The organism is Marinobacter sp. PE14, assembly GCF_053566155.1.
The window spans coordinates 1-115,343 of record NZ_JBQXNY010000005.1 but is presented as its reverse complement, the minus strand read 5'-3'; the positions used below and the strand labels follow the sequence as shown (position 1 = coordinate 115,343).

The window sequence follows — 115,343 nt, the reverse complement described above, 5'->3', positions numbered from 1 at the left end:
CGCCAAACAACCAGGGTGCGGTCTTTCGGCGGCTTTCTTCGTAGGCGGTGATCAACTCCGCATCCTCCAGAGTGACCCCGATATCGTCGAGGCCGTTCAGCAGGCAATGACGACGGAAATCATCCACCTCAAACCAAAAGGTTTCGCCGGACGGGGTAGTCACAGTCCTGGCTTCCAGGTCAACTGCCAACTGATAGCCTTCACTCTGCTCCACTTCCCGGAATAAACGATCGACGACTTCCTCCGGAAGAACAATGGGTAACAGCCCATTCTTAAAGCAGTTATTGTAGAAAATATCGGCAAAGCTCGGAGCAATAATCACCCGGAAGCCGAAATCCTCCAGAGCCCAGGGCGCGTGCTCCCGGCTTGAACCACAGCCAAAGTTACGTCGCGCCAACAGTACACTGGCGTTCTTGAAGCGGTCCTGATTCAGGACAAAATCCGGATTAATCGGACGGGCGGAACAGTCCTGATCCGGCTTGCCTTCATCCATATACCGCAACTCATCAAACAGGTTCGGGCCGAAGCCGGTGCGCTTGATGGACTTCAAAAACTGCTTGGGAATAATCATGTCCGTATCCACGTTGGAACGGTCCATGGGGGCGACAACGCCCTGGTGTTGCTTGAATGCGCGCATGGTTCTCTCCTGTGGATCAGTTCATCAGTTCGCGGACATCAACGAAATGACCGGTTACTGCGGCAGCAGCAGCCATGGCCGGGCTCACCAGATGGGTACGCCCGCCAAAGCCCTGACGGCCCTCGAAGTTCCGGTTCGACGTGGAAGCACAATGCTCCCCTTGCCCCAGCTTGTCGGCGTTCATGGCCAGACACATCGAACACCCCGGGTCGCGCCACTCAAGACCGGCCTCGATAAAGATCTTGTCCAGACCTTCCTGCTCCGCCTGGGCTTTCACCAGCCCGGAACCGGGAACCACCATGGCCTGCTTCAGAATCGGCGACACCTTCCGCCCTTTCACCACGGCCGCGGCCTCGCGCAGGTCCTCAATCCGGCTGTTGGTACAGGAGCCGATGAACACACGATCCAGCTTGATATCGGTAATCGCCATATTGGGCTGCAAACCCATGTACTTGAGAGCGCGAACAATGCCTTCACGCTTGATCGGATCGGCTTCCTGTTCCGGATCGGGCACCTTGCCATCAATTCCGGCCACCATTTCAGGCGACGTACCCCAGCTCACCTGCGGCTGGATTTCCGAGCCTTCGAGCTCAACAACCTTGTCGAAGACTGCATCGCTATCGCTATGCAGGGTCCGCCAGTAATCAACCGCAGCATCCCATTGCTCACCCTTGGGCCCGAACGGACGATTACGGACATACTCGATGGTGGTGTCATCAACCGCCACCATTCCAACCCGGGCACCAGCTTCGATGGACATGTTGCAAATAGTCATCCGCGCTTCCATGCTCAGCCCCCGGATGGCCTCACCGCCAAACTCGATGGCGTGACCGGTGCCACCGGCAGTCCCAATCTTGCCAATGATGGCCAGCACGACATCCTTACCGGTAACGCCCGGCCCCAACTTGCCGTTCACTTTCACCAGCATGTTCTTCATTTTCTGCTGAACCAGGCACTGGGTGGCCAGCACATGCTCAACCTCACTGGTGCCAATACCATGGGCAAGGCAGCCAAAAGCACCGTGAGTAGATGTGTGGGAATCGCCACAAACAATGCTCATACCCGGCAAAGTCGCGCCCTGCTCGGGCCCGATAACGTGCACAATACCCTGGCGCTGGTCCTTGATCTTGAACTCAAGAATCCCGAACTCATCGCAGTTCTTGTCCAGAGTTTCCACCTGGATCCGGGAAACCGGGTCAACAATGCCCTCAACACCCCGGTCACGGTCTGTGGTGGGCACGTTATGGTCCGGCGTCGCAATATTGGCATCAATCCGCCACGGCTTACGTCCGGCCAGGCGCAGGCCTTCAAATGCCTGAGGTGATGTCACTTCGTGCAGCAACTGGCGATCGATGTAAATCAAAGCCGAGCCGTCGTCGCGCTGCTTGACGAGATGATCGTCCCACAATTTATCGTATAAGGTCTTGCCCGCCATGGTTCTCTCTCACTCTCTGGGGGTTTTTGGTTCTGACGTTTGATGCCAACATCTTACCGCTTTGGGCTGGATAACCTCAATTCATGTTTTTTATCTTTGGCATCCGTTTTGGTTATACTTCGGTGAAGGTCGCATGTAGGAGACTGCCCAGACTCTGCGATTCTCAACAGACTTCGGGACCTTCGCTCAGATTGAAAATCAGGAACGAAAGCATGGATTCAAACGCATTAAAAGCTTTTCTGACCATTGTCGATCAGGGCTCATTTTCAGAAGCCGCGGAAACCCTGCACCTGACACAGCCGGCCATCTCGAAGCGCCTGGCCGCTTTGGAAAACCAGCTTGGCACCAGCCTGATCGATCGGAGCCACCGCCAGATTCGTCTGACCGATGCCGGCAGCCGGCTGCTTCCCCATGCACGTCGGATCCTTGATGAAATCCACAATGCCCGAGTGGCATTGTCGCCGGACTCTGGACAGGTCGAAGGAGAGCTGCAAATCATCGCCAGCCATCACATCGGTCTGCACCATTTGCCGAATTGGCTGCGACGGTTCAAACGGGAATACCCTCAGGTGTCCATCAACCTGCAATTCATGGAATCCGATGCCGCCTATGAACAGATGCGGAAACGTAATGCGGAGCTGGCATTCGTGACACTGAGCGACAGCATGGAACCGAGCTTTCATGTGTTTGCCCAGTGGCCAGACAGGATGGTGTTTGTGGCGGGCGCCGAGCATCCTCTGGCGTCTTTGAGGAACCCGGGCCTGCACGATCTTGCAAACCACCCTGCGCTTTTGCCGGACACCAGCACCGCGACCTATCGGGTTGTAAGCCGGTTGTTTCTGGAGGCGAATCTGCACCTGAATCCCCAAATGCCAACCAACTACCTGGAAACCATAAAAATGATGACCAGTGTGGGCCTGGGCTGGAGTGTCCTTCCCCTGCGCATGATTGACGACAGCCTTAGGGTGCTGAATGTGGGCAAGCCGGTTTCCCGCGTGCTCGGAGGAATCGGGTTATCCGGGCGACAGCTCAGCAACGCGGCCAAAGCCTTGCTCACCATCGTGCAGGAAGAAGAAGGCGCCTGAGGTTTACCCCTCGCCATGGGCTGGTGGCGGCCGAAGGCCTCGCCAGGTGACCACGATTGCGACGGCCATGGCCGCAGCACCGCCCCAGAAAGCCGCCGAGGTGCTGAACCCATCCACCAGGAAGCCCGACAACCAGGCCCCAAGGGCACCGCCAGCACCGAAAGTCAGGCCGCTGTAGAGGGCCTGACCCTGACCATGATGATGTTTGCCGAAAAAGCCCTGGATGTATTGGACGGAGATCGCATGCAGCGCACCGTAAGATGCCGCGTGAAGCAGCTGGGCGAATAGCAGAACGACGACAACATCCGTCAGTTCTGCGATCAGTACCCAACGAATCATGGTGAGCGTAAGCGCGCCAATCGCAATCTGGCGAACCGTGAAATTGCGAGTTAACCGGTGCATCACCAGAAACAGTGCGATCTCCGCAAACACGCCCAGCGACCACAGCAAACCAATCGACAGCTTGCTGTACCCGTGCTGCTCCAGATGGATACTGAAGAACGTGTAGTAGGCTCCGTGCGAAACCTGAAGCAGGAAATTCATCAGGAAGAACGTCACCACCGCCGGGTGCGTGACAATGGCCTTTAAACTGCCTTTTGGCGCTGGCGGCTTTCGCTCACCCCGCTCTGCAGGCACCAGAAACGCGGATACAGCAATGCCCGCAAACACCGGCAGCAGCAGCCACGGGAGATTCTGAATCGGCACCCGCTCCAGCAAACCGCCGACCAGCGCAACCGCCCCGATGAACCCTACCGAACCCCATAGCCGAACCCGCCCGTACTTCTCCTTGTTCTCGCCCAGTGTACGAAGCGTGATCACTTCATAGAGCGGCAGGATCGCATTCCAGAAAAAGGTAAACGCCAGCATCACCAACAGCAAGCCATAGAACCCTGGCTCCATAAACACACCGGCAAAGAACAGCGAACCGGTAATGGCACCGAACCGCACCAAACGCACTCGCTGGCCGGTTTTGTCCCCTAACCAGCCCCAAACACTGGGAGCAACGATTTTGGTGAGCTGAATAGTCGCCATGAGCGTGGCGATCTGGAGGTAGGAAAAGCCCTGCCCTTCAAGGTAAAGAGACCAATACGGCAGGAGCCCGCCTAGAAGAGCGAAGAACCAGAAATAGAGGTTGGAGAGTCGAAAGTAAATAGCTAAACCTCTCTCAGACTATCGGAAAGGCGTGGCGGTTTTGGCGGGGCTGGCCTCCCAAAAATGTGGAGCGCCAGGGATGGCGCGACCAAGCCCTACAGGGAAGTATTCACGGGCGTTTTTTGGGAGGCCAGCCCCGCCGAAACCGCTTCACCCAAGCCGGCTCAGAGCTGCCCAATCACCGGCGTAGACACAGACACATCCGCATTCTGCCCCCGATGCCGCAGATAATGATCCATGAGTACAATGGCCATCATCGCCTCAGCGATCGGCGTCGCCCGGATTCCGACGCAGGGATCGTGACGTCCGGTGGTAATTACCTCACAGGGATCGCCATTCACATCAATGCTCCGGCCCGACAAACGCAAACTCGACGTCGGCTTAAGCGCAATACTGGCGACAATCGGCTGGCCGGATGAAATGCCACCCAGCACACCCCCGGCATTGTTCGACAGAAACCCCTCCGGCGTCATCTCGTCACGATGTTCGGTGCCCTTCTGGTCAATGCTGTCGAAACCGGCGCCAATCTCGACGCCCTTCACCGCATTGATGCTCATCAGTGCATGGGCAAGATCCGCATCCAGGCGGTCAAAGATCGGCTCGCCAAGACCCGGTGGCACACCGTCGGCAACCACATTAATCCGGGCACCGATGGAATCCCCCTCCTTGCGCAGGGCATCCATATAAGCTTCCATCTCGGGAACCTTGTCCGCATCTGGGCAGAAGAACGGGTTCTGGTGAACCTGATCCCAATCCAGTTTCTCGGCCTTGATGGGCCCCAGTTGCGACAGATAGCCGCGAATGCGGATACCCAGGCGCTGTTCCAGGAATTTTCTCGCAACAGCACCCGCAGCAACCCGCATGGCAGTCTCACGGGCAGACGAACGACCACCGCCGCGATAGTCGCGAACACCATATTTGTGCATGTAGGTGTAATCAGCGTGAGCCGGACGAAACTGTTCGGAGATCTTTGAGTAATCCTTGGACCGCTGATCGGTGTTTTCAATCAGCAGGCCAATCGGTGTTCCAGTGGTCTTGCCCTCGAAAACGCCTGACAGGATTCTCACCTCGTCGGCTTCACGACGCTGGGTCGTATGCCGGGAGGTACCCGGCTTACGGCGATCCAGATCGCGCTGCATGTCCGCTTCCGAAAGTTCAAGTCCCGGAGGGCAGCCATCGATGATACACCCCAGCGCAGGCCCGTGGCTCTCGCCGAATGAGGTAACCGTAAACAGTTTTCCGAAAGAGTTTCCCGACATAATTCAGTATCTTGTTCAGCTTTTATGAGAATTCAGTTTAACTGGAAGCCTGCCACTGACGAAGGTCCGGCTCGGTGATCAGAAAGACGCCATCTCCCCCGTTCTCGAACTCCAGCCAGGTCAGTGGCAGATCCGGATAGGTCTCATCCATTGCAACCCAGCTGTTACCGACTTCCACGACCAGTAGCCCGCCAGGCGTAAGATGCTCACCCGCTTTGGCAATGATTCTGTGAGCGATATCGAGACCGTCTTTACCGGCGGCCAGCCCCAGCTCAGGTTCGTGGCGGTATTCGTCCGGCATGCTGGAGAGATCGCCTGCATCCACATAGGGCGGGTTGCTCACGATCACATCGTAGCGGCCTTCGATATTGTCAAAGACATCGGATTGTACGGTACGGACCCGCTCGCGGACTCCGTGAAGGTCGATATTGGATTCAGCCACTTCAAGTGCATCCGGAGAAATATCCGACAGGTCCACTTCCGCCTCGCCGAAAACAGACGCCGCACCAATGCCAATGCACCCGCTCCCGGTGCAAAGATCAAGGATGCGTTCCACCGGCTTGTCTCCCAGCCACGGCTGAAAGCCATTCTCGATCAGTTCACCAATGGGCGAACGCGGTACCAACACCCGTTCGTCAACATGAAAGGGCATGCCCATAAACCAGGCTTCACCAAGCAAATACGCGAGAGGTACGCGCTCATCCACGCGCCGGCCGATTCTATCCAGAACCAGTTCCCGCTCTTCCCGCGTTAGACGGGCGTCCAGGAACAGCGTGTTGTTTTCAAGGGGAAGGTGCAGGCTACGCATGACCAGCTGAACGGCTTCATCCCAGACGTTGTCCGTGCCATGACCGAAAAACAGAGGCGAAGCAGCAAACCGAGAGGAGGCGTAGCGGAGGTAATCGCGAACGCTGTGAAGGTCGTCAATAGGGCTGGTCACTAACGTACATCCTGTGCAAGAGCGTGTCAGCGCGGAATTATACGCTGTTTATCCGCTCGACTGCAGCCCGCACCCGCCAACAAATCACTCAGATAGCCAGTGGCCCGGAGCTGTTCCGGCTTTCTTCAAACCGGTCCAGCGCAGCGGCCATCCGTTCACGGCCCAGCTGAATCAGCTCCGGCGCCTTGTGATAATCGTAACTCCGACAGGCATTCTTGGGGACGTTGACCAGCAAATCCGGTGGGTAGCCGGCAATCTTGTACTGCACCAGCGCGCTCTGCATGGTCTCGATGGTCAGGTTCATCACATCGAATTTGCCGATTCCGAGCTTGTCCCAGTCGATGGTTTCGTGTTCTTCCTGGCTCTTCTTGTCAGCCGGTTTTTTCTCCGTCTGCTTTTGATGCTCTTTCTTGTGCACTGCCCGACTGATCTTTTCTTCCGGGCTGTCACCGTTATCGGGCTTTCGGGCTGTCAGGGATTTCAGGGCGTCCCAGTCGAACCAGCGCGATGCTTTTTCACGAATCGTGTCCACCCATTCGTCCATGTCCTTGTTTTCATGCTCCACCGGAGAAAACGCCGCATCCGGAATCCGGCGTCTGCGGTCATCCTCACCACTCAGGTTGACCGCCACAATCATATCAGCGTGGGAGGAGATGGTCGGAATGATCGGTAGCGGATTAAGCAAGGCTCCGTCGACCAGAACCCGGCCATTGAGGACCAGGGGCGTGACAACGCTGGGAATCGCTACAGAGGCACGTATGGCCTGATCCAACGGACCTTCCTGGAACCAGATTTCCTTGTGGGCAAGCAGATCCGTAGCCACGGCGGTAAAGGAAATGGGCAGATCCTCAATCCGGGTGTCCCCAAGCATTTCCCGAACGACAGAAAAGATCTTCTCTCCGCGAATGGCCCCAACCGAGTTGAAGGTGACATCCAGCAGCTTCAGGACATCAAACTGGCCAAGACCCGTAACCCAGTCCTTGTAGTCTTGCATCTTGCCGGCGCCGAACATCCCGCCAATCAAGGCTCCCATGGAACAGCCTGAGATTGCGACAATGTCGTAGCCGCGCTCTACAAGAATTTCGATGGCGCCAATGTGGGCATAGCCCCGGGCGCCGCCGCTGCCAAGAGCCAGAGCGACCGTCTTGCGTGGTTTGTTTCGGTTATCCAGTTTTCCCGGGTTTGCCGGAGCACGGGTAGCAGAAACATCCGAGCTGCTCATGACCTTAGAGACGTTGTCCTGCGGATCTTTCTCTGAGGGCTTGTCCTTTGGATCCTTCTCGTCATCCTTTGATGTGCCCATAATCATTACCTCGAGATCACTACCACTTCTACCCGGTCGCCCTGCCGGTCTGGATCACTGAACACGCCTGCCGGCCCCACAACGATTATCTCCTGCTGGGCCCGTGAAACGCCCGTTTTGGACAGGACCTCCGACAACGACTCGGTAGCCAGGCGGGCACGCTCCATCGCATCACTGAACGACTCATCAGTCTCCAAAACAGAATAGCCCACCAGTGCAACCACCGTTCCCTCTTCACGGGCCAGATCATTCACCCGCCTACGATCCGTTGCCTGCCAGTCGAACCGGTAGGTTACACCGCCTTGCCAGGGAACAATAATCGGCCCTTCAACGCGGTTGGCCATGGTGCCAAAGCCGGGAATCGTCGCTCCGGATTCGACCCGCAGGTGCTCCACCCAAACGTACTCCCGAAGGTTGCCGCGAGTCACCGTGTAAATGAGGGTAAGCCAACGAGCGCCGTCCTCGGCAACGGTGCCCGCCACCAGGTAATCCTGGGTTGCATCGCGACCGTAGAGAACAGCCTGATTAAAGATCTGGTTCGCCCACACGTTGCTTCTTCCACAACGGATACTTGAGCACTCAAACAGAATCTGGGCGTTTCTCTGGCGCAACAGACCCAGGTAGTGATCCCGCGCCTCCTCGCGACTCGAGTCGCGGGCAATCCGATACAGGCGCCCTTCTCCAGTCACGGGCAAGCGGGCCAGGCTTTCAGAGCGGATCTCGTTATTGACTTCCCTCACGGGGCTGAACAATACCAGGTGTCCCGACGACTGAATCGAGACCGTATCTTCAAGCGTCGACTGTTGATAGGCCTCGGGCATAGCCTCCGGAGCAGACTGTACACCGGAAGACAGTGCCAATAATCCGAGGATCGGAACCAAGAAACGTGTGAACAGTAATTTCAGCAAGCGATTACTCATTTTCCAGAAATTGTCTGATGGCGGTTGCAGCCGGCCCGGTCTCGCCATCCAGATGGCAATGGTGACCTCCCGGCACGTTTACGATCTGGAGGTTGGCGATAGCGTCAGCGCGTTGATCCAGATCCTTTCTGTACGAAAGAAGTCCTGCATCGGCTCTGACAAAAAGTACACGGGTTTCAATAGCGGACAGCGAAGCCAGCACCTGCTCTTCGGTCATCATCAATGGAGACGGGTGCCGTAACCTGGGATCGGTCTGCCAGACGTAGCCCTCTCCCTCGGGTTTCATGTTGCGCGGAATGAGCGTCAGCGCGGCCTCGGGGCTGAGCGGGCTCAGCCCGCCCTCCCGGGCTTTGGCGGCCGTGGCGATATCCGGATAGACAACCTGGCGGCCAGAGCCAGCGATGCGCTTTTTCACAGCTTTTCGGAGCTGGGGAATGGTTTCCTGAACCGGACGACTCAATGCGCCCAGGCTGTCGATCATCACCAGGTTTCGAATTCGCTCCGGAAAGGCAGCCGCATAGAGCGCTCCGACAATCCCCCCGAGCGAGTGCCCGACCAGGTTGATCCTGCCATCCGGCGTTTCCTGGAAATAACGCTCAACCAGTTCGGCCAGATCCGCCACATAGTCCATCAAGAGGTAGCTTTGCCCCTCCGGGCGGTGGCCGGAATGGCCATGCCCGGCAAAGTCCAGCGCGTAGACGGGCCCGAGTGTCGCCAGTTCCGGTGCCAGCTTCACAAAAGTCAGGCTGTTATCGAGCCAGCCATGCAGCATGATAATTGGAGTTCTGCCCTGGGCACCGGGAATCGAGGGCCAACTAAGGCCTGCCAGGGTTATATGCCGGAGTTTCCAATCGGACTCGCGAAACGCCCGGGCGGGCTCTGCAATGCTTTCGCCTATGACCTGGTTTCCGGGGGTGTCCGTGGGAAACGACATGTCGCTCATCCAGGCTCCGCCTTTACATTGTATGGGTGGGGCGATCGGAGCTCAGAGAGCCTGCCAGATAGGATTCAATCTTGGTTCGGGCGGTTTCGTCATCACCGTTGAACTGGACACCGATTCCCGCCGCGCGGTTGCCCTGGGCACCTTTGGGCGTTATCCAGATTACCTTGCCGGCGACCGGAATTTTTTCGGGCTCGTCCATCAGATTAAGAAGCAGAAAGACTTCATCGCCCAGTTGATATTGTTTCTGGGTCGGGATGAACAGACCACCCTGGCGGATATAAGGCATGTACGCCGCGTAGAGCACTGCTTTATCTTTAATTGTCAGGGTGAGTATGCCACTGCGCGCACCAAAACCTGGCCCCATAACTGACACCTTTCTCTTAGATCGTTTTGAACGGTTATCGGGATCTAAAAATCCCTTTCATTCCGGAATCATAGCAGTTGTTGCCCTCAAAGGCGCAATTCTGCCGGGATATCTGCTAGGCCACCGGGCGTTTCACCGGCATCAGCTTTTGCCAGGCGATCAGAAGGCGACTGGCTTCCAGCTCGGGGCTGGCATTGTAGACACCCGCTGCCCGTGACTCCTTCACCATATCGAGCAACTCGTGGGCCCGCCAACCGGGCGTCGTTTTGGCCAGAAAGCCGAGCATATCGGCGGCATCGGCGTCCCGAGCACTGCCCCCCACTATCAAACGTGCCAGATCAGCCGCCCAGGTTTCGAACAACCAAAGCGTATCCTCCAGGCCCATGGACTTGAACGCCCGCGCGGCCTCACCGACCGGAATCCTGGACTTCATGAAATCCTTGAATCGGTCGAGGGCCGTGTCCCGCAAACCGATGAAATCACCTGTTGCATAGTCCAGTGCCAACCTCGGTGCATTGCCCGCCAGCATCAAAGCTTTGGCCAGAACATCTACAGACGGTTGTGCATCTTCGGGAAGATCGTTTACCCGACTGGCGAGCCACTGGTTCGCTTCGCTGTTACCGGGCACCGGAACCGTCAATGTCTGGCATCGGGACCGGATAGTCGGCAGGACCGGACGACCGCTCTCCTGCAACAGAATCAAGGTCACGTCGGGCAGCGGCTCTTCAAGGGTCTTGAGCAATGCGTTCGCCGCATTGATGTTCAACTGATCCGCCCGGTCAATAATCGCCACTTTATGGTGGGCCACCTGCGGAGACGCCACCGCAAACGACGAAAGAGCCCTGACCTGATCCACCTTGACCATACGGGACTTTTCCGGCGCATAAATCCGGATATCCGGGTGGCTGGCGGCTGCCAGAAGTTCACATTGTTTACAGCGGCCACAGGCAATGGGCTGGCCCGCTTCACGACCCAATGGCTGATCGCACAGCAGCAGCCCGCCGACAGCCTCTGCCCAGGCCCGCTTACCCACACCACACTCACCAACGAGTATAAGAGCGTGGGGGAGTCGGTCTTCTGCGACCCGGCTCTGAACCGTCTGCCAGGCACGGCGCAGCCAGGGCATGTCTTGGGCAATATCAGTCACTGGGTCTTCCTGTGCGGGTTCCGGATCTGCGCAGTTGGCGCTTCATGGTTGCAAGCAAGCGGCGCATACGCTTCAACTGCTCAACGCCCTCGTCGTCTTTACCAGCGCTATAGTAATGGCTGTTCACCATCCGGGCAAAAAGCCTGGCAGAATCCCCTGCAGCCGGTTCTGCTTTTGCCAGTCTTGATGCAAGAACCGACGGCGTTTCACCGTGACGGACAGGCACGCCTGCACTCGCGCACAGACGGTGCCACGTATCCACCACCCTCCGGAACGCGTCTCGCCGTTCTCCGCGGCGCATCTGAAACGCGGAAATGAGTCCAGCGATTAGCAAGCCGGCACCAACGATACCTGCCGTCATGTATCCCAATTCGCGCATTCCAAAACCACCGGGCAACCTGGACATCAGATCCATCTGGCTCTGGCCCTGATAGCCAACGACCCAGCGCTGCCACTGGTAGTTGATTCGATCCAACTGAAGACTTGCCCATTGCACCAGGGCAACATCCGCATAACGCTGGGGAGAGGCCCAGTTGTTTTCCAGGAAGGATCCCTCCTCTGCCATCGCATCTCTCAGGCCTGACTCAATCCTATCCGGTGCAATGGCGGCCGTCGGATCGATTCTCACCCATCCGCGGCCGTCAATGTAGGCCTCAACCCAGGCATGGGCATCGTACTGCCGCACAATCAGATAATCGCCCCCTGCCCCGTTTTCGCCCCCCTGATAGCCGACAACAACGCGCGAGGGAATACCGGCAGCGCGCAACACGAAGGTGGTTGCGCCAGCATAGTGGGCGCAAAACCCTCGCTTCTCGTCGAAAAGCAGGGAATCAATGCCGTCTTCAGGCATGCCAGGAGGTCTGAGAGTGTAAAAGTATTCCTGTTCTCGAAAACGCTGCAACAGGGTACGAACGACCTGCTCGTCGCCCATCGTGCGGCGAAGTTCCCGCGCAAAGTCTCGCGCTCTGGGGTTGCCTTCCTGCGGCAACTGCAGATAACGGCGCAGTTCGGCAGCGCTTTGTGTTTCGGCAACAGACGCCTCGCTCTCGAGTGCCAGCCTGTAACGCACCGGACTGTCAGCCGGCCGCCGGAAACGGAAAAGATCGGCGCTGTCTTCGAACACGTTATCCGATACCGCACGGGAACTTTCCAGGGCGAATGCCCAGCGCTGATCAGTCGGTTCGAGTAACACGTCATACTGGTTTGGCTCAAGCTCACCGATGCCACCGTCAACCGCCACGCGGCCCAGCGGACGAAATGCCTCCTGTTGACCCTGGCGCCAGGTTTCTCCATCCAGATAGTCGAGAATAAGCCCCCGCCAGTAACGATCCCGATAGGCGGGCATCTCGCCGCCAAAGGTTACCCGGAACGCCCTCTCACTGCTCTGGGCAAGGTTGGAAATATCCCCGGGTCGCATGGTGTCGCTGATGCCGGTGCGAGCCTCACCCGAAACGAGCGGCACGCTCCACAAAGGCGACATCCGCGGGAAGAAAACAAACAACAGGACCACAATCGGCAGTGTCTTCAGGAACATCCCACCCAGTCTGCGCCAGCCAGAGGTCATTCCCCCGGGTAATTCCGGCGCATTCAGCACCTGTAACCCCACCAGCAATAGCGCTATGCCGGCGAAATTCACCAGGGCCCACAGAATCTCCTGATGGAACAGAAAATTGACCGTTGCCAGATAGACAAGGATAAAAAACAGAACATAGAAGTCCCTGACTGACCGGGTCTCCAGCCATTTGAGACCCACCGCCAGAACAAAAAACGAGGCGGCAGTGTCCACCGTAAACCGCCCCTGAACCGTTGCGACATAAACACCAATCAACACCAGCATGATTCCGGTGCGCAACAAGCGGCCGGGAAGCCTTACCCGCCCGTACTGCGCCAGCCATCGCCATGCGGCCAACACTGCACAGGCGGCGATCAGCCACAGGGGCAGACGGTCCCACTGGGGCGACAGCAACAGGGCAAAACTGGCAATCAGCCAGAGCAAAGCCCTGGAAGGCAGATTGGTCGTCGTCCCTTCGTCCGACTCATTGCCTCTCAGGCGGTCCATTAAACTCAAGCCTGACCCTCCGCAACCCACTGGGAAGTTGTCTCTCTTGGTTTCTTTCGCGTTCCATGGGGCTCAGCCATCGCATCCCGCGGCCGCTCCTCACCCCAAGTTGCCAATACACGGAGGCACCGGGCCGCATGGGCCGGACCGGAATCAGGCTCGATGATCTGCCCCGGAAGATTCAATCCAAACCGCACACCACTGCGGCCACGTTCGTTTACCAGATACGCCAGGTAACTCAGCCGCAGTTCATAATCCGCGCCCGGATAGGCATTAAAATCCAGCCAGTAGGGACTGCCCTGCTCACCCTCCCAGTCGGCAACCACCATCTGCCCGGTTCGTGCAAACCGCTTCCAAAGCACCCGCTGGCTCAGATCACCTTCCCGCCAGGGCCGGATATCGGCATGATCGTTACCTTCAACGGACCGTGCCTCCGCAGACTCCTCGCCATCCTCGACGGTGCTGAAAGCCTCTGGCGCAGGAACCGGCCGTGGGAACACAACCCCGGCTGACACCGGCCGAAGCCAGGACCAGGCCTTCAGAAGACCAAACGGAAAACGGGTTTCGATACGAACCCGGTCGGGCCGCAAATAGCCCCGATGAGCGGAATGAACCGGCAAAGTGACATCCTCAGACTGCCCTGAGTGGACGTGCACCGGCGCAAGACCGGATTCCTCGCAAGAGAGCAGCATGGCGATGGCATCATCCCGACCAGCCTTCAAACGAAGGCGGAAAGGGATATCATCGCCGGCAAAACCTTCTCCCGGCTGAACCAGGGTGAGTTCAAGGCCCGACAGGTTCCGATGGGTCTGGTGCATGGCCCCGACAAACACAGCGCCCAGCAGGAAGGTAGTCAGGTAAATGAGGCTGTTCTGATAATTGATGCCGGTTAACAGCATGATGACCAGCAAAAGCCCAAACACGACCCCTGCCCCGGTGGGCAGAATGAAGATGTTTTTCTGACTGAAGATCTGGAGATCGGACCGCGGAATCCGTCGGTTAATCCAGCGACGAAATCGGTTTCTGAACGGATTTTTCATAGTGTCACTGAGGCCCTGCAACGCCAAAAAAGTTCATGGTATTCGACCATGATTTTGCTGTGATTAATAACAGTACCGAAAAATGAAAGATTCTGATCACAATCCCGGATCTTCCAGCTTGAATTCCTGTCCTACAAACCGAATACTCGGCTCAGGGAGCGTATTTTTTAAACAACAAGGGTCCAGATTATGAAACGCCGACACCTGCTCACCAGCGCCATCAGCAGTCTGGTTGTTGCTTTACCTGCCTATGCTGGCGTTCAGACCATGACCTCAGACGAAATGGTGGAAACCTACGTGAAGGATTCCGCCGTTATTGTTGTGCCCAAAGAGCGGAAGAAATCCGACGCCGACCGGCAACGCATTCTGCGCTCCCTCACTATTTCTCCCGGCGAACCGGTGCTGACCGAAGCGGAAGAAGAAGCCTACCGGGACGCCCTGCAAAGGTACGTTGATGAAGGCAAGACCGATGCGCTGGAAAACGCCGAAGAGGAATTTCTACGGCGCGCCCTGCTCCTGCCCCAGGAAGAAATCGCCCGGGCTCAGCCGCCGGCTGAGTTTACGCCAACGATTCCACCGATAATCTTCGGACAGCAGGCCCAGATTCCAGAGGAGCCTTTTACACAGACGTTTCTTAACGATCAACTGGGAATTGGCTTTGATGGGCAAAACCTGAATTTCAGCATTGGTAACCCGCCGGGGATTGACCAGATCCAGGTTCCACAAGCTATCAATGAAGGGCCGGTTACTTTGACCCCAAGGCCTGGTGGTGGGTTTGATCTTTCTATTGCGGTGCCGGATCAGTAACGCAGAATTCGTTGATTCGATTTGAAAACGGCAGCCAGGATTGGCTGCCGTTTTTTATTGGCTCGAGTTTTCTTCTAGCCAATAAAAACGCCCCGCGGAGCGGGGCGTTTCACCAACACTAGTTTCAGGTCAGATTACTGGTGACCATAAACCTTCATGGTGGTATTGGTAACGGCCAGGTTGTCCATACGGAAGGAACCGATAGACTCCCCGCCGATCTCAACAGCGCCAACACCGATATCAGCTACGAACTGTGGAACGCTGATTTCAAGCGCGTCGTTGCCAGTAGCAGCAGATGTGCCTTTTCCAACGGTAATCTGTGCTGAAGCGAACAGACCTGCGGCATCGGTAGGCTGGCCGCTGGTTTCAACCTGCTCGAAGTACTGTGCACCGTAAACTGTCAGATCACGCACATTCACGCCAAGGAAATCTACGTCCATGTCCATGTCAGTCACGTTGAAGCCAACGTTCATGATCAGGTTGTCAGTCGCAGTATCAACACGGATGTTCAACAGCCCAAGGTTACCTTCAATGCCGATGTTGCTGGCCAGCAGAGTGCTGTCGCCGCTGCCATCGGTTGCGTTCAGGGAAGCAGAACCAACACCAACAGCATAGTCGATCGGAGCGCCGGAAATGCTGTGAACGTCGATAACTGCATCGCCATCGGCTTCTACATCGATGTCAATCAGCAAGTCATCAAGTGAGCCGTCCACACCGGTCACGTTACCGTCTACATCACGCTCAACAGAGCCGCCACCAATGTAGATGTCGTTCACTGCGAGGTAACCTTCGTCGGTGTAGCGGAACTCACCGATGCTTACTTCAGTTTCCAGTTCGATGGTTACACCAGCCTGACCGGTCACGTTGCCCATGGCACTGTCATCCAGTGCTTTCAGGTCAGCGTGGGCTGCAAACGGAGCTGCAGCAACGGCAGTTGCCAGTGCGAGTTTCTTCAGGCCTTTCATAACGTTCTCCTTTCGGAACAAATTGTTTTTATTTCCATGCATGCAGACTGTTTGGTTTACTTTTGTATCTGCACGGCTACAGAGTACGTCAGAGGTAACAAAATGTTCCGTGACCACCTTCACAGTAAACAATAATTAGATTGTCCGACATGACTGGATCATTCGGCGGCTTCCTCATCAACCTTGATATTGAATATCTGCTTCTCCATGTCCACGACAACCTGGTCACCGAAACGAGCCTTGCCCTCTTTGATGGTAAAGGGCACCAGCTGGGCCAGCGTCGGTCCGAAAATATGTTCCATCTCCACAACCAGAACCTTTTCGGCGTTGGCCTCCTTGTTAGGGTTATCCGCTGTATAGAAGATGGCGGTTGCCCCGATCTTGCCCTTCTTGACCAGCGCAATCAGGGAACGACGGAGGACCTCTAGAGCCATTTCCGCGGGCATCTCTTCAGCCTGCTTGATACGGATCGCCTTGGTCTTGTCGCCGGTATCCGTCACCACAGCGAACGGCTTTACGCCACCGGACACTACAATTCGGTCTGAGAGGTTATCGACGCCTTTTTGATACATTCGCTCAAACTGTTTCTGCACCATTTGTTTGACCTCATCCTCGGTGGCACCTCCACTCTGCGCATACAACTCTCCCAAAGGCAGAATCAGAAAGATCAGAAACATTGTGGCCCGCACTGCCCTCGAAGTATTTTTCATTAGCTTTCTCCCGTCTCATTCAAGGTTCGCCATCGGCTCATGACAGCAAACTTCTGATTTTTTTGTATTAAGAATGGCCGCCAAACTCAGTTAGAATATCGGCTAGCGCCCCAAATTGGCGCCCAACTGGAACAGCCCCTCATTAGAGCAGCGGCTCAGCAAACGCGACAACGCCCGTTTTGTGTGCTGTTTATCATTTCTCGAAGAATCCGGAGGGACCTTGAACCCGGCAACCACGCGTGAACTCAATCGGGATGGCTACCATCGCCTGCTAAGCCATGCCTGCCGGGAAGCGGATTTCGCCTATATCGGGAGTGTCGGTCACGGCCCCGCCCGAGGAGTCTTCAGCGGTTTTTCTGCCAGAGCTCGCGCCACCGAAGTACTCCAATACCCTGTGCCTCCGGATTTCTGCTCCGATCAGCTTGCGCAGAGCATGGAAAGCCTCGTCCGCCAGTTCCAGATCGAACAGGAACCCAACCCGGAATGCCTGTCCGGCGGGTGGATTGGATTTCTCGGTTATGAGCTCGGGTATGTCAGGGAAAGCCGTCTCAGGGAGCTCTGTCCATCTGTGGATGCTCCCCTTATGTCTGCAGGATTTTACCTTTGGACGGCAAGTCACAATCGCAAGACAGATCAATATTGGCTCTGGATTCATCCGAAGTGCCCTGGTGAGACACGGGATCTGCTGGAGCAGTGGCTGGGCTCGGACGAACCCGCAGCCACCACCGGATGGTCTATGGTTTCCCGATTTCAGCCCAGGCAAACACCGAGCGCCTTCAGGGCCAGCGTAGAAAGGGTTCGCCAATACATTGAGGCCGGAGATTGTTATCAGGCGAATCTCTCGCAGGAATTTTCTGGCGGTTTCACAGGGGATCCCTGGGAAGCATTCCAGGCGCTTTCGGATTCTAATCCAACGCCCTACAGTGGTTTCATCCGAGCCGGAGAGGCATCCATCCTATCGGTCTCCCCCGAACGTTTTCTCGAGATACACGATCGCACCGTAACCACCAGCCCCATCAAGGGCACCAGGCCAAGAGGCAGTACGCCGGAAACAGATCTGGCCTACGCCTCTGAACTGGAAGGCTCCGAAAAGGACCTCGCCGAAAACCTGATGATCGTCGACCTGCTCCGGAATGATCTGGGCCTGAACGCAAAGCCTGGCAGCGTGAAAGTCGACAAGCTCTTTGCTCTTGAGTCCTACAGGAACGTTCATCACCTCGTCAGCCACATTCGCGCGGAACTTGCCGACGGTGTTACGCCGTTGAAGGCTCTGTTTGATGCCTTCCCGGGTGGTTCCATTACGGGTGCGCCGAAGATCAGGGCTATGGAAATCATCCGGGAGCTTGAGCCCCACTGGCGTGGCCCCTACTGCGGCTCGATTTTCTATCGCGGACTGGATGGCACGCTGGACAGCAATATTGCGATTCGAACCATGCTGTGTGACGGTCAGGGCACCATTCGGTGCTGGGGTGGTGGCGGTATTGTTGCGGATTCAGATCCCGAGGATGAGTATCAGGAGACGCTCGCAAAAGTCGGGTCTTTAATGCGGTTTCTGGAAGAATTGGTTATTGAGAAAGCGTAGGCAAGGGGTCAGAAGAAAGCTTTCATCTGACCCCATTTTCAGCTTTTGGCTCAGGCGTTGTGAATAGCACTCGCCTTGAGAAACTCCTGCCTGAGATCCTCGAAGTTGTGCACCGCAGGGAACTGCGGGAACTCATCAATCACGTTCTGTGGAGCGTGGAACAGTATGCCGGCTTCGGCCTGTCCCAGCATGGTGGTGTCGTTGTAGGAATCACCGGCCGCAATCACCCGGTAATTCAGCAACTGGAATGCCCTCACGGACTGGCGCTTGGGGTCGCGTTGGCGCAGCAGGTAATTGGTGATCTGGCCGTCGTCTGCGACTTCAAGCTTATGACACAGCAACGCCGGATAACCCAGCTTCTTCATAAGGGGCATGGCGAATTCGTAGAAGGTGTCGGACAGAATCACGACCTGGAAACGCTCACGCAGCCAGTCGAGGAACTCACGGGCACCGGGCAACGGGTCCAGCTCGCCGATCACCTCCTGGATTTGCGGAAGGCCATAGCCGTGCTGGTCCAGCAGATTGAGGCGCTGCTTCATCAGCACGTCATAATCCGGAATATCGCGGGTGGTCGCCTTGAGCTCTTCAATGCCGGTCTTTTCGGCGAACGCGATCCAGATTTCCGGGATCAATACTCCTTCAAGGTCAAGGCATGCCAGTTCCACAACGATCTCCTGCTTCAATTGGTTAAGGGCAACGTCGGTTTGTCCGTCTGTGCCGCTATTCGGAGCGTATGATAAGAAAAACCGGGCGGGATTGCATCGTAGAAGTGTAACCCCTGGCTTTTAAGCGCGGAATAACTATATAGATCGTCATTCCTTCAGGATATGAGGCATTTAATGGTAGCCTTTTCGTACGTTTAGATCTTTTTGCACATCAAGACAAGGCAATCCCGGGCCATGACCGATATTCAAACCTTGCGGGAAGAGCTCGAAGGACAGAGTCCCCGTTCGATTCTCAAAGCCGCCCTGAAACAGTACGACAACATCGCCATCTCTTTCAGTGGCGCAGAGGATGTCGTGCTGATTGAAATGGCACACAAACTGACCGATAACCTGAGGGTTTTTACCCTGGATACAGCCCGCCTGCATCCGGAAACCTACGAGTTTGTTGAGCGGGTGCGCAAGCACTACGGCATCGAGATCGAGGTTCTGTTTCCAGACGCCCAGGAAGTTCAGGATCTGGTTAACAAGAAAGGCCTGTTCAGCTTCTACCAGGATGGACACAGTGAATGCTGCGGCATTCGCAAGGTCAACCCCCTGCGCCGCAAGCTGGCGACGGTTGACGCCTGGATTACCGGGCAGCGCAAGGACCAGAGCCCGGGCACCCGCAACGACGTGCCGGTGGTTCAGGAAGACACCGCCTTCTCGACGGATGAAAAAACACTGGTGAAGTTCAACCCACTGGCTAACTGGACGTCAAAAGAAGTCTGGGACTACATCCGGATGTCCGAGGCACCCTACAACGAACTGCACGAGAAAGGCTTTGTCAGCATCGGCTGCCAGCCCTGTACCCGTCCTGTCCTGCCCGGTCAGCATGAGCGTGAAGGCCGCTGGTGGTGGGAAGAAGCCACGCAGAAAGAATGCGGCCTCCATGCCGGCAACCTGATCGCCCGGGAATAACCCGGGCGTCTCCTGCCCGCTCACCTTTTAGTGAGTGGGCAGCTCGACATCCTTGAACAGTTCTTCGATTTCAGACCGGCTGCCCTGATGGGAAACAGCCTCGTCCACCTTTTCTTTGGTGAGATGGGGCGCGAACCGGTGAATAAAGTCATACATATAGCCCCGCAGGAAAGTCCCCTTTCGGAACCCGAGTCGTGTGACACTGGGACGGAAAAGCTTGCGGGCGTCGAGCGCAACGAGGTCGGTGTCCGTTTTTGGATCGAATGCCATGCTCGCGACAATTCCCACACCGAGCCCCAACCTTACGTAGGTCTTGATCACGTCTGCATCCGCTGCAGTAAATACCACTTTCGGTGTCAGTCCCTGGGACTGGAACGCCTCATCAAGTTTCGAGCGCCCCGTAAAGCCGAACACGTAAGTCACGAGCGGGTATTCCGCCAGCTCCGGTAGTGTCAGTTCCGGCAGTTTCGCCAGTGGATGATCCTTCGGCACGATGACGCTCCGATTCCATTTGTAGCATGGCATCATGATCAGGTCGTTAAACAGCTCCATGCCCTCGGTAGCAATGGCAAAATCGACCGCCCCGCTGGCTGCCATTTCGGAGATCTGCATTGGCGTGCCCTGATGCATATGCAGGGAGACGTCCGGGTACTCCTCTATAAAACCACTGATAATCGGGGGCAGTGCATAACGGGCCTGGGTATGCGTGGTGGCGATGCTGAGATCACCTTTTCGCTGGTTACTGAATTCCTGGGCAATCTTCTTGATGCCCTCAACCCGCCGCAGGATTTCGCCGGCCTCGCGAATAATGATCTCGCCGCCTGGTGTGATTCTGGTGAGATGCTTGCCGCTGCGGGCAAACACTTCAAGCCCCAGCTCGTCCTCCAGCAGGCGGATCTGTTTGGAGATACCGGGCTGGGACGTGAACAGACTCTGGGCGGTTGCTGAGACATTCAGGTCGTGATGCGCAACTTCCCAGATATAGCGCAACTGTTGTAGTTTCATTGAATCTGCTGCTCCCTGGAGATCGAAGGACCTTGTTGAAGAATACGCATAAAAATACAGATTTTCATTCTTTTTTAATATAGGCAACTGCTTTTACACAGTTTAGACCAAAATCGCATTTGCGCAGCCCCTGATAAAACCCTGAAGCCAGGAAAAGCCCCCTCCAACCCTTGACTTGGCCAATACAAAGGACACAATCCGTAATGCCCTGTCTGGGCACATCAACACTCCAGTTCTCAGGGAATCCATGCTGCTCACCACAAAGTTTCTTCGGCCAACGTCAGATTCGCGAGCGGTTAAACGTGAGCGGCTGAGTGCCTTGCTTGAGTCCCGGGCTCCGAAAAAACTGAATCTGGTGATTGCGCCGGCCGGGTTTGGCAAGACCACTCTGGTAGCGCAATGGTGTTCAAGGGTCTCCTCCCCCACCGCCTGGCTCTCTCTGGATGAACACGATGATGAGCCTCGGCGATTCTGGCAGTACCTGATAGGTGCTTTTGAACAAGCCGGCCTGACCGGCGCGTCCGATTTGCGCAAACAACTGGCTCACCAGTCAGATGACACGTTTACCGAAGCCATTACCGGCCTGATCAACACGCTGGCTCATGATGGCAGCACGTGGTCGCTGGCGCTGGACGATTTCCACTTTATTGGCAACCCGGCCATCCACAGGCAGTTCGCCTATTTCATTGACTATCTCCCGCCGGGTGTTCTGGTAACCCTGGCGTCCAGGACCGAACCGCCACTGCCCCTGGCCCGCTGGCGCGTCCGTCGGTGGATTCAGGACATCCACCCTGGCCTGTTGGCCTTTTCTGAAGACGAATGCCGTAAGTTCTTTCACGACACCATGGGCCTTGATATCGCCGACGAGGATGTCAACGCGATCTACCGGAAAACCGAAGGCTGGGTCGCTGCCATGCAGCTGTCCGCATTATCCGGAAAGGACGCCAGCACTAGTGGAAACCAGATAAATCTGGATGAGCGCCACATCAGCGATTATGTGTTGAGCGAAGTACTTGAGCAGCAACCCCGGGAGCTTTCCGACTTTCTGCTTGAAACAGCCTGTTGTCCCCGGCTATGTGCGTCCCTCTGTGATTCGATACGTGGGTCCGATAACAGCCAGGAACTGCTTGAAAAACTTCTCAGCCAGAATCTGTTTCTGATCCCGCTGGATACCCGGAACGAGTGGTTCCGCTATCACGACCTGTTTCGGGATGCTCTGCTACTCAGGATAAGCCACACAGATCCCGACTCGGCAACGCGACTCTGGCACCGCACGGTGGACTGGTTATTGGCCCATGGCCACGTGCAAGAAGCCATTGCCCAGATCGTCCGACAGGAGGACTGGTCCCGGCTTGCCCGGGTGCTCGCTGAGCATGGCAACAACCTGATTCATGGCGGTTATCATCTCCCCGTGCTGGACTGGATTGATGCCCTGCCACAGGATCTTGTCATCGACAATCCGCAACTCCAGATGCTCCGGATCTGGGGGCTGTTCTTTGCCAACCGCATGGATAGTCTGGAGCCCCTGCTGTCCGGCCTGGAGGATCTTCTGGACCGGCAGGTAGCAGACTCCCATCCGGATGCCGAAGGGGCCCTCGGGCTGCAAAGTGAGATCTCGCTGATGCGCTCCTATCTGGCTCGCACCCGGAGTGACGACAAGAGCGCCGCAGATCTCACAAGACAGGTGCTCAGGGAGATTGACCACACTCGCATACCGTTAAAGTCGGTTACCTATTACGGCCTGGGGCTGGATTACTACGGCAAGGGTGAACTCACCGAAGCCGAAGACTCGCTCCAGTCGTCGGTCCGTTACGGACAGGTCGAACATAAGCCCAGTACGGTTCTTTCCAGTGGCGGCCTGCTGGCGTGGATTCAGTACAATCGCGGCGATATCGATCTGGCCTTGGAGACCTGCACCGAGATCCGGCACTGGGTAGACAAACACTATGCGGACCCAACTCAGCCAAGACTCATTTCATGCTGGCAGAACAGTACACTCTGTGAGATTCATCGCGAACGAAATCACCCCCAGCTAGCAGCCACGCACCTGAAACCGTTGCTGGAACATGTGGAGCGGGGCACCGAACCGGGACAGCACGTGATCATTCAGTACGTGCGTGGCCACCTGGCTTTCAGCGAAGGCCGGCTGCAGGACGCGATTGACGCGCTCGAAGACGCATCCCAGATTGCCCGAAAGCGACGAGAGCAAATCGTTTTCGAGCCGCCCGCAAGCACTGCCCTTCTGGCACGCTGCTACCTGGCCTCAGGCCATCCGGAAAAAGCCCGGGCCTGCCTGGATTCCCGAGCCGATACCGAGTTCACCAATCCGCTTCATCTTGAACAAAGCCGGATCAGCGAGGCGCGGGTGCTGGTGGCACTGGATCAGCCCGAGCGTGCCCAGGAGATACTCAGCGCTCTTCTACAACCGGCTGAACGCAACGCCCATAACCGGCATCTGGTGGAAATTCTGTTGGTCTATGGCGAAGCACTGGCAAAACAGGAACGGACCAATGAATCGGAGCAAATGCTGACCCGTGCGATAAAACTGGCCAGCGAGGCCGGGTTCATGCGGCTTTTTGCCGAGGAAAGCCCGGATCTGCGTGCCCTCCTCCTTGGTTTGCCAGCGCTGGATGAACCCGGAAGCTGGAACGCGAGCGTCAGGAAAATGCTTCTCGATCAACGGCAGTCTGGCGAGGGCCATTCTGAAACAAAAGCCAGTGCCATTTCTGGTGAGCGTGGTCGTACGACACTAAACGCCGAAACACTGCCTGAACCTCTCAGCCAGCGAGAACTTGAAGTGCTTGCGCTGATCCATGCGGGCCATGCCAACAAGGAAATTGCCGCAAAGATGGACGTTGCCCCGGCTACGGTGAAGGCCCACATTCGCAACCTCTATGGAAAGCTTGGCGTGGGCCGCAGAACCGAGGCTCTGGCTAGGGCCCGGGAACTGGGGTTGCTGCAAGGCTGATTTCGAGCCCCTCGAAACGTGACGCGCATCACACTTTGCACCAACAATTTAAGCCCGCTACGCCCTTTGGACGATCCGGCTACGCCCTCTAATCCCCTATTATATTTTCAACGGTGAGGGAAACCTCATCAGGAATTCTGAAACTTCAGGCCTTCAGATTTCTTGTTCCGCGTTGTTTCGACGCCCGGGTTCGAAAGAACCCCTTGATGAGAGCCAACCCGAAAGGGCTGGCTCTTTTTTTATGGCTGAACGATCCATAGCGGGAACTCAGCGTTCGATAATTCGACGGAACGGCGGCAACGCATCCAGCAACAACTGACCATACCGGCGGGCAATGATACGGCGATCCAGGATGGTCACTCTTCCGGTGTCCTGCTCGGTCCGCAGCAGCCGACCGACCGCCTGGACAAGTTTGATGGATGCGTCCGGAACGGTGATTTCCATAAACGGATTGCCGCCTCGCTGGGTCACCCACTCGGCAAGGCTCGCCTCAATGGGATCGTCCGGCACTGAAAACGGCAAACGGGTAATCACAACGTGATGCAGGTACTTTCCGGGAAGGTCGATGCCCTCAGCAAAGCTGGCAACGCCAAACAGAACACTCGGACGGCCCTCGTCCACCCGACTGCAATGCTGTCTTAGCACTTCCCCCTTGGCCATATCGTCCTGGGTGATGATCAGGTCCGGGTAATCCGGGGTCAGCGCATCCCGCACTTGCTGCATTTGACGACGGGACGTAAACAATACAAGAGTCGCCTTCTCACCTGCCCAGAGGTCCGGTAGTCGTTTAACAAGCTCATCGGCGAAGCCATCGTCCGTGGGCATGGCGGACATTGCCGGAACCTCCACCGTTGCCATTTCGCCGTAACGAAAAGAGCTGGGGACCACCAGGAAGCGGCTGCCCTGGGGCAATCCAGCCCGCGCGTTCAGGCGATCGAATCGGCCAAGTGCGGTCAGGGTGGCACTGGTAAGTACGGCGCCGTAGGCGCGAGACCAAAGCCTCGAGTACAACAGGTTGTCCGCCAATACCGGTGAACTGTAAAGGGTGATGTCTTCGGCATGGTCCCAGCGCTGACGCACAGCCCAACGGGCTGGCGGCGGGCTTTTCTGCGTCTTCGGCCTGGCTTCAAGCTCCTCACCTGTCTCGGCGTCGGTTTCAGCTTCACTGGGGGGCCTGGCATTGCCCTGGTCGCACCAGGCTGTCCAGAGCCGCAACTGGTCCTCTGCCCGGGCGTGAAAGGAGCCTATCACCGGATACCAGGCTTCGGCGGTTTCCCGGTCGATCTCATGCTCCTTACGCTCGTCAAAGGCACCCTGCAGCTCGTCCGCCAGAACACCCAGTTGCCGGACCATGTTGGCGGTAGCAATCCGGCTTTCGGCTGCAAGTTCAGCCATGGCCTCCGGCAACTCACCTTCCGGATAGCGCCACTGCGCCGTCCGGCGCTCTTCATTAAACTCCCAGCCGGTATTCTGCTCGGCTTCTTCGTAAACCCGGTTGAGGACCAGGTCAACCTCTCTCGACGCAGAACTAATGCGATCCAGGGACTTGGCCGCCTGGGTGCCGGCTGCCAGATAAGGCTGCATTTTAACAAGCGCCTGGGAAAGCTGTTTCAGCCATTGCCGGGTAGCATTGAGTGGCAGCGACGCGGCAAAGTGATTCAGGGCCTTGTCCGGAAGGTGGTGAGCCTCGTCGAAAATATAAAGGGCGTTCTCCGGCTCCGGCAGAATGGCACCGCCGCCCAGGGCAAGGTCGGCCAGAACCAGATCATGGTTAGCCACCACGATATCGGCATCATCAAGGTCTTTACGGGCATCAAAAAACGCGCAACTGTCGAAATAGCTGCAGTGACGGTTGGTGCACTGCCGGTGGTCCGTGGTTACCTGTCGCCAGACGTCGTCCGGTATCTGTTCCGGCCAGTGGTCCCGGTCACCGTCCCACTCGCGGGAACCATAACTGGCGAGCATTTCCTCGAAAAAGGCCCGGGTGCCCGGTTCTTCATTTTTCGGCCCATCCAAAAGAAACAGGGGCATGGTGTCGCTGTCGGTATTGCCTTCATCGTGCAGTCGGGCTTCCAACCGGGACATGCACAGGTAACGCCCCCGCCCTTTGGCCAGAGTCCAGTTGAAATCCATCTTGCTGTGCTTTTTCAGGTCCGGGAGATCTTTAAGCACAATCTGGTCCTGAAGGGCCACGGTTGCGGTGGAGATAACCAGGGTTTTGCCGAGGGCTTTGGCCACCGGGATGGCAGCGATCAGATAGGCCAGGGTTTTGCCTGTCCCGGTCCCGGCTTCGACCACACAGGCGGAGGCCGGGGACGTTCGCTGGCCATCGTTCTCGGTGATATCGCCCATGTATCTGGCTATTTCCGCAATCATCAGGCGCTGCCCATAGCGCGCCCGAATATCCTTGCCGGCCAGCACATCCCGATATCCTTGCTGGATCGATTGTTTGATCTCGTCGGTCAGTGCCATCAGCGAGGGCTCACCCAGTCCCGAACAACGCCAACCCGGAACCGCCGCCCGTCGCGACTCAGCACCACGCCTTCTTCCGTTATGTCGTCTACCCGCAGGCCTTCAAAGACGTCGCCCACTCGCAGGTAGGTGTCGTTAATCATCACCCGGCGCGACGCAGGGGATGACGAGTAGATATGGCTGTTAAAGGTCAAATCGGGAACGCTCTTCTGGAATGAGAGCGGCAACTCTACCAGATGAGGCACTCTGCCCGCCTGCTCGGGCTCCATTATTGGTGCCGCGGTTTCGGGTATTGCGGATGAGGGAACAATAACGGTCGCCCGCTCCCGGCTTTCCGGTGACGGAGGTTCCGAAGCGATCGGCGCCGGAGCTGCCTCGGCGGCATCGGGCTCCGGAATGGCCCCCGTCTGCGCGACGGGATCTTCCAATGCCCCCGCCGGCTCTGTCGCAGGCAACACCGGCTCAGGTTCAGGAGCTGTCGTTCTAGCCGAGGCCGCTGATGTCTCGGATTGCGACCCGGAAACCCAGGGCAACGGCGAGTCCGGCCAGAAGACAAAGGTCAAGACGCCGGCGTTGACCATGAGTGCCAAAGACACCCAGACAGCGGGCGACCACCGCTTTTTCTTCGGGCGGTGAATCAGCTGTACCTGCTGGCCAAGGTCCGGAACGCGACCCTGCCGACGTTCGGTTTCGGATTTCCGCAATGCGTCAAGAATGTACGACATGATTACTCTCGACCTTCAACTTGCAGGCGACCTTCAGACCGCAGAGGCTTGAGACGGGGAATGTTGGCTTCCAGGTCGTTGTTGATCTGGATGATGGTCATGGCTCCAGCGATCCCATCCACGGTAAGCCCTCGCAATGACTGATACCAGCGAACCTGCTCTTCCGAATCCATCCGTTTCACCCGGTCACTTTCAGCACGCGAGTTACTGAAACGGTCCGCCAGATCCATCATTCGCGCACCAATCCAGAGTTGCTCGCCGCCGCCATTGCTGTAAAAGCCGTCGCCTGTCAGGTATTCCGGAAGGCGCCACAGAACCCGGTACTCCCCGAACCAATAGCGTTCGATACTGGCAAACGATACATTCTGATTGCCGGAGGGCAAGGCGATATCTGCTGTATCGCCGTCCAGATGGCGGAGCACAACAACCCCCCGGTTACCCGCCTCATCCTGCAACTGAAGCATCGCCGGGCGATCCAGAAACTCGAGGCTTCGGCGGCTACCCTGACGACTCAGGCATCCAAGACCCGCCTCGTTGGCCCAGTCGCAGGCAACGGGCGCTTCCGAAGGTTCATATTCGCGCCCCCAGATCCCGAAAAGTACCCGGAAGGCTTCCACGGAATCCAGAAGCTGGTCCGGCACGGCCAGTTCAACGGGTGCTGACGGCTCTCCGGGCCCGGTTTCTTCAATCTCTTGCAATGGTTCCGGTTCCTGCTCCTGGACTCGTTCAACAGCTCCCTGCAAGGGTTCTGCCGACGACGGTTCCGTGAGAAACGACCCGCCTGTGGACCAACGCTCGAACAGCCAGGCGGTGCCGATGATGGCGACCAGAATCGAAGCCGCAACGATAAGGTACTGCGATCTGTCTGGTGACTGGCGTGCCCGAGAGGGCGAGGGGCCGAGGGATTGTCCGCGTACTTCCTTTGCCGCCTGACGGATATGCTCGGGCGTGATCTCATGCTCCCCCTCGGCGTAGGCGCCCAACAGGGCGCGGTCACTGATCAGGTTAATCAGGCGGGGTATGCCCTGGCTCTCGCGGTAAAGGCGATTGACTGCCCGCTGGGAAAAGATGTCTCCCCGCATACCGGCAACACTAAGGCGGTAACGCAGGTAGGCCGCCAGTTCTTCCCGACCGATGGCGTCCAGGTGATAGCGTGCTGTAACCCGCTGGTTTAGCTGACGCAGTTCCGGAAGTGCCAGCATGTCCTGCAGTTCGGGCTGGCCAAGCAGCACAATCTGAAGCAGCTTCTTCTCTGCCGTCTCCAGATTGGTCAATAGCCTTAGCTGTTCCAGCACCTCGGCCGACAGGTTCTGGGCCTCATCGATCATCAGAACTTTGTGTCGCCCGGCCGCATGGGCCTTGAGCAAGTCCTGGTTAATCAGATCAACCAGCTCCTTGATGGTGGCACTGATATCGTGGGGGATTTCCAGCTCATCGCAGATGGAGGACAGCAACTCTCGCGCAGAGAGCCTAGGGTTCAGGATCAGTGCGATATCCACATGATCGGGAACATTCTCGATAAAACAGCGGGAAACAGTCGTTTTTCCGGTTCCCACTTCACCAGTGATTACGATGAAACCGCCCTGCCCCTGGACTCCGTACATCAGGTGCGCCAGCGCCTCCTTGTGGCGGTCGCTGAGATACAGGTACCGAGGGTCCGGGGCAATGGAAAACGGCGGTTCGCGAAAGCCGAAAAAGTCGTAATACATATCAGGACGTACCGGAATCCGCGTTGCTGACCAGCCTGAGCTCGGCCGTGCGCCGGTTCTGTTGCTTCAGCCTCCGCACGCAACGCTCCAGGGTTTTGGAAATGCGGGCGTGGGAGCGAATCATGGAAATCTTCGGCCAGGTCGCCCGCTCGCCAGCCAGAATCATCTGCCGCACGTAGGCAGGATCCGGATTCGCCAGCATCCTGCTGTAATCCTTGAAGGAATACGACGGAGCTATGGTCACGTCTCCCGAGTAGCGCTGCGCCATAATGGTGTACAACTGACCGGACATCTGCCGCAGAAGTTCCGGCCTTACCCGTTTTCGCAGGTAATCGAACACTCCCTGGCCATGAAACTGGATCTCGGATTTCAACAGATGCATGGGCAGATTTCCGAGGGACAGTTTTTCATCCCGCCCCCGCTGGCTCAGGAAAGGGACTACATGGGGATTGGTCTGGCTCACGATGGTGTAATTCACATCGTACAGGTGCACCAAACGCTCGATCGGCAGATCACTTACGACCGAGCCATCCACAAACTTCAGGCGCGGCATGTACGGTAGTGTATTACCCTGAATGTCTTTTTTCATCAGGGTAACCGGCGGGAAAATACCGGGAACCGCGGCACTGGCCAGCACCGCGCTCCACACCATCAAATAGGGCGAGGTGTATCCGCAAAGCAATCGGGCCTTCTGGTGCGCCTGCACTGGTGACACGCTAACGTTGATCGAACGTCCGGTGCGTTGATACGCCTCTTCGAAGGTGTATTCACCGACATTACCCCGCAGACAGTTCCGAAGCTCCTCCTGATCCATTAGCCCGTCGCCTCGGACCGCGCTGAGCAAACCACGCCACTTCCAGGCTTTCAGGTTGTGGTTTTCAGGGATCAGCATTTCCGGAATTTCGGCATCCGTGTGCACGCCAAGAATGCCAGCGATGATGGCGCCGATACTTGAGCCGGCAATAACCTGCGGCAGAAGCCCCTTTTCCCAGAGCGCCTTGATCACGCCAAAGTGAAACACACCAAGGGTGGCGCCGCCACTGAGCAATAGTGCCGGGCGACCGTAACTTGTGAGGGTGTCCCGGAAGAACTGGAGCTTATCTGCAACGGGAAACCCCGGAACCGGTTGATCACAAAGATAGTCCAGTGCTTCACAGACCTGCGTGATGTACTCCTCGATCAGATGCTTGGTGCCGACGCGCGATCGGGTATAAAGCGCGGGATTGCCCATGTTGCCCAGGTCATGGTGCAAGCCTTCACGGAGAGCGCGCTTGAGGCGTTCTACATCATTCTGCTGGCGATACTGTTTGAGGTTGCTCAGCCGGTCGTAGATGACTTCATAATGGTAGAGGTCGGAGGCAAAATCCTCTTTCCACTCGGCGTTGCCCTCCAGAAAGTCGAGTTCCAGTGCTGCCGCTTTCCACACCTCGTAGTTCGGCGCCTCGGCCAGCATTTTCCGGAACTTGGCTATTCTTGGATCCTTGAGCACCGTTGATCTCCTTTCAATCCGGCTGACGCTTAGAAATCATCAAGCATCAAATCCTCATCATCACCGCTGGCAAACGGATCATTAACCACCTTCCCGTCATTAATCAGGAATTCGCGACGTTGCAGAAAAGCATTCCGCACAAACACGTAGCTGTCGCCAGAGATGAAACTTTCAGCGGGAATCAGATCCGCCCGGCGGTCGACGATTTGCAGGGCCCTGGCGTAGTAAACTTCAGGACTTTCCACTTCGTCCCACGCGGAAGGCAACGCGAAGCCGTCGGTCACAAACCCGGTAAAGTGCCGCGGTGTGGAAGGGCCAAGGAAAGGCAGCATCAGATAAGGCCCTGAGCCCGCCCCCCAGTATCCCAGAGTCTGGGCAAAATCCTCAGGCCGTTCCGGCAGGTCAAAGGCGGTTGCCACATCGAACAAACCACCCAGTCCAAAGGTGGTGTTGTAGGTGAAGCGTCCCACGGCTACCACCGCAGACTCCCCTTTCAGCTGAAGGACACTGTTGGTGAAGTTCCGCAGTTCTGTCAGGTTGTTGAAAAAATTGGTAACGCCGCGGTCGACAATCTGCGGAGTAAAGGTCCGATAGGCCTGCGCTACCGGTTTCAGGAACCAGCGGTCGATGGTCTCGTTGAAGGTGTACACCTTGCGGTTCCAGTTTTCCCATGGATCTTTGGGATCAACCGGAACAGACCCCTCTGGAGCGGGTTCCTGCATGTTCTGGGCGGTAGCCTGGCCCGCTGGCAGAAATACAGCGAGGGACAACAACATGGCCAGGGTAAAAAGCCGGCGCCGGATAAAAAAGTATTTCATCATCTGCTCTTGGGTTGTTTAATTCGTTTCAATTCGTCGAAAATACCGGCGCTACTTTTTTATTATTAAACCGTTGTTCCGGAGAAACCGATGTCAGTACCGGGAAATCTTGTAAACACGATCACCATGCCCCTCCGGTGGGGAGACATGGATGCATACGGCCACGCCAATAATACAGTCTACTTCCGATTCTTTGAGGAAGCGCGCATTGTGTGGCTGGCTTCACTGGAGCTGGGCGGGCCTGACGAGCCGACCGGCCCCGTCATTATAAAGACCAGTGCCACCTTTCTAAAGGAATTGAACCACCCGGCAACGGTTGAGGTGAAAACATACGCTGACAAGGCAGGTAACACCAGTCTCGACACCTACCATTTGCTGACAGATGTCGATACCGGCGCCGTATATGCGGAAGGCTATGCAAAAATCGTCTGGTTCGACCGAAAGACGCGCTCATCGGCTCCACTGCCAGACACCCTCAGGGCACTGGCAACGTCTTGACCCAGCTCACTCCTATCGGCGGCGAACCACCACGCTGCCGATGGAATAACCTGCCCCGAACGAACAGATTACCCCCAGATCACCACTGACAAGGTCATCCTTGTTCTTGTGGAAGGCGATGATCGAACCGGCAGAGCTGGTGTTGGCGTATTCATCCAGAATGACCGGTGCCTCTTCCTCTGTGGCATCCCGGCCCAGCACCTTGCGCGCTATCAACTGGTTCATGTTCAGGTTGGCCTGGTGCAGCCACATGCGACGGAGATCATCCGGGGCCAGAGAAAGGCTTTGCAGCTGTTTCTGGATTGTCTCGGCAACCAGTGGCGAAACCTCTTTGAATACCTTACGGCCTTGCTGAACGAAGAGCTTGTCCGGTTTGCCGACACCGGAATCGTCGGCGCGGTTCAGAAACCCGAAATTGTTCCGGATGTTATTCGAGAATTTGGTTTTCAGACTGGTACCGAGGATCTCGAAGCCCTGGCCTTCGCGAGTATCCTCTTCGCGCTCAACCAGGATAGCCGTACAGGCGTCACCAAAGATGAAGTGACTGTCCCGGTCGCGGAAGTTCAGGTGGCCGGAACAGATTTCCGGGCTGACGACCAGAACGGAACGGGCACTGCCATTCTCTACAGAGTTGACGGCGGCCTGGAGGCCGAACGTAGCGGAGCTGCAGGCTACGTTCATATCATAGGCAAACCCGTCGATACCCAACGCCTCCTGGACCTCGATAGAAACGGCGGGGTAGGCTCGCTGCAGATTAGAGCAGGCAACAATCACCGCATCAACATCCTCAGCCGACTTGCCCGCTTGTTCCAACGCCTCACAGCAGGCTGTCACAGCCATATCACATTGCACTGAGGGCTCTTCGTTGCTGCGATCCGGGATGTAGGGTTTCATGCGCTTGGGATCGAGAATGCCATCCTTGTCGATTACGTGGCGGCGCTTGATGCCGGACGCTTTCTCGATGAACGAAGAGGAAGAAGGCTGCAGTGGCGTCACATCGCCGCTGGCGATGGCGTCTGCGTTCTCGGCGTTGAACAGTTCAACATACTGGTTAAAGGCTTCGACCAGTTCTTCATTACTAATGGTTGCTGGCGGTGTGTAGAGACCGGTCCCGCTAATAACGGCTTTAATCACGCTAACCCCACGTCATAATTGTGAAAACGGGACACCAGACATCCCGTTTTGTTAATTCGTTGACCTACTGCCGGAAATACTAACACAGTATCGGGGTTTTGCCCGTCGGGTATCAGTCATAGGCACCGGATTGGTGCGCCCCGTTCTCCCTCAGACCCGCGTTTTCTCCCACTGCCGGTCCAATCGTTTTACGGACACGGTCATCACCGTGCCCAGTTGCTGTGCAAAAAACGACACCCGGAATTCTTCCAGCATCCAGCGGTAAAGCACCAGCTCGGGGTCTCGAACGCCCTGCCGCTGCTGCTCGTCCCGCTTGACAGCATACCGAGACCAGAGCGGCTCAATGGCATGGAGAAATTCCCGTTCTCGGCCCATTTCCCGCGCCATCTTCTCCAGCCGAACCAGGGCTGCCTCAAAATAGCGCCCGAATTCCGCCAGCCATTCAGGCGGCGTCTCAACCAGGAAACCCGGATACACCAGGTTCTGTAGCTGAAACTTGAGATCCGCCATGCTGTTGGCCAGGGCCAGATTGATCTTACCTTTTAGCTGTTTCGCCACTTTCTGGTAACCGGACATGGCCTGATACAGCCGTTCGTCTGCCTGCTCCAGTGCCGGGATGAAATCACCCCGGTAAGCGTCAAATACCTTCTCGAAGCCCTCTGCCGTCCTTGGAATTTCGTCCGCAAGGAAGTGCTGCATGGCGGTCGCCAACAGCAGATCGTCCAGCAACACTTTCGACTGGCCCACCGGAGCAAACATCAGCGCAGACTGTTTGAAACGGGGCAGCTTGCGCTCAAGATCATCAAGGGTTCTACCAAACCGGTTGATGATCAATCGGGCGATAGCCTTTCGAGTCGTATCTTCAGCGGTCAGCCGATCCAGACAGCGTATCTGGCGCACCTGCTTGCCCAGATCCTCCAGGGCGGGATACACAGTAACCTGCATACCGCCTTTTTCTGTCTGAACCTGCTCGGGCAGTGCACCGAACTGCCATTCCGTGTACTCACCACTCGGTTCCGTTGCCGAATCATCCTGAGTTGCCGAGGCCAGCGCCTGCTCGGCCTGACCCTCAAGTTGGTGCTGAAGATCGGCCGTTTCTCTACTCTCGGCAATGGTGCGACCCCCGTCACCCATAACGCGAAGGTTCATCCGCAAGTGCTTTGGCAATTCGGTGTCTGACCAGGCATCAGGATCAATCTGCACGCCGGTCATGCGCCGCAACTGCTCGCCCAGCTGAAGCGTAAGCGGCTCGTTGGAAGGCTGAAGATTCTCGAGGGCCGCATCCACGAAATCCGGCACCGGTACGAAATTCCGGCGCAATGCTTTGGGCAAGGATTTCACCAGGGCAATACACTTCTCCCGCAACAGACCCGGCACCAGCCATTCCAGGCGACGGGACGGTATCTGCTTGAGCGCCATCAAAGGTACCTGCAGTGTGACACCATCTTCTTGACTGGTGGGTTCGAACTCATAGCTCAGCGGGTAACGAACGCCCTCCCACTCCAGATAGTCCGGGTACAGGTCAGCGGCCTGGGCATCGACCGGGCGCTGAAGAATGTCAGACTCAGTCAGCTCCAGTTCTTTCAGCTGCTCCGCCGGGAGCCCCTTCCACCAGGTCTCGAAATGCCGGCCACTGATGATGTCGGCTGGCAAGCGCTCCTCATAGAAGGCCACCAGCACTTCATCGTCAACAAGCAGGTCCCGCCGCCGGGTCTTCTTTTCCAAATTCTCAACCGTGTCGAGCATTTCCCGGTTACGGGTGATAAAGGGCGCCTTCGATCGGTAATCCCCCTCTACCAGGGCTCGCCGGATAAACAGATTTCGGCATTCCGCCGGATCCACTTTGGCGTAAGGAATACGGCGCTTGGCGACGATATCGAGGCCGTACAGGGTCACCTTCTCATAGCCCATTACCTGGGCGCGTTTCTGCTCCCAATGGGGCTCAAAATAGTGTTGCTTGACGATATGACCGGCCAGGGGTTCAATCCATTCCGGTTGAATGGAGGCCACCACCCGGGCAAACACCCGACTGGTTTCCACAATCTCGGTGGCCACAATCCACTTCGGGCCACTTTTGGCTACCTTTGAGCCGGGAAAGATCAGCACTTTCCGGTTTCGTGTTGCAAGGTATTCCTTTTTCTCCACTTTCACCGCCACCTGGCCCAGAAGACCGGCCAGTATCGCCTTGTGCAGGGCTTCGTAACTGGCGGCATCCTTGTTGACCGCCAATTTTTGTTCGCGGCAGATCAGAGTGAGCTGGCGATGGATGTCCCGCCATTCCCGCATCCTCATCCAACTCAGGAAACTCTTCTGACAGACCTTCTTGAGCTGATTCTGGGACAGTTCCTGGCGCTGTTCTTCGTAGAAATTCCAAACGTTCAACAGGGTGACGAAATCGGACTCCTTGTCATTGAACGGCGCATGGGCCTGATCTGCAGCCTGTTGTTTGTCCTGAGGCCGCTCCCGGGGGTCCTGAATACTCAACCCGGCAATGATGACCAATGTTTCCGAAAGACTGCCTAGCTCGGCGGCCGTGACCAGCATCCTGGCCAGGCGCGGGTCCAGTGGCAGCCGCGCCATGGTTCGACCCAGGCGGGTAACGCGGCGTTTGTCATCCACCGCCCCCAATTCTTCTAGGAGCTTGTAACCATCATTGACCTGCCGCTTGTCCGGTGCCTCCAGAAACGGGAACTGGCGAATTTCGCCAAGCCCCGAGGTCGCCATTTGCAGAATCACCGAGGCCAGGTTGGTGCGCAGAATTTCCGGATCGGTGTATTCCGGGCGGTTGATGAAGTCCGTCTCATCGTACAGGCGGAAACAGATACCCGGGGCAACACGGCCGCAACGACCTGCCCTCTGGTTGGCGCTCGCCTGGGAAATGGGCTCCACCGGCAAGCGCTGAATCTTCGAGCGCACGCTGTAACGGCTGATCCGGGCAACCCCGGTATCAATCACGTATCGAATACCCGGTACCGTCAGCGAGGTCTCTGCCACGTTGGTGGATAACACAATCCGTCGCCCCTTGTGGGACTGGAAAACCCGATTCTGCTCGGCGTTGCTCAATCGGGAATACAGCGGAAGCACTTCGGTATGCCGCAGGTCGACATGGCGAAGAACCTTGCTGAGATTGCGGATCTCGCGCTCGCCGGGCAGGAAAACCAGAACATCTCCCGGCGGCTGTTTCTGGCTGCGCTCGTGCTGCTCAATCTCATCAAGGGCACCCAGCACGCCATCCGTCCAGCCCTGATCCCGATCGTCTTCATCTCCGGCCAGCGGCCGGTAACGCACATCCACCGGATAGGTCCGGCCGCTCACCTCAATCACCGGCGCCTTGTCGAAGAACTCGCTAAAACGCTCAACCTCAATGGTGGCCGACGTAATGATGACCTTCAGATCCGGGCGCTTGGGCAAAAGCTGGCGCAGGTAGCCCAGCAGAAAATCGATGTTGAGACTACGCTCGTGAGCTTCGTCGATGATGATCGTGTCGTAGCGGTCCAGAAACCGGTCGTGCTGAACCTCTGCCAGCAGGATACCGTCGGTCATCACCTTTACACGGGACTGTTCGGAGGTATTATCGGTAAAACGAACCTGATACCCGATCTGCTGACCGGTCTGCTCCCCGATCTCCTCGGCAATGCGGGCAGCCACACTGCGGGCGGCAATCCGGCGGGGCTGGGTATGACCGATCAGGCCACGAATACCACGGCCACTGTTCATGCAGATTTTGGGTATCTGGGTGGTTTTGCCAGAACCGGTTTCACCCGCAATGATCACCACCTGATGGTTTTCGATGGCCTCACGGATATCATCCACACGCTCGGAAACCGGAAGGCCCTCGGGGAAACTGGCCGGCTTGTGCAGGGCATGGCGCTGCTGAACCTTTTCAAGCCCGCGCTCCAGCCAGTTGGCCATTTTCTCCAGTTCTTTCTGGCCCGGCTTTCCCTTCGTACGGGCAACCGTTTTCACAATGCGGGCGGCTTCCTGCTGATTGCAGGCGTCCAGCTGCTCCATCATCGCTTTAACGGCGGCTTCGCCATCGGGCTTGGGTTTCGGTGTGCTCGGAGTATCGGAACGGGTGTCTGTCATTGAATTGCCGGAATAGCGCTCACTCGGATTCGATTGGGCGACAGTCTATCGGGAAAGTCGGTTTCTTAAAAACGGAAAAACCCCGCCGAAGCAGGGTTTTCCTTGATCAACTGCCAGAAAGGCTTACTTGTTGTTCGCCTCGTCCCGCAGTTCACGGCGCAGGATCTTGCCGACATTGGTCTTGGGCAGCTCGTCCCGGAACTCAAACTTCTTGGGAACCTTGTAGGCGGTGAGCCGCTCGCGACAAAACTCCTTGAGCTCGTTTTCCGTCACGCCTTCAGCCGTCGGCACCAGGTAAACCTTGACCGCCTCACCGCTCTTGGCATCGGGCACGCCAACTGCGGCGCACTCGACCACTTTCGGATGGCTGCTGACCACATCTTCGATCTCATTCGGGAACACGTTAAAGCCAGAGACAATGATCATGTCTTTCTTGCGATCAACAATGCGGATATAGCCGTCTTCCTGGATCAGGGCGATATCGCCGGTGCGCAGGTAGCCATCGTCGGTGAAAGACTTCTGGGTGTCCTCAGGGCGCTGCCAGTAACCGCGCATAACCTGCGGCCCTTTTACGCACAGTTCGCCCGGCTCGCCCAGGGGCGTCTCATTGCCTTCTTCATCGAGGGTTATGACCTGGGTGGACGGAATCGGCAGGCCGATAGTACCAATCTGAATGGCGCTATGCGGATTGAAGGTGACCACCGGAGAGGTTTCAGTCATGCCGAAGCCTTCGCAGATCTCACAGCCGGTGACCCGCTCCCACATCTTGGCGGTGTCGCTGGTCAGCGCCATGCCGCCCGAGGACGTCAGCTTCAGGCTGCTAAAGTCCAGATCCTGGAAGTCTTCGTTGTTGCAAAGCGCAACAAAGAGCGTATTCAGGCCCAGGAACGCGGTGAATTTGTGGTTCTTCAGCTCTTTCACAAAGCCCGGGATATCCCGCGGGTTCGGAATCAACACGTTGTGCGCGCCGGCCTCGAGCATGATGCCGCAGTTCAGGGTAAAGGAATATATGTGGTACAGCGGCAGAGGCGCAATAACGACCTCCTGACCCTCAACCACCATGTCCTCCATCATCGGGCGGGTCTGCAGCAGATTGGCTACCAGGTTCCCGTGGGTCAGCATCGCACCTTTCGCCACACCGGTCGTTCCACCGGTGTACTGAAGCACGGCAATGTCGTCCTGCTTGCACTCTACCGGGGTGAATTTTTCACGGGCGCCGGCACTCAGAACGGCAGGCAGTTTGTGGGCCTGAGGCAGATTGAACGGCGGCACCATCTTTTTAACGTGCTTGACCACGGCATTCATCAGCGTGCGCTTGATTGGCGAGTGCATATCCGCGATTTCGGTAACAATCACGTGCTCAATGCCAGTGTGCGGCAACACCTTCTCGGCGTTCTCAGCCATATTGGCCAGAACCACCAGTGCCTTGGCTCCGGAGTCGTTGAACTGATGTTCCATTTCCCGCGTGGTATAGAGCGGGTTGGTATTCACCACAATCAGGCCAGCCCGCATCGCGCCAAACACAACAACCGGGTACTGGCTGACGTTAGGCAACTGCACCGCAATACGGTCGCCAGGTTTCAGGTCTGTCTTGTTTTGCAGCCAGGCTGCAAAGTTGCGGCTCTGGGTGTCGAGGTCACGGTAAGTGAGAGTTGCGCCAACAGCACTGAAAGCTGGACGGTCGGCAAATTTTTTGACCGACTGTTCGAACACATCCACCATGCTTTTGTACTTGGTCAGGTCCACCTCGCGAGGTACGCCGGCGGGGTATTTATCCTGATAGAACTGCTCAAAATCCATCACCATCTCCTGTTTGGCGCTTTTGATTGTAATGATTTACCGATGTCAGGTTGCTCAAAAAATCAACCCTACAAAAGTATCAGCCTCAAAAAAGTGGGGAGAGAATAGCAGTTTTGTAACCGATGAGGTAGTTTTCGAAACTCTTACCCGAACACCAACCAGAACACCTGTACTCAAATGACAACAGTGCGGAGCACGCGATGAGCGATACCCTTGATACCCTGGAAAATATCACCTACGACGAGCTGAACGAAGGCGACACCGCGACCTTCACACGTACCCTAACCGAGGACGAACTGGTGCTGTTTGCAGCGGTCTCCGGAGATGTAAACCCGGTACATCTGGACTCTGAATTTGCCGCAGGTTCCATGTTCAAGGAACGCATCGCCCACGGTATGTGGAGCGGCTCGCTGATTTCGGCAGCACTGGCAACAGTAATGCCAGGCCCCGGGACCATTTACCTGGAGCAGAGCCTGTCGTTCAAGCGGCCGGTCAAACTGGACGACACCCTGACCGTTCATCTCAAAGTCCTTCGCAAGGAGCCGAAAGGCCGGGTTGTTGTCGAGTGCGACGTACGCAATCAAAACGAACAGAAGGTGGTCACCGGGGAAGCGAAGGTGATCGCCCCGACGGAAAAAGTGTCTCTGCACAAACCCCAACTCCCGAAAATCGCCATTGAACACTGAGAGCTCCGAATCGGGCATCCATGGCTCCGGCCGCCCGATTGCACGCTTTAGCCGGGCAGGAAATCAATCGGGAACCTGACCTTGCGGGCCTCAACATTGTCAGCTCCGAAATTGAATAGCCTTACCCGCATGGCAATCCGTTGCTCAAGGGTGGCATGCCCAAGCTCCGAGCTGACCACCTCGCAGGCGGAAACCGAGCCATCCGGCTCTATGACCAGCTCCAGCAGAACCTTGCCCTCCAGGGTCGGGTCCTGCCGGAGTTCCCGCCGATACATGGAATAGAGCGCCGTTTTCTGGGCATCGAATACCTTCCGGATATTGCTCATTGCCCGTTCACCAGGGGACGGCGCTGTCTCTGCAGGCTTGGCAGCCACCTCCCGGGATTCTTCCACAGGGGCCTCAACTGTTTCGACCTCGTGCTGAGTCACAGCGACGGTTGTTTCAGGGGCAACAGTATCTTCAACACCGCCACTGCCAGCGAGGACTTCCGTCGATTCCTGAGTCGCACGAGGTCGATCCAGGGCGCTGGCTTCCGTGTTGACCGCAAATTTCCGGGCCGGTTCCGGTTCAGGGGATCTGAGTGACGCCAGCTTGTCCCTCATCGACAGCAGCCCCGATCGGGACGCTTTCTCCCTCGCCTGCTCAATGGTCTGCGTTGGCGTTGACTTCGGCTTTGGCTCCGAAGCCATCTGAGGTTTGACCTCTGGTTCCGGAGCCGCTTCAACCTCGGCAACTTCCGGCTCTGGCTTTTCAGGCTTTTCGGGCTGCACTTCTGGTTCCGGCTCGGGCTCGGGTTCCGCCTCGAGCTTCACCGGCTCCGGTGTCACCGCCGGTTGCGGCTTCTCCACCAGGCGAGCCAGCCTTGGGGGAATCTTCTCGGCTTCGCTGCGCTCGATCTCCGGCACATCCTGAATCGGAATTAGCAACGCAGGCGGCAAAAACAGCGCTGTCACCAACAATACGATACCTGTAAATCTTCGACTCTCGCCAAGATCACGACTCCATGGCAGCCCTGAATCGCCCATTCGTGACCATCCGCTGTCAGCCATTCCGGACCCCCCGTTCCACAGCAAGCCGCACCTGCCGGTATTGCTCATCAACACAGGTCTGCATGACCTTGCGAAGCAATCGGTAATCGGTGTCGCGACCCGCCATGATGGTTACATCAAGCCCCTCCTCGGGAATTTCAGACCAGCGACTGCGACGCCAGGAAAGCTCTTCCGACAGACCAGCGATATTGGTATCACCAGTCTCGATGCCCCCCAGCCTTGCCACTTCGCTGCCCTGGACCAGAATCGCATTGCCCGTTATCTGGACTGTCAGGCTCTCAACGGCCCCCTGTTGCGCCGTGGACTTTGGCAGTGGCACGTCCGAAGTGTTCTGCATCACTTTCACATCCGAGGAATTCACCATCAGGAAAAAAACGAGGATCGTGAAGATGTCCATCAGGGACACCAGGTTCAGCCCCCCAGGCCTCTTCATACGGCCGTAATGTCGACGGATTCTTTTGGCCTTACGCGAGGTCTTCATGCGCCCTCCCCGGATTCAAGCCTGGCATTCCCCGCAAGCTTCCTGTCTGCCGGCGCATCCATCAGCGAGACATCAGGAAACAGCTCACCCTCAACCACGCTGGCCGCAACCACCGCCGGATAAGAACGGACGGTATCCATGGCCGTGATCAGTGTCTGATAATCGATGTCTGGCCCGACTTCCAGAACCACGTCGGTCTTCTCCGGAACCCGGTTTTTTATCTGCCGAAGTACCTGACGAAGGCCTTCAAAGTCTTGAACTGCCTCGTCTGTCGGCAACACACGGATCAAGCCGCGATCACTGTCGGCGATTTCAATACCCTCAGGAATCAAGGTAATCACAAGACGGAACTGTTCGGGCGCTGGCGATTCCCCAGCGTCCATACCGGGAAAGTTCAGCTCGATCATTCGAACCTGACTGAACACCATGCCAAGCAACAGGACGGGAACCAGCACGATCATCAGATTGAGAAAGGCGGTGATATCCAGCTCCGGCGATGCGCTTAACCTGCGGTAACGGCGTCTCATGCCTCAGACACAATGTTCAGCAATTTCACCCCGGCCATTTCAAAACTGTCCACAATCTCGTTGGTCCGGGTCTGCAGTACCGCATGAAACATGAGCAACGGAATGGCCGACATCAGGCCGAAAGCCGTGGTATTCATGGCCACGGAAATACTTTCGGACAACAGACTGGCCTTCTGGGAAGGATCTGCCGCCGCCACTGCAGTAAACGCAGCAATCAGACCAATAATGGTTCCCAACAGGCCGAGCAACGTGGCAATGTTGGCCAGGGTTGCCAGATATTGGGTGCGCTTTTCCAGACGCGGCAGCACTTCCATCAAGCCTTCTTCCATGGCGTACTCAATATCCTCCCGGCGGCTGTTGCTCAGCAAACGGCCAATGCCGGCCCCCATGATTGAGGCAATCGCACTGTCTGAGTTGGTGGCAGCTTTCATGGCCCGCTGATAGTCCCGTTTCCTCAGCAGCGGCAGGATGCCCCGCTCAAAAGCAATCCGGTTTCGCCGCCGTACCGCAGAGAGATAGAAGAACCGCTCCAGAGTAATCGCCAACCCCAATGCCAAGACAATGGCGATGGGGTACATGAAGGGCCCACCTTCCTGGAAAAAACGTACGATCGTGTCCAGCATGATTGTTCTCCGGTTATTGCTCGGCCAGGCCTGAGTCTCCAACAGGGCTCAGGATCAGAGGATTGAGGTTTTCACGAAACAGACGGTGACGCTCCAGGGCTATTGGATCCACCGGCCGGACCAATTCCGGCGCCTCGTTATTCAGATCTGCCCTTGGTCGTTTTGGCAGGCTTGGCGCTTGCCAGGGCAGTATGTAGAGTACCCGCGGCTCGTCTTCGCCCAGGCTTGCAGATATACCCTCAACAGCCAGCCGGGTCGCTTCTTCCTCATCCGCCTGCGCCGGGATGAGGAGCAATGACTGAAGGCCAGCCAGCGCCAGCACGCGTAAAGTGACTTTGGCAGTTGTGCGGATATCAGCCATTTATTGCAGCCTCCGTTCCAGATCCGCTATCCAGCCAGCCACCTGCTGTTCTTCTTTATCCGTCAGCTCCCGGTAGCGGTTGTAATGCTCAAGGGCAGTCTGCAGATCCAGCAAATAGAGCTCGGCAATCACCGCCAGGTTAAAATGCAGCTCGGCCACATCTGGCGAATGGCTGATGCCCAGTTCCAATAGCCTGGCCGCTTCGGCGAATCGGTACTGGTCCTTTAACACGAGCGCCAGATTGTTCACTGTCACCGCCCTGGTCGGATTCAGCTCTACGGCTTTTTGCCATGCATCCACTGCCGCGCCTTTTCGACCTTCTTCGAAGGCTACCCGCCCCTGCTGTTCATAATTTGCTGCCAGCTCAGGATCCTTTCTGATCGGCTTCTCCGGCTGCCGGACTTCCTGCCCGGCGCAGCCGACGAGCAACACCAGAAGCGCCGCCAGTTGCAGGCCTGTTTTCCCCGTTGAATTACGCGCCATCCTTGATCTCCATATTCCAGCCAAGCCACTTAACACTCCGCTCGTAACGTCCCGGGTGCAGCTCCGCAAGAACGCCAAGGCTGCGTCCTATCCAGGGGTCATATCCCTCGGCCGTAATCCGGCGATGGTTCTCTGTGTGCAGTTGAATGGCTTTGTCTTCGAATGGGAAAGCTTCTTCTTCCAGCAACATCTGATACTGCATCGCCTCCAGCTCATTCAGATCCGCCGGAACGGTGGATGCCATCAGGTCTTTGGCCAGACCACGATAGAGTTCGGCTCGTCGGAACAGCGATTCAGACAGAACTCGTTCGCCGCCAAGCGCCTCGGCATCCAGGAATCTCTTTCGAGCCGATTCCAGCGCCTTTTGCTTGCGCGCCAGAGATTGTTCCAGCGGCTGACTCAGTCTGATGCTGGTAAACGCTGCAGCCGCACGGGCACCGAGCACCAGTGCAGGCCGGGAGGCCCACTCAAGGGTGTCAGCGGTGTGCCAGGTGCTGTCGAGCTCTGACTGGACCAGTGCTTCCCTCCAGGCATCGGGATTGTCGCCGGTTTCTACCAGGCGATGCCGGAAGGTCTGGAGCTGTTCATGTTCGGCCCCGCTCTCTGCCTTCGGAGCCGTTGCAAGGTAATCCAAGTAAAGGGCATTTCGTTCCGCTACATTCCCGGCTTGATTCAACAATTCCGCAGCCCGCAACTTCAGGTGCCATGGGTTAGCGTGATTATCGGCGGCCTGCAGTAATTCTGACGCCGCACGGGTGGGTTCATCAGACTGAATCCAGGCATGTACCAGCTTTTCACTGATGCCGGCAGTCAGCTCGTGCTGGGGAAAATCGGCGCGAAAACTCTGCAGGTCGCCGACGGCAGCGCTCCAGTCTGATGCTTTGAGTAAGGTGTTGGCCGCGTCGTAGCGCGCACGAATGGCAACGTCCGAACCTGGTAGCACCGAATCAACCCGTCGGAAGTGCCCAACGGCCTCTCCGAGCCTGCCACTGGATACTGCGAGCTCTGCCTGGCGATAGACGGACGTCGCCAGTTGCTTCCGAATGGCTGAGACCTGCTCTTCGGTCACGTTTGCGAGCCGTTCACTTTCGGCAAGATTCAGCGCCTGGCCCCAGGCACGTTCCGCCAGACCATAGTCGCCCTCTTCCTGGCGTATTCGGGCCATAACCTGCCATGCTGCGTATCGCTCTGCCGGAGACGCAGTGGGCACAGTCAATACTCGCGAACCATAATCCAGCGCCAGCTGATGATCGCCGGCGTTCAGCCACCGGGCGGCGAGATCTGCCATCAGGCCGGGAATCCGGCTATCCCCTTCAAAGCGTCCACTAAAGCGGTTGGCCTCCCTGGAAAGGTCCTTCAGGTCGGATTTGAACGCGGACGCAGTGGTCTGCTGGTCGAGACTGGTTCTCAACAGAGTAACAGCGGCCCAGGCAGCATCGGCGGCCTCGCTGTAACCGGGCGACTCATACGCTGCTCGGCGAAAATTCGTCAGCGCTTTCGGAAAATCCCTCGCCTGCAGCCAGGCATCGCCAGCAAGGCGAAGCATTTCGCCGCTCTGATCAATCCTCGGAGCCAGATCTGCGTAGTAAACGGCCGCCTCAGCAAAAGCGGATTCAGCCTTCGCCACCCGGCCCTGTTCCACCAATCGTGTGGCGAAGTCATAGTGGTAATCGGCCAGCCGTTTGCTGTAACTCAGCCATTTATTCTTCTGTTCACCAGTCAGAGCCGCGTAAGCGGAATCCTGGCTGTAGCTACCGACGAACTGGGCACGGGCATTGCGAACCTGCTCCGGATCACCAGCCGCTTGCCATACGTCCACTATCTGTAATCGGAAGGCAGGCACAGCACGGTGACTGGGCGAATAGTCAATAAAAGCCTGATTGGCAGCGACACTTGCGATGGTCTCGCCCCTCACCGCGTAGTAATCGGCCAGCCGATCGAACAGGAGGTGTTCCCAGTGGTGGGACCGATCCCTATCCAACCAGGCAATAAGAGTTTCCGTACCGCTGTTTCGGGCAGCCATCAGGGCAAGCACCCGAAACGTGTCATCGATGGTATCAACGCTCGAATCGCTGACTGACCCAAGGCTCTGTGCGCTCGGCAGGAACTCATCCAGAACTCTGATAAAGGTTGCTGCGGCCCTGCTCCACGCAGACGGCCCCTGTTTGAACTGGCTCCACCCGAGCATATATCTGGCCTTGATGCCCAGCTCTCCACTAGCGTCCGAATTAACCAAATGCAGATAGCCGTTTTCCGCTTCTGCGTAGCGGCCGGCTGCAAAGGCCGATTCGGCCAATCGGAACCGGGCCTCTGGCACAAGGGGAGATTTCGGATATAACCCGACCAGCTGTTTCAGCCTCTGGATTGAAGCATCCTGCTGGCCGGTCAGAGCATGGGCCTTGGCCATCTGATACAGCAGCTCGTCCAGCCTCCCGCCATAAGAACCTCGCTCGAGAATAGACTCATAGCTGCTTATAGCTTCGCTGTAGACCTGCTCTTCTTCCGCCGCAGATAAGCCAACATCTGATCCTGACCGGTCCCTGATGTTGCTCAGCCGGTTGAGGGCATCGATCCGAACCTCTGGCTCGTCCGATGTCCTGAATAGGCGATGGTAGCGGCGGGCCACTTCCGAAGGCGAGATCGCCGGCATAGGCCTGCTTTCAAAGGTAAGGAACACCGGTCGCATGTCCCCGATAGTCTCTCCATCCCGCCCGAGCTCTATGCGAAAGGATTCCTGGGCCGCAGCCGGCGCTACCAGCAGTAAGAAAAGGCAGAAGCTCTGAAACGGCCGGATCATGGCTGGGTCTCCTCCAGGTTCTGAAGGGCGAGATATTCATACAGGTGAGCAATCTGCTGTTCGGTTTTGTCCAGTGCGAAGGCCATCTGCTGGTCCCTGGCTTCGACATATTCGAGAGCCAGTTCGTCCAACGCCGTTTCAGATGCTTCAAGCAACTGACGGACAGACAGTAACAGCGCTTCGTTGCGCTCTGTCAGCGCAGCGGCAGAGCGACGCAACCGTTCCAGGATTTCCGGTTGCCCCGATGCATTGCTCCGGACCTGACTCAACCGGCTCTGGGCGTCTGATAGGGTTTTCCCAAGAGCCTGGATGCGAGGTTGCTGGCCGGGATCGGCGTTATCGGCGAGGCGCTGCAATCGTGTACCAAGCTCTTCACCCTGAACCGAAAGATCGGCGGTGCTTTGCCTGGTGTCCTGCTGATGGATGCCGACCAGCTGCTCTGTCAGAGCGCCCTGAAACACCTCAAGATCGTGACCGTGGCGTTCAAGTTTTACCGCCATCGAGCGCAGCGCTGCCACCCTCCCCGCAGCTTTCTGGACATTCGGGTCCTCCATGAACCCAAGAAGATAGGCCATGCGCGGCTGGGTCAGTGTACGGCTGTCGGCCAGAAACCAGTCAACCCCGGTTTCCCTGGCATCTTCCACCAGGGTTTTGTAAGCGCCCTGTTCGCGAATCTTTCCGGCAAGTTTACGAAGCGTGACCCGTTCACTCTCGAACGCAGCGTTGGCCGCAAGGTAGGCTTCTCCGGCCTGCCCGAGATAGCCGGAGAGATCGTAGCCGCGCCCCATCCCTATCGAGGCGTCGGCAACTCCCGGGTATGCCAAAGGGTATTTCCTGGCCCGATGCCAGCTCTGCATGGCGGCCCGATGATTGCCTTTTTCTGCCAGGGCCAGACCATGAATATAAAGGGCCCGTGGCGTGTTGAAGCTATCGAGATCGACCTTCTCCAGAAAGCTGATAGCTTTATCGAATTCACCGTGCTGGTATGCGAGGTAGCCCGCGCGGACCAGCAGATTATTCTTCAGATGCTGGCTACGCTTGGAATCGGCGTCACCGTCGGACATGGCTAAAGCCACCCGCAGCGCAACCAGCGCCCTGGCCGGGTTAATATCAGTTTTCGCGTAATCGCTGGCAAGATTGAGGTAACCCAGAGCCGCCCAGTAGCCTTCTTTCATACCGGCCAGGATTCGCCCGGCCTCATCAGTGCGGCCCGCGGTTCGTACTTTCTCAGCATCTTCATAGAGCGCCTGCTGTCTTCCATCCCCGAGATCGACGCCAACTTCTCCGGCGTGGCGGAACTGCTTGAGACCAGAAAGTACATCGTCCGGCATTGCCGGCGTAGCCGCCACGGAGAAACCGGAAACAGTCAGAGGCAACACAAGCAGAAGGAACCGGAGCATCATGGCGCCCTACTCCCACTCCATGAAAGAAACCCGAGGATCGTAATCGGGCGCCCGGGCTTCCAGGCTCATCTGTAAACGGAGCACGCCGGGGCGCTTTCTGAAGCGGTGAGTGGATTTCCGCCGTACAAAATCATCATCGGCAGAGCGGGCAGTAATAACCGTTTTCAACTCATGCTCGCCATTTTCCAGGTTCCCGGTGAACAACTGCTGGATACCGCCGCGCTCAAGCGACGCGCGCTCTCTGTCGGAATACAGGTGAGAAGCGACAGGCTGACCATTGACGAAGAGCTCGATGGAATCAAGATCGAGGGCATCCCGACTCTGAAGTGTCAGAAAAACTGCCAGTCGGGTATTGGCTGGGTGCAGGACCTTCTGTTCAAGGGCGAATACGCGCTCGGAATGGCTGGCGATTTCAGCATTCAGGCGTTCGAGTTCCTCGTCAAGCCCGTCGGCGACTGCAGCCGAGGCAGCCGGCAACGCCAGAACCAGTGCTCCGATGGCGACTACCCTTTGGTGTGCTATCCGGCGCCTTTGTGATTGTTGTGTGCCGAACATAAGCCTCCTGCCCTTTTAGCCTCTGTAACTCATGCAAACTTCTGTAACAGATCGGCAGGAAGCGTAACACTTGGTAACCGTCAAGAACGGTATACAGATCACCAAATGGAAAACGCACAGCGAAAGCTTAAACGGTCGGAGGAGTGGGAAGAGTGTCGAGTTATTTGACAGAGTCAGGAGGGATATCGGGGCCCTAGGAGGATTCAGCGGATAAGTTGAATTTTAAACGACTGTTTTGTGGTCCTTTCCTTCACTTGGCCCTGTATTTGCTGAACGGAAAGCGGCGGGAGTGCCTTCAGGCAACCCCGCTTGATATGCCGAGCTTTGCCGATGCCCTCAACCGCATCGGCTTTTTTTATTTACTCAGCTGCTTCATGGCCGATTCGAGGCCTTCGACGGTCAGCGGGTACATGTGATCGTTAACGAGCTGTTTGGTCATGCCCAACGAACCTCCGTTGCCCCAGTAACTCTCCGGGAGCGGATTAATCCAGACAACCTTTCGGAAGTGTTCGTTTATACGTTGAAACCAGGTAGCGCCGGCTTCCTCGTTCCAGTGCTCGATCGAGCCACCGGGATGAGAGATTTCGTAGGGCGCCATGGTAGCGTCGCCTACAAAGATGACTTTGTAGTCCGGCGTGTACTTGTGAAGAATGTCCCAGGTGCTGGTGGTTTCATTCATCCGGCGGATATTGTTCTTCCAGACACTCTCGTAGACGAAATTGTGGAAATAGAAATATTCCATGTGTTTGAATTCGAGCCGTGCGGCCGAGAACAGTTCCTCACAGACGCGTACGTGAGGGTCCATGGAGCCGCCCACGTCGAAGAAAATCAGCACCTTCACCGCATTGTGCCGTTCGGGCACCATTTTCAGGTCCAGGTATCCTGCATTACGAGCCGTGGAGCGGATCGTGTCGTCCATATCCAGCTGGTCCGCCGCACCCTGGCGGGCGAACTTACGCAGCCGGCGCAGCGCCACCTTGATGTTGCGGATGCCCAAGGTCACGCTGTCGTCCAGATCTTTGAACTCGCGCTTTTCCCAAACTTTTACGGCCCTGCCGTGACGACCGTTCTTCTGGCCGATCCGGAAACCCTCCGGGTTGTAGCCGTTGGCGCCGAATGGTGAGGTGCCGCCGGTTCCAATCCATTTATTGCCGCCGGCATGACGCTCTTCCTGCTCTTCCATTCGCTTCTTGAAGGTCTCGATCAGCTCCTCGAGGCCTCCAAGAGAATCGATTTTGGCCTTCTCTTCCTCAGACAAGTGCTTCTCAAACTCAGCTCTGAGCCAATCGTCCGGAATCAGGGCCTCCAGCAGCTCGTCAAGGTTCTCGATGCCTTCAAAGTACGCTTGGAAGGCACGGTCAAACTTGTCGAAGTGACGCTCGTCCTTGACCAGGCAAAGACGGGACAGGTAATAGAACTCTTCCATATCCGCAAAGGCGAGCCGCTTCTGCAGGGCTTCCAGAAGATCCAGAAACTCCCTCAGACTGGCAGGCACCTTCGCGCGCCGGACTTCAAGAAAAAAATCAATCAACATAAAACGTGACTCTTGCCAATGATCTTGCCGAGAATCAGCTACGACGACGGGCCATGAAGGCGAGTTTCTGCAACAGGTGCACATCCTGCTCATTCTTCACCAAGGCACCGTACAGAGGCGGCAACGCCGAACTGGAATCCTTCTCCTGCAACATTTTCGCCGACAGCTCATCAGCCATCAGCAGTTTCAGCCAGTCAATCAGCTCCGAGGTGGACGGTTTCTTCTTCAGGCCCGGGACCTTGCGCACATCAAAGAAGACTTCCAGAGCATCGCGAACGATTTCCTGCTGCAAGCCCGGGAAATGCACGTCCACGATATTCTGCATGGTGTCGTGGTCCGGGAAGCTGATGTAGTGGAAGAAGCAACGACGCAGAAACGCATCCGGCAGTTCTTTCTCGTTGTTACTGGTGATCACCACGATCGGGCGTTTCTTTGCCTTAACCAACTTCTGAGTCTCATAGACAAAGAACTCCATACGGTCGAGTTCCAGCAGGAGGTCGTTGGGAAACTCGATGTCCGCCTTGTCGATCTCATCGATCAGCAGAACCACTTGCTCGTCGGCCTCAAAAGCCTCCCAGAGCTTGCCCTTTACGATGTAGTTGCCGATATCCTTGACCTTTTCATCACCCAACTGCGAGTCCCGCAGACGGGAAACCGCATCGTACTCGTACAGCCCCTGCTGAGCCTTGGTAGTGGACTTGATGTGCCAGGGAATCAGCCTCATACCCAATCCGGCGGCCATTTCCTCCGCCAGCAGGGTTTTCCCGGTGCCCGGCTCGCCCTTGATCAACAGCGGGCGCTGAAGCGCAATCGCTGCGTTGACGGCCATTTGCAGGTCATCGGTGGCTACATACTTCTCGGTACCGGTAAACTTCATGCTCTGGTTCCTGTTGGTTACTTTTTCTGGTCTTTCTGATCAGGTTTCTTCTTCGGATCGTCTTCGGGCAACCCGGACTCATCCTGATCATAATCGGGTAAATCGTCGAACTCGGACAAATCGAAATCCTCAAGCCCGAACTCTTCCTCGTCATCGTCTTCCGGAGCATCAGCGTCGGAGGGATCTGCGACATCCTCTAGCTCCGGGATATCCTCGTCCAACCCTGCAGGCTCTTCGTCTACTGGAGTGTTCGCTACCGGAATATCCTCTTCCGGCTCTTCGACCGGCTCGGCATGGGGCTCCTCGAACGCTTCATCTTCCGCCTTCAGAGTGGCCTCATGTTCATCGATCACGGCCTCTAGTTCGGACATATCGTCCTCTGGCGCTTCCTCGGTGACCTCAGGAATCTCCTCGGCTTCGGGCTCATCCTGCAGATCCTCAAGCGTTTCGCGCTCTGCAGCTGCTTTCTCTTGCTCCTGCTGATGCTGCTTACGCTTGCGGATGGCAAACCAGACCAGGCCGCCAATCACTATCAGGCCCCCGCCTGCAGCGGCGACCATCCACAAAGGTACGGCAAAGCCGGTTTCAGTTTCTTCCGGCTCCTCAGGTAACGGTTCAGGCTCCTGGGCCGCCGGCTTCATCGGCTCCTCTGCCTGACTCACGTCGATGGGCGAAGCAATCGCCGGATCGGACTCAGGTTGCACTGGCTCGGATACTGGCGGCTCCGGCTCAGATTGCTCGGTCGCGGGCGCTGGCTCAGTCACCTCTGGCTCGACTTGTTCAGCTGGCTGATTGGCTGGCTCTGTCCCTTCGGGCACCGTAAACCCGACGGTAGCGCTGAACTTTCGGCTAAAGGTCTGGCCATCGGCGACCACATCAAAGGTGTAGAGGCCTGCAGCTGGCAAACCACTTACGGTATCCCGATAGGTGCCATCTTCCGGCGGCTGCTCACCGCGTAATACCTTGGTCCCGCTCCTGCCATCTTCCGAAGTGATACTAAGGCTGACTTCAATCACACCCAGAAAATCAGGATTGGTGATTTTCTCCCCTTCTTCGAAAAAGCCAACCCGGATGTTGAGTGGGTCGTCCGCGGTAAACGATGGTGGTAGTGGATTAACCACCATCCTGAGGTCGCTGACCACTGTTACCCGGCTACCCTCGCCCAGTTCGCCATTGATACGCCACTGCCCGGCCAACGGCTCATTGACCGTGATCAGGTCATAACCGGCTTCCCTTGCCCACCGGACGTTATCGGGGAATTCGGCGAGATTCACGGTCTGTTCGTCCGGGCGAATCAGTGCAAGATCCCGGGTGGCAGAGGTTTCAGACTCGCCCCAGAAAATCAGGGCGGTAAATTCACGAACGCCCTCGTCCACCGTAAAGCCATTGCCCTCAATAGGAATCTGCTCCTGCGGAACCGCGGTGTTCAATGCCTGAAGAAACGCCAGGTTCAGCGCATCTGCTGTATCCGCCACCTGGAAACGACCGCCGGAGTCTGTCGCCAACGCTTTCAGAAAGTCGGTATCCGCAGCCTCAGAGAGAGCCACGGGGTGAAAGGTAGCGCCCCTTTCGATGAGATCCGCGACAATTGTATCCAGAATACGAGTTTCCTCTGCGGTATTCTTTGCGGGATCGTCGGAGATATCGACCTTGCCGTCGGTCAGCAGTATGAAGTGAGTCCGGCTCAGATCGCCGTCCGTGAAATAATCATCGCTGGCTGTCTCAATAGCCGCGCCAAGGTTTGTTCTGAGTGCGACCGAGTTAATCTGAGCTGAGCGCTGAATGGCCATTTCCCGCCATGCGTTGGTTACCTCACGGTGCGGCACCAGCATGTTGACATACTGCCCGAAGGTCCAGACACCCGCCGAGGCCCCCTCTGGCAAAAGCCGGGCCAGCAGACGCACGGCGGGCTGTCGCAGGTTTTCCGGGTCGGTGTCTTTCATGGAGCCCGAGATATCGACAATGATCCGAACGTCCGACCGCTCGGGCAGTTGAACGTCGTCACTCTCCTGGGCATTCAACCCGGCTGGCAGGCTGAGCACGAAACAAAGTGCAACCAGCCCAAACCATCTCGATGTCATCTCTCTCAAGGCATCCATCCTTATCTTTTTTTCTTTTTCGCGCTATTTACGAACAAGACGGTAGCGAACCAGATCCAGCACCCAGACCAGCAGCATGACCAATCCGGCGAGGCCCAGATTAAACAGTGCCCGACCTGAAGCGTCCGCGTCGCCAAGAATCATTTCGTAGCCGCCGAACAGCCAGGCCGGAATCCACCAACCGGCCAGATCGGGCGATTCAACCGGGGTAAGCAGCAAAGCCACCAGAGCAGCGAGAATCAGGGTCCGCACTCCATAAAAAGGCAGAAAACGGATCAGGCTCTTCATCATATAAAAGAACACGACAAAAGCTATGGCGTAAGCGGCCCAGAAAATCCCGTAGGCCAGTTGTGCATCGGTATCAATCATTACAGGATCCAGTGAATGATATGTTCTTCCCAGTCTTCTTCCGGCACGCGGTCTTCCGAAATCACCTTGTGACGGATCGAAACGCCTGCTTCGTTCACCGAATCGGGATCCCCGCTTCGCAAGGGATGCCAATCGGCCAACGGCCGGTCTTCAGCCAGGGTCCGGTAAGCGCAGGTGTATGGCAGCCAATGGTAGTCGCTGACGGTGCCCGGTGTCAGTACCGTGCAACCCGGCACCTTCTGAAGCCGCTCTTTGTAAACGGTGCACTGGCAGGTTTCTTCGTCCATATAACGACACACCAGATCAGTGTGGTAGACCTCGCCGGTGTCTTCGTCTTCCAGTTTGTTCAGGCAACATTTTCCGCAACCGTCGCAAAGAGACTCCCATTCCTCAGGCGTCATCTCATGCAGGCGCTTGCGTTGCCAGAACGGCACCTGGGCAATCATGGATCGCGGCGATCCAGCGTGCGCTTGAAGTCCACCACGTAACCCTCCTGCTCTTCCGGCATTTGCAGAAAAAAGTCTTTCTCGCCGATGGCTTCCAGAACCTGCTTTCCGGTCGTTCTTGCCAGCTTGCGGTCGGGCGTCAGAACCAGATCCATGGAATGAACCGGCTGACCGAAAATACCCATGAGACTCTCCGGAAGCTCCTCCAACTTCTGTCCGCGCCGAACAAAAAGATAGGTGTCATTCTTTTTGCTGCTCCGGAAAACAGAGACAAATTCCCGCTCTTTCATGACTTCAGTAATTCCTCAATATCAGAGCGAACCGGAGCAAGAATCTGCGCCCGCCAGCCCTGGAAAAATTCGTGTTGCGCCAGGTCCGGTTGCTGTACAACCTTTTCCAAACGCTTTCTCGGCGCCAGCAACTCCATTGGAATATCAGCATCTTCCGCCGCCTTTTTGAAAAGGCGCTTTAATTGCTTGAAGAATCCCTGCTGATCCCGGGACAAAGGTGGCGCAACCCTCTCAAGGGACGAATTATCCGCGGTCGACCCCCGGCTAACAAGTTCAATGAGGGTATCGCCGTACCGACGGACTGCGCCGGATGGTACTCCCTGAATGTTGGAAAGCTCCTTTGGGGAAGCTGGCAGCCTTTCCGCAATGGCAATCAACAGTGTATCAGCCAGCACACGGTTCCTTGGCCGGTCCCGCCGCTGGCACTCAAGCTCACGCCAGCGCACAAGTTCCTTCAGGACACCCTGTTGCTGAGCCGAGAGGGTCCATCCGGCCCGCAGTTTCAGGTAATGGTTATCGGGATCTTCCTGCCCTGCCAGTTCATTGGCAAAGCGCGCCGATTCCTCTACCAGAGCCGCTTCCAGACCGCGATCGCGAAGTAATGCTCTGACCCACTGGTACATTGGCTCCAAAAAACGGATATCGTCAATCGCGTAACGTTGCTGAGCATCGCTCAGCGGTCTCGCCAGCCAGTCAGAGCGGGTGGCGGACTTGTCCAGAGTCTCACCGAACAGAGTTTCCACCAGTCTCGCGTAACCCAGGGAAAACCCGGCTCCAGCCATCGCGGCGCCGATTTGAAGATCGATCACACCGGCAGGCTGGAGATTGAGCCACTGGCGAAACAGTTCCAGGTCTTCGCTCATTGCGTAAAGGAGCTTTGGCGTATCCGGGTCCGCCAGGACTTCCCGGAAACGTCGGGATTGTTCGGCAACGGCAGGGTCCACCAGGCAAAAGTCACCATTAAGGCCCAGTTGAACCAGTCCGGGTATCGGGTAAAAGGTGTTTACCCGCTCAAATTCAGTGTCCAGAGCCAGAGGCTTGCCCGGTGCGCGATCCAGCCATTGGTCCAGCGCTTCCGGTTCCCGGATCCAGTCAATACTGGCCGGAGCCGGGGGAACGTCGATAGCCACAGCGGCCTGGGCAGAAATATCCATAAACGTGCCTGGTAGGTTTATTCGGTCAGATTCAATCGGACAGTGGTTTGCGACCACGGAATGCGTGGGTCAGGGTAAAGCCATCAACGTAGCCGAGTTCTCCACCCACCGGTATACCATGGGCCAGACGGGTTATCAGGATTCCCTGGCCATCAAGGCGATCGGCGATGTAGTGAGCCGTAGCTTCACCCTCCACGGTCGGGTTGGTCGCCAAAATCAGTTCAGTCACGCCCTCGTCGCGGATCCGCTTCAGCAGACGCTCGATGCCGATTTCCTCCGGCCCAACGCCGTCAATCGGTGAGAGGTGCCCCATCAGGACGAAATAGCCGCCGCGATAGTCTCCCGCCTGCTCGATGGCCAGAAGATCCGAAGGGCTTTCCACCACACACAGGGTACCAGTGCGCCGTTGGGGATTTTCACAGATCCCGCAGACCTCGGTGTCGGCAAAGTTCTGGCAGCTTTCACATCGCCGGACACCGTTCATGGCCTGGCTCAGTGCCTCGGAAAGACGAGTGCCGCCGGAACGACTACGTTCCAGCAAATGGAAAGCCATGCGCTGGGCCGTTTTCTGGCCAACTCCGGGAAGGCAACGAAGGGATTCTACAAGCTCATCAACCAGGGGGCTGAACGCCATGAAAGGTCCTCAAACGACTGCAGGATGAAATTCAGAACGGCATCTTGAAACCGGGCGGCAGGCCCATGCCGGACATCATACCGGACATTTTCTCTTTCTGGTTTTCCTCGACGCGCCGTACGGCATCGTTCACCGCAGCGGCCAGAAGATCTTCCAGAATATCCTTTTCCTCAGACATCAGGGAGGAGTCGATGTCCACTTTACGAACGTCGTGACGGCCATTCATGGTGACTTTGACCAGCCCGGCTCCAGCTTCGCCAGTCACTTCTGCCTTGGCGATTTCTTCCTGGGCCTTCTGCATCTCTTCCTGCATTTTCTGGGCTTTTTTCATCATGTCGCCCATATTATTCATCATAGCTTATCTCCTGCTTATCTCGGCCGGCCGGATACTGTCTTCAACTACCCGCGCCTCGAATCGTTCAACAATAGACTTTACGACCGGATCCCTGCGAATGGACGCCTCTGCGGCTTCCTGGCGCGCCTTTCTCTGGCGTTCCTCATAAGCCGCCGGGGTGTCTGGCCCGGGATTGCCCTGCTCTGTACGTAACTGAATGGAGTCGCCAAAGCGGTTTCTCAAGGCAGCGAGAATCTTTTCCTCGTGCCGGCTGTTCAACAGCCTGACGTGACCCTCATCAATGGTCAGGGTAATGACATCGCCGTCCCGCGACATGGCGCCGTGACTGGCGAGATTACCGGGCATGCCCACAATGCCAAGGCTCCGGAAATCGCGGTGCCAGACAAACTCTCCCTCAGGTTCAACTACAGGTTCGGCCGCTGGACCACGCTCTAGCTCAGGCTCTACAAACGCAGGTTCCTGAGCCGGCGCAGGCTGAACAACTGGCTCGGCAGAAACTTCAGGCGCGAGCTCTTCTGTAACAGGAGCCTCATCACTCAGGGGATAGTTCTCTTCATACTCTCCTGTCGCCTCGGCCTGAGCATCCAGACTGGCCAGCCAGGATGCATCCTCCTCCGCAACGGGCGGAGCGGCCGGCATCTCGGGCTCAGGCTCAGGCGTGGATTCGGGTTCCGGTTCCGGCTGTTTTTGCTCTACCTGTGGGGTCGGCGCCGGGTCGGGCTCATCCCGTGGCTCAGAGGCGGCGGGCTGGCCACCGGAGCTTATTGCGGGGGGCTCTCGCCGGTCAGCACCGGGCCGGAAGGCAAGCATCCGGAGCAGCGTCATTTCGAAACCCATTCGCGCGTCAGGCGTAATGGCGAGGTCTTTCCTCCCAATCAGCGCAGATTGATAGAAAAGCTGCGCGTCCTCGGCGCTAAGCTTGCGGGCCAGGGCCTGGACCTGCTCGGCATCACCAAGGGCGTTATCCGCGCTGCCCGGAACCACCTGTTCCATGGTGACCCGGTGAAAGAGCGATAGCAGATCGGCGAGGATCACACTGTAATCCGGTGCAAAGTCGGAAATCCGGCTGATTTCCGCCAAAAGTGCCGGGCCATCGCTCTCAACCAGCGCATTCACGATGCGCTCGATATCCCGCTGATCAATGGTGCCCAGCATATTGCTAACATCACTGGCCGACAGCTTCTGGTTGCCGAAGGCGATAGCCTGATCGGTCAGGCTCAAGGCATCGCGCATACTGCCATCGGCGGCGCGGGCCAGGAGCCACAGGGCCGGTTCCTCAAATGGAATTTCCTCGGCACCCAGTACATGCCTCAGATGGCCTGCGATGTGCTCCGGGGTCATGCGCTTGAGGTTGAATTGCAGGCACCGGGAGAGCACCGTGACCGGCAGTTTCTGGGGATCGGTCGTCGCCAGCAGGAACTTGACGTGTTCCGGCGGCTCTTCGAGGGTCTTCAGGAAGGCGTTGAACGACTGGTTGGTCAGCATGTGCACCTCGTCAATGAGGTACACCTTGTAGCGGCCACGGGTAGGCGAGTACTGGACGTTATCAGTCAGCTCACGCATATCATCAACGCCGGTCCGGGACGCGGCGTCGATTTCAATCAGATCCACAAACCGGCCTTCCTGAATCTCCTGGCAGCTGGAGCATTCGCCGCAGGGATTGGGGGTGACGCCCGTTTCGCAGTTAAGGCAGCGGGCGAGCAGCCGGCCAATGGTGGTCTTGCCTACCCCACGGGTCCCCGTGAACAGATAAGCGTGATGAAGACGCTGGCTTTCCAGGGCGTGAATCAACGCCTGGAGCACGTGTTCCTGGCCCACCATATCCTCGAAGGTGCGTGGGCGCCATTTACGGGCAAGTACCTGGTAGCTCATGTTCCGCCAACTGCAGTGAAAAACGGGTTTAACCTTAGCATGGACACAGATCTATAAGAAGCAGAGTTGATTCCGGAAACCGAAGGAAAAGGCCGTTAAAGCAGAGAGACTGCAAGAGAGATATCAGAGAAAAATCAGGGCAATAGCTTTGCGGAGAGAAAAACTGGGGGTGACTCCATCAGCGACACCCCGGCACACAATTCCACCGCTTCGGCTGCTCCCTTCCGGGCCTGACCGGGTTCACGGTTTCATGTTGCGGAGGCACCAATGGAGCCACCATAACGGCGTTTCAGGACAAATCCCTGAAAGCGGCGCGCATATTAGCAAAAGGGTTTACACACTACAATGACAAATCAGCATGCTCTCCGGCATCATGCTTAAAGAGGCAGCAGCACCTCATCCTGGCGGAACCAGCAGGCCAGACTGTAGCGAGTGCGGTTTGCCGGCAACACCTCGTGGGGAATCTCTTCGCTCATGAACAACGCCATGCGGCCCGCCTCGGGCAACACGGTTCCGCACACTTCCTGATCATTGTCGCGGTTGAACACCTGAAGGGCACCGCCGTCGGCTGCCTGCCACTCTTCGTTGAGATAAAGCACCAAGCTCACCACCCGGGACGCCCTGCCCTTAAAACTGTCCAGGTGCTGCTTGTAGAAATCACCGGAGTGGTAGGTAGAGTAATGGGTCTCGAACCGCTTCAGCCCCAGAAACAGCCTCTGGTTAAGGCCCTGACGAATCATTTCAAAGAATTCGAACAACGCAGCCTGGGGCGCAGTAACACCCTGCAACCAGGCGATCTTATCGCGGCGCACCGAACGGTCACGTACCAGATCATTACCGCGGCCGATGCCGGCTTTTTTCATGGCATCGGTACGATCCAGAATCTGCACTTCCTGTTTCAGCGCCCCCAACAAGTTGGAGCCCAGCCGCGACCTCACATCCAGCGACATCCAGCCGTGCTCGCTAAGCCCCAAAGCCAGTTCATCCAGCCATTCCTCAGACAACGGCTCACGTTGATCCGGCGTGAGGTCCATCGACTGGACATCACTGCCTGCCACCGCATCCTGGGCGCTGTGCAAAGGTGTGATAAGGGGATCATGGATCGGGATGATTACCGGCGTTTCCATCGGCAGGCCTCGTACTAGATTTGAGCGTATTTTAGGCGCAATTCTCGCCGGAGCGGCAGTTTTAATTTACTCTCTGTGTAGGCAAATACACTTAACCGGTTTCACTCAGTAGATAACCATGTCAGAAAGCAGTAACAGGCCACCGCTCTCACTCTCTCCGGGCCAATGGTCCTTCACGCGCTGGAAAACGATCGGGCAACTGGAAGCCCTTGAGGTACACCACCCCTTGTTCCAGGCCACCCTGTTTCTCCAGGGCGCGCACCTCGCAAGCTTCAAGCCCCAGGACGAATCTGACTGGTTGTGGATGAGCCCAACCGCCCGATACGAACCTGGCCGTGCCATTCGTGGAGGCATTCCGGTCTGCTGGCCCTGGTTCGGCGATCCGGTCCGCAACGCGCCAGAAGTTCGCAAGCGCATCCAGACCGACAAAGCCCACGGATTTGCCCGTACCGCACTGTGGAAACTGGAGGATGTCCGGGAGAACGCACACGAGGTGGAAATCAGCCTGTCCCTGGATGGCAATGAAGATTTCAACGATATCTGGATCGGGCATGCGCTCGCCCTGCTCACGTTCAGCTTTTCCATCCGCGGCTGCCAACTGGCTTTGACGACCACAAATCTGGGGAACGATCTCCTGGCCTTTACCCAGGCGCTTCACACTTATTTGCCGACCAGCGACATAACCCGCTCTCGAGTGTTGGGCCTCGGAAACAGCCAGTACATCGACACCCTGGATAGCTGGGAATACCGCAACCAGGAAGGCCCTGTGTATTTTGACGGCGAAACGGACCGCATCTATGAGAGCGGCGACACACTGACGATCGTGACACCCCGAACTGGCCGAAAGCTCTCAGCCGTAGGCAGCGACTCAACCGTGGTCTGGAACCCCGGTCCGGCCAAGGCGGCCAAGCTATCGGATTTTCCCGATACGGCCTGGCAGTCCATGCTGTGCGTCGAAACCGCCAATGCAGCCAGCGACTATCGGGTGCTTAATAACGGACAAAGCCACACATTAGGCGTATTCATTGGAAGGAAATCATGAGCCTGGCATCGTTTCTGAAGTCCCGACTGGTTCCCGCGGAACTGGACAAACATATCAACCGCATCCGCAAACCCATCGGGAGCCTGGGCTACGACCCCTGGGGATACAACAACGAAGCCATGAAATACGGGCTTTCGCTCACCAAACAGATCTACGAGAAGTACTTCCGGGTTCAGGCCCACGGCGTGGAAAACATTCCCGCGGATGGGCCGGTGCTCATTATTGCCAATCACAGTGGTCAGCTTCCTATCGACGGCCTGCTGATCGGCTATGCCCTCGCCTCCCGGGAAAAAGATGCCCGCATTCCAAGGGCGATGATCGAACGCTTTTTCCCGACTGTGCCCTGGCTCGGCAACCTTTTAAATGAAGTGGGCGCCGTGCTCGGCGACCCGGTGAACTGCGCCAAGATGCTCGCTAACGACGAGGCCGTCATCGTGTTCCCCGAGGGCATACGCGGTTCCGGAAAACTCTACCACGAACGCTACCAGCTCAAACGGTTTGGCAACGGCTTCATGCACTTGGCGATGAAGTACAAGGCGCCGATCGTGCCTGTGGGCGTGGTGGGCTGCGAGGAGACCATCCCGGCCATCGCCAACATAAAGCCCCTGGCAAAAGCCCTGGGCATCCCCTACGCCCCCGTCGCCATGCCCGTGGTGCTGCCGGCGAAAGTACACCTGAACTTCGGAGCCCCGATGTACTTTGACGATCTGGAAATTCCCGAAGAACAGGTCACCGACCGGGTGGAGAAGGTCAAGTCGGAGATCAGCCGGCTGATCGACAAGGGACTGAGCGAACGGAAAAGGCTTTTCTGATGACCGAACAACGCAGACCACACATCCTGATTACCGGCGCCGCCGGCGCCCTCGCCCAACAGGTCATCGAACAGCTTCGGGATACCTGCGACCTGGTCGCTGTGGATTTCCGTGAACAGGTCTACCTGGGCGACGACATCCCGAGCTACTGTATCGATTTCAACAAGCGGGTATTCGAGGATCTGTTCCGGCGCTATGAGTTTGATGGCGTAATCCACATGGGCCGGATCATGTCCAGCCAGCTCACCCGCATGCGGCGCTACAATGCCAACGTGCTCGGCACCCAGAAGCTTCTGGATCTGAGCCACAAGTACGGCATCAAACGAGTGGTCGTGCTTTCAACGTTCCATGTATACGGAGCGGTTGCCTACAATCCCGCCCTTATCGATGAAGCAGCCCCCCTCAAGAGCGCAGGGCTCAGCGCCGACCTGATTGACTCCGTTGAGCTGGAGAACCTGGCCAACATTTACCTTTGGCGCTACCCGGAACTGAACATCACTATCCTGCGACCCTGCAATATCGTGGGGCCAGGCGTGCGCAACACCATTAGCACCCTGCTGGGCAGCGAGCGGGCTCCGGTGTTGGCGGGCTTTTCACCCATGATGCAGTTTATCCACATCGATGACATGGCTGATGCCATTGTACTGGCGTATAAAAAACCGACACGTGGCGTTTACAACGTCGCCCCGCAGGATTGGGTGGCCTATCAGCACGCACTCAAGCTCTGTGGCTGCAAACGGATTCAGGTGCCTTCCGTCCCGCCGATGGTGCCGAAGATGATACTCGGCACCTTGAAACTAAAGAGTTTCCCGTCCTACCTGATGGCGTTCTTCAAATATCCCGTAGTGATTGATGGACGGGCGTTTGTTAACGAGTTCGGGTTTGAGCCGAAGCGGCCGCTGAAGGAAATTTTCCGGTTTTATCGGGAAAATAAGAGGCCTGTTTAGTAAACATTGGCTACATAAGTTATTCTCATCTAAAAAGAGCTATTCTTTTTAAAGGACTTACTTTGCGGGGCACTCTGGCATGTTCAGCAACATGGACGTACTCAGCTATTCACTTGCTGCGATTACGTTCGGACTTCTGGCGATTTTGGTGGCGGCACGATACCTTCGCCGCGGAGTCGACCGTGCCCTTGCGCTTGCCTCAACCGTAACGGCCGTTTGGGCATGTTCGCTCGTAAGTCAGAGCATCTGGGGCTATCCGGGCTTTAACCTTAGATATCTGATTGAACTGCTTCGGGATGCTGCCTGGATTTACCTGCTATTTGCGTTGCTGAAAGACGGACTAAGGGAAAACAAGCTCACCGGAAAAGTAAAGCAGATCCTGGGCGCAAGCGCAGGCCTTCTACTTTTGGTTCTGCTCGCAATCGGGCTCATCGAAAATTTTACCGATCTGGCTTTGGCTAGCGGGAAAATCAAACTTCTCGGCCAAATCGGGCTTTCCCTGCTGGGCCTGTCTCTCGTCGAGCAAATCTGGCGCAATTCCCCCAGTTTCGGAAGGTCAAGTATAAAATACATGTGCATTGGCGCGGGGACTATATTCGCCTTCGATTTCTTTATGTACTCCGATGCCCTTCTCTTTGGGCATGTTGCAGACTCCTTCTGGAACGCCCGCGGTTTTGTAAATGCTCTCCTTACACCGCTATTCGCTGTCAATGTCATCAACACCCGCAGGCAGCCCGTTGATTTTCATTTGTCCCGTTCGGCAGTTTTTCATGGTGGAACACTGATATTTGCCGGTGGCTATCTGCTGTTTCTTGCCCTCGGTGGCTACTATGTTCGAACACTGGGTGGGCAATGGGGCGACGCACTTCAGGTTCTATTTTTCACGATTTCACTTGTTTTCCTGACTACGCTGCTTCTTTCGAGGCGCATCCGCTCAAAACTGATGGTAGTGATCAGCCAGAACTTTTTTGACTACAAATATGACTACCGCGAAGAGTGGCTAAAAATGACGCGGGAGCTTGCCGATCTCAGTGACGACCCCCCTCTACCCCAGCGCGTGATAAGGATACTTGCGGGACTAGTCGAGAGTAACGCAGGTGCGATTTGGCTCATTGGCGAGCAGGATGCTTACGTTCTCAAAGCTTCAGTCAATCTCTCAACACCCAAATACACCATGATCGAGGGCAACTCCGAACTGGTTCGCTTTTTTCGGGATCGTGAGTGGATTGTCGACCTACATGAATACAAGGCAGATCCGGTCAGCTACAACCTTTTGGAAATTCCTGACGTAATAGCAAAAACTCCTGACTGCTGGCTGATCATTCCACTCTATCTGGGTAATGAACTCTATGGGATGGCTCTTGTCGGCAACCCATACGCCCGCGTGGAACTCAATTGGGAAAACTTTGACCTCATTAAGGTCGTGGCTCGGCAGACCTGTAACCTGCTCGCCCAAGCCGATGCTCAATACAGATTATCCCGTGCGATGCAGTTTGAAGCCGTGAGCAAGGCGTCCTCTTTTATGGTTCATGACCTGAAAACCGTTATTGCCCAGTTGTCACTGCTGGTGAAAAATGCGCCAAAACATCGCAATAACCCTGCGTTCATTGACGACATGATCAATACGACTGAACACGCTGTGAGGAAAATGTCGAATCTGGTAGATCACATTCGAAAACCTCACACAGAAGAAAAGGTCAATCTTGAGCCGATCAACCTGACACAATTGGTTCAGCAGTTGGTGACGCATTATCAGCACCGGACGCCAGCGCCGCATGTAGTCGGCTCTCCACCAGAAGCGATCATTAAGGCTGACACAGAACATCTCCGCAGCGTATTGGGCCATCTGATTCAGAACGCACAGGACGCGACACCGCCCACAGGGGAAATCACTCTTACAATCAAGACCTCCAAAGGCTCCGTAGTTCTGTTCATTCAAGACACGGGGTCAGGAATGACAGAAGAATTCATCAGCGACCAATTGTTCAAACCTTTTGAAAGCACCAAAGGTCTGACGGGCATGGGTATTGGTGCTTATCAGGCACGGGAATACATACGGAAAATTGGGGGTACTATCGATGTTACAAGCGAGCCCGGGATTGGGTCATGTTTCTCTGTGTGGATTCCCCTTGCATTTGAAAAGACGGCGCCACTGACTGAACTAACATATCGACCAGATCATGACGCGGACCACACGAAAGAGAGCGTCAATTAATCGGCGATCACCCCAATAAATTCCATCGAGCATTGCAAAGTGTCAACGTTCGGTTAAGAATCTTTGCAAGGGAAACTCTCAAAAAGGATTTAATGCTGTTGTGACTAGACGACTCTTGATCGTAGAAGACGACCCGGGACTCCAAAGCCAAATGCGCTGGTGCTTCAGCGATGATCTGGAAGTAAGCCTCGCGTCGGATCGTGAATCCGCATTGGCACTCCTGCGACGAGAAGAGCCCAATGTAGTGACCTTGGATTTAGGCCTCCCCCCCGACCCAGGTGGAGCCTCTGAGGGTTTCAGTCTTCTGGAAGAAATTCTCAGGCTCGCGCCACTAACCAAAGTCATCGTCGTTACCGGCCGCGAAGACAAGGAGAATGCTGTCAAGGCTGTTGGAATGGGCGCATCGGACTTTTACCAAAAGCCTCTGGATGCAGATATCCTGACTTTTGTCGTTGACAGAGCTTTTCGGCTTTATGAACTTGAGCGCGAGAATCGTGAACTGGCGAACCAGCAGAACGCCACCAATATTAAAGGCATTGTCGCGGCCAGCCCACAAATGCTTCAGGTTTGCCGAACGCTAGAAAAGATTGCGCCGACTGACGTGACCACGCTGATCAACGGTGAAACCGGAACCGGCAAGGAGCTGGTTGCGCGTGCACTCCACGACCTCAGCCCTAGAGCCTCCAAGCCCTTCGCGGCCATTAACTGTGCAGCAATCCCAGAAGCCCTTTTGGAAAGCGAGCTGTTCGGCTACGAAAAAGGCGCTTTTACCGGCGCAACACAGAACAAAAAGGGCAAAATCGAATCTGCCAACGGTGGCACGCTTTTCCTGGACGAGATTGGGGACATGCCTTTCGCGCTGCAGGCGAAACTGCTCAGATTTCTCCAGGAACGGATGATTGATCGCGTTGGCGCGATCGAACCGATTTCAGTTGATGTACGGGTTATCTGCGCGACCCACCGGAATCTGAACCAGCTCATTGAGAGCGGCGAATTTCGCGAGGATCTGTACTACCGCATTAGCGAAATTACGCTTGACGTCCCTGCTCTCAGAGATCGTGATGGCGATGCTCTGGTTCTCGCGCAATCACTCCTGAAAAGTATCGGGAAAGAGCTCGACCGCCCAAACCTGTCCTTCGCCGATGACGCCATAAGCGCTGTTAATAACTATCCTTGGCCAGGCAACGTTCGGGAGATGATCAACAAGGTTAAGCGGGCGATTATAATGGCCGAGGGCAAAAGAGTGACCGCCGAAGACCTGTCACTTCAACAAACGTCAACGCAAGACGAGAAATGCCTGAACCTTCGCCAGATTCGTGAAACCGCAGAGCGGCGTGCGCTTAACCAGGCACTCCAGGTCAGCGGATTCAATATGGCGAAGGCGGCTCGATTACTTGGCATAACACGCCCCACCATTTATAGCCTTACCGATAAATACAACATCGAAACCTCCGAAGCTTCACCAGAAAGCTAGAGAGCCAGGCAGGAATACTATGACCGACGCACCAAGATTCCCCATGTTCAAGCGACACCGCCAGAATGATCCCATGATTACCTTTTTCAAAGGCCTCTATATCTGCACCGGCCTGGTGGTAGCGCTAGTTTTGCCCGGATGCGGCGGAGGCTCAACAGAGCCGGAAGGTCTATCCCACATTAATCGAAGTGAAACCTACGCGGAGCAGGGACAGTACAGGTCCGCCATGCTGGAAATAAGAAACGCCATCCAGCAGGAACCTGACAATCTGAATTACGTCCTACGCCTTTCCGATCTCTATCTGCGTGTAGGTGCCTATCCGGAAGTCGAGACTCTCCTGGTTCCACGGCTGAATGAACAGCCTGGCGAGGTCGCCCTTGCCCTCGCAGAATCCTACATTGGGCAAGGCAAACACTTATCAGCGCGTGAAACATTGCAACTGGCCGACGTTGATACTCCTGAAGAAAAAGGGCGTGCCGCCATTGTGCGAGGCGAAGCGCTGAGACTATCTGGTAACTACCAGGCAGCCATTGAGCAATTCGAAAAGGCAGTTGCTGAGGGGTGGCAAGTGGAAACGGCCACCGCCGGCATCCTGAAGACCTATCTGCATCTGAACAATCCTCAGAAAGCAGTAACTGAGGCCGATTCTTATCTCGCAGAACACCCTGAAAGCTCCGAAGTCCTGATGTTAAAGGGGCGCGCACTGTATACGCTGAACCGCCTTGAGCCGGCTGTGGAGGCTCTAACGGCAGCTGTGGGCGCCCTCCCCACCTCTGACTTTTTTCTGCCGGTGCGAAGACAAACACTGACACTGCTTTCTCGAGTGCTCACGGAACAGGGCCGTATTACCGAGGCACAGGTATATAACCGGGTTCTTGCAGAGAATACCGATTCAGATCTTGAGAATCAGGCAAAGTCAGCGATTTCTGCAATTAAGGACGGGCGTTTCGACGAAGCCTCTGAAACCCTCCAGGACCTGCTCCAGTTAAACCCAGATAACGAAAGAATCGCTCTTACCCTTGGCGCGCTGAATCTGCAACAAGGCAGGCTTCAAGAGGGCCTTGATCTGCTTTCTCAGAATATTGATCCGGAAACATCTCCCACCCGCTTCATTCGGCTTACAACAATGGCTCGAATCGACAAGGGTGAGCGCCGGGAAGCCTATACAACGCTGGCTCGAGCAATCGAGGCCCGCCCCGACGACACGGAACTGCTGGCCATGCACGGCATGGTGGCGCTGAGTCTCGAAGACACTCAGTCCGAGGGTGTCGCCAGTCTGAGCCGGGCCTTAAGCCTCAATCCCGAGAACGTTCGTCTTCGACTGGCCCTATCCAATTATTACGAACGTCAGGGAATGCCCGAGCAAGCTCTTGGACAACTTCGGATTGCCTTTGCAAACAAACCGGACGACTGGCCCACCACAGCGGCCTACGTGCGTTTACTAATCCGCGAGGGCCAAACCGGGGAACTTAGAGAGTTGCAACAATCCCTTGAGAACGGCTATCCCCAGGACCGCTCTGCGCAGCTTCTTGCAGCGATCTCATCAGCAGGAACTGGCAATACCGAAGACGCAATCAATAAGCTGGAAGGCCTTCGTGCCACCAACCCTGCAAGCATTGAAATAAACATTACGCTGGCCCAGCTTTACCAGGAGACGGGTCAACCAGCGAAAGCCGTCAGCAGCTTTGTCGCGGCCGCCAAACAAACCGAGCCAAAACTACCGCTGTTGTTCAGGGCAGCCCGGCTCCATGCCGCCAATAATCAGAGCGAGTCCGCCGTATCCGATTGGACCAAGTCGGTCGGTCAGGCTGAGCCCGAATTGGCCAATGCGCTGGCCGCTACGGAGATTCTTTGGCTGGTATCCGAAGAGCAACTGGAGACAGCCCGTTCCCGGCTAGCGGAAGCCGGCAAAGGAATCGAATCAGCGTCTCTCAAGACCGCTGAAGCCAATCTGCTTGCTGCGGAAGCACAACAACTAACACTCTCAGAACAATGGGATGCAGCGGTCAACAAGGCTCAGCAGGCTTTTGCACTGAACCCCGAAAATCAGGCGTTTGCTCTGCTGCCAGCACGAATCCGCACCCTACAGGGTGATATCGACGCAGCTCAAGCTGCAGTATTGGAGGTCGAGCAGGTTTTCGGAGCAACGGCCGGGGTGACCATTGCACGGGCTGCTATCCTGCAGGCGGATAATCACGCTGAAGAAGCTTTTCAGGCCCTCTATGCATTTTGGGGTGAGACCAGTAATCCTGCGGTACTTCCCGCGCTCGTTCAGTTGTCCAATCTGGTCGCAAAAGAAAAGACCAACGAACTTACGGCAGAATGGATTGATCTCGCTCCTGATAGCCTTCCGGCCAACCTCTCCCGCGGAAATCAATTGATGACCGAAGGGAACATCATGGCTGCTGCCAATCACTACCAAAAAGTTTTAGAGCAGGACCCATTTCATACAACAGCCCTGAACAATCTTGCCTGGGCACTGAGGGACACAGACACCCCCCGTGCACTTGAATTCGCGGCTCGTGCTGCAGAGATTGAGCCGGAGAATCCTGCGATTCTCGATACCTATGGCTGGATTCTACACCTAGATGGTCAACACCGTGCAGCAATGGATCAACTGCAACGAGCGCTCGCAATGGCCCCTGATAACGAAGAATTCAAAAACCACCTCGACGAGATTCGCAGGGCGCTGTAACCATAGCTGTTTAGTCTTATCGATAAAACCAGACTCGAAAGCGTGTCTGGTTTTTTTACATCTCATGCATAGCCGCTTTACACAACCCATCGGATGGACTTCCTACCTAGCTGTTTTATCGATGTTTTTCGTTTCTGGCACGGATTTCGTATATTAAGAAGAGTGGGGATAGTTCCCCCGACGCCAAACCTCTCGCGAGAGAGGGACGGAAAGCCACGGATCTCTCTGAGATAGCCGGGTTGCACGGAACGCACTACACCTTGACGGAGTATCAGTACAATGAAATTGGCCAGAACGACTTTAGCTGTAGCGTGTCTGAGCGCCATGTCTGCTCAAGCAGCATTCATTAACAACGGTTCTGAGGCGAACCTCAGTGAGATTATCAACGACAATCTCATTGTCTCGGGAACCAGCGTTAATGTGCTCGGCGATACCAAAAACAATGATGTAAGCACCGAACCGTTTTTTACCTCTTCCCCAGACGGAAGCAACAGCACAGCAACCTTTCTGATTGAAATCACGTCTATGCTGTCCAAACAGTCTTTCGGCATCTACAACGGCGATAACTACGTCGAGTTGTTTAACGGTGCGGACGAAGGCAGCTTCACGACCAGTGGCGGCTTCAACGGGCCCGTAACTGACAACGCCAACCGCGCCCAAGTCAGTTTCGACATCTCGGGTGGTAGCTACAGCGTCTACGTCAACAACCAGAAAAAGGGTACCTTCGCTAGCGAGGAATTCGGTTTCTACCTGGGTCGCGGTGGCGCTCCGGTAATCTATTCCGATGCCGAACGTAATGGCGGCGTTGAGCGTTTTGTTGCCATTAAAGGAAAGGGGCAGCAGATCAATCTTGGCAGCGAAATAACCTACGGCTGCAGTGAAGATACTCCTGAGAAATGCGTACTCTGGGAGAGCGATGACTACATCCTCGGTTTCGAGGACGGATCAGATATGGACTACAACGACATGCTGGTCTACGTAGAGGACATCGTCCCGGTTCCAGAACCTGGAACGCTTGCACTTCTTGGCATGGGCCTTTTCGGCCTCGGTGTCATTCGGCGCCGCAAAGCCTAAGGCCCGCTAGCACTATCCAGAAACCCCACCGCCCATGCGGTGGGGTATTTTCCTGGCCAGACCTGATGACGAGAGAAGAATAAGGCGATACTCTTTGCAGTAAATCAATAACAGGATTCTCAGGTTACGGATGACTTTGGCTCCCCGGCTTTCTCGTGCTTGGCCCTTTCTCTTGGCCACCTTCGCATCCGTTGTGGTTTTCTATCCCTCATGGGCCAGGCTCGCTGAAATCTGGCTTAAGTGGGAGCAGACCATGTCACACGGCCTACCCACAGCTATTGCCTATCTGGCCCTCCTTATTGTTCACCCACCTCTGGATAGCAGCTGGCCTGAAAAAAGGTTCTGTAGTCGTCTTGTTGGAGGAATACTGCTCATTCTTATCACTTTCGCGTGGGCAGCACTTGAACTGGTTCGAATCGATACGCTGGCCTATCTCACCTTGCCAGTCAGCCTTTTCGCAATCACGTGGACTCTACTAGGGCTCGGGGGCGCGCTGAAGCTCATTCCATACCTTCTTCTGCTCGGCCTATCCCTACCTATATGGGCTGACCTCATTCCGATACTGGTGGACGTGGCCACCGTCGTCGTCGGGAGCGCTGTCAGCGCCATGGGAATAACCGCACTGATTGAAGGCAGCAACATTACGCTCGCCTACGGCAGACTCGTTATTGCAGACGGTTGTTCAGGCATCGGCTTCCTCGCGATTGCAATGGTGCTTGGAGCATTCACGGCAATCCTGAACGACTATCGGTGGCGAGGCTGGGCAATGATAATGTCCTGCTCTATCGTCCTGGCCCTGGTTATTAACTGGGTCCGCATCATTGCATTGGTGCTGATAGCTGACTGGACAAATATGGAAAGTTCCCTGGTTCGTGAACACGAGTTGTTCGGGTGGATAGTGTTTGCGGCTTTTATACTACCAGCGCTTGCTCTGGCTCCAGTGAGGCGCCGAAAAACTTTACAGATCGGTAATGATCACGTGATCAGCTACCCCGCCTTTGGTTTTATTTTTATCGCACTGGTGGCTGGGACAGGGGCGGTTTTCATGGTTCAGGCGAGGGAGATAGAGGAGCCTCCACTCTCGATCACAGGCGCTGACTTCCGCGAAATAAGTGCGCCGGCCCTTCCCTTATTTCTCCAGGTGCCTGATCAACTTGAACAAAAATTCTTCATGGAGGAAGGCACGGAGGTTTTCGTAGCTCTGGCACAGATCCAACGTCATTCTGTGGATGAAAAGATCGTCCCCTACCTACCGCCACTCGTGGATCGCGATATGTGGTTCAGGGAAGCGACACCAGCTCCAGGCAAGGAAATATGGAGGCGTATCAGCACACCTCGGAGGGTAGTTGTCTCACATATTTACGCTGTTGGCGCCTACCGCACAGACACCTACGTTAAAGCCAAGTTATTGCAGCTGCCAGCGATCTACAGCGGAAGAACGCGGTTTGCACTGATTTCACTGCAGGCCGCGTGCAAAACCTCAAACTGTGAAGAGGCTTTGGACCGCATTGCTGCCTTTGAGGCCGAGACTGATATCTGAAGCTAATTCTGGCCTGTCGACCCGTTTTACACCTGACCAGTTGCCGCTGCACTCTCAAGCTCCTTACTTATTGTTTTAAAAGACTTTACCCATGTTGGCCCCGCCATTGCTTTATTAATCAGTGCAACACGACACTAAACACAGGAAGGTGATGCTATGTATAAGGCAATTGGAGGGGTATTAGCGGGTACACTTTTGGCTGTATCTGGCGCAAATGCTGGTATGATCACGGACACCTTTAATCAGAATCAATACGTTGGTTGGTGGGGTAGCCACTCATACACGCACAACATAAACGACGACGGTTTCGCCCTAGGCAGTGCTGTGAGCGGTACTCTCGAGATTAATATCTCGGATGACGGAGGCTTTTTTGACTTGGGAGAAAAGATTCTGTTTGTCATTGAAGCCTTCGATTTTGATACCGATAGCATTCAGTTCGGTACAGCAAATTTCGGCAATAATCTCGAAGCGCAGGCACTTGGCGCGCTGAATGCTGATGGCTACCTGGACGTTACCGTGACATCGCTCTACGGCGACTTCTACGTTGGCAAATCAGTACTGACAGTCATTACCGAAGCCGTTCCCGAGCCAGGCACACTAGCCCTTTTGGGTCTTGGTCTCGCCGGTCTGGGCGCTGCCCGCCGCCGTAAAGCCTGATTACGCCTAGTTCTCAGGTAGAAAAAAGCCAGCTTGCGCTGGCTTTTTTTGTGCCTATAGTAAACGCCAAACCCTCTACCGAATTGCATAACCTTTATGTCCGCCAGCCTGAAAGTCATCAAAAGTGCTGCTTTGCTGCTGGGTATGCAGGTCGTTCAGCGCGGACTGGGTATCATTAGCACGCTGATCCTCGCTCGACTATTGACGCCTGATGATTTCGGGATCATCGCGTTGATCACCATCGTCCTCCAGTTTTTTGAGCTGCTGGCGGAGATCGGTAACCAACAGTACATTGTCCAGAAAGAAACACTCCACGACAGCGATCTTAATACTGCCTGGACAATGGACATTCTGATCAAGTCGTTCGTTGCTCTCGCCGTCATTTGTTCAGCACCGCTATTGTCTGTTTTCTTCGAAACGCCAGAATTGGCACTTGCTCTGGCCATAGCCACCCTTGCCCTTCCCCTCCGAGCACTTCGTACCCCGGGAATGATGCAGGCCGTCAGGGAGATAGACTACCGCCCTCTATTTAGACTCACCCTCTGGCAAAAGGGACTATCGTTTATTGCTGTGATCACCATCGCCTGGCTATACCAGAGTTATTGGGCAATCGTTCTGGGAAGCCTGCTCTCTGCAGCCGTGTTTGCCATCGGTTCTTATCGGGTTCATCCATACCGACCCAAATGGAGCCTTGAGAATGCGCGGGAACAATGGAATTTTTCTCAGTGGCTTTTGCTGCGGGGCATTGTCGGTTTTACGCGTTCGCAAATAGACAACCTGATCGTTTCCAAGCAGTTCAGCACTTCTGCACTAGGCGGTTACAACCTGGTCCGTGAAATCAGCCTGTTGCCAGCCCTCTCCGCAATCATTCCAATGAGCGAGCCGCTTCTGGCGTCGATTGCCCGGGTAAAAGACGATCCTGACTCACTGGCCTATCGGGTTAGATTCAGCCTGGCAATCATGGTGACCGTTCTCACCCCCCTCACAACCTTTCTGATGCTGTACCCCGACCTGATTGTACTGACTCTTCTCGGCGAACAATGGCAGGCGTACAGCCACCTGTTGCGACCGTTCGCACTCTTTTTCCTGACCTTTTGTCTTTTCGCGCTGATCAGTGATGCCATTATTGCGCTTGGGCGAGTGCGGGCACTGTTTACCTTCGATCTGATTTCGACGGCCATCATTATCATTGTCTTGCTTGTCTTTGCGACAGACTCTTTGACAAACATGGCCTGGTTTCGCGGGGGGCTGGCTATAGCAACCACCATCGCATTATTGATACTTCTTAACCACTGGACTGGATTCAGCCAAACGAAGCTCCTATTCCTAATAATACCCGGAGCAGTGGGATCGACCGCAGGTACGGGCCTGATGATGGTTATGCATCTCGGAGAGATTCAAGGATTTTGGGAATTGGCTATTCGTGGGTGTTTATTCATTATCACGTCGGCACTCACCGCAATTTGCGCAGCCATATTGCTACTCAGGAAAACCGAAGAGTGGCACCAGGTTCGATACATACTTAAAGAGTTCAGGCGCTAGTCAGAGGCTGCTCCATAAGCATTGACACTTTCGTAAACAATTATTTTGTGATGCCCCCAACCGATCGAAACAACATCCTGATCGCCGTCGGCATCCAAATCCACGACCAGTGCGCCATCGTGGTGTTCGTCACCCTGGTGTATCAATCGCGGCAACCACGATTCTCCATTGTTTCGGTTTTCGAACCACAGGATTCTTGCCCGCTCAGGATTCCGGAGGTCATGCTCTCCGACGATCACATCCTGATCGCGGTCGTCATCCATATCCGCCACGCCGAGACTCATAGGCCCTGTCAATCGAGCAATCAAATGCTTTGTCCAACTGCCTTCCTCAGACAATTGCTGGTACCAGACCAAATCCCCTGTTTCACTCACGGCTTCAAATCCCACGACAATATCTGGAAGGCCGTCACCGTTCAAATCTGAAACCACATTCCGGTCGGGCTTTAGTCCTTCTTCGTCGATCCAAACTGTTTCCCGGTCACCAGCCCCTCTCCCATACAATATGACCGTCCCGAGAACCACGTCGGGGTTTTGATCCGCGTCCAGGTCCGCGACGGTAATAGCCTCATCCAATGAAAGGGAACTGAACTCGTTCCACGCCCATTCCTTGTCTCGAGCCTCTTTCGGAACAGTAATCGATTGAAGACCCTCTCCTGCAGCATGCCAGGACAGGAGCACACGTTCCTCATTGTTATCCTCTACAGGAAACACTGCGCTACCCTGCAGAAGATCTCCGCTTGCCGTCTGAATGTTCTCGATAATTTCGAATTCGCCAGCGCCAAGGTTCCTTGCCCAGACAAGTCGCTCTCCGTGATTACCTTCTTTAGCCCGGGAACCAGCAACCCAGTTCGCCAGCTTTTCCCAAAAGGGTGTCTGATAACCATAGGCACGCCACCCCGTGGCAAGAACATCAGGCCTCCCATCCCGATCGAAATCATGAACAAGAGCTGCGTCAGTTGCACCAGCCCCTAACTCCGAACGCTCCCATTGATCACCCAACGCGCCCGGGTTTCGATACCAGGATCCACCGCTCACCAGGTCTTTTCTGCCGTCACCGTCGAAATCTTCGGCGAAAACGGCCGTTGCCTGCCCCGGGCGGTTATCGTCGATCACATGTCGCACCCATCCTTGTTGCAAATCCAATTTGTTGCGCCATAACCAGACAGAGTACTCGCCTTGAAAGTTTTCAATCTGCCAGTTCGTTCCGATCAGATCGACATCAAAATCATTGTCAATATCCACGGCTCTGAGACTATGGCCACCTCCGAGAGACAATATTTTTTGAACCCAACCGCCCGGTTCGTTCAGGTAAACAGAAACCGGGTTTTCACCTTCCCCCTGATTCATCTCGGCAGTAAGCACGTCCATGTCGCCATCAAGATCCACATCCCTAGCTGCCACAAAGTGATGAACGGTTTCGACGTTCTCCACCACCACGTGTTTCTCCCAGTATTGGCCAGTTTCCCCGCCCGGATTTTCGAGCCACGCGATTTCATAGAAGGCCCCAACCGGTTCTGATGGGGAAAGCAAGATATCCGGCCAACCGTCGCCATTGAAATCACCGGTATCGATGTAGACATCATGCCAGTGCCAGCCTCCTTCACCGGCACCGGTGTACTGGATTTTTTCCCACGGATTCCGGGATTCGCCCGGATTGCTGAGCCATACATCACTCGCTACGATGTCCCGGAAACCGTCCTTATCCAAATCTTCCAGCGTAAGCCCCTCTCCATGCGGAACAGACAGATCTTCATAGCTCCATTGAGCACTAGTTGCCTGTCTGAAGATCCTTATGAAATTTCCGTTCTCATAGCCGAACAGGGACTGATTGCGAACGATCACTTCGGTTGCCCCGTCGTGATCCAGGTCGGCCACCTCAACATCGTGATACTTTCCCTCACCAATCAAATGCGTACTCCAGTCACCGTTCTTCAACCACACGATGCCGCTGTCGGAAACAAGGACAATATCGTTGGCGCCGTCGCCATCAATGTCAGAAACTTCAATATCTGTCCTGATTGCCAGTGACTCGGTAATCGTGTGGCGTTTCCACGTCGGGTTCTCATACCACACCAGCTCGCCCAAGCGATCAGAAAATTCAGAAATACCGAGTTTGCGCGCGACCTTCTCAAAAAGGGTAAGGTGCCTGGGCCGATGCCCTCCGATAATAATGTCCAAGAGCCCGTCACCATTGATGTCTCCGATTGTTTTGCCCCAGGGAGCATTTGGCCCGTTCGGATCGATGGTTTCACGTTCGAAGAAAGAACTCGCGGGTTCTGAATCGGTGGGCTGGGGTGAGTCGCACCCGGTTAATGCGACGCAGATTGCCAGTGCCACAATGCGTAAAGGCTGCATATTACTTGGTCCCAGAAACGTCCGTGTGATGACAGGAAGCGGGCCCCGCAGAGGCGGAAAACTTGGGAGCGCTCGCTACACTTCGTTACAATAATGTACTAATATTAACATTAAGTTGAAGTTATTGGTTCGGCGAAGGATAGCACCATGAATCAGCAGTACGACGAAACCAGTCCGGTGGCCATTGGCATGCCTGTCTACAATGGCGAACGCTATCTGGAAGACACTCTTCGTTCCGTACTGAACCAGACTTTCGACAACTTTGACCTCTTCATCGCCGACAACGCCTCCACAGACCGTACCGAAGAAATCTGCCGAGATTACGCCGGGCGAGATTCGCGAATCCGGTATATTCGTAATTCGGTCAACCTGGGTGCGTCGAAAAACTACACAGTCTGTTTTGAGCCGGCCCAATCCAGATATTTTCGATGGCAGAACGCCGATGACCCGATTGAACCCACGTTGATTGAAAAGTGTTTTGAGGTTTTAGAGGCCGATCACGATGTAGTTCTTGCCTACGGTAAGACCCACATAATTGATGAATACGGCGCTTTTACAGAAGCTTACGAAGATAAGCTGAATCTCACTTCGGAGTCTGCCTCCCAGCGGTTTAAAGACTGCCTTCAGAATCTGGGGCTGCAAAACGTAATTTACGGACTTATGCGGCGTGATGCCCTTGCACGCACTGCGCTACTCGGCAACTACGTGGCAGCAGATATCAATCTGGTTGTAGAGCTGTCTCTCTATGGGAAGTTCAGAGAAGTGCCTGTTCACCTCTTCAATCGCCGCATGCATCCGCAGGCCAGCAGTTGGAAACGTGATGATAGCGAGCGCCAGAAGAATTTCTGGGATCCGGCAAAGCGAAAGCTGGTGATGCAGACCTGGCGAAGCATTAAGGAGTACTACAAAGCCGTCTGGAGAGCGCCTATATCGCTTGAGGACAAACGGGTGCTGTCTATGTTTCTTCTCAAACGGGCCTATTGGTATAAAGATCCGATGAAGAATGAACTGATGGACGTCATCAAATACGGGCTCATCAAGCGCCCCTGAATCAGCAAGGAGAGATTATGAAGGTATTAGTTACAGGCCACAGAGGTTTTATTGGCACGGTTATGGTGCCGATGCTGCTTGAGGAAGGATTCGATGTCACCGGCCTGGATACCGATCTCTATCGCTACTGCACGTATGGCGACGAGCCCATGGACGTGCCCTCCATCTACAAAGATGTACGCGACGTTACAGCCGAAGACCTTGAGGGCTTTGACGCTATTGTCCATCTGGCAGCACTTTCAAACGATCCGCTCGGGAATATCAATCCCGATCTGACATATGACATCAACTATCACGCTTCCGTAAAAATCGCAGAGCTGGCACGTTCTGTTGGCGTGCAACGTTTCCTGTTCGCTTCCTCCTGCAGCATGTACGGAAAAGCGGGACAAGACGTTCTTGATGAAACGGCCCAGTTCAACCCGGTTACTCCGTACGCCAAATCCAAGGTGCTGGTAGAAGAAGACGTTTCCAAACTGGCCAGTGAAACTTTCAGCCCGGTGTTTCTTCGCAATGCAACCGCCTACGGAGTTTCGCCGCGGATCCGGTTCGATCTGGTTATCAACAACCTGGTGGCCTGGGCCCACACAACCGGCAAGATTCTTCTGAAGAGCGATGGCACACCCTGGCGCCCTCTTGTTCATATTGAAGATATCACCCAGGCAGTGATCTGTGCCCTCAAGGCCGAACGCGATGTGATACATAACCTCGCCGTCAATGTCGGTAGTAACGAAGAAAACTACCAGATGCGGGACCTAGCGCAGTTCGTCAAGGAAACCGTGCCAAACTGTGAGGTTGAATACGCAGAGGACGCTGGCCCGGACCCACGCTCTTACCGCGTCAATTTTGACAAGATTCATCGGGTGTTTCCGGATTTCAAAACCAGGTGGACGGCGCGCAAGGGTGTCGAGCAGTGCTACGAATCCTATCTGCGATTCGGACTCAGTAAAGACGACTACGAAGGCATCCGCTACAAACGTATTGCTCATATCATGAATTTGATTGAGGAAGGCAAACTCGATCGCAACCTGGTCTGGCAGATCTAAGGGTCGAACAGATGATATTTACTGAAACGGAAATTTCGGGCTCCTACCTGATCGACGTCAAGCGAATTGGCGATGAGAGAGGCTTCTTTGGTCGCCTCTGGTGCGAGAAAGAAATGGAAGAGATGGGACTCGTGTCCACGATCAAACAATCCAACATCGGAGTGAGCCCGCTGAAAGGCACCCTCCGAGGACTCCACTATCAAACGGCCCCGCACCAGGAAGTGAAAATCATCCGATGCCCGCGTGGTGCCATTTATGATGTAATTGTAGATCTGCGCCCTGACTCGCCCACCTTCAAAAAGTGGTTTGCAGTCGAACTGACAGCGGAAAATAGCCGAATGCTCTACGTTCCCGAAGGCTGCGCAACGGGTTACCAGACGCTGGTGGACGACACCGAGATCTATTACCACACGAGTGAGTTCTACCATCCGGAATCCGCAACAGGCGTTCGCCACGATGACCCTGCGTTTAGCATCGAATGGCCGCTGCCCATCACAGCGATCTCGGATAACGACAAGAGCTGGAATAATTTCTGACAATAAATAAAAAGACAGGGATTCGAAATGATCATAGTCGACACAGAGATTGCAAAGCGGGTAAAGGAAGACCGTCCGATCAGGCTAGCCATGGTCGGAGCGGGGTACAGCGCGAAACACATAGCCGCACAGATTGAGAGTTCATTCCCGGCGATTCAGTTGGCGGTAATCGTCAACCGAACCCCCGAGAACGCCGAAGCGGTTTTTCGCAATGCCGGCGTGGAGAACGCTCGGTTTATATCCACCAGTACTGAACTGGAAAAAGCAATCCAGTCCCATACGCCTTGTATTACAAACGACGCCAGAGTTGCATTCGACGCTGCTTCCATTGACGCCGTTCTGGAGACCACGGGCGAGGTCGAGTACGGCGCCTGGGTCGCTCTGGAATCCATCAAGGCCGGCAAGCATACCTTCGTACTGAACTGCGAAATGGACGCAACCGTGGGTCCATTGATGAAGCACTATGCCAAAGAGAATGGCGTGGTCTATTCAAACTCAGACGGTGACGAACCCGGTGTAGCTTCCAACCTCGCACGCCACGTTCGCACCATGGGTCTCGAGGTTGTGGGTGCCGGCAACCTCAAGGGTTTCTACGACGTTCACAGGACGCCTGAAACCCAAAAGGCTTTTGCAGAAGCAAACAACCAGAAGCCGCACATGATGACGTCTTTCGTGGACGGCACCAAATTGTCCATGGAGCTTACGGTTACTGCGAACGCACTTGGCTTTGGCGTTGGCAAGCGCGGCATGTACGGGCCAGCATGTGACGATGTTCGTACCTGCCTTAGCCACTTCCCCGAGGATGCCTTCTTACCGGGCAAAGGTATCGTGGATTTTCTTCTTGGCGCCTCTCCCTACACTGGCGCATTCATTGTCGGTTACACCGACAACCCGATGAAGCAGGAATACCTGAAGTACCTGAAAATGGGCGATGGTCCCTTCTACGTGTTCTACACCCCCTTTCATCTTCCGCAGCTGGAAATACCCATCACGGTTTGTCGGGGCGTTCTTTGTAATGACGCTGCCGTTACACCTCTTGGAAAGCCCTATTGCGAAGCAGTCGCAATCGCCAAAAAGGACCTCAATGAAGGCGACATTCTCGATGGCATAGGAGGCTTTACCAACTACGCCCTGATCGACAACTTTGAGACCAGCCTGAGGGACAACCTGTTGCCAATGGGCGTGGCCCAGAACTGCAAAGTAAAGCGCCACGTGCCTATGGACCAGGCACTTACCTATGATGATGTTGAGTTGCCCGGCGGTCGCCTGATTGACCAACTCAGAGAAGAAATGATTGCTACACTTTGCTCATAGAGGCAGTTGAAGGGAGTCAGTGTTATGAAGGTAGTACTCTTTTGTGGCGGACTTGGAATGCGCCTGCGTGAATTCTCAGAAAACATACCCAAGCCCATGGTTCCCATTGGCCACCGGCCGATTGTCTGGAACCTGATGAAGTTCTACTCCCATTATGGGCATAAAGATTTCATTATTTGCCTTGGGCACAACGCGCACGTAATCAAAAGGTATTTCCTGAAGTATGACGAGTGCCTAACCAACGATTTCGTGCTTGAAGCCGGCAAACCGCACCTGACCAAAACCGACATCCACGACTGGAAGATCACCTTCGCCGATACCGGGCTCCAATCGAACATCGGCATGCGCCTTAAGGCAGTCGAGAAGTATCTGGACGATCTCGGCCCCGACGATATGTTCATGGCCAACTACGCTGATGGTCTTTCGGATGTACCTCTTGACGAGATGCTCGAGTTCTTCAAGAAGAGCGGAAAAACAGCCTGCTTTCTTTGCGTGCAACCGCAACAGTCATTCCATTATGTTCGGCTCAACGACGACGGTACCGTGCACAGTATTCAGGACACAACGAATACCGGCCTGACGGTCAACGGCGGCTTTTTTATTTTCAAGAAAAGAATCTATGAGTATCTACAGGATGGCGAAGAGCTCGTTCACGAGCCATTCGAGCGACTGATAGCCGAAAATGAGCTGGTAGCTTACCGATACGATGGTTTCTGGAAATGCATGGACACGTTCAAGGATAAGCAGGCCTTTGATGAGCTTAATGCCAGCGGGGAATGCCCCTGGCAGGTTTGGCGGGAGAAGGTTTAAACACCATGCTCCAAACTTTGCTGAACCCAGAACAATCGCCTTTTAGGGTCCTTTGCCTTGGTGCGCACTGTGACGACATCGAGATCGGCTGTGGAGGATCCTTGCTGGCCCTTTTGGAAGGTCGCAATGATATCGAGATAACCTGGGTGGTCTTCGCGTCCAATGACGAACGGCGGGAAGAAGCCAAGGCGGGAGCTGAGCTGTTTTGTGAAGGCGCAGACTCTCTTGATGTCCGAATTCTAGACTTTCGGGATGGTTTTTTGCCAGCCGAACCTGTTCGCCTCAAGGAAACTTTCGAGTCAATCAAGGCCAGTATTCCCTCACCTGACCTGATCTTTACCCACTACCGGAAAGACTTGCACCAGGATCACCGGGCGGTATCCGATCTGACCTGGAACACGTTCAGAAACAACCTCATTCTGGAGTACGAAATCCCAAAATGGGATGGCGATATTGGGCAACCGAATCTCTTTGTACCACTGGCAAAACACAATGGGGACAAAAAGATCCGTCACCTGCAGCAGGCCTATCCTTCTCAGGCCGAAAAGCCTTGGTTCAGCCATGATCTTTTCTGGAGTTTAATGCGCATTCGGGGAATGGAGTGCAACGCAGATGAGACGATCGCCGAGGCATTTTACAGCCGAAAAATGATCGTGGCCGTTTAATGTCATTTGGTGCTACTGAAATGAATACACAGAGGTCAGCAAAAAGCTCCAAAGCAGCGCGAAGGCGCCCTCGTATCGCAGTTTTCGGGCATTACGGTAACAAGAATCTCGGTGATGAGGCGATCATAGAGGCCGCAATCAACAATCTCCGTCATCACTTGGGCGATCCAGAAATCTATTGCTTTTCGATTGATCCGTTTGATAGTGCTCGACGGCATGGCGTGAAGGCCTTTCCTATCCGTTATCGGCAAGACTTTTTCGCAGAGAACCTGAGCTACATCGAGCCCGGGAGCGCTACAGATCAGGCGCTAGCAACCGATAGAGGGCCAAACCATGCACCTCCCAATACCTCCTCATCGCGAATTCAGAAATCCTGGAAGCAACAACTTAAATCCCTACCACTGTTGGGCCCACTCCTGAAGGGTACCCAAGCCCTACTCGACTTCCGTCACACAGCAAAACAAGAGATTCGATTTCTGAAGATTGCCAAGGCCCATCTCCGGGGTATTGATCTGTTGTTGGTTACTGGGTCCAACCAGTTCCTGGACAACTTTGGGGGACCATGGGGGTTTCCCTACACATTGATGAAGTGGACATTTATAGCGAAACAGACCGCTACTAAAGTTGCGTTTATCAGCGTGGGCGCAGGGCCACTCGAAAACCGTCTTAGTTTCCGTTTTCTTAAATGGACGTTGGGCAAGGCGGACTATGTTTCAGTGCGGGATGAAGGTTCAAAATCGCTTCTTCACTCGAAAATTGGTATGGCGCCTGATGTTTTCCCAGACATTGCACACAAATTAAATGGTAAACAATCGTTCCCAAATCAGAGGCGACAAGAGGACAAACCCAGTATCGTCGCAGTGAACCCGATGCCAGTTTATGACAAACGTTACTGGTATAAAGCAGACGATGATAAGTTTACGGCCTACGTTGATAAACTCAGTGAACTCTGCTCGACGATCCTTGGGGACGGACATATCCTGGAGCTATTCAGTACTCAGGAGAAAGATGAAAATGTGATAGATGATATCGTCGAGCGGCTCCAGAAAAATCCGGATTTCAGTGACTGCCAGACCCGCGTTCGTATAACCCGAAGCTCGAAAGTGGTTGAGTTGATGTCCGCATTGGAGCGCGCAGACATCGTAGTGGCAACGCGTTTTCACGCTACTGTACTTCCTCTCCAATTGGGAAAGCCTGTTCTGGGGATTTGCTACTATCGTAAAGCTGCGGAGCTTTTGGATGATGTAGGCTTGAGCGAGTATTGGGTTGATTTGGACGATTTCACAAGCGAAACGCTGATCCATAAATACCGAACCTTGCTGAAAAATCGCCACGCGAAAGCGGAAGAGCTTGGAGAACATCTACACCGGTATGGTCAGAACCTGGATCGTCAATATCTGGCCCTGTGCCGACTTCTGAAACAGAAAGATGAGTCCAACGAATGATATTTCTTAGCTACTAAAAGCTGAACAAGAACAAGATGCCGCCTGTTTTCCGAGATAATTGCTTTTTCAATCGTAGCACGGAGCTTTACTACGCAAATGGATATGGAACCCATTAACATTCACCTAAATGAATACGCTGGTATTGCACGTTTCGGCGAACCGATTCAGCTGGGCATCCCCATATCCAAAGGGGCCCTACAGACACATGAAAAACTCCAACTGACCAACAGCAGTGACAATGAATTAATTCAATGCCAGTCAGAACCAATGGTGTTTTGGCCCGATGGAAGTGTTCGGTGGCTCAAGCTCAGCTTTCTTGTTTCACAAGCACCATCAACAGGTTTGACGCTTCACTTGAATAAAGTCGATCCGGAAACTGGCCAACAGCCCTCTCCTCTTCAATATCTATTTGAAGGTGACACTCTCCGCGTATTTACGGGTCTTTCCGAATTCCGTTTCCCCAAGGGAAAACTGAGCTGGGATGCGAGCCACGGGACTCAAGATTCAGCAATACCCCACGAACTTACGGTGACAACAACGTCTGGCGCACCCTGTTCAGCGGTTATGGACTCGAATTGGCATGTGACCGAAGCGGGGCCTGTATCCATTACCGTGTCAGCCCAAGGATCGTGGCGAACTCATGATCACTCCATTTTGGCACGATTTCGATTCAGCCTACGTGTATTTGCGAACACCCCTACCGTAGAACTCCAAACCTGTATCCACAATCCTCGAAGAGCTCAGCACCCTGGAGGCCTCTGGGACCTCGGCGATCCCGGATCCGTGCACTTTCGAGCGCTGACCGTGCGTGCCAAACTTCCCACCGCGAGCAAAACGTGGCTGACTCCCGACTTAGATCAGTCGGCGTTTGAATCCAACGCCGAGGAGCGGCTTTATCTCTACCAGGATTCCAGCGGAGGGGACCAGTGGCATAGCAGAAACCATATGGATGCCGAAGGTAGGATAACCACCAGTTTTCGCGGTTACCGAGTGCACAGCGGTGAAGAACTGGTCCAAGCATGTAACCGCGCGTCCCCTATTGCTGGCCTAAGCAACCAGAATGGGAGTTCCGTTCAGGGCAGTATCAAACACTTTTGGCAAAACTTCCCTTCTGCTATTGGAAGTGAAGAAAATGTTTTGATACTCGGGCTATTTCCGCCTGACACGTCTTTCCCCTACGAACTCCAAGGTGGAGAGAGAAAAACGCAGACTGCGTGGCTCTGTTACGGAGAAGACAGCACTGCACTGTGTTGGACGCACGCGCCGCTGATACCAACCCTTGATCCAGGGCACTTTGAAAAGACCGAAGCGTTCGATTGGTTTGAATCGAACAGACCGCGAGATTTACTGGACGACCTGATCCTAGAAGGACTGGAAGGCGAAAGTAACTTTTTCGCAAAACGCGAAGTTATTGACGAGTATGGGTGGCGCAATTTCGGGGATATTTTCGCCGATCACGAAACCCTCTACCAGGCCGACGGCGAGCCTCCATACATCTCTCATTACAATAACCAATACGACGCTATTTACGGATTTGCGCGCCAGTTCGCCCTGAGCGGAGATCGCCGCTGGTTTGAACTGATGGATGACCTGGCAAGACACGTGTCCGACATCGATATCTATCACACCGAGGAGGACCGTAGCGAATACAACAATGGCCTTTTCTGGCACACAGATCACTACCTTGATGCGCATACTTCCACACACAGAACCTTCTCCAAGCATAACGAAACCAGTTCGACTCCGGGACAGACCGGTGGAGGTCCAGCCGCGGAGCACTGTTACACAACAGGGTTGCTATACCACTACCTCATTACAGGCGACGAAGGTTCAAGAGAAGCCGTTCTCGATCTGGTCAGTTGGATGGTAACCCTACATGAGGGCGAGGGTGGCTTTTTGGAACAGTGCCTGGCACTGAAAAAGTATGAGTTCCCAAAATTGAAAGCTTTTCTCACAGGCAAATCCCCTACTCTTCACCGATATCCATTCACAAGAGGAACCGGAAATTACCTTAATGCCTTGATGGATGCGTGGTTTTTGAACCTGTCGGGACCGTGGTTATCAAAGGCCGAAAATGTCCTGGACAATACAATCCATCCTTCAGACGATATTCCAAAACGAGAACTTCTAAGCGTCGAAACGGGATGGTCCTACCTGGTTCTTTTAACATCATTGGCGAGATATCTGAGGCTAAGACAGTTGCTCATAGGGAGAGACGAACACTGGAGCTATATGCATTCAGCATTCCTTCACTATGTTGAATGGATGGAGAAGCACGAAACCCTATTTCTCTTGGCAAGCGAACGTCTAGAGTTTCCGAATGCCACATGGGCGGCGCAAGACATCCGAAAATCTTCGATAATCTTCCAAGGAGCACACTGTTGCCCGGAAAGGTATGAAAATTATTCTGAAAAAGGGAACAAATGGCTTGATAGTACGCTAACCTATCTCGCGAAAAGCCATGAAAGACATTACTCACGGGTACAAATTATTTTACTTCAGAATTATGGGTTTCACAGATTAAGAGATATTGACACGCTTAGTGATGCCCAAGACCGAATTGGAAGACAATCGTTTGGCTCTCCTAACTTGAAGTGGTCGATTTTAGTTCGTCGCGTTTTTTCCCGCCTAACTCGAGCATTAATAACGTTTCGCCCGTCGCGGGAAGTCGCATGGCTCAAGACGAGGCTCAAACAGCGATGAAGAGTAAAAAAATAAAGAAAAGGATAGTAAAAGGCTTATTCTTAGCGTTTTCTTTCCCAATTTACGCTATCTATGTCGCCCTGACACCACTTTCGAAATCCGAAAGCGTTTTCCAGGGATTTTCACAATTACTCAGTCTCGCACCAGGGAAGGTGGGAATATACATTAGGGCATCTTTCTATAGCTTGGCATGCCCAAATACATCTGATGAAATATCGATTGGTTTCTTAACTATATTATCTCATAGAAATACTACGATAGGTCCTGGTGTATACATTGGACCACAGTGCAATATTGGCAAATGTTTTATAGGTCAGAATACACTTATCGGTAGTGGCGTTCATATATTAAGCGGCGCACAACAACATAACTTTGAGGATTTATCCACGCCTATTCAAGAGCAAGGTGGAACCTACACAAAAATAGCCATAGGCGAGGATTGCTGGCTAGGAAATCAGGCATTAATAATGGCAAACCTTGAGGAGAAAACCGTGGTCGCTGCTGGTAGCGTTGTTACAAAATCTTTTGAAAAGGGTGCCATTGTTGCCGGAAATCCCGCTCGAGTGATCTCAAACCGCTTTAATAATAAGAAAGAGCAATTTAGCAAAAAATTTAAGGAAGAGAGAAGCGATACATGACATCTATATCCGAAAAATTTTATTTCGGCTCTCCTGTGTGGCTACAAAACACATTAGTATCCGCTTATGGATATAAACTATACAAAAAACGTTATACGGGAATTTATAACAATATACTCCAGGCAGTCAGGGATTCACGAGATTGGAATCAAGATCAAATCAACGCTTACCAAAATGAAAGACTTTTTTCTATAGTAAGGCACTGTCGAAATAACATCCCGTATTACCAGAAATTGTTTTCTGAGTATGGATACCATGAAAATAGCTTTACTGACCTGAGCGCTTTAAATCGCCTCCCCATCCTTGACAAACAAACACTTCAAAGCAATATACAGTTATTTCGTTTGCCTGGAGAAAAAGCTTATATAACGCAGAATACTAGTGGAAGCACAGGAACTCCTCTTAGCCTAGATTTGGATGAATATACATATAAGCTTGCTATGGCTTTAGTTGTCGAGCATGAGGAATACCATGGAGTACCATTTGGTGCCCGCCGTGCCACTTTTGCTGGTCGCATGATTCAGAATTCAGACGACCTTAATCCGCCTTATGCCCGCATGAATTTGGCCGAGAACCAGCTGATATTTTCTAGCTATCACCTTAATGCAAACAGCTTTAAATGGTACTATGAAAGGCTAAACAAGTTTGCCCCCTTAGAAATAATTGGTTACCCATCAGCAATAGCTGATCTAGCAACCCATTACCAACTAGCCGATGTCAAACCCCGGTTCAAGCCAAAGGCAATTGTCACCAACTCTGAAACACTTCTGAGCTGGCAGCGTCAGGTAATTGAAGACGTATTTGGGTGCAAAGTGTTTGATTACTATGGTACTGCTGAATATCTGATATTTGCTGGTCAAGACAACGAGGGCCTCTATCGTCTTAACCCTTTAATTGGAATTACAGAACTGAACTCGAGTAAGTCTTCCGAGAAACAGAATAGGATTATTGCAACATCTCTAACGAATTATCATATGCCTCTTCTTCGTTACGATTTACGTGACACAGCAACAGCAAACAACAATAAAACAGCAGATTCAGCCATCTCATACTTAGAAGAAATTTTTGGCCGCGTAGACGACTACATTGAAACCCCTGACGGTCGAAAAATCGGCCGAATTGACCATATATTCAAGGGAGTTTATGGAATTAAAGAGGCGCAGGTCGTACAAGATAGCTTGAACATGTGCACAATCAACATTGTTCCACGAGATAACCTCTCAAACATTGACACTGACCAACTAAAACGCAATCTAATTAGTCGAACCTGTTCAGAAATGCACGTTGTTATTCAAGAAAAGAGCAGCATTATCAGGGGCGCTAACGGGAAGTTCAAATCAGTTGTGAACAAATTAATTGATAGATCTTAAATGCCCACTTATTAGGTGACAGAGTGAATCGCAGCTTAGAGCCAATACCTTTTGTAAGTGTAGTTTTACCCGCCCATAATGAGGAAACCTATATAGACACCTGTCTAAGTGCCCTGAAATCGCAGAACTATCCAGAAGATAGATTCGAAGTAATAGTCGTCGATAATAAATCGAAAGATAGAACTGTCGAGATCGCAAAATCCTATGGAGTGAAAGTTCTTCATAAAGACCAAGGCCCAGTTGGAGCAGTCAGGAATTTTGGCGCAAGGCATGCAAAAGGAGACATAATAGGTTTTTTAGATAGTGATTGTGTTGCACCACCAGATTGGCTTGGAAACGGGGCTCAGCTAATTTTAAGTGAACCAAATACTATCTTTGGTGGACCCTACATATTGAGGAAGGACCCGTACTGGCTTGAAAAATTCTGGCTGCTAGAAGATCGCGATCTACCAAAAAGTCTTCTTGGCGGCGCTATCTTTATAAACAAAAATCATTTCTTCAGCGTAGGGGCTTTTAGCGAATCAATTACCTCTGGAGAGGACAGCCAGCTAACTCATGATCTTATGGCTGCTAATTACAATGTCATTGTCAGAAAGGAGCTTGCTGTAGTTCATCTAGGCAATCCTACGGATATCAAAACCTTTTTTTGGAGGCAAGTATGGCATTCTGAAAACTACATACAGAACATTAAATCATCTGTTACTGATCCAACTTTTTACATTATTCTCTTATATATTTCATCTATTTCAATATCGGCCTTTTTTTTAGCTTCAGGAAAATTTACGCACACTTTACCTTCACTTTCGTTTGCGCTTTTTTTACCTTTTATACTTTCGGCAAAGCGAATAAAGCGCTCTAGACGCCGCATACAGAATACCATAAATATTTTGCCTATCTACGCACTAGACTGGCTCTATCTAACTGGAAGAGCTATGGGCTTATTCAAAAGCATAGGGAAATGGTTACGAATTTTAGAATAAAAATTCACAACCCACCTCCCTTTTTAATAGAAAATTTATTGGACCTGCACTGACGGGGGGTTAGGTGGTGCCATTGCCCCATCGACTATATCACCTCCCAAATCCTGCGGAATATCATTTCTAATTACTAAATCATCGATTGAATACCACTCTTCATGTCTTTCAGAGTTTGGATAAGACTGAAAAAAGTCGTTCCCTCCAATAGCTACCAAATTCCATTTCGCATTTTCACTTTCAGAAGCAGAAGAACGTATCCAAGGAACTGTTGTGACATTAAAAATTTGCTCACCATTTAACCATTGACGAAATACTCCATCTTTCGCATCGGGAGCCGAGTTCATCTTTACGAATATGGCTATTTTAGTCCAGGAATCACCGGGCCCGAATATTTGATCGTGCGTTATGGTCGCATTTGAATTCACGTCGATGTAGCCGCCTTTCACCCTATCCTCAATACGCGGATCGCTTCCATCGACACCCATACCTTGCACGTCTGCAGTGAAATTCATACTCAAGTCCCCACTACCCACTAAAGACCTCGGTAGGCCGGAGATATCACCGCTATCAAATCCATAATTGTCGCCATGGGGGCCACCTCTAAGGCTTATTCGGTTACGAACTCCATAGGAATTTACTGTATAGTCCCAAAGTGCGATGGGCCCAAGATCACCACCACCGAATGCTTGATATTCGCTCCCATCTCCTCGCCAACTGGAGATTCGGAATAGTTTGGATGTCGGATCAGGCGTTCCCGAAATGGGTTTTCTGGTCCAATTCCTGTCGAATCTAATCCAAAACTCTACATAGAGCTGGTCATATCCGTCGGGAAAATATTTGACCATCATGGATTCTGAGTTCCATCGTTTCCACCCTGGGTCATGAGAGTCCCTGTAGCTCACCATCGATTTACCACTGCCACCTCTCGCTTTGTCCGCGTTCGAGGCCAATATCTCAATTGTCTCATGCCTATCAGGATGACCAGTAGAGGGTGCCCACGTAGGGTCATGCCGAATAGAGTACCACCCTTCAGGAATTACATGAGTTGTTGCCCTCTGCGTGCCGTCGGTACTGCCATGCATGACCGGAGTCCAATCAGGCTGATCATTAAAGTCCTCTTCAAACAGTATCTCTGCCCGCAAACTGGCGGCGGTGAACGCAATGGACGCAGCGAATAGGCACTTCGAAACAGGGCCTTTACAAAGTTTCATACACACACCCTTCAATGAGTAACGCTCTGATAAATGACAGTAAGACACTACGTGCAAAGTCGATGTGAATTAGTCACAATTTCTTGGCAACACTTTGTAATTACGCGCTTTCATTTGTAACAGTATTTTCAGTCTAGCACTGATCATTCACTCTTACACAAAAGGAAATAGACGTAATTCTCCCCAAAAAAACTGTTATATCCTGTAGAGTTATTAAAACCTTCCTCAGCGGAAGAATGATTGGCGTCGGTTAAGCTTGATAGTTAGTGAACTCCAATGGTACCTCTGGTCTCCTCTTCTCAGAGTGTACGCTCTATTACGAGTTCGTTAGGAGCCTTCGACAGGGCGAAGGCAAAGTCACGCGTACCAAATCATCATATTGACAAGGGTTTCCGAGGATCGGCCCTTCTTTAACTAAGGGAATTTTATGACGAAGAGTGTCTCAGACCTTCAGAAAAACAAAGTTTTATTCATCGCCTATTTTTACCCTCCATGCTCTAGTACGGAGGTTCCCGGCAGCCTGCGCACAGTCAAATTCGTGCGAAATCTAAACAACGGACAATGCCATATATTGACCACCCGTCCCGCTGTGGGCCCAGACAATGATGCCTTAGGACATATCCAACTACCCGTTAAAGCAGAGATCATTCATCGCGTTCGCAGTTGGGACGTGTTCAAGGTGATGCTTTGGCTTCGACAATCGGTGCGAAAAGCACTGGGTAAAGGCGCCAAGTCCGGCGCATCAAAGAACGATAGCCCAACAAGCAAAAAAGTCTTTGAAGGTAGCGCTTCGCAAACAGAGTCAGAGCGAGGCAAATTCCAGCATTTAAAGGATTTCATCTACAACCTCTGCTACTTCCCGGACCAGGCAGGTCCCTGGATAATCCCAGCGTTCATAAAGGGATTCAGGGTGGTCCAGAAGAATAGACTGAACGTCATTTTCGCTACGGGGTCGCCTTGGTCTGGTTTAATAGTGGGTTATTTGATCAGCAAGGCCACAGGAAAACCGCTCATTATTGATTTTCGAGACCCATGGATGAACAACCCTTTTCACCAGTCCAAGGGACAGGTTCTGGACAAATTCAGTTATAGCCTGGAGCGACGGGTGGTTCGTCATGCTGTTGCGGTGTCACTCAACACCGAGCCACTAATGCAAGATTTTGTTGCCCGGTATCAGGATATCCCTGCCGAAAAGTTCTTTGTTATGCCAAATGGCTTCGATTCCGCTGACTTCGATAAAATTAAGGCCGAACCAAGAATTCACGACCAAGACACTCTCTTGTTATGCCATGCTGGTTTTCTTTATGGTGTGAGAGACCCCGACGTGCTACTCAAGGCTATCCGGCTTGCCAACGAAACCCTGGCGGAAAGCGGTAAAAGAGTTGTTTTCCGTCAGATCGGTGATGTGCAATTAAATTACAATCTCGAAGAGCGCTATGCCGATCTGCTTGAAAGTGAATCCCTGATTCTCGAGTCATCCCGCCCGTACCAGGAATGCCTCTCGGCCCTGGCATCAGCCGACGCAGTTGTGAACATACAGCCGGCGACGCAGACTCAGGTTCCTTCCAAACTTTACGATTACCTTGGCATCAATCGTCCCATCATTCACATCACCTCCAAAGACGGAGCTTTAGGCCGACTGGTAGCCGAGAAACAGATTGGCACTGTTGTGGAATTTGATGACGATTCGACCTTAGCCGACCTCCTTGTCAGCCTTGCCGAGGATATGCACTCTAACAACTTTTCCGGATACGATAGTCGCGACGACTTCGATATCCAGCGTATCTCCGCGGTCCTCGCGGAGAAGTGTATTCAGCATGCCAAATAACGACCTACTGAATAGTCTCGGAAACAACTTCGGACGGCGCACTCAATAACCCCGTGCTGTCTCGCACACTTACCGAGAAATACCAGACGCCTGGTTCGAGTTGGTCAAAAGTATAGGATGTCTCTTCGCCCGAGACTGTCACAGTCTGAGTGAGGTTACCCGCTGACTGGCCGAAGTTAATCTGGTAGGAATCTATCTCACTCAGAGCGATAGATGTCCCATCAACTCGGGTGCCGGGCGCTGTCCAAGACAGCGTCACTTGGTCGACGGTCGGCGGCGGGACCGGTTCGGGATCGGTGGTAGTTGGTGGTTCGGTGGTGGTGGTTCCGTCGCTGCCACTATCATCGACAACTTCGACCATCGCCGCTTCCTCCAACGTCCATGGGTTAACGCCGGACTCATATGCTTCAATGCCGGATAGGCCTTGACTGTTATAGACGGTTTCTGCATCAGCAACCCAGGCATTCAAGCCGTTCTGCATTTCCCAGATATCCGGAATGGAATCGCCATCGCTGTCGGCAGAAGCGTTTGCATCCATCGGAACGATGAAATAGGTAGATGCAGGATCAACAGTTTCACCAGTGTTTAGATCCACCAAATCGAGAGATAGGCGTGCCCCACCGTACCCTTCAGTAAACTCAACTCTCATCTCATGTTCTGTGACTGCTGAGAGTGTTACCCGTCCTGTATACTCACGTGTGGTCACGCCTGCCCATGCGTCTAATACCAATTCCCCATCAATGTAGACGCGGACGCCATCGTCCCGCACCGCACGAAACTCGTATTCCCTTTGGCCGCTTTCATGTGGTGGGATCAATCTGGTAAACCAACGGGCACTGAAAGTATTATCGGGTATTCCCTCCGCAGGTGAACCGTTCCCCCAATCGTTGGAAATTTCCGGTTCCTGCCGCGCAAGTACAAACTGGTCAAGATTCCGACCACTGAAATACTGGGCAGCCACACCCGCCACCAGTGCCGGTGAAACGCTTGGTTCCTCAACTACCGGTCGGTCTTCGGGATCGGAAAGGTCTGTATTCGCGAGGTACTCTTCCAGATTAGTAGAGCCATCACCGTCAAGGTCAATTTCCGCGTCTGTCGGATCAAGTGGATCAATACCGAAGGCGTATTCCGCACCATCAGGAATTCCATCCCCGTCGGTGTCAACAAGGGTTGGGCTTGACCCAATTAAATATTCATCGGTGGCTGTTAATAGGTCATCATCTTGATCAGAGCTCGCATCGGTGGCGTTTGACGGATCGAGCCCAGCCTGCACTTCCCAGTTATCGTATAGGCCATCCCGATCCTCATCTAAAGGCGGATAACCGGGGCTAAATGCTAAACCCTGTTTACCATCGAAAAAACCGGCTCTGTACCCGCGCCCGTACGCCTCTACAGCCATTATGTCGTCAGGATATAACTCACTGGATTTCGCGACAGAATATAGGTATTCCCCCTCAACAACCGAACGAGCAAATCCGGGCCCTTCCCAAGCAACGCTGAAGTGATCACCTAGTACTCCTTCCTTGTGGATTAGCTGGAAGAAATAGCGTTTTCCTGCCTCCAGTTCAATCACAGGCGAAGACTGTGAGCTGAACTTGTCATACTCGCCCTGTGGACTCCAGGAGGGTACCGTCGCTACAAGGGAGGCATTCGCAACCGATTGGTTAGTGCTGAGAAAAAACTGGGTTTCATCGTCACCGGAGAGGAAGAAACGATAGAAACCGTCTGCAGGCGGCTCAATATAACCTCGAACCAAACTGCCGTAGTTGTCTCCACGGCCACCTGGGACCTCAAGTCGGTTGAGCTGAACAATCTCATCGGGGTTGTTGGGGAAGCGGGCTAAGCCAGTCAAGGCATTAATATCGGTTCCCTCAACATCGTTAAAATAGCGCAAATCTACGGTGCCCTGCTCGCTCTCATCAGGCAAAGCAGCAGTAGGCGGAAGTGAATCGATATCTCTTACAGACCGAGACTGACAACCAGACATCAAGATACCGGACAACGATAAGACAACTAGCATTCCCTTTGTCATATCAAGCTCCAGAACACGAGAAGATAGCAGTGGGCAAAAATTGTCACTTGGCTAAGTATCGTATCGGGCTTGCGGAAGCGCCAACTTCGCAATGTATCGTTTAGCAATAAGAAAGGGTTAGAAAGAGGTACCTGATCTAACTACGTGGACGAGGCCAATGATTTGCAAACCACCTCAGGAACAAAATCACCTCTTGCTTCAGGGGGTGTCGAACCATAAAGATCACCATCAGCCAAACCAGAGGAAGAATTGCAGCGACGGCCCAGAATGTATTAGGAACGCCCTTGGAAACAAAATCGCCGTTGTTAAAGATCAACCAGGCCGCGCCCCAGCAAAGAGCCGTAACCGCGAGATTGGGGAGCCACGACCTTGCCATTCTTAGAGGCTGGAGGCCGACAAATCGGGTTAAAAGCCAGGTCGTCAACACCAGATCAACTAAGCCGGCAACTGTGAAAACGCCCGCTACCGCCATGAGCCCTGAAGGGAAAGCCAATGCAATGCCAGAGATATAGAAGGCGAACATTCCGCCCTCTTTAAGAACCATTAGTTTTTCTTTCCCCTTTGCCACTAGCAGGTCGCTGGAGAACCAATGTACCGAGCGAAACATAGCCCAGTATGCGATGAGTGTCGCGTAAGGGGCAGCGGCGTCCCACTGATCTCCGAAAAACAGCCGGATCGCTGGCAAGCTGACAACACTAGCAACGGCAAGAATAGGCCAGATGATGCCGCCTAGCAGCACAGTTGCAGCAATGTACGCATCATTGACATTGTCTCCAGAACGCTGAACCTGTGAGAGGTACGGCAGGACAACTGGCTTCACGCCCATCATCAGAGTCTGCGATACGAACTCTATAAACCCCAGCCCCCGCGAAAAGAGCCCGACCTGCGTTGTAGTCCCCATTTTCCCTATGATCATGTCCGGCGCAGTGACCACCCCCCGGCGGAAAAATCCAGCCAGCGAATTGTAAATTCCAAATCTTGCGATCGGCCCAAGATTCTTAAAGTTAGGCGTCCAAGGCATTCCTTGAGGTCGAAAAAAGAAAATCAGGAAAAACTCAGCGATGACGGCCAACGTGTAGCCCCACGCTAATGCATAAAAGCTGTAGCCCAGCATGATGAAGCCAATCGTAGAGGTCAGATTGATTAGTGATGTGCAAATCCGGACGATAAATAGCTGGCGAAATTGGAAATCTCGAGTTAGCAATGCGGTTGGAATGCTGATAGCAGGTGCGAGGAAAAAACTAATGGAGAGAATCCGAAAAATAACCTTAATGGGCTCGAGTTCATAGAATGCAGCGATTGCAGGGGCTGCGGTCCATATTCCAAGACCCATACCCCAGGAGATCAAGATAGTTAGACCGGTCGCAGACCTGATTTTTGCATGCGTCAGTTCATTCTCTCTAACCAGATACATGCCCGCGCCCAGCAGGCGAAACTCGCTCATCACCATAACTATCGCACTGGCAATCGCGAAAGTACCTATCTCATCCGGGGTGAGCAATCGTGCCACAACCATAGCGGACACAAGGCCAACTATCATGGCGCTGTAGCGCGTTGCGAAAGAAAAGAGAACTGCCTGGCGGACGTTCGACATTGATCGCCTCAGGATTCCAGGATATGCAAATAGAGATTTTGATACTGCTCTGCCATACGAGACACGGTAAAGCGCTCATGAAAGCGGTCTTTGCTGTTCCGCGATAACCGTTTTCTCAACTCATGATCGGTACACAGTGTTTCCATCGCTTTGGCAAACCCTTTCTCGTCATCGTTTTCTGCCAACAGACCGGTCACACCATCAATGACAATCTCCGGGTTTCCTCCAACCCGCGTTACCACGGATGGAATCCCGAGACTCATGGCCTCAAGCAAGGTCATAGACGTCCCTTCAGTGAAAGAAGACAACAAGAAACCATCCATCGCTCCCAGATAACTGATGGGTTGTTCTAGGTAACCGGTGAACAGAATTCTGTCGGCAAATCCGGTCGTTGCTGCCTGCTCGACCAGACGTTGTCGTTCAGGCCCGTCGCCAACAATTAACAGATAGGAGTCTGGGCAATGTTCGATCGATCGCACGAACGCGCGAATCATCATGCTTTGATTTTTTACCGAATCTAGGCGGGAAACGGTGCCCCAAAGAAAGGAACATTCCGGAATACCTAGCTTGGCCCGAACCTCTGTTTCCTGTTCCATGTCACGGACCAATCCCTCAATGCCGTTGTAAATGACACCAATTTTACGAGCTGGAAAAAACTCGAAACGTGACAGCGCATCTTTAGTAGCCGAGGAAATTGCTACGATCGCTGGAGTAACCATCGCAAGCAGCCAATTCACAAGTGCCGCCTTGTAACGATAGCGATCCGGATGAAATCGTCCATGCTCGGTTAAAACAACACGCGCACCAGTGCCCAATGCAGCAATCCTTCCGTAGACAAACGGTGTATACTGATGACAGTGCAGTACATCGAATTTCCCCTCCCGAATGCGGTCGCGGATTTTACGGACAAGTTCGAAATCAAAACCAGGGGATCGACTGACGGAATGTACGTTAACCCCCTCTCTTTGCAGCGACTGTCCAATTGGCCCAACGCTACCGTCAATGCATAAGATCGAATTGGCGAATTCCGATTTCGGCATTTGCCTCACCAATTGACGTATTACCTGCTCTGTGCCACCAAACCCCATGTTGAATGTTATGTGCAAAACGTGAATTGGGGATCTCGAACCTTCCATAGTAAACCTTGAATTATCAGTGGCTTCCGCGACGTCGAACTCTATAAACACAAATAATCGGGAAAAGGATTAGCACTACTGGCAATAGCCACTTCAGAAAGTAGCTCACTTTCTCAAAAAGATAACGTTGGGTCATAAAATGATACGTATCGTCGAAGACTAGGTACTTCTGGTCGTAGGCCTCGAATAAGTAGGCAACTTCTCGCTCGCTATAACCAGCCGCAAGGTACCGTTCTCTAACCTGGTCTGTGTCCCGTTCCAGATTCTGTAGCGACGTGCCCAGCGACACGCCAAAGTCTGGGTCCATTAGCGCGCGAATACCATCTTCAGTCTCGTATTCGACAATTACATGCCCGTCAAACGAAACGATCTCGTTCGGAACATTGAAGCGATCCATTACCGAAGACAGTGCCGTAGAGGCGTCCCCGCAAATCCCAATACCTCGCTTGATGCTCCTACGGTAGTCTGCATAGTGATAACGATTAAACTGCGGGAGATCTGCGAACCGGCCAATTGCCCAAAGAAAGTAGTTTTCCCAGAATGGAACCAACTGACGGTATTCTCTCGGGTCTACTCTTTCCCAATCAACATGAATCAGGCTACGATTGATTATCATATTGGCATGCTCTGCGAGCTCTCTCCGACCATCTAGATATTCAAGCTCCTCAATTTTCTCGAGGCTCTTGGAATAACTCCACACCTCTTCAGGGATGAATCTCAATTGGTCACGGTCCGTTACCCCAAGACCGGGCTTTCGCAGACTCTGAGTCAACCCGAAAATATTGGCGCCAAGGAGGATGCTTCCAGTCAGCAAGCTAACAAGCAGTGCCGCCGTGACACAATACACCCATATTTTCGGATAATTTTTTTTTGCACGCATGTCTAAAACACATTCTCCCCGCCCTGTCCATAGGCCTGCCACCAAAGCTCAAAGTTCAGCATGCTCCACAGCTCTTGGCTAAGATGACTCTCTCCCTGTAAATGGCGTTGCCAGATAGATCTCACTACATCCATGTCGAAAAAGTGTGCCAAACCAGCTTCATCATTGTAAAAAGCGGCATCTGCGAGGGTGCGGATCTCGCTGCGAAGCCAATCTGCAAGTGGCACTGAAAAGCCCATCTTCTTCCGATAAAGAATCTCTTTTGACAGGAGCCGGGAAAAGGTACTTTTGAGTACGCGCTTCTTTTCGTTGCCTCTCATTTTCAATGCGGATGGAATACCAGCAGCATACTCAACTACGCGATAATCAAGCAGCGGTGCGCGTGTTTCAAGAGAATTTGCCATGCTCATCCTGTCAACTTTTACAAGGATATCGCCAGGGAGATAAGTCTTGATATCCGTGTACAGAATACGCGACAGGTGGTCTTCCGCACCGGCATTTCGATAATGATGCCTGGTGATATCCGCCGGATCATAACCTTCGGTATCGCGCCGAAAATCATCCCGCACGACTTCGTTCCATAAGGAGCGCCGAAAAAAACTGTTGGTTATGGCAAAGGCTTCGTCTGGGTCCAAGGCAAGGGTGCCGAGTAAAGACTGAGCCTTTCTCGCAATGGGTACGTTCAGCAATCCGGCAAGTTGAGCCAAACGGGGAAATAAACCGTGTCGGATAGGACCGGGAAAAAGGGCCCGCAACCGGTTTTCGACATAATCTGTGTAATATTTACTATAACCAGCAAAGTTTTCGTCACCACCGTCACCAGCAAGCGCTACCGTAACTTTCTGTCGAGCGAGTTGCGAGACGAAAAAGGTTGGGACAAACGAGGGGTCCGCGAACGGTTCATCAAAAAAACGGGCAATGCTGGCCAGGTTACCTGCTACATTTTCCCGTACCGTAAACTCGTGGTGATCCGTCTGGAACTGCTCGGCTACCTGACGTGCATATTTCACTTCGTCAAATCGCTCGGAATCAAAACCGATAGAGCAAGTTGTTACTGGCCGATCAGACAACCCTGCCATCAATCCAACAATAGCGCTTGAATCAACTCCACCACTGAGAAAGGCTCCCAGAGGAACATCACTGACCATGCGAAGTCTAACTGAATCTTCAATCAGGCAATAAAGATCATCTTCTATCTCGGACAAGGTTTTGCCAGTAACCCGAGAAAAAGAAACATCCCAGTATTTGTGTTGCTCCATCCGGACCCCGTCAGTGATGAGCCAGTGGCCGGGTGGCAACTTGTGAATGTTCTTATAAATGGTCTTGGGATCCGGAACATATTGATAGGCAAAAAAATCCTTAACTGCATCAGGGCGAACTGTTCGTGCTATGAAGGGAAGCTTTAAGAGCGCTTTCAGCTCCGAAGCAAATGCAAAACGCCCCGCTTCCTCGTAATAATATAGAGGCTTCTTCCCGAGCCGGTCTCGAGCCAAAAAAACCTGTTTAGCCTCTGTATCCCAGATCGCAAATGCGAACATTCCATTGAGTTCGTCCAGACATCTGTAGCCTTTTTGCTCAAACAGTGCGAGCAAAACCTCGGTATCAGTGCCCGTCCTGAAAATATAGCCATCGGCCTCAAGGTTCTTCCTGAGCGAGCGGTAGTTATATATTTCTCCATTGAACGAAATAAAGTAACGTCCGCTCGGGGACCTCATAGGCTGTTTACCAGACTCACTTAGATCCAAAATGCTAAGTCTGCGATGGGTCAGTCCCACATTATCGTCCAGGAAATGTCCACTGGCGTCTGGGCCGCGGTGCACAATGGCCAACCCCATCGCCTCCAGCCATTGCCTGTGGGCATCCCTGTTAGGGGTTGATTCTGTCCTTAAAAAGCCCGCTAGCCCGCACATACTTAACCTACCTCTCGGCTTTCGGCGTTAGCGAGACCTTTGTCATTCAGTACTTGATCGAATAGCTTTTCATACTCATCAGCCATTCGTGCTGCCGAGTACTTTGCTTCAATTTTTTGTCGACCAGCAGCTCCCAGTTTCTCAGCCAAATTTGGATCATTGAGAACTTTTCGACATTGCTGCGTTAAATTATCGATATCACCATGCGGCGCCAAAAAGCCGGTTTTCCCATGTTCTACTAACTGATCAACCCCCGGTATATCATATGCAACAACCGGTACACGAAGGGCCAATGCTTCCATAAGGCACCGGGGAATGCCCTCCAGCGATGAGGTCATAACGAAGAGGTCAAACTGGACAAGTCGTTCGAGGCGATCAGTCCGAAATCCCATGAACTGAATAGCCCGACCACTCGGAAGGGAAGCTGCGATTTGTTCAAGTTCCTCACGCTGACTTCCATCGCCTAATAGCTCAAGACGTAAACTGGGATCATCTTGATAAAGCTTATCGAATACCTTCAGTAAGTCCGTAAGCCCCTTGCGGGGTATCATCTGACCGATAAACCCGATGGTTCGCGTTACTACGGAATCGGTCTGTGGTGAAGGTATTGATGCAGTCACCCGATCGATATCAGAAATGTCTACGCCATTCCTTATGAAGTGAGTCTTTTTCGCTGGGACTCTGAAACGCCCCATATCCTCTACCAGTTCCTCAGACAACGGCGCGATAGCGTCGAACTTTCTGAGTACATAGATACCGAACCTGGTGAACAGAGCGAGCTTAAATCCGGCATTGCAAGGGAAGCCATGAGGCGTGCTTACACACCGAATTCCTGTTCTTTTGGCGGCCAGCCAGCCAAGAATATCTGATTTATAACCATGCGTATGGATAACATCGATTTTACGTTCACGGATAATCTTGGCCAGCCTTGAGACCACCCTGGTGTCGAAGCGCCCTTTCATTGGGAGGTAATGAACTTCACCAGCATGCTTGGGGAAGTATTCGGCCACAGAGAGGTCTTGCGCGCCCCCTTCCTCAGTCACCGCAAGATCACATAACATCCGACCGGGATCGGCGTTGTTGGCAAGGGCGATTATCCATCGTTCAGCACCATAAAAACCTGCAGGTGTAATGAACTGAAGCACACGAATGGGCATCATATTACTTTTGCCTTCCTGACATTATTTCGCATTCCTTTGTGGCTGGGGTCCACTAATTGTGCGCTGCTTTCTTTCTGTTGGAGGTAATAGACGTTAACGGCAGCGGCAATCAATAGTAGCATCCAATAGAGAATCTCGGCTCGAAACTGGTTTATGAAAGTCCCCGCTACCAGGTAACTGATGAGGGCGCACTCAAGCGCCAATATCTTGAAGTAGCGAGCATTGTTGCCATCAGCCAAAACCTTTTGTTTTGTCTTTTGCGTTATCCGATAGAGCGATATCAATGCAGCGATGAAAAACAAAAAGCCAATGGGCCCAACCTCAGACAGTCCCTGAAACCAAAGCGAGTGGACACTTCGATTCGCCACACCTCCTCGAGTTTCATCGTCCATATAGATTGATGCCAGTTGATTGTACCCCTGAATCCCCATTCCCATCGGGTGGTCCTCAAGCATATCGAACGTTGTGAGCCAAAACGTAACCCTTCCAGCCCCACTTTCTTTGGATTCGAGGTCTTGCAGTGTCTGCATACGTTCCCAGAATTGCGCATCAGTCACATACAGCGCCCCACCAAGACCCATGACTGCAATAATTACAGCCATGCCTCGCTGCCCTTTTCGCCGATACTTGGAAAACATCATGTACAAAAGGTACAAACCTGATCCAACGACCACGCCCAGGAACGAGCCTCGACTGTTTATCAGCACAAGGCCATTGGCAATCAGAGCACCGCAGGCGACACACAACAACTTTACCTTCCAGTTCCCCATCCAGGCGTAGTACATGAGCAAGGCACCTGCAGGCACAAGCGCAGCTGCAACTCCATTCGCATCAGGCGAATCTGCCATCCCGATTCCTTCCACACGATCACCGGAATTACGTCCTGTGATGGTCGCCAGATATCCTATGTAGGTAGATCCAATGATGTATGCCCAGATGGAAGCATCAAGAACTCGTTCGGTGTGGAGCAGCTTATAGGCCACCATGATGATAACCACCATCTTCACGTAGTAGATGGTGAACTGATCGTGAGCGTTCGGGTTTAGGGCCCAGGAATAGGCAACAAAATACGTAATGACTAGAGCAATCAGCCACTTGAACATTGGCTGACGACTCCATGGACTGATCGCGGTGAGTCTTTTATAGCTTAAACCGCACATTGCAAGCATCAGTAATGCAGCAATGAGCGAATAACTAATGCCCGGGATGAAGGCTGACCACCAACGATGGTCGGGGTTTAGAAAATACACCAGTTGGTAGAGTATAAATGCCGCCGAACCACTGTAGAAAAGTGTAACGGCAATCCCACCAAAAAAAATAAGAAGGAACAAAAGCGCAAACATGGACATCAGCGCTGCTCCTGATGTGACCGGGCACTGTTCCAGGTAACCTGGGTTTCACCACGTAGCGCGCGGAAGGTTCCCCGCACGGCATACAGGTTAACCATCACAAAATAGTAGGGAACAGAAATCCATACAGCCAAGTGTTGCTTTTCCTGGGTACAATGCCCAGCAAACGCAAGTAACAAAATAGCCGCACTTGCCATACTCACCAACTGGAAAAAGTGGAACCCACCGATAGCGAGTATTGCGCTACCAATTATACTTGCCGCGAAAAAGAGGGGAATGATCCAGCGCAGCAATTTATGAGAGACGACCAACAGTGAAAAGACGCCGGTTCGAAAAGGGTTCATCACCGAGCGAACCCGGAACAGCCCCCGTATACTTCGATTGACGATGCGCTCTTTCCTGGCGACTTCTCTATCAAAATCTCCCGCCGTTTCTTCGAAACATCGCGCCTCACTATCAAAGATTCCTCGGTAACCCTTGGACACTATTTGAAGAGGGTTAACAAAGTCATTGATATCCTGTCTCTGTAGGGGCTCCCAAAGCTCTGAACGGATCGCGTATATCGCTCCATCGCCTCCAACGACTGAGTGAAGCCGGGACTCCATGGCCTTTATTGCAAGCTCATATCGCCAGTAGAGGTTTTCATTCTGGGCGCTTGCTCCCTGATCGCTATCGGTGTAAAGGGCCGCGCCCACTGCATAGCCTACCTCAGGGTCTGCGAAATTCCGTACAAGTTTGGCGATAGCGTCGGAGGCGTATATTGCGTTGGCGTCACTAAAAACCGTAATTTCAGATTCAACCTCAGCCATAGCAAGATTGAGTCCCATAGTCTTGCCTAACCGACCTTCCTGTCGGATCAGAGTAACTCCGCCACCCGAGAATTCTCTAACCAACTCATCCGTTCCGTCATCGGAACCATCAGAAACCACAACGACCGTTAGTAAGTCTTTCGGATAGTCAAGCTCGAGCGAGTTTTTCAGTTTCTCTCGGATCACTGCCACTTCGTTGTAACAAGAAATAACCAGGGTTACGGAAGGAAAAGCCTCTTTGCGAGTATGGGTAATGGTCGGTTTGCCAAAGGTGAGAATCCATAGCAGCGCTGGATACCCAGCGTAGACATAAACCGGTAGGGAGAGGCAGAGGATTGTAAGTGCAAGTACGAAAGTCATAGTGTTATGTAACGTCTCAGTTTGGGACCGATCCAGTTTGCCACCGCCAGAGGCAAGCGCCGCCAAATTCCCTCCAAAACCGGCCTCAAGCGCGAAACAGGACCTTGCTGTCCCGCCCTTTCAGATTCACTCTTTACGCTTTCTTCAATTTGCCACCGTGTCCAGACAAGCTCGTAAGGTTTAGCACCCCATTGTTTTTTGAATCTGTAGGTTCCCTCGCCAAGAGTAGACCTGCCATAGTCAAAAGAAGTGCAGCCGTGTTCACATACATAGCCAAGCAGCGCCCAGTAAAGGAGCATGTTTGGCGCGAGGCGGTTGTACTTTTCAAGTGTAGAGGCCCACGGAATACAGGCCTTCTTGCCTGTCATGAGGACAATCCCCGCACCTACTGGCTGATCATTCAGGAAAACCAATCCTACAAGCATCTGATCACCATATGCCTGTTTCAGTTCACGGAACCAATCTCGGCTGTGTACCGGCGAACCGAGCCGTCGCATATTCCAGGCGAAAACATCATAGAAATACTCAACAGCAGCAAAGTCCTTGCGTACCTCGGAGGTAAGGCCGTTTTTTTCTGCCTTGCGTATCTGGCTCCGTAACTTTGGTTTGAAGCTCTGGAACAGCGCATTCGCATCATTTGGCAAACTGGAGAGCATACGCACTTTCGGGCTCCCTGAGCCCGATGCCAAATCTAACTCTTCAAGCGCCGCCCCACCTTCGCGGATTTCCAATTCCCGCACTTTGTTGGTAGCAGCAAGCGTGTGCGCCTCAGTCAACAAAAGGTTCCTCACATCCCAGTCATCGGCCAGCGCGCCGGCCAGATCGCAGAATGGTAAAGAAACCAAAGTCGACCGCCCAACTGGTGGTTTTATTTCGATTAACGGCAACACCCCACATAGGTTGCTGCCACGATGTACCGTTACCAGCCAACCTGTATGGCGATAGGCACGCTCTACGGTCGTTAGCCAGCAGCTGTAATGGTAGGGCGTAGCCAACGGATGGTTGGCGACATAAGCGTCGTATTCCTCAACCGGATAAACAGATGCCCGCGAAACTCGAGCTTGCAGTTCACCCATCATAATCGCCACCCGATTCTTTGACCCACCGGTTTCTTGCCCGCCGGGCCACATCCTCTAGCTTTAGCTTAAACCGGGGCCGCTGAAGCGAAATCTGAACAAGGTGACGATGCAACTGCCCAAGGTTCGCTTTATAGCGCTCGTTACCACCCATAAAATCGTAATAGTGGAAGCCATGATGACGATAGTCTTCTATGCAAAGGCTGTGCCCCAAGAGACCAGGTTTCAGCCGGTTATCGGCCTCAACAACCATTCCACCCAGATAGAAATAAACCACTTGGTTGTAGACGAGGTTATAGAAAGATGCGACTTCTTTATCGCCAGCCATTACAGCCACCAAATCCACTCCACCGTCAGGCCACTGAAAACGGATCAACTCGCGGTGAAAACGGACAAAATCCGGATTGGCAAATCCGCTTTGGTCAGGGCCCGCGCCCCATCGCTCCAGGTGCCTTGGCCCAATACGATCGAACATTGCCAAAGCTTCCTCTACCGAATCTGGCCTGACAAGGTTCACCTCTCCTTGTTTTCGATACAGTCGATGGGAGCGTTTAATCTGATAACGGGTATTGCGTGAGAGATTGTCAAGATAATGCGCCCCGGTTCTCCTCAACTCGTTCAGGTCAACACCAAAACACGGCGCCTCCCAGCGGAGGTGTTTATGCAGCCCCGTAACTCGGGCAAAACTATCCGCTTCATCGGCATCAATCGCACCGATTACGAATTCATCCCAATCTGTCATCGAACTGCAAAGATATTCAAGGCAGGCATTTGCAACCGACCTCTCTTTACCATGTTCAGCCAGAAACCCATTGTACTCAATCCAGATCTGATCGAGCAGCTTATGGCCGGTCTGATGCAATCTAAGGCATTGCGATTTCATCACGCCATGCCGCCGCTCCTCTGTCTGCACCACCAAACCAAGCCCCACCAGGCGGGAACCCTCCTCCACCCGCAGTACCCAGGCTCTTGGTTGATATACGTGTAGCCAATGCCCAAGCCACTGCCACGAGAGAAAAACCGTTGGGGAAGCACGGTTCTCCAGATCGAGCCAATCATCACGGAGTCTGGCGCTTTCAGTGACTGACTCTTTTTTAACCGTCAGCAATCCTGCTGTCATGGCTTCCTTCCGTTCGCCTGAGGTCAGCGCTGGGGGCTGGGATGCTTTACCAGAAACGGCCCGATCGCCAGATAATCCAGAGTTCCCTGGAGGAACGCTCTGACCGCATCCTCAGGAGAATCAACAATCGGCTCCTCATGCATATTGAAGCTGGTATTGATAAGACTGGGTATGCCGCTCAGCTTTTCGTATTCCTTCACGATATCGTAGTAACCCGGGTTCACTTCCCGCTTGATCAACTGGGGGCGTGCTGTGCCATCTACGTGGACTGCCGCAGGGCAACTTTCCCGCATGAATTCGGTGCAGTCGAAAGTAATGGTCATGAATTCAGCTGCATGCTCCGCACCTCTGATATTGTGATAGCACTTTTCTCTCGCTTCATAGAGGGTCACCGGCGCAAAGGGCATGAATTCTGTTCGTCCAAGGCGTTTGTTGAGCCACTGATTTACCTCTGGCTCTCTGGCGTGGTACATGATCGAGCGGTTTCCAAGTGCTCGTGGGCCGTATTCCATGCGACCATCGAAGCGGGCAACGACCTCCCCGCCGTGGATCAGGGCTGCCACGTCCGCTGCCAAATCCTGAGGGCGATGATACTCAAGTCCTTCAGACTGTAATGCTCTTTCGATTTCTTGTTCTGAATAGTCAGGGCCCATATAGGCATTCGAGATTGACGGTTTAACCCCGCCCGGCCAGCTGTGATACAAAGCTGCCCCAGTGCCGCACCCTCCGTCACCCATGTTCGGGTACACGAAAATTTGGTTGACGCCTTCAATCTCAAAGATTCTTTGATTCAGTTTTACGTTTGCCGTTACGCCCCCGGAGAGGACAATTGTGCCGATGCCAGTTTTCTTGACCCAGTAACGAATATAGTGGGTCGCCACTTGCTCAAGGACGTACTGGTAAGCAGCTGCAACATCGATTTTCGGAAACTTGGATGCAAGATACCTTGAGAAATAGACGTTATTAGCTTCGTAAATGCGAAAATCACCCGGAGACTGGTCTATGCGTGATAGTAGAACGTCCCCAAGGATCGCAGGATCCCCGTAAGAAGCTAATCCAACAATTTTTCCCTCATGGCGACTGGGTTTAAAGCCAAGACTGGAGGTCACATGCTCATAAAGCGTACCTAAGGAATTGGGGAATGGCAGGCCGTGCAACCGTTGGATTTTGCCATCTCGCCCTTCACTGACAGAACCAGCAAGCCCTGAACCGTACCCATCCAGAGTTACGCACAGAGCGTGGTCAAAACCACTGCAGAGGAAGCTGTTGGCTGCATGGGATAAATGGTGATCCATTCGTTTAATGGGCTTGGTCCATCCCATCTTCGCGAGGCCATCCGTAAGATCCTTCTCCCAATGCTGGAAGGACGCAGTGGCATCCTCTCCCCATTGCCGGGATGACTTTAACGCAGCGTTATTTGAGGCCAGTTTTTGAGCACCAGCCATGCTGTAATAGGAGCTATGAAGGAACCCTTTTTCCATGATCGCGTTGGGGTGTTCCAACCCGTGAATTGGCTCTGATCGGTCCGGAACTCGGGTAAGAGCTTCCTTGATCTGCGGTCCCAGATCTGCCGGGTGGAACTGTTTAATAAAAGCCTTCTCATCTTCGAGATTCTTTGAAAAAAGCTTTTGTTCATTCTCCCAGGTAAGAAATGGGTAACAGATCAGGTCGAAATCTTCTATGGAGAGTCCGGTGTAGGCCAACGCCTTTTCCAGGGCCAGTTTTGGAAAGCCGTCTTGCTGCTTGACTCTGGAGAAACGTTCCTCACCTGCAGCGAAGAGAACATTTCCATCTTCAACAATTGAAACCGTTGAGTCCTTGTCTAACGGGGAAATCCCGAGCACCTTCATGCCATACTCTCCATAAAATCGCGAATGCGGGTCGGCGTAGAAGCCTCACCGCCCAACTCATTGAAAAAGAAGTCAAAGTAACGACGGAAGCTGTCCAGAAATTCCCTCAACTGGGCGTCATCCTGAACATAGTTTGTGTTCCCTGGCACTACACTGGGGCTGTGAAAACTCCACGTAAAAGTCCGAACGCCCTGACTATAGAGCGCTCGGGTCAGTTTAATGTGCTCAGCCGAGCTGAACCCCTCAGGAGAGAGCATTAGCCTGTCCACCGCTCCAAGCCTTGAAAGAATTCCCGGCGCCTTGAATTTCCGGAATACCTGGGCAACTTGAAATAACGGAAGCGCTGCGCCACCAGCCCAGCCTACAAACCCTCCTGTGCACGGCAGTTCAAGGATTGAACAGTCGCTGCCGCCAAACCAAAATGGGCGGGCGTCAAAGCGGCGATAGTCCGGACCTCCGTCAGCCCGGGAGTCGAGGGGAGGACAAACTGATAAATCAATGTTGAACCCGAGCTCTTGCATGATAGTGGCTGTATTAGGCCCAAACCCATAGCGACCTGCCTTGTAGGCAATCGGTGTCAATCCAAAGTTCTCGGTGATCTTGTCACGCAGAATAAGGAGCTTTTCTCGTTCTAGTGCGTATGGGAGATTACCGGGGTAAGTATTTGGCTTGGATAGCTCCTCTTTAAAAGGAGGATTTACCCAAGGATGAAGATGAGCTCCTATCTCGCACTGCCCATTTTCAGCGAATTGCTTCAGCAGACGGTATCCTTCGGGCTGACTGGCTATAGGATAGTCAATCACGTAACAAGGATGGATCCCATACTCGTTGAAAATATTTTGTACGCGATCAATATGGGCCATGGCGGAGACATGGTTTGCCTCAGAGTCTGGCTCAGCACTCCAATCAAACTCTTCCTCAGTATCGATCACAACAATAAGCTTTGGCGGTGAGTCGGCCGGTAGTCCTATATATTTCCTTTTATCAAACATGATTCCGTTCCTGATTTAATCCCGTGCCTTTATCGTGGCTGGCCGACAAGGGAGAATCCCTTCGACAATCGAAAACGAAGCACAAACTGTTCTTCATCGTTTCTCGCGAGTCGACTCCGCAGATAGGCTTGATCGAACTCCACGCTAAAAGAAGTTTCTTCAGCCAACTGACGTATCCAGCTGATATTGAATCGGTGGATCTGGTCAATCACTGTGCCAGCGTCTTCACCGGCATCTCCCTGCCATCGATATGCGAAAGCCAGCCGCTGCAGTGACGTCAACTGATAGCCCAGATCAACCCTTGTAAAGTATTCATGAGTCGTAGCGCCCGTAACCTCCGATTCCAGAATCGCACCTTCCACCGCAAGCCCCAGATTGCAGGCATTGCAAATTCGAGACGTATTGTGCGAGATCAGAACCGAATCACTTACGACAAGATCCCGAATACGAATGGTATCCGGAACGAAATCGATTTCTGGTGGCTGTTCAAGAGACAAGTCGGTTGCACTATCAGACAGTCTTCGGTTGTATTCGACAGAGGTCTGCCAGTCAGCTGCAAGCCAAGTCCTTTGCAAAAAACCGGTAACCGCCTCACTCTCCGTTACCAGGCCATCTGGATATTCGGTGTCTGCCTGACTACCTCCCGCCCCAATGCGGAAGGATCCATTCTCCAGCAAGTTGCTGTAAACGAGCTGAGCCGAATCAATCGTAATGTCGATGTCGTCATCGTTCGACCAACTCCGACTGATGTTGATACCGCCGGAAGACCTTTGACTAAGCCTTCGGGAAAACTCACTAGCAGCAGCGAAAGACTCCAGGTCGTTCAACTCTCCACTTCCAAAGCTTTTACCTGCTTCACCTGAAAATCGAAGAGTTGAGAGATCCCCTGGGAAAAAGCGAATACCCGCCCCCGCATTTAACGTATTCTGCGTATCATAATCCGAGGGGTTTACAACGAATCCCGTGTCATTCCTGACAGAGCTAATCGTATGCCCGAGGTTAAAATCAACTCTGCTGCCAGGATCAAAGTGAGAAAATCGAGATAAACCGACAATTGAGCTGTTTTCCGTCTGTTCACCATTGCCTAAGTCGCGCTCTGTTTCAAACGTCCCACCATATTGAAGCGCCAAGGAGTTGGCGCCACTCTGGAGTTGACCACCAACATTGCCCGATAAACCAAGGCTAGGCTCAGTGTTCGTGTCCGTGCTCGTTCCTTGGTCGATCCGCGTATGTGTCAATGCGGTAAACAAAGACCCAGCCCCTGAAATCTCCGTTACGTTATCGCCCAAATCTTGCGCTGCTGCCGGCAAAGGACACAGGCAAGCTCCGAATAGACCTAAAGCGAACATTGCATTCGATTTCACAGACCTAGGTTCCATTCGCTTACTCCTGAAAAACCACGCCTGAGAATTTATTGGATCCCAGCGCATCTACGGATTCAGCGATCACTTCAGCTGTTACATCGCCAAACGGAACACCAAAAACTATCTGGTCGGCAAATCTTTCCAGGATCCTCGCCTCGGTCGTCTCCTGAAAAGGCGGCGCGTTCAATACGATGCAGCGATCCGGGTAGCGAGATTTCAATTCAGATAGCAACTCACGCATCCGAACAGACGAAAACAGCTCCACGGCGGAAGACACCTGGGTACCTGCGGGGATTACACTCAAACGGGAAACACCGCTTGGGTATAGAATATCTCCGATCGAGAGGGATTTATCTGCGACATAATCGGTGACACCAGCCTCCATCTCGACTGACACCAACTTCGATAGGTCTTGATTGTATGGGTCACAATCCACCAGTAGCGCTGAAGTTTGCGAATCCATCGCAAAAGATGCTGCAAGATTGAACGCTGTTAATACAGAGTTCCCTTTGTTCCCCAGGCTACTAAACATAACCGCAAAGTTTCTATCGCCAGCTCGGTTCCTCAGCTGGATTCGCAACTCCCGGTATGCGTCCATTACCGCCTTATCTGGCATACCGGGATAAATAATCTTCCTTTCGCGTAGTTGGTCGCGACTCCATGGCCTGGGATTTCCAATCAACTCCAGAGATATCGAGGAGTCGTAGACTGTTGGCGGATATTCGCTCTGCTCCATATCCACCTTGACCCAGTTTGGTCTTACCCTGTCTGACCCAGCAAAGGGGCGCTCCGTGCGAAAGTTATCTTCAGGCTTCGCTTCTCCCTCCGATTGCCGTCGGCGCTCACCCTGGCTCTTCAAAAGTGCGTTGTAGAGCTTGTTATCGTCCATCAGTTGCCCCCGAGCCCTGTTAGCTCTGCAATCTTATTGATCAATTGCTCAGGCGTAATCCCCATCACACTAAACACAAGGACTGATAAATACCCCACCATAAAAACCATCAACACAAACAGGATGGCCAGAGTATCCTTCCTGAAGAGACGATCTTTCCACGTGCTCTTATAATGAGGAATAGTCGTGAGGACCGGAATGCTTTCCGGTAGCGCTAACTGCAGCCCTCTCGCAGAACGAAGGCGTTGATCAAACATCACCAGTAGCGTTACCAATCCGAGCACCAACGCACTTCCGAGAAAGGGGCCTGCTAGGCCGACCTGATATAGCTGTAGTCCATCCCAGCGGGTCGGATAGGACGCCGGTTCCTGAATTTTGTAGCTAACACCCTCTCCCTGCACATCCAGGGTCATTGATAACCTAGCCCTTTCTCGGCGCTGCAACATGTCTTCGTAGACACCCCTGGTTACATCGTAGTCCCGGGTGAGTTCTGATAGCTCAGCCTGGTTTTCTGCAACCCGTTGAGAACGCTCAAATGCTTCTTCCAATAGGCGCTGTAGCGATGTAAGCCTATTTTTTCGAACCTCAAGCCGTGTGGAACTCTCCGAAAGCTGAATCTTCAGATTTTCATAAACTGGGTTTTCCATTACTTCAGTGACGCTTCCCTCCCGGCTGTCGTCACTTTGAGTGGAAACCTGGTTTTCCAGATCGGCTATCTGATCCTTAATGCTCACAACATCGGGGTGTTTCTCATGAAAACGCAAGAGAAGGGAGTCCATTTCCTGTCTGAGCGCTGCCAGACGGCGCTCAGCGGAGGATCTGCCGGGATCAACGGTAATTCTGCGTACCGGCTCCTCTCTCTCCAGCTGGGATCGGGTTAACCGAACCTCGGACTCAGTCTGCTGTATTTCGAGCTTAAGGTTCTCAATCTCTCTTCGCAGGTTCTCAATTCGCGCGAGAACGTTACCCTCTGTTCCCTCCTGATTGTCGGATTTGAATTCCTTGAGTCGCTGCTCTGCTTCCTCAAGCTGCCGCTGATAGGACTTGACTTGAGAATCGATGAATTCAAAGGCATTCCGACTTTCCGATTGCTTTTTACTGACTGTGCGCTCCAAAAAACGGTCCAAAACAGAGCTTAAAACCTCAAACGACTGATTTGGATCCCCGCTGGTATACTTGAGCTCCAGGAAATTGCGATTGGAGATCTTCAGGGTTACTTGTTCTCGGAGTCGGGATATGGCTGTGTTACGTATCTGATCAGCCTCCTTCCCGGAAATCAGACCAGAATCAAGGGCGACCTGCTCCAGGAAAGAACGACTCTGAAGCATTTCTCTTGCCTCGTTTATGCGATCTATCTGGGTTACTTCTGCTTGGCCTCTTAACAGCGGTTGCAAAATATTGGATTGGTCGGCGTATAACAAAGCCTCAGATGTGTATTTCTTAGGGGTCACATACCCGAAAGCCAATACTCCAGCCGTGACCACCATAAAAATAATTACGGCGGCAACACGTTTTCTGTACAGCTCAAGCTTAACTGCTCGTAAAACTTCCAGAATGAACTGGATGTCCATTACAGCTCACCTCTGAAAAGCTGCTTGCGGGGTACACTGATAACATCGCCTGGCTGGAGTGCGTGGTTAGTCCGCATGTCACCATCCGTGAGGATGGCATCGAGATCTAATTGAAAACTTTGGTACTCACCCTCAATCTGGCGATGCAACGTAGCCCGACCATCTGCGGCGAAATCAGTCACTCCGCCCGCAATCAGAACGATGTCCAAGACAGTCATCCCGGGCTGGAAAGCAACGGACTGAGGCTGATCTACTTGTCCAGTAATTCTGATGCGGTTCCGGAACTCTTTACTGGCTGGGTTGGTTACCATGATCGTGACCTCAGGGGTTCTGATGTATTCCCCCAGAGCCACGCTGATTTCTGAAGCTAGACCTTCAGGCTGTTTACCCTCTGCTTTCACGTCACCCATGAGCGGCATCGATATAAAACCATCTGGTCGAACCACAATAGTCTGCCCAAGTTCCGGGTTACGCCAGACATGAATCGAGATGGTATCTCCTACACCAATCTGGTAAGGCTCAGATTCCAGTTCGGAAACAGGGGGCATCTCCGTAGAGGAAGGAAGACCGGAGCAACCTCCGAGAATCAGAGCCAGCAAAACGGCCAGTCCGGTCCGAATGTTAGTGCAAGTGCCCATAAATGCTCTCCAAATTCCTGTTGTTTCGTTAGTCATCTCTAGCGCACACCTTTCCCAAGAAGAATCACTTCGACCGTTTGAATCATGATCAGCAGATCCATTACAAAGCTGTGATTCTTCGAGTAATAAAGATCATACTCAAGCTTTCCTCTGGCATCTTCGACCGATGCACCATACGGATATTTAAGCTGGGCCCAACCCATTAATCCAGGCTTTACGTAATGGCGGGTGTCGTAAAAGGGAATCTTTTCTTTCAGTTCAGAGACAAACTCCGGCCGCTCGGGACGAGGACCAACGATGCTCATTTCGCCCTTGATGACATTGTAGATCTGGGGAAGCTCGTCTAGCCGGGTATTTCGGATAAAGGCTCCAACGCGCGTAACCCGATCGTCATTGGCGCTAGCCCACCTGGCCTTGCCGTCCTTTTCAGCATCCTGACGCATACTACGAAACTTGTAGATTCGAAACTCCTTGCCAAGCATCCCCACCCTTTTCTGGCTATATAGGACTGGGCGTCCCGTTTCAAAAAATACTGCTAGCGCTGTCAAAACGATAAACGGCAGCATAACAATGAGAAGTGTCAGACTAATTGAGAGGTCAACCATGCGCTTGGCAAGCGCCCTACTCTTTGAAGCTTTGAACCCTTCAGAGAATACGATCCACGAGGGGTGCACCATATCGAGCTTCGCTTTCTTTAGCTCACGTTCATAAAAATCAAGGCCACTGGTTACGGCAATCCCGCGAAGCTTGCATTCCATCAGTTCAGGAACCGGAAGCCACCCCCCCTCTTTGCGACGTCGCTCCTGTTGCGCAACAACTATTTCAGAAACCTTGTTCTGACGGCAGAACTGATAGAAGTCGTAAGGAGTTGGCAAAATTTTATCTTCTGCAATTGCCCTTGTCGGGCTGTCGGCTATGCACCCAATGATCCGAATGCCCAACGCACGCATATTCCGCTCGTACTCATCCAGCATGGAGGCGGCAAAGTCCCCGGCCCCAAATATGACCACACGCCGAACTACCTGTTCCGAGTCCACGATACGCAGAAATATAAGTCGGAGCGCGATTACCACGAACGACGCCAGCATTACGACTCCGAAGAGGTTTCCGCTTCCAGGATCAGCCGAGGGCATCACTGAATAGAGAACTGTAAGGCCAATTCCACCTACAAAACAGTAAGCCACGAGGGTCCTGAAAAAGAGCGATGTCAGGCTCTCGTGCACCATTGCAAGATAGCCGCCCATCGCAAGTGTGCCGCAACTGAGAATTAGGGCGAACAGAAATCCTGAGACAATATCTGTGCTCATGGGGGCGTGATCTACCCCAAGAAACGAAAGGAAGAGAGTAAAGAGGGAAAAAACTGCAAAGAGAACCGTAAATTCCAGTACTCCCAGTACCAGATACGGCAGATGCAAATAATGTTTTCGGAAACGTATGTACGACACGCTGAACTTCCTTGTCGTCTGTTCGACACTCAGCGACAGACCAACATCAAATTCTGCCGGCAGCGAACAACCCTTGCCGCCGGATCCATTTCCTCTACCACTATTCTGCGCCGAGGACCCCACAATCTCAACTCTATTGTATCTTTATGTAACAATATTTTGCATTCTTTTATATTTCAGTCTGTTTTCTAGGTTTTCAGTAATTGTATTTATCAAGCGGCTGGGTGAGAATCAAAACTGGAGTAAATTGGGAAGGAGTACCCATGGCGAGCCCGGATCCAAAATCACCTCTTCATGCGATGAGTATCGACGTGGAAGATTACTTTCACGTTGCCGCCCTTTCCAATGTTATTCGCCCGGAACAGTGGGATTCTCTGCCCAGCCGAGTTGAGCGAAACACGGAGTTGTTGCTGGAGCTGTTTGAACGTCACGGCGTAAAAGCTACCTTTTTTGTGTTGGGTTGGGTGGCCGAAAGGTTTCCGCAACTGATTCGAAAACTCGCCAGTCACGGCCATGAGATCGCATCACATGGATACAGTCACCAACTGATTTATAATCAATCGGTTGAGACTTTTCGGGAAGAGACGCTGCGCTCGAAAGGTTTGCTCGAAAACATCATTGGCACAGAGGTTTGCGGATATCGAGCCGCAAGCTATTCCATCACTCGAGAGTCGCTTTGGGCTCTGGATATTCTCAGCGAGGCCGGGTTTACTTGGGACTCAAGTATTTTCCCGATCAGGCATGACCGGTACGGCATCCCCGATTCGCCCTCGGCCCCCTATTCTATCGAAACCGCCAGCGGAAATATCATTCGAGAATTCCCGCTCACTACCGCCCACATTATGGGTCTTGCGATACCAGCTGCGGGCGGAGGCTACTTCCGGCAGTTCCCGTACCCTGTTTTCCGCTATCTGTTCCGTAACGCCTCTGGATTTGGAGACCGCCCTCAGATGTTTTACTTGCATCCTTGGGAAATTGATCCAGACCAACCTCGGTACAATAATGCAAGCTGGCTCTCCAGATTCCGTCATTACACGAATCTTGACAAGTGCTATGGACGCCTTGAGCAACTACTGCAGGAGTTCCGGTTTGGGACAGTAAGCGAAAGCTATAATGCCTATGAGCCCGATAAGGCGCTCGTGCGCAGCAATCAAATGATCCGCCTAGCCTAGGCGAAGGACGAGAGCAGACAATGTATCTGGAATTTTTCGGCCTGCACAGACACCCGTTTCGCATTACTCCGGAAGATGACTTCATCTACATGAGTCAGCAGCATTCACGGGCATACGTCTACATGTCATCTGCAATCTGGAGTTCCGAAGGATTTGTCGTCATTAGCGGGGAAATCGGATCGGGAAAAACAACGCTGCTCAAGAAGACCATAAGAAACCTTGAGGGCGACCTTAAACTACTCAACATTTCCTACACCAACCTTGAGTCCAAAGATCTGTTCGGACTGATCTTACGGAAGGCGGGCATCAAAGTTGAGGATGACAGCAAAGTTGCCATGCTTTTCCAGATAACAGACTACCTGGAGCGAATGGCTTCTGAGGGTACCCCTGTGGTCCTCACTATCGATGAAGCTCAGAATTTGACGCGCGAGAACCTCGAAGACATCCGCATGCTTACCGGTATGGAAAGTATGGGAGGCCCCTCCATGCGGGTTATCCTGCTCGGGCAGCCCGAGTTGAAACAGTCTGTAGCAGCGATCCCCCAGCTTTCTCAGAGAGTAAAGCTATTCTTTCATCTGGAAGGTCTTACAGCCGCAGAGACCGCCGAGTACATCGACTATCGCCTGCTGGTATCAGGGCATGGAGGAAACAAACTGTTTGATGATGAGACCGTTCGGGAAATCCATAACCTGAGCAAAGGCATCCCTAGGCTTATTAACAAGCTCTGTGATGGAATGATGATGTGTGCATACTCCGAGGATCGCCCTTTCATCGATCCTTTTGATTTAAAGGGCATTAGGAAGGATTTGCTTGGAGAGGACGCTACCGAAAGTAGTCACAAGACCCCACTTAGAAAACGGAAAGAATCTTCTCTTGCGAGTTCCAGTGTAAGTGGAGCTGGCGAGTGGTCCGGTTCTTCCAAAACTTTGCTTCGCATCGCTGAAGCTCTAGAGAGCATTGATCAACGCCTTTCCCAAATTGTTCCGGAAGAAAAGCACCGCAATAATCATCACTCTTCTGGAGATAACGTGAAGCCGCTATCCCCCGGGCGGAAATAGAGAAGCTTTAGCTTTGCTCCATTCAGCCTCCAGTAGCTGTAGGCATCGCACCTCACCCAAGTCTCCAAAGGCTATGGCTCGGGCGTAGGCTTCTGCGCCGGCCAGCGTTGTGGCCATAGGAACCTTCACGCGTAGTGCGAGCCTCCGGAGTTCGGCTGAAGCAGCAATAGTTGCCCGCCCATCGGTAGTATTAATTATCAGCTGTATGTCGTGATTTTTGATTATATCCAACACGTGTGGCCGACCTTCCTCAATCTTGTTGACCCGCGCTACCGGAATTCCTTGCCCTTGGAGATATAAGGCTGTCCCCTTCGTTGCTACCAATTCAAAACCTAGGTTTACGAACCAACTTGCTACTGTGGCAGCACCAGCCTTGTCTTCGTCCCGAACAGAAAAAAATACCCGTCCTTTCTGCGGTAATACTTCGCCCGCTGCCAATTCAGCCTTGGCAAAGGCCTCATCAAAGCTGCCACCCAGGCCCATGACCTCACCGGTAGACTTCATTTCCGGCCCCAGGATCGGATCTACTGCCGGGAACTTGTTGAACGGGAACACCGACTCTTTTACCGCGTAGTATCGCGGAATGATTTCCTGGGT

The 115,343-nt window shown here is 53.7% G+C and carries 93 protein-coding genes, 1 other RNA gene, 2 pseudogenes and 1 riboswitch (1 of these 97 running past the window's edge); of the genes and pseudogenes, 31 read left to right on the top strand and 65 right to left on the bottom strand.

What is annotated here, in order from left to right; all coding sequences use genetic code 11:
- Positions 1-637, bottom strand: the 5' portion of a protein-coding gene (gene leuD / locus ACWJ62_RS16545) for a 3-isopropylmalate dehydratase small subunit (protein WP_449287184.1). 11 nt of this gene lie to the left of the window's left edge; 637 of the gene's 648 nt are visible here — the first part of the coding sequence; the start codon lies at positions 635-637; the stop codon falls past the left edge of the window.
- A 16-nt stretch (positions 638-653) separates the two neighbouring features.
- Positions 654-2,072, bottom strand: coding sequence for a 3-isopropylmalate dehydratase large subunit (leuC, locus tag ACWJ62_RS16540; RefSeq protein ID WP_449287183.1), 1,419 nt, complete (start codon positions 2,070-2,072; stop codon positions 654-656).
- Between the two features lie 212 nt (positions 2,073-2,284).
- On the opposite strand from leuC, the gene ACWJ62_RS16535 reads away from it, so the two are divergent.
- A complete protein-coding gene (locus ACWJ62_RS16535) occupies positions 2,285-3,157 on the top strand; it encodes a LysR family transcriptional regulator (protein WP_449287182.1) in 873 nt (290 codons plus the stop codon).
- Positions 3,158-3,160: 3 nt separating this feature from the next.
- Here the strand turns inward: ACWJ62_RS16535 and ACWJ62_RS16530 are convergent, their stop codons facing one another.
- The 10 genes from ACWJ62_RS16530 to ACWJ62_RS16485 form a co-directional block, all read right to left on the bottom strand.
- Complete coding sequence (locus ACWJ62_RS16530; protein ID WP_449287308.1) at positions 3,161-4,309, bottom strand: MFS transporter; 1,149 nt, start codon at positions 4,307-4,309, stop codon at positions 3,161-3,163.
- 164 nt (positions 4,310-4,473) lie between these two features.
- Positions 4,474-5,568, bottom strand: a complete 1,095-nt coding sequence (gene aroC, locus ACWJ62_RS16525) for a chorismate synthase (RefSeq protein ID WP_449287181.1) — start codon at positions 5,566-5,568, stop codon at positions 4,474-4,476.
- Between the two features lie 37 nt (positions 5,569-5,605).
- Positions 5,606-6,508 carry a 50S ribosomal protein L3 N(5)-glutamine methyltransferase gene (gene prmB / locus ACWJ62_RS16520; protein ID WP_449287180.1) on the bottom strand — a complete coding sequence of 301 codons (903 nt, stop codon included), beginning with the start codon at positions 6,506-6,508 and terminating at the stop codon, positions 5,606-5,608.
- Positions 6,509-6,596: 88 nt separating this feature from the next.
- Positions 6,597-7,811, bottom strand: coding sequence for a patatin-like phospholipase family protein (locus tag ACWJ62_RS16515; RefSeq protein ID WP_449287179.1), 1,215 nt, complete (start codon positions 7,809-7,811; stop codon positions 6,597-6,599).
- A gap of 5 nt (positions 7,812-7,816) precedes the next feature.
- Entirely contained in the window at positions 7,817-8,731 is a 915-nt protein-coding gene (locus ACWJ62_RS16510; RefSeq protein WP_449287178.1) for a DUF4892 domain-containing protein, read from the bottom strand.
- Entirely contained in the window at positions 8,724-9,674 is a 951-nt protein-coding gene (locus ACWJ62_RS16505) for an alpha/beta fold hydrolase (RefSeq protein WP_449287177.1), read from the bottom strand. Before ACWJ62_RS16505 ends, ACWJ62_RS16510 begins: the two co-directional genes overlap by 8 nt.
- Before the next feature lie 13 nt (positions 9,675-9,687).
- On the bottom strand, positions 9,688-10,038 hold the full coding sequence (locus tag ACWJ62_RS16500) for a PilZ domain-containing protein (RefSeq protein WP_008171779.1): 351 nt from the start codon (positions 10,036-10,038) through the stop codon (positions 9,688-9,690).
- 115 nt (positions 10,039-10,153) lie between these two features.
- A complete protein-coding gene (locus tag ACWJ62_RS16495) occupies positions 10,154-11,185 on the bottom strand; it encodes a DNA polymerase III subunit delta' (protein WP_449287176.1) in 1,032 nt (343 codons plus the stop codon).
- Positions 11,178-13,244: a transglutaminase TgpA family protein gene (locus ACWJ62_RS16490; protein ID WP_449287307.1), complete on the bottom strand. Its 2,067-nt coding sequence runs from the start codon at positions 13,242-13,244 to the stop codon at positions 11,178-11,180. Before ACWJ62_RS16490 ends, ACWJ62_RS16495 begins: the two co-directional genes overlap by 8 nt.
- Positions 13,245-13,249: 5 nt before the next feature.
- Positions 13,250-14,284 (bottom strand): DUF58 domain-containing protein, encoded by a 1,035-nt coding sequence (locus tag ACWJ62_RS16485; protein ID WP_449287175.1) that lies wholly within the window; start codon positions 14,282-14,284, stop codon positions 13,250-13,252.
- Between the two features lie 189 nt (positions 14,285-14,473).
- On the opposite strand from ACWJ62_RS16485, the gene ACWJ62_RS16480 reads away from it, so the two are divergent.
- Complete coding sequence (locus ACWJ62_RS16480) at positions 14,474-15,091, top strand: hypothetical protein (RefSeq protein WP_053115377.1); 618 nt, start codon at positions 14,474-14,476, stop codon at positions 15,089-15,091.
- 134 nt (positions 15,092-15,225) lie between these two features.
- Here ACWJ62_RS16480 and ACWJ62_RS16475 read toward each other — a convergent pair whose 3' ends face one another.
- Together ACWJ62_RS16475 and ACWJ62_RS16470 are read right to left on the bottom strand one after the other, a co-directional pair.
- Positions 15,226-16,056: a DUF6160 family protein gene (locus ACWJ62_RS16475; protein ID WP_230706519.1), complete on the bottom strand. Its 831-nt coding sequence runs from the start codon at positions 16,054-16,056 to the stop codon at positions 15,226-15,228.
- A gap of 158 nt (positions 16,057-16,214) precedes the next feature.
- A complete protein-coding gene (locus ACWJ62_RS16470) occupies positions 16,215-16,766 on the bottom strand; it encodes a hypothetical protein (RefSeq protein ID WP_449287174.1) in 552 nt (183 codons plus the stop codon).
- A gap of 220 nt (positions 16,767-16,986) precedes the next feature.
- On the opposite strand from ACWJ62_RS16470, the gene pabB reads away from it, so the two are divergent.
- The gene (gene pabB, locus ACWJ62_RS16465) at positions 16,987-18,348 is read left to right on the top strand and encodes an aminodeoxychorismate synthase component I (protein WP_449287173.1); all 1,362 of its coding nucleotides are present in this window, start codon (positions 16,987-16,989) and stop codon (positions 18,346-18,348) included.
- 50 nt (positions 18,349-18,398) lie between these two features.
- On the opposite strand, the gene thrH is transcribed toward pabB, so the two are convergent.
- The gene (gene thrH / locus ACWJ62_RS16460; RefSeq protein WP_449287172.1) at positions 18,399-19,013 is read right to left on the bottom strand and encodes a bifunctional phosphoserine phosphatase/homoserine phosphotransferase ThrH; all 615 of its coding nucleotides are present in this window, start codon (positions 19,011-19,013) and stop codon (positions 18,399-18,401) included.
- 210 nt (positions 19,014-19,223) lie between these two features.
- Between thrH and ACWJ62_RS16455 the strand changes: the two genes are divergently transcribed.
- The gene (locus ACWJ62_RS16455; protein ID WP_449287306.1) at positions 19,224-19,970 is read left to right on the top strand and encodes a phosphoadenylyl-sulfate reductase; all 747 of its coding nucleotides are present in this window, start codon (positions 19,224-19,226) and stop codon (positions 19,968-19,970) included.
- A gap of 27 nt (positions 19,971-19,997) precedes the next feature.
- Here ACWJ62_RS16455 and cysB read toward each other — a convergent pair whose 3' ends face one another.
- A complete protein-coding gene (cysB, locus tag ACWJ62_RS16450) occupies positions 19,998-20,975 on the bottom strand; it encodes an HTH-type transcriptional regulator CysB (protein WP_008171800.1) in 978 nt (325 codons plus the stop codon).
- A 247-nt stretch (positions 20,976-21,222) separates the two neighbouring features.
- Here cysB and ACWJ62_RS16445 point away from each other — a divergent pair, with 247 nt between their 5' ends.
- A complete protein-coding gene (locus ACWJ62_RS16445) occupies positions 21,223-23,943 on the top strand; it encodes a LuxR C-terminal-related transcriptional regulator (RefSeq protein WP_449287171.1) in 2,721 nt (906 codons plus the stop codon).
- A 267-nt stretch (positions 23,944-24,210) separates the two neighbouring features.
- On the opposite strand, the gene dinG is transcribed toward ACWJ62_RS16445, so the two are convergent.
- From dinG to ACWJ62_RS16420, 5 genes are read right to left on the bottom strand one after another with little or no spacing between them, the layout of a single operon-like run.
- Entirely contained in the window at positions 24,211-26,415 is a 2,205-nt protein-coding gene (gene dinG, locus ACWJ62_RS16440) for an ATP-dependent DNA helicase DinG (RefSeq protein ID WP_449287170.1), read from the bottom strand.
- A complete protein-coding gene (locus ACWJ62_RS16435; protein WP_449287169.1) occupies positions 26,415-27,140 on the bottom strand; it encodes a general secretion pathway protein GspB in 726 nt (241 codons plus the stop codon). Before ACWJ62_RS16435 ends, dinG begins: the two co-directional genes overlap by 1 nt.
- A gap of 2 nt (positions 27,141-27,142) precedes the next feature.
- The gene (locus ACWJ62_RS16430) at positions 27,143-28,849 is read right to left on the bottom strand and encodes an ExeA family protein (RefSeq protein WP_449287168.1); all 1,707 of its coding nucleotides are present in this window, start codon (positions 28,847-28,849) and stop codon (positions 27,143-27,145) included.
- A gap of 1 nt (position 28,850) precedes the next feature.
- On the bottom strand, positions 28,851-30,338 hold the full coding sequence (locus ACWJ62_RS16425) for a DUF3336 domain-containing protein (RefSeq protein ID WP_449287167.1): 1,488 nt from the start codon (positions 30,336-30,338) through the stop codon (positions 28,851-28,853).
- 29 nt (positions 30,339-30,367) lie between these two features.
- Positions 30,368-31,156 carry an MlaA family lipoprotein gene (locus tag ACWJ62_RS16420; protein WP_449287305.1) on the bottom strand — a complete coding sequence of 263 codons (789 nt, stop codon included), beginning with the start codon at positions 31,154-31,156 and terminating at the stop codon, positions 30,368-30,370.
- 90 nt (positions 31,157-31,246) lie between these two features.
- On the opposite strand from ACWJ62_RS16420, the gene ACWJ62_RS16415 reads away from it, so the two are divergent.
- A complete protein-coding gene (locus ACWJ62_RS16415; protein ID WP_041645241.1) occupies positions 31,247-31,654 on the top strand; it encodes an acyl-CoA thioesterase in 408 nt (135 codons plus the stop codon).
- A 12-nt stretch (positions 31,655-31,666) separates the two neighbouring features.
- Here the strand turns inward: ACWJ62_RS16415 and ACWJ62_RS16410 are convergent, their stop codons facing one another.
- From ACWJ62_RS16410 to ACWJ62_RS16400, 3 genes are all read right to left on the bottom strand, one after another.
- Positions 31,667-32,788, bottom strand: a complete 1,122-nt coding sequence (locus tag ACWJ62_RS16410) for a beta-ketoacyl-ACP synthase III (RefSeq protein ID WP_449287166.1) — start codon at positions 32,786-32,788, stop codon at positions 31,667-31,669.
- 150 nt (positions 32,789-32,938) lie between these two features.
- Positions 32,939-36,874, bottom strand: coding sequence for an ATP-dependent RNA helicase HrpA (gene hrpA / locus ACWJ62_RS16405; protein ID WP_449287165.1), 3,936 nt, complete (start codon positions 36,872-36,874; stop codon positions 32,939-32,941).
- 123 nt (positions 36,875-36,997) lie between these two features.
- Complete coding sequence (locus ACWJ62_RS16400) at positions 36,998-38,674, bottom strand: AMP-binding protein (protein ID WP_449287164.1); 1,677 nt, start codon at positions 38,672-38,674, stop codon at positions 36,998-37,000.
- A 200-nt stretch (positions 38,675-38,874) separates the two neighbouring features.
- Here ACWJ62_RS16400 and ACWJ62_RS16395 point away from each other — a divergent pair, with 200 nt between their 5' ends.
- Positions 38,875-39,360, top strand: a complete 486-nt coding sequence (locus ACWJ62_RS16395; protein WP_449287163.1) for a MaoC/PaaZ C-terminal domain-containing protein — start codon at positions 38,875-38,877, stop codon at positions 39,358-39,360.
- Positions 39,361-39,407: 47 nt separating this feature from the next.
- Here ACWJ62_RS16395 and ACWJ62_RS16390 read toward each other — a convergent pair whose 3' ends face one another.
- From ACWJ62_RS16390 to ACWJ62_RS16290, 21 genes are all read right to left on the bottom strand, one after another.
- Positions 39,408-40,409 (bottom strand): AgmX/PglI C-terminal domain-containing protein, encoded by a 1,002-nt coding sequence (locus ACWJ62_RS16390; protein ID WP_449287162.1) that lies wholly within the window; start codon positions 40,407-40,409, stop codon positions 39,408-39,410.
- Positions 40,402-40,890, bottom strand: a complete 489-nt coding sequence (locus ACWJ62_RS16385) for an ExbD/TolR family protein (protein WP_449287161.1) — start codon at positions 40,888-40,890, stop codon at positions 40,402-40,404. Before ACWJ62_RS16385 ends, ACWJ62_RS16390 begins: the two co-directional genes overlap by 8 nt.
- Positions 40,887-41,417, bottom strand: a complete 531-nt coding sequence (locus ACWJ62_RS16380; protein ID WP_449287160.1) for an ExbD/TolR family protein — start codon at positions 41,415-41,417, stop codon at positions 40,887-40,889. The genes ACWJ62_RS16385 and ACWJ62_RS16380 overlap by 4 nt, the downstream gene beginning before the upstream one ends.
- The gene (locus ACWJ62_RS16375) at positions 41,414-42,040 is read right to left on the bottom strand and encodes a MotA/TolQ/ExbB proton channel family protein (protein WP_088557161.1); all 627 of its coding nucleotides are present in this window, start codon (positions 42,038-42,040) and stop codon (positions 41,414-41,416) included. The genes ACWJ62_RS16380 and ACWJ62_RS16375 overlap by 4 nt, the downstream gene beginning before the upstream one ends.
- 13 nt (positions 42,041-42,053) lie before the next feature.
- The gene (locus ACWJ62_RS16370) at positions 42,054-42,401 is read right to left on the bottom strand and encodes a hypothetical protein (protein ID WP_449287159.1); all 348 of its coding nucleotides are present in this window, start codon (positions 42,399-42,401) and stop codon (positions 42,054-42,056) included.
- Positions 42,402-42,884 (bottom strand): hypothetical protein, encoded by a 483-nt coding sequence (locus ACWJ62_RS16365; protein WP_449287158.1) that lies wholly within the window; start codon positions 42,882-42,884, stop codon positions 42,402-42,404.
- Positions 42,874-45,681: a tetratricopeptide repeat protein gene (locus tag ACWJ62_RS16360; protein WP_449287157.1), complete on the bottom strand. Its 2,808-nt coding sequence runs from the start codon at positions 45,679-45,681 to the stop codon at positions 42,874-42,876. Before ACWJ62_RS16360 ends, ACWJ62_RS16365 begins: the two co-directional genes overlap by 11 nt.
- Complete coding sequence (locus ACWJ62_RS16355; RefSeq protein ID WP_449287156.1) at positions 45,678-47,084, bottom strand: hypothetical protein; 1,407 nt, start codon at positions 47,082-47,084, stop codon at positions 45,678-45,680. Before ACWJ62_RS16355 ends, ACWJ62_RS16360 begins: the two co-directional genes overlap by 4 nt.
- A 6-nt stretch (positions 47,085-47,090) precedes the next feature.
- A complete protein-coding gene (locus tag ACWJ62_RS16350) occupies positions 47,091-47,639 on the bottom strand; it encodes an AraC family transcriptional regulator (protein ID WP_449287155.1) in 549 nt (182 codons plus the stop codon).
- Positions 47,640-47,994: 355 nt separating this feature from the next.
- Positions 47,995-49,173, bottom strand: a complete 1,179-nt coding sequence (locus ACWJ62_RS16345; RefSeq protein WP_449287154.1) for a vWA domain-containing protein — start codon at positions 49,171-49,173, stop codon at positions 47,995-47,997.
- 34 nt (positions 49,174-49,207) lie between these two features.
- Positions 49,208-50,050 (bottom strand): AAA family ATPase, encoded by an 843-nt coding sequence (locus ACWJ62_RS16340; protein ID WP_449287153.1) that lies wholly within the window; start codon positions 50,048-50,050, stop codon positions 49,208-49,210.
- A 17-nt stretch (positions 50,051-50,067) separates the two neighbouring features.
- Positions 50,068-52,131 (bottom strand): VWA domain-containing protein, encoded by a 2,064-nt coding sequence (locus tag ACWJ62_RS16335; RefSeq protein ID WP_449287152.1) that lies wholly within the window; start codon positions 52,129-52,131, stop codon positions 50,068-50,070.
- 42 nt (positions 52,132-52,173) lie between these two features.
- The gene (locus ACWJ62_RS16330) at positions 52,174-52,518 is read right to left on the bottom strand and encodes a hypothetical protein (protein WP_148607188.1); all 345 of its coding nucleotides are present in this window, start codon (positions 52,516-52,518) and stop codon (positions 52,174-52,176) included.
- Positions 52,518-52,964, bottom strand: a complete 447-nt coding sequence (locus tag ACWJ62_RS16325) for a YcgN family cysteine cluster protein (protein ID WP_449287151.1) — start codon at positions 52,962-52,964, stop codon at positions 52,518-52,520. Before ACWJ62_RS16325 ends, ACWJ62_RS16330 begins: the two co-directional genes overlap by 1 nt.
- Positions 52,961-53,254, bottom strand: coding sequence for a YcgL domain-containing protein (locus tag ACWJ62_RS16320; RefSeq protein WP_449287150.1), 294 nt, complete (start codon positions 53,252-53,254; stop codon positions 52,961-52,963). The genes ACWJ62_RS16325 and ACWJ62_RS16320 overlap by 4 nt, the downstream gene beginning before the upstream one ends.
- Entirely contained in the window at positions 53,251-54,408 is a 1,158-nt protein-coding gene (locus ACWJ62_RS16315) for a ribonuclease D (RefSeq protein ID WP_449287149.1), read from the bottom strand. Before ACWJ62_RS16315 ends, ACWJ62_RS16320 begins: the two co-directional genes overlap by 4 nt.
- 31 nt (positions 54,409-54,439) lie before the next feature.
- Positions 54,440-55,042 carry a recombination mediator RecR gene (gene recR / locus ACWJ62_RS16310; protein ID WP_449287148.1) on the bottom strand — a complete coding sequence of 201 codons (603 nt, stop codon included), beginning with the start codon at positions 55,040-55,042 and terminating at the stop codon, positions 54,440-54,442.
- A 31-nt stretch (positions 55,043-55,073) separates the two neighbouring features.
- Positions 55,074-55,397, bottom strand: coding sequence for a YbaB/EbfC family nucleoid-associated protein (locus ACWJ62_RS16305; protein ID WP_053115401.1), 324 nt, complete (start codon positions 55,395-55,397; stop codon positions 55,074-55,076).
- Between the two features lie 3 nt (positions 55,398-55,400).
- Positions 55,401-57,269, bottom strand: a complete 1,869-nt coding sequence (gene dnaX, locus ACWJ62_RS16300; RefSeq protein ID WP_449287147.1) for a DNA polymerase III subunit gamma/tau — start codon at positions 57,267-57,269, stop codon at positions 55,401-55,403.
- Positions 57,270-57,442: 173 nt separating this feature from the next.
- Positions 57,443-57,539: signal recognition particle sRNA small type (gene ffs, locus ACWJ62_RS16295), an RNA gene on the bottom strand.
- A gap of 107 nt (positions 57,540-57,646) precedes the next feature.
- Positions 57,647-58,396 (bottom strand): 2OG-Fe(II) oxygenase, encoded by a 750-nt coding sequence (locus ACWJ62_RS16290; protein WP_449287146.1) that lies wholly within the window; start codon positions 58,394-58,396, stop codon positions 57,647-57,649.
- 118 nt (positions 58,397-58,514) lie between these two features.
- Between ACWJ62_RS16290 and ACWJ62_RS16285 the strand changes: the two genes are divergently transcribed.
- The 10 genes and pseudogenes from ACWJ62_RS16285 to ACWJ62_RS16240 all read left to right on the top strand — a co-directional run bounded on the left by ACWJ62_RS16285 (position 58,515) and on the right by ACWJ62_RS16240 (position 72,394).
- A complete protein-coding gene (locus ACWJ62_RS16285) occupies positions 58,515-59,438 on the top strand; it encodes a D-hexose-6-phosphate mutarotase (RefSeq protein ID WP_449287145.1) in 924 nt (307 codons plus the stop codon).
- Complete coding sequence (locus ACWJ62_RS16280) at positions 59,435-60,250, top strand: lysophospholipid acyltransferase family protein (protein ID WP_449287144.1); 816 nt, start codon at positions 59,435-59,437, stop codon at positions 60,248-60,250. Before ACWJ62_RS16285 ends, ACWJ62_RS16280 begins: the two co-directional genes overlap by 4 nt.
- Complete coding sequence (locus ACWJ62_RS16275) at positions 60,250-61,197, top strand: SDR family oxidoreductase (protein ID WP_449287143.1); 948 nt, start codon at positions 60,250-60,252, stop codon at positions 61,195-61,197. The genes ACWJ62_RS16280 and ACWJ62_RS16275 overlap by 1 nt, the downstream gene beginning before the upstream one ends.
- A 79-nt stretch (positions 61,198-61,276) precedes the next feature.
- Positions 61,277-63,412, top strand: a complete 2,136-nt coding sequence (gene prsK, locus ACWJ62_RS16270; RefSeq protein WP_449287142.1) for an XrtA/PEP-CTERM system histidine kinase PrsK — start codon at positions 61,277-61,279, stop codon at positions 63,410-63,412.
- Positions 63,413-63,527: 115 nt separating this feature from the next.
- Positions 63,528-64,886: a PEP-CTERM-box response regulator transcription factor gene (prsR, locus tag ACWJ62_RS16265; RefSeq protein WP_449287141.1), complete on the top strand. Its 1,359-nt coding sequence runs from the start codon at positions 63,528-63,530 to the stop codon at positions 64,884-64,886.
- 19 nt (positions 64,887-64,905) lie between these two features.
- Complete coding sequence (locus tag ACWJ62_RS16260) at positions 64,906-67,581, top strand: tetratricopeptide repeat protein (RefSeq protein WP_449287140.1); 2,676 nt, start codon at positions 64,906-64,908, stop codon at positions 67,579-67,581.
- Positions 67,582-67,753: 172 nt separating this feature from the next.
- Positions 67,754-67,828, top strand: a riboswitch (cyclic di-GMP riboswitch).
- Between the two features lie 77 nt (positions 67,829-67,905).
- Complete coding sequence (locus tag ACWJ62_RS16255; RefSeq protein ID WP_449287139.1) at positions 67,906-68,655, top strand: PEP-CTERM sorting domain-containing protein; 750 nt, start codon at positions 67,906-67,908, stop codon at positions 68,653-68,655.
- 130 nt (positions 68,656-68,785) lie between these two features.
- Positions 68,786-70,195 carry an exosortase/archaeosortase family protein gene (locus ACWJ62_RS16250; protein WP_449287138.1) on the top strand — a complete coding sequence of 470 codons (1,410 nt, stop codon included), beginning with the start codon at positions 68,786-68,788 and terminating at the stop codon, positions 70,193-70,195.
- Between the two features lie 576 nt (positions 70,196-70,771).
- A pseudogene (locus ACWJ62_RS16245) lies at positions 70,772-70,852 on the top strand (PEP-CTERM sorting domain-containing protein); the annotation flags it as partial.
- Positions 70,853-70,948: 96 nt separating this feature from the next.
- Positions 70,949-72,394, top strand: coding sequence for a lipopolysaccharide biosynthesis protein (locus ACWJ62_RS16240; protein ID WP_449287137.1), 1,446 nt, complete (start codon positions 70,949-70,951; stop codon positions 72,392-72,394).
- On the opposite strand, the gene ACWJ62_RS16235 is transcribed toward ACWJ62_RS16240, so the two are convergent.
- Entirely contained in the window at positions 72,391-74,751 is a 2,361-nt protein-coding gene (locus ACWJ62_RS16235; protein WP_449287136.1) for an FG-GAP repeat domain-containing protein, read from the bottom strand. The two genes, ACWJ62_RS16240 and ACWJ62_RS16235, sit on opposite strands and share 4 nt — an antisense overlap.
- Before the next feature lie 147 nt (positions 74,752-74,898).
- Between ACWJ62_RS16235 and ACWJ62_RS16230 the strand changes: the two genes are divergently transcribed.
- The 11 genes from ACWJ62_RS16230 (at position 74,899) to ACWJ62_RS16180 (ending at position 87,305) form a co-directional block, all read left to right on the top strand.
- Positions 74,899-75,801 carry a glycosyltransferase family 2 protein gene (locus ACWJ62_RS16230; RefSeq protein ID WP_449287135.1) on the top strand — a complete coding sequence of 301 codons (903 nt, stop codon included), beginning with the start codon at positions 74,899-74,901 and terminating at the stop codon, positions 75,799-75,801.
- 17 nt (positions 75,802-75,818) lie between these two features.
- Positions 75,819-76,844: an NAD-dependent epimerase/dehydratase family protein gene (locus ACWJ62_RS16225; RefSeq protein WP_449287134.1), complete on the top strand. Its 1,026-nt coding sequence runs from the start codon at positions 75,819-75,821 to the stop codon at positions 76,842-76,844.
- Positions 76,845-76,855: 11 nt separating this feature from the next.
- Entirely contained in the window at positions 76,856-77,380 is a 525-nt protein-coding gene (locus ACWJ62_RS16220; protein ID WP_449287133.1) for a dTDP-4-dehydrorhamnose 3,5-epimerase family protein, read from the top strand.
- Between the two features lie 27 nt (positions 77,381-77,407).
- Entirely contained in the window at positions 77,408-78,694 is a 1,287-nt protein-coding gene (locus ACWJ62_RS16215; protein ID WP_449287132.1) for an NAD(P)H-dependent oxidoreductase, read from the top strand.
- Positions 78,695-78,718: 24 nt separating this feature from the next.
- Positions 78,719-79,504, top strand: coding sequence for a sugar phosphate nucleotidyltransferase (locus tag ACWJ62_RS16210; protein WP_449287131.1), 786 nt, complete (start codon positions 78,719-78,721; stop codon positions 79,502-79,504).
- Positions 79,505-79,509: 5 nt separating this feature from the next.
- Positions 79,510-80,169, top strand: coding sequence for a PIG-L deacetylase family protein (locus ACWJ62_RS16205; protein WP_449287130.1), 660 nt, complete (start codon positions 79,510-79,512; stop codon positions 80,167-80,169).
- A gap of 20 nt (positions 80,170-80,189) precedes the next feature.
- Positions 80,190-81,614: a polysaccharide pyruvyl transferase family protein gene (locus tag ACWJ62_RS16200; RefSeq protein ID WP_449287129.1), complete on the top strand. Its 1,425-nt coding sequence runs from the start codon at positions 80,190-80,192 to the stop codon at positions 81,612-81,614.
- Between the two features lie 96 nt (positions 81,615-81,710).
- Complete coding sequence (locus ACWJ62_RS16195) at positions 81,711-84,317, top strand: RIFT barrel domain-containing protein (RefSeq protein ID WP_449287128.1); 2,607 nt, start codon at positions 81,711-81,713, stop codon at positions 84,315-84,317.
- Positions 84,287-84,955, top strand: a complete 669-nt coding sequence (locus ACWJ62_RS16190) for an acyltransferase (protein ID WP_449287127.1) — start codon at positions 84,287-84,289, stop codon at positions 84,953-84,955. Before ACWJ62_RS16195 ends, ACWJ62_RS16190 begins: the two co-directional genes overlap by 31 nt.
- Positions 84,952-86,325, top strand: a complete 1,374-nt coding sequence (locus ACWJ62_RS16185; RefSeq protein WP_449287126.1) for a hypothetical protein — start codon at positions 84,952-84,954, stop codon at positions 86,323-86,325. The genes ACWJ62_RS16190 and ACWJ62_RS16185 overlap by 4 nt, the downstream gene beginning before the upstream one ends.
- A gap of 23 nt (positions 86,326-86,348) precedes the next feature.
- Positions 86,349-87,305, top strand: a complete 957-nt coding sequence (locus ACWJ62_RS16180) for a glycosyltransferase (protein ID WP_449287125.1) — start codon at positions 86,349-86,351, stop codon at positions 87,303-87,305.
- A 35-nt stretch (positions 87,306-87,340) separates the two neighbouring features.
- Here ACWJ62_RS16180 and ACWJ62_RS16175 read toward each other — a convergent pair whose 3' ends face one another.
- Positions 87,341-88,150 carry a hypothetical protein gene (locus tag ACWJ62_RS16175; RefSeq protein WP_449287124.1) on the bottom strand — a complete coding sequence of 270 codons (810 nt, stop codon included), beginning with the start codon at positions 88,148-88,150 and terminating at the stop codon, positions 87,341-87,343.
- Between the two features lie 790 nt (positions 88,151-88,940).
- Here ACWJ62_RS16175 and ACWJ62_RS16170 point away from each other — a divergent pair.
- Positions 88,941-90,341 carry a glycosyltransferase gene (locus tag ACWJ62_RS16170; RefSeq protein ID WP_449287123.1) on the top strand — a complete coding sequence of 467 codons (1,401 nt, stop codon included), beginning with the start codon at positions 88,941-88,943 and terminating at the stop codon, positions 90,339-90,341.
- 4 nt (positions 90,342-90,345) lie between these two features.
- Here ACWJ62_RS16170 and ACWJ62_RS16165 read toward each other — a convergent pair whose 3' ends face one another.
- From ACWJ62_RS16165 to ACWJ62_RS16085, 17 genes are all read right to left on the bottom strand, one after another.
- The gene (locus ACWJ62_RS16165) at positions 90,346-92,373 is read right to left on the bottom strand and encodes a PA14 domain-containing protein (RefSeq protein WP_449287122.1); all 2,028 of its coding nucleotides are present in this window, start codon (positions 92,371-92,373) and stop codon (positions 90,346-90,348) included.
- 136 nt (positions 92,374-92,509) lie between these two features.
- The gene (locus ACWJ62_RS16160; protein WP_449287121.1) at positions 92,510-93,967 is read right to left on the bottom strand and encodes a lipopolysaccharide biosynthesis protein; all 1,458 of its coding nucleotides are present in this window, start codon (positions 93,965-93,967) and stop codon (positions 92,510-92,512) included.
- Between the two features lie 8 nt (positions 93,968-93,975).
- The gene (locus tag ACWJ62_RS16155; RefSeq protein ID WP_449287304.1) at positions 93,976-95,055 is read right to left on the bottom strand and encodes a glycosyltransferase; all 1,080 of its coding nucleotides are present in this window, start codon (positions 95,053-95,055) and stop codon (positions 93,976-93,978) included.
- 64 nt (positions 95,056-95,119) lie between these two features.
- On the bottom strand, positions 95,120-95,983 hold the full coding sequence (locus tag ACWJ62_RS16150; protein WP_449287120.1) for a hypothetical protein: 864 nt from the start codon (positions 95,981-95,983) through the stop codon (positions 95,120-95,122).
- 2 nt (positions 95,984-95,985) lie between these two features.
- A complete protein-coding gene (asnB, locus tag ACWJ62_RS16145) occupies positions 95,986-97,893 on the bottom strand; it encodes an asparagine synthase (glutamine-hydrolyzing) (RefSeq protein WP_449287119.1) in 1,908 nt (635 codons plus the stop codon).
- Positions 97,894-97,895: 2 nt separating this feature from the next.
- Complete coding sequence (locus tag ACWJ62_RS16140) at positions 97,896-99,053, bottom strand: glycosyltransferase (protein WP_449287118.1); 1,158 nt, start codon at positions 99,051-99,053, stop codon at positions 97,896-97,898.
- Positions 99,050-100,402, bottom strand: a complete 1,353-nt coding sequence (locus ACWJ62_RS16135) for an O-antigen ligase family protein (protein WP_449287117.1) — start codon at positions 100,400-100,402, stop codon at positions 99,050-99,052. The genes ACWJ62_RS16140 and ACWJ62_RS16135 overlap by 4 nt, the downstream gene beginning before the upstream one ends.
- Complete coding sequence (locus ACWJ62_RS16130; protein ID WP_449287116.1) at positions 100,402-101,637, bottom strand: glycosyltransferase family 2 protein; 1,236 nt, start codon at positions 101,635-101,637, stop codon at positions 100,402-100,404. Before ACWJ62_RS16130 ends, ACWJ62_RS16135 begins: the two co-directional genes overlap by 1 nt.
- Positions 101,568-102,650 (bottom strand): FemAB family XrtA/PEP-CTERM system-associated protein, encoded by a 1,083-nt coding sequence (locus tag ACWJ62_RS16125; RefSeq protein WP_449287115.1) that lies wholly within the window; start codon positions 102,648-102,650, stop codon positions 101,568-101,570. Before ACWJ62_RS16125 ends, ACWJ62_RS16130 begins: the two co-directional genes overlap by 70 nt.
- Positions 102,640-103,767 (bottom strand): GNAT family N-acetyltransferase, encoded by a 1,128-nt coding sequence (locus tag ACWJ62_RS16120; RefSeq protein WP_449287114.1) that lies wholly within the window; start codon positions 103,765-103,767, stop codon positions 102,640-102,642. The genes ACWJ62_RS16125 and ACWJ62_RS16120 overlap by 11 nt, the downstream gene beginning before the upstream one ends.
- Before the next feature lie 23 nt (positions 103,768-103,790).
- Positions 103,791-105,617, bottom strand: a complete 1,827-nt coding sequence (locus ACWJ62_RS16115; protein ID WP_449287113.1) for a carbamoyltransferase family protein — start codon at positions 105,615-105,617, stop codon at positions 103,791-103,793.
- Positions 105,614-106,609, bottom strand: coding sequence for a polysaccharide deacetylase family protein (locus tag ACWJ62_RS16110; RefSeq protein ID WP_449287112.1), 996 nt, complete (start codon positions 106,607-106,609; stop codon positions 105,614-105,616). Before ACWJ62_RS16110 ends, ACWJ62_RS16115 begins: the two co-directional genes overlap by 4 nt.
- Before the next feature lie 29 nt (positions 106,610-106,638).
- Positions 106,639-107,988, bottom strand: a complete 1,350-nt coding sequence (locus ACWJ62_RS16105) for a hypothetical protein (RefSeq protein WP_449287111.1) — start codon at positions 107,986-107,988, stop codon at positions 106,639-106,641.
- A 4-nt stretch (positions 107,989-107,992) separates the two neighbouring features.
- Positions 107,993-108,862 (bottom strand): polysaccharide biosynthesis protein, encoded by an 870-nt coding sequence (locus tag ACWJ62_RS16100; protein WP_449287110.1) that lies wholly within the window; start codon positions 108,860-108,862, stop codon positions 107,993-107,995.
- Positions 108,862-110,433, bottom strand: a complete 1,572-nt coding sequence (locus ACWJ62_RS16095) for an XrtA system polysaccharide chain length determinant (protein ID WP_449287109.1) — start codon at positions 110,431-110,433, stop codon at positions 108,862-108,864. The genes ACWJ62_RS16100 and ACWJ62_RS16095 overlap by 1 nt, the downstream gene beginning before the upstream one ends.
- Positions 110,433-111,107 carry an XrtA/PEP-CTERM system exopolysaccharide export protein gene (locus ACWJ62_RS16090; RefSeq protein ID WP_449287108.1) on the bottom strand — a complete coding sequence of 225 codons (675 nt, stop codon included), beginning with the start codon at positions 111,105-111,107 and terminating at the stop codon, positions 110,433-110,435. Before ACWJ62_RS16090 ends, ACWJ62_RS16095 begins: the two co-directional genes overlap by 1 nt.
- A gap of 2 nt (positions 111,108-111,109) precedes the next feature.
- A complete protein-coding gene (locus ACWJ62_RS16085) occupies positions 111,110-112,516 on the bottom strand; it encodes a TIGR03013 family XrtA/PEP-CTERM system glycosyltransferase (protein ID WP_449287107.1) in 1,407 nt (468 codons plus the stop codon).
- 263 nt (positions 112,517-112,779) lie between these two features.
- Here ACWJ62_RS16085 and ACWJ62_RS16080 point away from each other — a divergent pair, with 263 nt between their 5' ends.
- Positions 112,780-113,688, top strand: a complete 909-nt coding sequence (locus ACWJ62_RS16080) for an XrtA system polysaccharide deacetylase (RefSeq protein ID WP_449287106.1) — start codon at positions 112,780-112,782, stop codon at positions 113,686-113,688.
- A 20-nt stretch (positions 113,689-113,708) separates the two neighbouring features.
- Positions 113,709-114,746 carry an ExeA family protein gene (locus ACWJ62_RS16075; RefSeq protein WP_449287105.1) on the top strand — a complete coding sequence of 346 codons (1,038 nt, stop codon included), beginning with the start codon at positions 113,709-113,711 and terminating at the stop codon, positions 114,744-114,746.
- On the opposite strand, the pseudogene carB reads toward ACWJ62_RS16075, so the two are convergent.
- A pseudogene (gene carB, locus ACWJ62_RS16070) lies at positions 114,726-115,343 on the bottom strand (carbamoyl-phosphate synthase large subunit); the annotation flags it as partial. The gene ACWJ62_RS16075 and the pseudogene carB overlap by 21 nt on opposite strands.

Coding starts and splice junctions, on each gene's coding strand:
- ACWJ62_RS16355 (WP_449287156.1), bottom strand. CDS start 47,084: ATGATGCTCCGGTTCCTTCTGCTTGTGTTGCCTCTGACTGTTTCCGGT.
- ACWJ62_RS16420 (WP_449287305.1), bottom strand. CDS start 31,156: ATGAAATACTTTTTTATCCGGCGCCGGCTTTTTACCCTGGCCATGTTG.
- ACWJ62_RS16340 (WP_449287153.1), bottom strand. CDS start 50,050: ATGAAGTTTACCGGTACCGAGAAGTATGTAGCCACCGATGACCTGCAA.
- ACWJ62_RS16400 (WP_449287164.1), bottom strand. CDS start 38,674: ATGGATTTTGAGCAGTTCTATCAGGATAAATACCCCGCCGGCGTACCT.
- ACWJ62_RS16200 (WP_449287129.1), top strand. CDS start 80,190: ATGAATACACAGAGGTCAGCAAAAAGCTCCAAAGCAGCGCGAAGGCGC.
- ACWJ62_RS16445 (WP_449287171.1), top strand. CDS start 21,223: ATGCTGCTCACCACAAAGTTTCTTCGGCCAACGTCAGATTCGCGAGCG.
- ACWJ62_RS16230 (WP_449287135.1), top strand. CDS start 74,899: ATGAATCAGCAGTACGACGAAACCAGTCCGGTGGCCATTGGCATGCCT.
- ACWJ62_RS16260 (WP_449287140.1), top strand. CDS start 64,906: ATGACCGACGCACCAAGATTCCCCATGTTCAAGCGACACCGCCAGAAT.
- ACWJ62_RS16210 (WP_449287131.1), top strand. CDS start 78,719: ATGAAGGTAGTACTCTTTTGTGGCGGACTTGGAATGCGCCTGCGTGAA.
- ACWJ62_RS16510 (WP_449287178.1), bottom strand. CDS start 8,731: ATGAGTAATCGCTTGCTGAAATTACTGTTCACACGTTTCTTGGTTCCG.
- ACWJ62_RS16415 (WP_041645241.1), top strand. CDS start 31,247: ATGTCAGTACCGGGAAATCTTGTAAACACGATCACCATGCCCCTCCGG.
- ACWJ62_RS16480 (WP_053115377.1), top strand. CDS start 14,474: ATGAAACGCCGACACCTGCTCACCAGCGCCATCAGCAGTCTGGTTGTT.
- ACWJ62_RS16485 (WP_449287175.1), bottom strand. CDS start 14,284: ATGAAAAATCCGTTCAGAAACCGATTTCGTCGCTGGATTAACCGACGG.
- ACWJ62_RS16095 (WP_449287109.1), bottom strand. CDS start 110,433: ATGGACATCCAGTTCATTCTGGAAGTTTTACGAGCAGTTAAGCTTGAG.
- ACWJ62_RS16170 (WP_449287123.1), top strand. CDS start 88,941: ATGACGAAGAGTGTCTCAGACCTTCAGAAAAACAAAGTTTTATTCATC.
- ACWJ62_RS16290 (WP_449287146.1), bottom strand. CDS start 58,396: ATGGAAACGCCGGTAATCATCCCGATCCATGATCCCCTTATCACACCT.
- ACWJ62_RS16220 (WP_449287133.1), top strand. CDS start 76,856: ATGATATTTACTGAAACGGAAATTTCGGGCTCCTACCTGATCGACGTC.
- ACWJ62_RS16435 (WP_449287169.1), bottom strand. CDS start 27,140: ATGTCGTACATTCTTGACGCATTGCGGAAATCCGAAACCGAACGTCGG.
- ACWJ62_RS16375 (WP_088557161.1), bottom strand. CDS start 42,040: ATGCTGGACACGATCGTACGTTTTTTCCAGGAAGGTGGGCCCTTCATG.
- ACWJ62_RS16100 (WP_449287110.1), bottom strand. CDS start 108,862: ATGGACGATAACAAGCTCTACAACGCACTTTTGAAGAGCCAGGGTGAG.
- ACWJ62_RS16325 (WP_449287151.1), bottom strand. CDS start 52,964: ATGATTGCCCAGGTGCCGTTCTGGCAACGCAAGCGCCTGCATGAGATG.
- ACWJ62_RS16390 (WP_449287162.1), bottom strand. CDS start 40,409: ATGGCTGACAGCGGATGGTCACGAATGGGCGATTCAGGGCTGCCATGG.
- ACWJ62_RS16360 (WP_449287157.1), bottom strand. CDS start 45,681: ATGATCCGGCCGTTTCAGAGCTTCTGCCTTTTCTTACTGCTGGTAGCG.
- recR (WP_449287148.1), bottom strand. CDS start 55,042: ATGGCGTTCAGCCCCCTGGTTGATGAGCTTGTAGAATCCCTTCGTTGC.
- ACWJ62_RS16345 (WP_449287154.1), bottom strand. CDS start 49,173: ATGTTGATTGATTTTTTTCTTGAAGTCCGGCGCGCGAAGGTGCCTGCC.
- ACWJ62_RS16330 (WP_148607188.1), bottom strand. CDS start 52,518: ATGATTGATACCGATGCACAACTGGCCTACGGGATTTTCTGGGCCGCT.
- ACWJ62_RS16385 (WP_449287161.1), bottom strand. CDS start 40,890: ATGAAGACCTCGCGTAAGGCCAAAAGAATCCGTCGACATTACGGCCGT.
- cysB (WP_008171800.1), bottom strand. CDS start 20,975: ATGAAACTACAACAGTTGCGCTATATCTGGGAAGTTGCGCATCACGAC.
- ACWJ62_RS16195 (WP_449287128.1), top strand. CDS start 81,711: ATGGATATGGAACCCATTAACATTCACCTAAATGAATACGCTGGTATT.
- ACWJ62_RS16140 (WP_449287118.1), bottom strand. CDS start 99,053: ATGATGCCCATTCGTGTGCTTCAGTTCATTACACCTGCAGGTTTTTAT.
- ACWJ62_RS16395 (WP_449287163.1), top strand. CDS start 38,875: ATGAGCGATACCCTTGATACCCTGGAAAATATCACCTACGACGAGCTG.
- ACWJ62_RS16515 (WP_449287179.1), bottom strand. CDS start 7,811: ATGGGCACATCAAAGGATGACGAGAAGGATCCAAAGGACAAGCCCTCA.
- ACWJ62_RS16075 (WP_449287105.1), top strand. CDS start 113,709: ATGTATCTGGAATTTTTCGGCCTGCACAGACACCCGTTTCGCATTACT.
- ACWJ62_RS16225 (WP_449287134.1), top strand. CDS start 75,819: ATGAAGGTATTAGTTACAGGCCACAGAGGTTTTATTGGCACGGTTATG.
- ACWJ62_RS16125 (WP_449287115.1), bottom strand. CDS start 102,650: ATGATGGGTGAACTGCAAGCTCGAGTTTCGCGGGCATCTGTTTATCCG.
- ACWJ62_RS16090 (WP_449287108.1), bottom strand. CDS start 111,107: ATGACTAACGAAACAACAGGAATTTGGAGAGCATTTATGGGCACTTGC.
- ACWJ62_RS16155 (WP_449287304.1), bottom strand. CDS start 95,055: ATGGGGTTTGGTGGCACAGAGCAGGTAATACGTCAATTGGTGAGGCAA.
- ACWJ62_RS16115 (WP_449287113.1), bottom strand. CDS start 105,617: ATGAAGGTGCTCGGGATTTCCCCGTTAGACAAGGACTCAACGGTTTCA.
- ACWJ62_RS16500 (WP_008171779.1), bottom strand. CDS start 10,038: ATGGGGCCAGGTTTTGGTGCGCGCAGTGGCATACTCACCCTGACAATT.
- ACWJ62_RS16240 (WP_449287137.1), top strand. CDS start 70,949: ATGTCCGCCAGCCTGAAAGTCATCAAAAGTGCTGCTTTGCTGCTGGGT.
- ACWJ62_RS16350 (WP_449287155.1), bottom strand. CDS start 47,639: ATGTTCGGCACACAACAATCACAAAGGCGCCGGATAGCACACCAAAGG.
- ACWJ62_RS16135 (WP_449287117.1), bottom strand. CDS start 100,402: ATGTCCATGTTTGCGCTTTTGTTCCTTCTTATTTTTTTTGGTGGGATT.
- ACWJ62_RS16205 (WP_449287130.1), top strand. CDS start 79,510: ATGCTCCAAACTTTGCTGAACCCAGAACAATCGCCTTTTAGGGTCCTT.
- ACWJ62_RS16150 (WP_449287120.1), bottom strand. CDS start 95,983: ATGCGTGCAAAAAAAAATTATCCGAAAATATGGGTGTATTGTGTCACG.
- asnB (WP_449287119.1), bottom strand. CDS start 97,893: ATGTGCGGGCTAGCGGGCTTTTTAAGGACAGAATCAACCCCTAACAGG.
- ACWJ62_RS16120 (WP_449287114.1), bottom strand. CDS start 103,767: ATGACAGCAGGATTGCTGACGGTTAAAAAAGAGTCAGTCACTGAAAGC.
- ACWJ62_RS16250 (WP_449287138.1), top strand. CDS start 68,786: ATGACTTTGGCTCCCCGGCTTTCTCGTGCTTGGCCCTTTCTCTTGGCC.
- ACWJ62_RS16320 (WP_449287150.1), bottom strand. CDS start 53,254: ATGAAAGAGCGGGAATTTGTCTCTGTTTTCCGGAGCAGCAAAAAGAAT.
- dnaX (WP_449287147.1), bottom strand. CDS start 57,269: ATGAGCTACCAGGTACTTGCCCGTAAATGGCGCCCACGCACCTTCGAG.
- ACWJ62_RS16185 (WP_449287126.1), top strand. CDS start 84,952: ATGACATCTATATCCGAAAAATTTTATTTCGGCTCTCCTGTGTGGCTA.
- ACWJ62_RS16165 (WP_449287122.1), bottom strand. CDS start 92,373: ATGACAAAGGGAATGCTAGTTGTCTTATCGTTGTCCGGTATCTTGATG.
- ACWJ62_RS16275 (WP_449287143.1), top strand. CDS start 60,250: ATGACCGAACAACGCAGACCACACATCCTGATTACCGGCGCCGCCGGC.
- ACWJ62_RS16215 (WP_449287132.1), top strand. CDS start 77,408: ATGATCATAGTCGACACAGAGATTGCAAAGCGGGTAAAGGAAGACCGT.
- ACWJ62_RS16365 (WP_449287158.1), bottom strand. CDS start 42,884: ATGGCGCGTAATTCAACGGGGAAAACAGGCCTGCAACTGGCGGCGCTT.
- ACWJ62_RS16370 (WP_449287159.1), bottom strand. CDS start 42,401: ATGGCTGATATCCGCACAACTGCCAAAGTCACTTTACGCGTGCTGGCG.
- ACWJ62_RS16285 (WP_449287145.1), top strand. CDS start 58,515: ATGTCAGAAAGCAGTAACAGGCCACCGCTCTCACTCTCTCCGGGCCAA.
- ACWJ62_RS16160 (WP_449287121.1), bottom strand. CDS start 93,967: ATGTCGAACGTCCGCCAGGCAGTTCTCTTTTCTTTCGCAACGCGCTAC.
- ACWJ62_RS16175 (WP_449287124.1), bottom strand. CDS start 88,150: ATGATGGTCAAATATTTTCCCGACGGATATGACCAGCTCTATGTAGAG.
- ACWJ62_RS16430 (WP_449287168.1), bottom strand. CDS start 28,849: ATGTATTACGACTTTTTCGGCTTTCGCGAACCGCCGTTTTCCATTGCC.
- ACWJ62_RS16255 (WP_449287139.1), top strand. CDS start 67,906: ATGTCTGCTCAAGCAGCATTCATTAACAACGGTTCTGAGGCGAACCTC.
- ACWJ62_RS16235 (WP_449287136.1), bottom strand. CDS start 74,751: ATGCAGCCTTTACGCATTGTGGCACTGGCAATCTGCGTCGCATTAACC.
- ACWJ62_RS16475 (WP_230706519.1), bottom strand. CDS start 16,056: ATGAAAGGCCTGAAGAAACTCGCACTGGCAACTGCCGTTGCTGCAGCT.
- hrpA (WP_449287165.1), bottom strand. CDS start 36,874: ATGACAGACACCCGTTCCGATACTCCGAGCACACCGAAACCCAAGCCC.
- ACWJ62_RS16470 (WP_449287174.1), bottom strand. CDS start 16,766: ATGAAAAATACTTCGAGGGCAGTGCGGGCCACAATGTTTCTGATCTTT.
- prsK (WP_449287142.1), top strand. CDS start 61,277: ATGTTCAGCAACATGGACGTACTCAGCTATTCACTTGCTGCGATTACG.
- dinG (WP_449287170.1), bottom strand. CDS start 26,415: ATGGCACTGACCGACGAGATCAAACAATCGATCCAGCAAGGATATCGG.
- ACWJ62_RS16080 (WP_449287106.1), top strand. CDS start 112,780: ATGGCGAGCCCGGATCCAAAATCACCTCTTCATGCGATGAGTATCGAC.
- ACWJ62_RS16505 (WP_449287177.1), bottom strand. CDS start 9,674: ATGAGCGACATGTCGTTTCCCACGGACACCCCCGGAAACCAGGTCATA.
- ACWJ62_RS16490 (WP_449287307.1), bottom strand. CDS start 13,244: ATGGACCGCCTGAGAGGCAATGAGTCGGACGAAGGGACGACGACCAAT.
- ACWJ62_RS16110 (WP_449287112.1), bottom strand. CDS start 106,609: ATGTTTGATAAAAGGAAATATATAGGACTACCGGCCGACTCACCGCCA.
- ACWJ62_RS16105 (WP_449287111.1), bottom strand. CDS start 107,988: ATGGAACCTAGGTCTGTGAAATCGAATGCAATGTTCGCTTTAGGTCTA.
- ACWJ62_RS16535 (WP_449287182.1), top strand. CDS start 2,285: ATGGATTCAAACGCATTAAAAGCTTTTCTGACCATTGTCGATCAGGGC.
- ACWJ62_RS16280 (WP_449287144.1), top strand. CDS start 59,435: ATGAGCCTGGCATCGTTTCTGAAGTCCCGACTGGTTCCCGCGGAACTG.
- leuC (WP_449287183.1), bottom strand. CDS start 2,072: ATGGCGGGCAAGACCTTATACGATAAATTGTGGGACGATCATCTCGTC.
- ACWJ62_RS16335 (WP_449287152.1), bottom strand. CDS start 52,131: ATGACATCGAGATGGTTTGGGCTGGTTGCACTTTGTTTCGTGCTCAGC.
- ACWJ62_RS16315 (WP_449287149.1), bottom strand. CDS start 54,408: ATGGATATTTCTGCCCAGGCCGCTGTGGCTATCGACGTTCCCCCGGCT.
- ACWJ62_RS16190 (WP_449287127.1), top strand. CDS start 84,287: ATGGCTCAAGACGAGGCTCAAACAGCGATGAAGAGTAAAAAAATAAAG.
- ACWJ62_RS16380 (WP_449287160.1), bottom strand. CDS start 41,417: ATGAGACGCCGTTACCGCAGGTTAAGCGCATCGCCGGAGCTGGATATC.
- aroC (WP_449287181.1), bottom strand. CDS start 5,568: ATGTCGGGAAACTCTTTCGGAAAACTGTTTACGGTTACCTCATTCGGC.
- ACWJ62_RS16305 (WP_053115401.1), bottom strand. CDS start 55,397: ATGATGAATAATATGGGCGACATGATGAAAAAAGCCCAGAAAATGCAG.